The following is a 112,331-nucleotide window of genomic DNA, read 5'->3' on the forward strand; positions in this document are numbered from 1 at the left end:
GAGTGGGGGTGGGGCAGCGGCTAGGCGGGTCAGGGTGGCGGCGAAGACCAGGACCTCCTCGGCGCGGGGGCGGCGGTCGGCCGCGTACCCGTCGAGGGCCCGCGGACCGGCGGCGAGCGCTTCGCCGAGCGCGACCGCGTCCCGCAGGCCGAGATTCATCCCCTGCCCACCGGCCGGGCTGTGCACGTGCGCCGCGTCCCCGGCGAGCAGCACCGGGCCGCGGCGGTAGGTGCTCGCGATCCGGTGGTGGATCCGGAACCGGGACGACCACGCCATGCCGGTGATCCGATCCGGCCGGCGCGCCGGACCGCGCTCGTCGAGCAGCGCCTGGAAGTGGTGCGCCTGCGGGTCCCGCGGCGCGTCGTCCACCGTGGCGACCAACCGGACCGTGCCGTCGGGCAGCGGCGCCCAGACCAGCGGGCCCCGCCGGGACAGGAAGAGGCTCACCTGGTCGCGCGGGAGCGCGCTGTCCACCCGGACGTCGGCGAGCAGGAACGACTCCCCGGGGTCGGCCGGGCCGCCGAAGCCGATGCCGGCGAGTTCGCGGACCCGGCTGTGCATCCCGTCCGCGCCGACGACCCACCGCGCCCGGACCGCGCGGCCGCCGTCGAAGCGCGCGACGGCGCCGTCGCCGTCGAGGTCCAGGCCGGTCATCTCGTACGGCCGCAGCACGCGCCCGCCGAGCGCGGCGAGCCGGTCGGCGAGCACCGCCTCGCTCTCGGCCTGCGAGATGAGCAGCGCGTACGGGTAGCGCGACGGCAACCGGTCGAAGGGGACGGTGAGCAGCACCCGGTCCCGGTCGCGGACGCTGAACCGGGCCGAGCGCAGCCCTCGGGCGGCCAGCGGCGCGGCGACCCCGATCCGGTCCAGCACTTCGAGGGTGCCGGCGTGCACGACTGCGGCGCGCGACGTGACGGGCGGCTCGGCGAGCCGGTCGACGACAGTCGCGGCAACCCCGTGCCCGGCCAGCGTCACGGCCGGCGGCGGGCCGGTCGGCCCGCCGCCCACCACGAGGACGTCGGTGCGTTCGGGCAGCATCGCTTCCACCTCCGGACTCGGTCAACAAATGTTTGCCAACACGTGTTGACTTAACTGTAGAGCCGATGTCAACACGTGTTGGCCTACAGTCGTGGACGTGACCGAACCCGCCACCCGCACCCGCCGCTCGGACGCCACCCGGGCGGCCATCCTGCGCGCCGCCCGGGAACGCTTCGCCGCCGACGGCTACGACCGGGCCACCATCCGGGCCATCGCCGCCGACGCCCGCATCGACCCGTCGATGGTGATGCGCTACTACGGCAGCAAGGAGGGACTCTTCGCCGCGGCGGCCGAGTTCGACCTGCGCCTGCCCGACCTGGCCGAGGTGCCGCCGGACCGGCTCGGCGAGACGCTGATCCGGCACTTCGTACGCCGCTGGGAGGCGGACGGGACGCTCGTCGCCCTGCTCCGGGCCGCCGCCACCAACCCCGGCGCGGCCGACCGGATGCGCGGCATCTTCGCCGGCCAGCTCGCCACCGCGGTGGCCCGGTCCAGCGCCGACCCGGCCACCGCCGAGCGACGGGCCGGTCTGGTGGCCAGCCAGATCCTCGGACTCGCCCTCACCCGGTACGTCGTCCGGCTGCCACCCGTGGTGGACCTCGACCCGGAGGAACTGACCGCCTGGGTCGGCCCGACGATTCAGCGCTACCTGACCCAACCTTTGCCCCCGTCCCGCGCGTCTGGCCGGTGACGGAGGAGGAGCCGGATGGGGCGTGACGCGGACGACGGGCGGGCGGACTACCTCGCCTTCGTCGAGTCGCACCAGCACCGGCTGCTGCGCGCCGCGTACCTGATCTGCGGCAACCGGCACCAGGCCGAGGACCTGCTCCAGGACGCGCTGCTCAAGCTGGCGCTGCGCTGGCCGTCGGTGCGCGACGGCGACCCGGCCGCGTACGTGCGCGCCATCCTCTACCGCGACGCCGTGTCCTGGTGGCGACGCCGGCGGCGGGAGTGGCTCAGCGCGTACCCGCCGGAACGGCCGGACAGAGACGGCGACCCCGCGTTGCGGCTCACCGTGCGCGCCGCGCTGGACCGGCTGCCGCCACGCCAGCGGGCCGTCGTGGTGCTGCGCTACTTCGAGGACCTGACCGAGGTCGCCACCGCCGAGGCGCTCGGCGTCACGGTCGGCACCGTCAAGAGCCAGTGCCACGACGCGCTGCGCCGGCTGCGCGACGTGGTGCCCGCCCCCGGCCGGTCCGGCGACGGCCTGGCCGCCGGAAGCGAGGTGAACCCGTGAACGAGACGGAGCTGACCCGGCTGCTGACCCGGGCCACCGAGGAGATCCACCCGACCCGGCCGGCCGCCGCCGGATGGGAACGGGCCGGGCGGGTCCGTCGTGCCCGCCGCGCCGCCGGGGCCGCCGCCGTCGCCGTGGTCCTGGTCGGCGGCGGTACGACAGCGCTCCTGCACCGCTCCGGCCCGCCCCCCGCGGCGCCACCCCGCCCGGCGGTGACCTCGGCCCCCAACGCGCCGGTCGTGCAGCGGCCCCCGGACCGGCTCGGCGAGGCGGGCGACCCGCTCGGCCGGCTCGGCGACCGGGTCGGCGCCGACCTCTCCGACCGCCCGGTGAGCCGGGCGCTGGCGCTGTACCAGCCGGTCGACCCGGCCACCGGTGAGGCGGGCACGGTCCGGGTGCTGGGTGACGACGGCATCGTCCGGGAACTCGACGTGGTCACGCTCGCGCCCACCCGCGACGCCGGGGGCAACGAGGCGACGGCACTCAAGCCGGGCAGCCTGTCGCCGGACGGCCGGACCGCCGCGTTCGCGCAGACCGGCGAGGTGGTGGTGGTCGACCTGACCGACGCCGAGGTGCGTCGCTATCCGCTCGCGGGCTACCTGGAACACGTGGTCTGGGCCGGTGACCGGCTGATCGTCGGGGACAACGACACCGCGTACGAGCTGGACCGGCGCACCGGAGCGGCGCCGAAGCTGACAGTCGACCCGTGGACGCTCGTCGTACCCGAGCCGGCCCGGTCCGGCGACCTGCTCACAGTGGGCGGCTGGTCCGGGGACGGCGGCCTGGCCGTACGCCGGTTCCCCGCCTCCGGCGGCGCGCCGGACCGGCGGCCGGTGACCACCGGCGCGCTTCCCCCCGGCTACCGGCTGGACGAGGTGTACGGGCGGGGCTGGCAGCGCGGCGACCGGATCGGCCAGGCCGGGTGGACCACCACCGCCAGTGGCGCCGGCACGATGAGCGGGGGCGAGGGCGTGGCGGTGCTGGACGCCCGCACCGGCGCGGTGACGCGCCTGCTCGACCTGGGCCGGGAGGGCCGGGCCAAGGCGTGCTGCGAGGTGTACGGCTGGACCGCCGACGGCGGCCTGCTGTTCCGCTACGACGCCGGGCTGGCCCGCTGGCGACCGGAGACCGGCGCTGTCGACCTGGTGGCGGCCGACGTCCCCGGGAGCCTGTCGATCGCCGCCCGCTGACGGGCCCGGAACGCGGCCGGTCCCGCCGCGGTGACGGCGGGACCGGCCGGGACGCTCAGCGGGTCAGGCCGCCGGGCTGGTCGCCCTTCACGACGGGAGCCCGGACCAGGTTGCCCCACTCGGTCCACGAACCGTCGTAGTTGCGCACCTGCGGGAAGCCGAGCAGGTGGTGCAGCACGAACCAGGTGTGGCTGGACCGCTCGCCGATCCGGCAGTACGCCACCACGTCGTCGGACGGGCTCAGACCGAGCTGGTCGGCGTAGATGGCGCGCAGCTCGTCGGCGGACTTGAACGTGCCGTCGTCGTTCGCGGCGGACTTCCACGGCTTGCTCACCGCGCCCGGGATGTGCCCGCCGCGCAGCGCGCCCTCCTGCGGGTAGTCCGGCATGTGCAGCATCTCGCCGGTGTACTCGCCCGGCGACCGCACGTCCACCAGCGGCCGACCGGCCGCCACGTGCGCCATGACCTGCTCCCGGTACGCGCGGATCGGCGCGTCGTTGCGCTCCGGCACCGGGTACGAGGCGCGGGGCCGGCTCACCTTGTCCCGGGTCAGCTCCCGCCCCTCGGCGATCCACTTCTGCCGGCCGCCGTCGAGCAGCCGTACGTCCGGGTGACCGAAGAGGGTGAAGACCCAGAGGGCGTACGCGGCCCACCAGTTGAAGTTGTCGCCGTAGAAGACGACCGTGTCGTCCCGCCCGATGCCCTTGGCCGCGCACAGCTCGGCGAAGCTCGCGGCGTCCAGGTAGTCGCGGGTGACCTGGTCGTTGAGTTCGGTGTGCCAGTCGACCTTGACGGCGCCGGGGATGTGGCCGGTGTCGTAGAGGAGCACGTCCTCGTCGGACTCGACCACCACGAGCCCTTCGTCGCCCAGGTGCTCGGCCAGCCATTCGGTGGTGACCAGGCGCTGCGGGTCGGCGTACGACTGGAGATCAGGATGCGGATCGCTCGGCACAGGCATGATCCCCAAGGTACGCCGGATCGCGGGCCACGGATGTGACACCGGCCCCACCGCCTCGGAAAGGTGGTGGGGCCGGTGCGGTCAGGTGCTCAGCCCTCGGCCACCAGGAACGTCCAGACCTGCTCGGGCGAGCGGGTGCCGTCCGCGGTGACCCCGACGACAGTGAGCGTGTGCGTCCCACCCTCGGTGGGCGTCCAGCTCACCGTCGCCCGGCTGCCGGTCTCGACACGCTGCTCGACGCCGTCGTCGAACCGGTAGAGGAAGGCCACCGTCGTGGTGAGTTGCGACGTGAACCGGAACTCGCCCGGCTGGCCCGGACCGCCCATGGGCACGTCCGTCCGGTACGGGTCGGCGGTGACGGCGGTGCGCAGGTCCCGCACCCGGAAGGACAAGGTCGCCGGCTCCGACACGGTGCCGTCCCCGCTCACGCTGCGCACGACCAGGTTGACCACGCCCGCCTCGGTCGGCGCCCAGGTGACAGACGCGGTGCCGTCGGCCTGCGCGGCCACCACCTGCTGGTCCTCGCCGGTGAACTGGTAGCGGTAGCTGACCGTGCCGGGCAGGCGGGGGGTGAAGGTGAAGACGCCCGGAATGCCCTGCCCACCGCTGGGGATGGGCAGGTAGACGGTGGCCGAGACCTTCGGCGCGGTCGGCAGGCTGAACTGCCGGCTGCTGGTGGCCTCCACACCGTCGGCCGTGACGCTGGTGACGGTGAGGGTGCGGGAGCCGCCCCGGGTCGCGGTGACGGTGATCGCGGCGGAGCCGTCCGCCGCCGCGTCCACCGTCTGCTCGGGGTCGCCGTCGAGGGCGTAGCGGTAGCGCACCACGCCGTCCATCTGCGGACGCAGCTGGAACGTGGCAGGCACCCCGATCTCACTCAGCCGTCCCTCCACGACCGGCGACACGTCCGAGGCGCGGAACGTGTACTCGGTGGTCGCCGAGCGGTTGCCGACCGCGTCGAGGCTCCACACCCGCAGGGTGTTCGGGCCGCTGTCCGGGGTGAGCGTGACGGTGGCCGTGCCGCCCGTCCGGTCCGCGTCGATCGTCTTCTCGACGCCGGAGTCCAGCGAGTAGCCGTACCGCACCACGTCGGTCGCGCCGTTGGCGGTGAAGGTGAACTCACCCGGCAGAGCCGGGTACCACCCGTCGTCGTCGGGGAAGTCGGTCGACGTCACGACGGGCGGCGTGGCCGGCCCCCGGACGTCGAGGCGGAAGTAGCAGACCGGGCTCCACTCGCCGGTGGCCCGGCTGTCCGCCGCCCGCATCTGCCAGGCGTACGTCCGGTCGTGCTCGAACGGCGACGGATAGACGGTGTCGTAGCGGCCGACGGCCCGCTCGCCGTCGCGCGCGTAGTCGGTCTGCTCGATCCGCGCCTCCGGCTGGTCGACCGGCCAGGCCGCGAAGGAGACGGTGAGCTGGTCCGTGCCGCCGCTGTCGCTGCGGTCGCGGTCGTGCACCACTCCGGAGGGGACTGGGTAGCGGATCACCTGGTACGGCTCGGTGGTGGTGCACGCCGTGCCGGTCTCGCTCCGCAGGTCGGTCGGCACGCCGGGGCGGAAGTTGTAGTCGATCGAGATGCCGACCTTGCTGGCGTACTGCCGGGCCAGTGCCGGGTCCCGCTCGGCGTCGGCGGGCAGCCGCAGCGAGAGGGTCAGCGTCGACCGGCCCTCGGCGAGCGCCTGGCGCAGCCCGTCGACCGCGTCGAACTCCACCCGGGGCGCCGGGCAGACGGTCTGGTCGGTGAGCTGGCGGCTGTCGACCAGCCCCAGGTCGGCCGGGGGGTTCCGCCAGCTCGACCGGGCGGTGTAGGCGGCGGTACGCCGCAACTCGACCACGGGACGTCTGGTGCAGTCGCCGCCTGCCGTCTCCTTCACGTCGAGGACTGCGGACTGGATGTCCGCTCCCCGGTAGCGGGAGATGTCGAACGTGAAGTAGGCGCGCGACGTGTGCGGGCGGCCTTTCCCGTCCTTCCACGTGCCGACCGGCACGTCCCCGGACCGGTCGATGTCGACCGTGGTGGGCGAGTGCGAGTCGGTCCAGGCCCACGAGGTGTTCGTCTCGTAGCGGATGTCGTACGCGGCTGCCGGCACCGCGGTGGCGGCCACCGTTCCGGCCGCGACCACCATCGACAGCGCGGCGGCGAGCACGCCTCGCCGGGCGGTTCGACGTGGATTTCTGTCAGGCATGAGGGTCATCCCTCATCCACCTTTCCCCGATTTCGCCCCGTACTCGATCGACGGGGGTAGCGGATGCTATCCAGTGGGGCGGACATCGGGCGATCCCGATAAGCGGGCAACCGGACACATCGGACGAACGGCGGTGAAGGTCGAGCCGTGCGGCGGGGTCAGGCGCGGCGGTGCACCAGGCGGCCGGCGACCACTGTGGCCAGGCAGGCGCCGTCCGGGCCGAACACGGCGAGGTCGGCCCGCCCGCCGGTCACCAGTGCTGGCGGCCGCACGCCGGGCAGCACCGCCACGTCGTTGCGGGCCGCGGCAGCCCGCAGCGCCGGGTCGGCCACGTGCTCCTCGACGACCGCGGCGACGCCGAGCCGGAACAGCGCGTGCACCCGCTCGCGCGGCGTGGGCGCCGGGGGCAGCGGACCGTCGTGCACGAGCGCCGGCCCGAGCGTGCCGGCCCACCGCCGCACCCGCATCCCGGGGTACGCGCCGGGAAGCTCGTCCGTCGGCACGATCGCCTCGACCCGGTCACCGGCGACCACGACGGCCAGCCCCGCTCGGGGCGGGTCGTCGGCTGTCAGCCGCAGCAGGTCGGCGGCGTGGACGGTACGCACACTCAGTCGCGCTCGACCGGCCCGAGCACCGGCCGCTTGGCGGTGACGAAGTCGCCGGAGGACCGCCCGGTCAGCCGGCGCCTGATCCACGGCGCCAGGTGCTTGCCGGCCCAGCGCAGGTCGGCGGCGCGCGCGGCGAGCCACGGGCTGGGCGCCGGGTGCGGCGGGACCAGCAGCCACTCCTCGTCGCAGCCGACGCCGAGCGCGGTGAGCACCTGGGCGGCGACCCGGCGGTGGCCCGCCGCCGACAGGTGAATCCGGTCGGTGCTCCAGAGCAGCGGGTTGAGGTAGGTGTCGTCGGAGTACAGGTCGACCAGGATCGCGCCGTGCCGCTCGGCCACCTCGCCGACCACCCGGTTGAGCAGCGTCACGCGCGGGGCCATCAGCCGCTGGCCGGGCAGCCGGGACATCACGTCGGCGAACCGGAACAGCACCACGTCGCTGCCGCCGAGGCGCAGCCGCTGCACGACCGAGTCGAAGCGGGGGACGAACGCGTCCGGGTCGAAGGTGCGGCGCAGCACGTCGTTGCCGCCGGCCGCGAAGCTGATCAGGTCGGGCTTCATGGCCAGCGCGGACGGCACCTGCTCGGCCACCACGTTCGGGAACAGCCGGCCCCGGATGGCCAGGTTGGCGTAGCCGAAGTCGGGCCCGGCCTCGACGGCGAGACGGGTGGCGACCAGATCGGCCCAGCCCCGGTAGCTGCCGTCCGGATACGCGTCGTCCATGCCTTCGGTGAAGCTGTCGCCCACCGCCACGTAGCTGCGCCAGCGCACGGCGCCTCCCTCAGACGTCCCGGCAGAAGTGCGTCGCACAGTCTGTCACCGCGCGGGCCGCTCCCGCTGGCCCTGGACGCCGGACGTGGCGGATGTCTCGACGTCCTGTTCACGACAACCACCCCCCGGGGACAAAAGCCCCGACCCGTCCAGGCGGGGCAGAATCCGTCGTCCGGACCGGGGATGATGGCTGCCGTCATCCGGCCGCGCGAAACCGTCCGGCCGGTCCCGCATCCGGCACGAGCGAGGAACCACATGACGCAGGGGCACCCACCGGCGGCAGGTTGGCCACCGCCCGGCAACGCCGACCCCCGGTACGGCGGACCGCCGCCGCCCGCGCAGCCGGTGCCGTGGGGTACGCCGCCCCCGCCGCCGAAGTCCCGCCGTGGGCTCTGGATCGGGCTCGCGGCGGGCGCACTCGCGCTGGCGGTCTGCGCCGGCACGGCGGTCGGCGTCGGGCTGGGCCTGCGCGGCGACGACGAGGACGGCTCCGCGCCGAAGGCGGCAGCCGGCGCGAACGGTGTCACCGTCACCGACGCCGAGCTGACCGCCCTGCTCGACCGGCACAGCAAGGCGCTGGCGGCGAAGGACCTGGACGGCTACCTGGCCGCGTTCGACCCGGCCCGCAAGGAACTGATCGCCGGGCAGACCCAGCTGTTCCGCAACCTGGGCAAACTGCCGCTGTCGGTGGCCCGCTACGAGACGATCGAGAAGCAGGGCCGCGTCAGCGACGCCTTCGGGCAGGGCGTCACGTTCCAGCTCGACGTCTCCTTCGTGCACCAGCTGGACGGCTTCGACCTGGCGCCGGTCGCCGAGTGGTACCGCTGGACGGTCGTCCGCGCCGGCAAGGACGCGCCGATCCAGGTCACCGCCGTCACCGGCGCACCGGCCGGCGGCAACGGCGACTCGAAAACCGTCTACTACCCCGGGCCGTGGGACAAGTGGCGGGACATCCATGTCGAGCGGACCCCGTACGCCCTGATCATCACCGATGCGGCCCGGGCTGCCGTGGCGAGGCGGTACGCCCCGGCCGTCGACAAGGCGGTGACGAGCAACCTGGCCGTGTGGCGGGCCAACGCGCCGCCCGAGCCGGCGTCTGACAAGTTCGTCGTCACGCTCGCCGCCGGCAAGGACGAGATGACCTCGCTCTACCGGATCGGCACCGAGAAGGCCACCGAGGCGGGCTACTCGGTGGGCATGGTCGCGGCCGAGCGCAAGGACGGCAGGAACACGATCGGCGGCACCCGCATCGTGGTGGACACCGGAGATCGTTACTTCACCCGCTCCGGCGGCGACAACGACGCCCACATGGTGTTGCGGCACGAGATCGCGCACTCGCTGATGACGCCCCGCACCGACCCGGCCGCCGTGGACGAGTTCAGCAAGCTCGACGAGTGGGTGGTCGAGGGGTTCGCCGAGTACATCGCCTTCCACGGCCGCCCGCTGGCCGCCAGCGAGCGCACCGCGCCCGCCCTGCAACTGGTCCGCGACGGCGGGAACGGCTGGAACGGCACGCTGCCCAGCAACGCCGACTGGCAGAAGAGCGGCCTGCTGACCTTCCACTACTGGCTCGGGCACACCGCGATGACGCACCTCGCCGAGAAGCACGGTGAGCCGAAGCTGTTCCGCTTCGTCGAGGCCGTCTACGCCGGCGCCCCGACCGACCGCGCCGCCCGGGACGTGCTCGGCGTGTCGCTCGACGAGTTCCAGGCCGGCTGGGCCGACTACGTCCGCGAACTGGCGGGCTGACGGAAACGGGAGACGACCGATGACGTATCAGCACCAGCAGTACCCGCCGCCCGCGTACCCACCGGTGGGCCGGCCGGGTCCGGGCGGTGCGCCGCCGGCGGCGCCGAAGCGGCGCGGGCGCGTCGCGTTGCTGGTGGCCGGTGGGCTGGTGGCCGTGCTCGCGGTCGCGGCCGGCACCGCCTACGGCGTGTCCCGGCTGGTCGGCGGCGGTGACGACGGCGGGAGGAAGCTGCGTGCCGCGTGGGTGCTCGACTTCCCGGAGCTGCAGCGCAACGGCCTGAAGACGTACGACGGGCAGGACATGTTCGGCGCCTGGCTGGTCGGTGACGCGGTGGTCCGCGCGCAGCCGGACGGGATCATCGCCTACCGGCTCGGCGACGGCGGCCAGGCGTGGGGCGTGCCCGCGCCGCAGGGGGCCTCGCTGTGCGCGGCCGCGCAGACCCTCGCCGACGGGCGGGGTGTGGTGGCGCTCGGCCCGGCCGACTCGTGCGACACGCTCGTCGGGTTCGACGCGGCCGCCGGCACGCAGACGTGGCGGGTGACGTTCCCTGTGGAACGCCGGACGGGCCGGTCCGAGACCGTCGCCCCCGACCTGTCGGTGGCCGCCGGGCAGGTGGTCGTCCGCAGCGGCGGGAACGTCCTCGGCTACTCGCTGGCCGACGGCAAGCGGCTGTGGCAGACCGACGCCGACCGGCTGCTGCCCGGCCGCGACTGCCGCCTGACCGACGCGCAGGCCGCCGGGGACCAGGCCGTCGTCACCACGCTCTGCGACGGCGACCGGGGCGCGCTGCTCGGCCTGGACCCGGCCACCGGCAAGCCGCGCTGGAAGCAGGACCTGCCCGCCGCGCAGCAGAGCGACGGGGTGCTCAGCGTCGACCCGCTGGTCAGCCGGCCCGGCCTGAACACCGAGACGTTCGTCGCGCGCGACGCCACCGGCAAGGAGCGGGCCGCGTTCGGCAACCCCGTCGACGGTACGCGGTTCAGCGACCTGCCGGTCAACCGTTCCAACACGGTGAGCGGGCCGGCGGTCCGGCCGTACCTGGCCGACGCGGACACGCTCTACCTGCCGACCGAGCCCTCTCCGGTGGGCGACAAGATGCGCCAGGCCAACCAGGTGGTGGCGATCGACCTGGCCACCGGGAAGCGGCGCTGGGTGTCGGCCGGGCACACCGACAGCGAGGTGGAACTCGTCCGCCTCGACGGGCAGGGCGTGCTGGCGTGGGAGGTGGGTGACCGGCGGGATCTCGCCCCACGGCTGGTCCGGATCGACCCCGCCACCGGGAAGGTGGGCGTGGTGGCCGAGGCGCCGCTGTCGGCCGGCACCGAGGGCAGCGACGCGAAGGTGCTGGAGCGCGACGGCACAGTGGTGCTGGTGCCGTGGAAGCAGGTCACGGCGGACGCGGCGATCACGGTCCTGCGGTGATGATCTGCATGTCCCGCAGCGCCGAGGGCTCCGCCCGCTCCGTGATCTTCTTGCCGTTCGCATCCACCAGGACCACCGTGTAGCGGTCACCGCTGCGCACCCGGACCACCATCGACCCGTCCGGCTGGAAGAAGACCTGCCGCAGTTGACGTCCCTCCAGCGGCAGCGACACCTCCGCGCCGGTCCGGGTGTCGAGCACGGCGTTGACCAGTAGCTCCCGTGCCGCGTCCCCGTACGTGCCGTTCCGGTCGATCCGCAGGAGCGCGACCCGCCGGCCGTCCGGGGAGAGACTGGACAGGTCGAAGGAGACGTACCGGCTGCCCTTGGTGCCCAGGCCCGGCACCGTCCGGCGCGCCCTGCCGTTCCGGTCGGTGAGGACGATCGTGCCGTCGGAGCCGTCGGCGAACGCCAGCGTCCCGTCCGCCGCGAACACGGCGTGACAGCCGTCGAGGCCCGTCACCCTGGTGAACTTCCCGGAGGAGACGTCGAGCACGCCGGTGGCCGGGTCGTCTCCGCCAGCGTTCAGACGCACGACGAGCTGTTGCGAGTTCGGCAGCCAGACGGGTGACCAGCAGACGTCGTCGACGCCGTCCCGGAGCTTGCGCCGCCCCGAGCCGTCGATGGCCGACACCCACACCGCACCGGTCGTCTCGACCCAGGCGACCCTCTGTCCGTCGGGGGACACCGAGACGTTGACCTGCGCCGGCCCGTACGGGAGACCGAGCAGGCGGACCGGGTCGTCGCCCGGACGCCAGGACTGAAGCCGGACGGTGCTCGTCGGGGACGGGGCGTTCGCCAGGTCGGACGGGCCGTAGACGAGCCGCCCGAAGGTCGCGTCACCGTTCGGCCCCCCGCCTGTGGTTTCGCTGGGACTGGTCGACGGCGTGCTCGACGGCTCGGCGGACGGGGTCGGGGTGGGCTCGACCGGCGGGGCGGTGACTGTGACCGACGGCCCGGCCGGCACGGGCGTCTGGCTGTTCGGCCGGATCGCCAGTGCCGTTCCGGTCGCGGCGGCCAGCACCACCAGCACGGCGGCAGAAGTGGCGGCCGCCCGCTGGAGGCCGAGCCGCCGCGAGGTACGCAGTGCCCGGTCCCGCAGGTCGACCGGGGTGACCTCCTCGGCCAGATCGGCCAGGTCGAAACGCAGTCGGTCCTGGTTCATCGGGCGGTTCCTTCCGTGACGTACAGCTCGGCGAGCTCCGGTGCCACGCTGCGCAGCTTCGCCAGCGCCTTCGAGGTCTGGCTCTTGACGGTGCCGACTGTCACACCGAGCAGGTCGGCGGCCTCGGTCTCGGTGCGGTCCTCGAAGAACCGCAGAACCAGCACGGCCCGTTGTTTGGGAGAGAGCCGGGCCAGCGCGGCCCGGAGGGTCAGCCGGAGCGTGGTCTGCTGGGCGTGGTCGGGGGCCGAGTCGCCTCCGCGCGGCTCGGGCACGTCGCCCGGCATCGACTCGGCCACCCGGCGGCGTCGCCACCAGGAGACCTGCAGGTGGTACATGACCTTCCGGGTGTACGCCTCCGCGTTGCCGGTCTCGTGCAACCGATTCCAGGCACGGTGCGTACGGGCCAACGCGGACTGGACGAGGTCCTCGGCCAGATGCTGGTCGCCGGTCAGCAGGTAGGCGGAGCGCAGCAGCGCGGGCGTACGAGTTCGGACGAACAGGTCGAACTCAGTCAGGAGAAGATCCACACGAGCCGGTCCTTGGGGTCAGGTGGTGCATCGGCGTGACGCCTTCCGAGACGCCACCCGGCCACGCCATGGTTGCCACCTCCGATGGCACTTTCCCGACAGGCTCCGGCCGGTGTCAGCAGTCGAAGACCGACCAGCAGATGTCGTTGCGCAGCCGCTGGTCGTCCAGGACCAGCTCGCGGATCTCGGCCGGAAGCTGATCGCGCTGCCACCGGCACTCGTCGCGCCCGGCCGCCTCGCCGAGACCGGCGGGCACCGCCGCGCGTACCGCCTTGATCGCGTACGCGGCGGCACCGAGTTCGTGGGCGGCCACGTGGGCCACGACGGCGGCCTGTCCGGCGGCGTACGCGGCGTTGCGTGCCGCCCCGCGCAGGTCCCGGGCCGCGCCCATGGCGTGCCCGCCCGCCGCGCGCGCCTCCATCATCCTGACCTCGCCCCGCACCCAGGCGCGGGCGTACGCGATCGCCTCACGCGGGCGGCTGTCGTCCGGCCGGACCGCCTCGAACAGGCCGAGGACGTGCTCCGCGCAGGTGGCGGCCCAGAGCGCCAGCAGATGGTGGTGCTCGTCGGTGAGCGTGCCGCCCCGGCGGATCGTGGTGAACCGGGGATCGCGGACCTTCGGCAGGATCACGACGCGGCCTCCGGCCCGGCGGCGCCCTGGCGCAGGTCGTGGTCGAGTGCGCTCATCAGCCGGGCGACCCGGCTGCCGCCGCCGGTCACCGGCGGATAGCGGCGGAGCACGTCGACCAGCACGGGGGTGGCGAGCTGCCGGTACCGGTCCAGCGCTGCCATGCCGACGATCTCGTCACCGCCGGCCTCCAGTTCGGCGACGCGCGCGGCGTTGGCGGCGGCCCGCAGAATGTGGCCGACCTGGGTGGCCTTCGCGATCGGGTGCAGGTACGCGGCCGCGGCGGCGTCACCGGCGGCCCGGGCGGCCAGGCGCGCGGACTCGGTGGGCGCGGACCGGGCGGCCCGGTGCGCGTCGAGGGACGTGACCCGCTGGAGTTTCGTCCGGGCGGCACCGCGCGCGAACGTCCACGCCGCGTCGACAGCCGCACGGGGACGCGGATCGCCGGGAACCGCCCGCTCGTAGACCGGGAGGACGTCCTCCGCGTGCCGGACCGCGTACCGCGCCACCTCGCGCAACTCGTCCATCGTCAGGTCGAAGTCCCCGGGCGCAGTCATGTCGCGGGCATCGTATCGGTGATGCCGCGCCGGTACGGGCCCCAGCCGACGAACCGCTCGAACAGCTCGCGCGGGGTCGGCCCGTCCTGCGGGTTGAGGCGGAACAGGTCGTGGGTGGCCTCGTGGTAGAGCCCGGACAGGTAGACGGCCAGGTCGACGGGGTGGTCCGCGTACTCGACCTTGAGCAGTAGGCGCGCCTGCGCACAGGGCCACGGCGCGCCGCAGGCGCGGCACAGCCAGAGCGGCCGGATCGGCAGGTGGGCCGGGTGGTCCGGCGGGTAGGGGCGGGGCCGATCGGGGTACGGCCCGAGCCGCGGTACGGGAAGGTTCATGCGTGACAGTCTGCTGATCGCGCCACTACGCTCGGAAGTCCTCGCTGCCGGTCCGGGGAGAGGCCGGGAGACCGGCCGCAATCTGAGGAGGGCGTGTGGAGAACGAGCCGACCGCCGAGCTGATCCGCGCGCAACTGCGGCGGCTGCGGGTGCGGGCCGAACTGAGCCAGGAGGAGTTCGGGAAGCTCGTGCACTTCTCCGGCTCCCAGGTGTCGGCGGTCGAGCTGGGCCACCGGCCGCTCGACAGGTTCTTCCTCGCCCGGGCCGACGAGGTGCTCGGCACCGGCGGACTGTTGATGTCGCTGCTCAAGCTCGCCGAGCGCGACGGCCAGCCGAGCTGGTTCCGCCCCTGGCTCGAAGCCGAACGCCAGGCGCAACAGTTGCGCACCTACCAACCGACCCTGGTTCCCGGACTGCTCCAGACCGAGAACTACGCCCGCGCGATGATCCGCACAGATGACCTGATCACCGATGACGAGGTGGAACGACGCCTCGGAGTGCGGCTGGACCGGCAGTCGATCCTCTCCGACCCGGGCCGCCCGAAGTACATTGCCGTCATCGAGGAGTCCGTTCTACGCCGCGCCGACGAGGGCTACCGCGGACTCATGGCCGAGCAGATCGCGCACCTCGTCGAGTGCGCCGAGCGCCCGCACGTCGACATTCACATCGTGCCGACCTCGGTTACCGTGCACGTCGGCCTGGTCGGACCGTTCGCGCTGGCCCGGGGCACAGACGGCGGCTGGGTCGGCCACCTGGAGAACCAACTCGGCGGCGTCGTGGTCGACAAGGACGAGGACGTGGCTATCCTGCTGTCCAGATGGGAGAGTGTCCGCAGCGAGGCACTACCGCGCCGGCAGTCGGTCGAGCTGATGAAGGACGTGATGACCTCGTGGAGCTGACTGGAGCGATCTGGCGGAAGTCCACACGCAGCGGTACCCAGGGCGACTGTGTCGAGGTGGCGGACAACCTGGCCGCTGTGGTCGGGGTGCGCGACAGCAAGGACCCGGCCGGGCCGGTGCTCACCTTCACACCCGACGCCTGGCGGGCCTTCGTCCGGCTCAGCGGGAGCCGCGCGTCGCGCTGATCAGCACCGTGTGGGCCGATCCGGTGCCACAGCTCGCCCGTGCCGGCCCCGACCTCCAGCACGTCCCCGGCCAGTGGCAGCCGCTCGCCCAGCCAGGCGTACCAGTTCTGCGGATTGGTGCCGTACGCGTGCAGCGCGATGCGAGCGGTCAGGTTGCCGGTTGTCGTCGCGTACTGGCTGGTCGCGCGCGCCGACGCGGTGGCGTCGCCCGTCATGAGAGGTAGAAGCAGAACGGGTGACCATCCGGGTCGAGGAGCACCCGGACGTCGTCCTGCGGCTGGAAGTCGGGCAGCGTCGCGCCCACGGACACCGCGTACGCCACGGCTGCCTCCAGGTCGTCGACCTTGATGTCCAGGTGGACAGACATCTGCTGGTCGCCGGGACCGGCCGGCCACACCGGCCGCACGTAGGCCGGCTCGTCCTGGAACGCCAGCCAGTGGCCGCCCTCCGGCGGGGCGAGGAGGACCCAGTCGGCTTCCTTCTCGCGCCGGATCCAGCCGAGCAGCCGCTCGTAGAACGCGGCCAGGTCCTCTGCGGACGGCGCGTCCAGCACCGTTGTCGTCAGCTTCATCAGCGGTCGCTCAGCCATGCCGCATTCCTACCCGGCACCCGCGACATTTACCGGCCCATCCGCACCATCTCGGCGGGGTGGCGGCATCGACACCAGTCGGATACCGCCACCTCGCCGAGCCGGCGACGATCGGCCCGCACGGACACCGAAAGGGGTCGCCCGGTCCTCCGCTCGCGCCATAAGCTGCGGCAATGCTGCTGCGCATGTCGACCCTGCTGCTCCGGACCCTGCGCGAGGACCCGGCCGACGCGGAAGTGCCGAGCCACCGGCTGCTGCTGCGCGCCGGATACGTCCGCCGGGCCGCGCCGGGCGGCTACACCTGGCTGCCGCTGGGCAAGCTCGTGCTGGACCGGATCACCGCGATCGTCCGGGACGAGATGACCGCGATCGGCGACCAGGAGGTGCACTTCCCGGCGCTGCTCCCGGCCGAGCCCTACCGGACCAGCGGGCGGTGGACCGAATACGGGGACGACATCTTCACGCTCGCCGACCGCAAGGGCGCCGACCATCTGCTCGCGCCGACCCACGAGGAGCTGGCCGCGCTGCTGGTGAAGGACCTGTTCACCTCGTACCGGGACTTCCCGGTGACGCTGTTCCAGATCCAGACGAAGTTCCGCGACGAGGCCCGTCCCCGGGCCGGTCTGCTGCGCGGGCGCGAGTTCCTGATGAAGGACGCCTACTCGTTCGACCTGGACGAGGCCGGGCTCCAGGCCGCGTACGACAGGCACCGGGCCGCCTACGAGCGCGTCTTCACCCGGCTCGGGCTGGACTTCACCACTGTCCACGCGATGTCCGGCGCGATGGGTGGGTCGGCGTCGGAGGAGTTCCTGGCCGCCACGCCGGTCGGTGAGGACACGTTCGTCGGCTGCACCGCCTGCGACTACGCGGCGAACACCGAGGCGGTGGTGACCCGCGCCCCGGCCGCCCAGGACCCGGACGCGCACCCGCCCGCCGAGACGCACGACACCCCGGAGACGCCCACCATCGCGGCGCTGGTCGAGCTGGCCGAGGCCCGCAAGCTGGGCGGGCGCACCGGCTGGACCGCCGCCGACACGTTGAAGAACGTGGTCCTCACCGTCCGCAGGCCCGGTGCCGAGCAGGCTGAACCGCTGGTCATCGGCCTGCCCGGCGACCGCGAGGTGGACCTGAAGCGGGTCGAGGCGGTGCTGGCCCCCGCCACGGTGGCGGTCTTCGAGGACTGGGACGCCCACCCGGAGCTGGTCCGCGGCTACATCGGGCCGCAGATCCTGGCCAAGCACGGCATCCGCTACCTGGTCGATCCCCGCGTGGTGCCCGGCACCGCCTGGCTGACCGGCGCGAACGAGCCGGGCCGGCACGCCACCGACGTGGTCTGCGGGCGCGACTTCGTACCGGACGGCACGATCGAGGCGGCTGAGGTGCGGCCCGGTGACCCCTGCCCGGCCTGCGACGCCGGTGAGCTGACCATCCGGCGGGGCATCGAGGTCGGGCACATCTTCCAGCTCGGACGCCGGTACACCGACGCGTTCGCGGTCGACGTGCTCGGCCCGGAGGGCAAGCCGGTCCGGCCCACGATGGGCTGCTACGGCATCGGCGTGTCCCGGGCGGTCGCCGCGGTGGCCGAGCAGCACCACGACGACCGGGGGCTGGTCTGGCCCGCGGCTGTCGCGCCGTGCGACGTACACCTGGTCGCCGCCGGGAAGGGGCCGCAACTCGACGCGGCGCTCGACCTCGGCCGGCGCCTCGCCGCCGCCGGCCTGCGGGTGCTGGTCGACGACCGCACGCACGTGTCCGCCGGGGTGAAGTTCACCGACGCCGAGCTGATCGGCATTCCGCGCGCCGTCGTGGTCGGCCGACGTCTGGCCGACGGGTACGTGGAACTGCGTGACCGGGCCACCGGTGAACGGGCCGAGGTGCCGGTGGAGGACATCGTGGAGCGTCTGCGCGACGAGGTACGCGCGACGCGCCACGACGGGGTGTAGCGAACGCGGTACCGGGTACCGCATACGGATCGACCGAGGTGTTCGGAGGCTCTCATGTACCGCGTCAGTGACGTGATGACCAGGCAGGTGATCTACCTCCCGGCGGAGACCCCGCTGGACGAGGCGGCCCGGGTGATGAAGGAGTCGGACATCGGCGACGTGGTGGTGACCGACGGCGCCACGCTCGCCGGCATGCTGACCGACCGCGACATCGTGGTGCGGGCGGTGGCCGAACGCGCCGACCCGGGCACCACCACGATCGGCTCGATCATCACCCGTGAGGTGGTCATGATCGAGCAGCACTGCACGGCGAACGAGGCGGCGGCGCTGATGCGCGAGCGCAACATCCGGCGCGTGCTGGTCTGCGACAGCGACCGCAAGCTCGTCGGCATCGTCTCCCTCGGTGACCTCGCCATGCAGCTCGACCCCCAGTCGGCGCTCAGCGACATCAGCGAGGCCGCGCCGAACGCGTGAGAGCGGGCCCGCTCGCGTGACGCGGGGCACCGCCACCGCCGTCGCATGACGGCGCGCGGCGGCGGATAGCCTCGACCCATGCCCGAGATGCCGACGAAGCTGGCCGAGATCGTGGACGAGTTCGCCGCCGCACCGCGCGACGTCGTGCTGGAGATGCTGCTGGAGTTCGCCGACGTGATCCCGCCCCTGCCCGAGGGTGTGAACCGGGAGGAGCTGGAGCAGGTCCCCGAGTGCCAGACCGCGTTCTTCCTGCGCGCCGAGGTGAACGCGGACAAGACGGTCAGCACCGTCTTCGACTGCCCGCCGGAGGCGCCCACCACCCGGGCGTTCGCCGGCATCCTCGCCGAAGGGTTGGCCGGGGCGAGCGCCGAGGAGGTGCTGGCCGTACCGGATGACCTCTACCAGCGGATGGGCCTGGCCCAGGCGATCAGCCCGCTGCGGGTACGCGGCGGCACCGCCATCCTGGCCCGGCTCAAGCGCCAGGTCCGGGAACAGATCTCCTGACCGGCGGGTTGTCGCTGGTCATGGACATCGAGATCTACGCCGACGTGGTCTGCCCCTGGTGCTGGATCGGCAAGCGCCGACTGGAACAGGCGCTGGAGTCGTACGACGGCGAGGTGAACGTCCGGTTCCGGCCGTTCCAGCTCGACCCGACGCCGGTCACCGAGCCGAAGCCGCTGCTGGAGGCGCTCGGCGACAAGTTCGGCGGACGGGACAAGGCCGAGGGCATGGCCGCGCACGTCACCGGCGTCGCCGCGAGCGCGGGCCTGGACCTGCGGTTCGACCGGGCGGTGGCGGCGAACACGTTCGACGCGCACCGGCTGGTGCGTTTCGCCGCCGAGCGCGGCCGTTCCGCCGAGATGGTCGAGCGGCTCTACCGGGCGCACTTCCATGACGGCATCGACGTCGGATCGATCGACGCGCTGGTCACGCTGGCCGGCGAGGCCGGTCTGGACGAGACCGAGGCGCGGGAGTACCTGGAGTCGAACCTGGGCCGCCGGGAGGTCGCCGCCGACCTGAGCGCCGCGCACCAGCTCGGCGTCTCCAGCGTGCCGACGTTCGTGCTGGCCGGAAAGTACGCGGTCACCGGCGCGCAGGAGCCGGAGACGCTGCTCGCCGCGTTGCGCGAGGTGGCGCAGCGCGAAGCGGCAGCCTGATGTTTCACGTGGAACAAGATCGATGCGAATGAGGACCTAGGCCGGCCTGGCCAGGTCCTCCACCACCCTCGCCCCGGGCAGCGCGCCGAGCGCCGGCCCGGGCAGGGCGATCTTGCTGTGCCGTACGCCTGATCCGATGATCACGTGCGGGGTGGCGATCACCCGGGAGTCGACGAGGACCGGCCAGTCCGCCGGCAGCCCGATCGGCGTGATGCCGCCGTACTCCATTCCGCTCAACTCGACCGCCTCGGCCATCGGCGCGAAGCTCGCCTTGCGCACGTCGAGCAGCTTGCGGACCACGCCGTTGACGTCGGCGCGCGTGGTGGCGAGCACGACGCAGGCCGCGTACCGGGTCTCGCCGCCGCGCTTACCGGCGACCACCACGCAGTTGGCCGATTCCTCCAGCCCCACCTGGTACGCCTCGCAGAACGCGGCGGTGTCGGCCAGATCGGCGTCGATCGGGGCGACGAGTACGTCGTCCACGTCCACCGGGGCCTCGGCCGGCCACTCCTGCAGCGCCGCGGCGACCGGCGGGGCCAGCAGGTCGAGCCGTGCCCGGGCCGGCTCCGTCTTCAGCGTCCCCATCATGTCGCGATCCTCGCACCCGCTTCGCGGATCGCCCCTCCGGGCCCCGGCTCCGCCCCTCAGTTGGGATTGCTGAGGAACGCGTTCTCCTGCGCGAAGTCCCGGTTCTCGGCGGTGGTGAGCTGCCGGCGGCGCAGCACCTCGGGACGGTTCGCCTCGGCGTCCTCGATGCCGTGCCGGACGCCGACCCGGATCACGCCGTAGAGGAAGACGAAACCGAAGACATAGAGGAGCACTGTGGCGACGAAGACCAGCATGCGGCCACGGTAGGCCGGTGCGGACCCGACCGGTTCTCATCTTCCGCCGGTTCCCCCGTACGTGTCCGCGAGGTAGTCGGCCCAGGTCCGGGTGCCGGTCGGCGTGGCCGTCGTGGTGAGTCCGCCCCCGCGCAACTCCCGCCCGAGGCGGCCGGGAATCCGGACCGGCAGCAGCGGACGGCGTACCCGGCGGGCCGCGAGCCAGGTGCGGGCCGCCTCGTCGAAGCGCAGCACCTGCGGCCCGGCGAAGTCCTCGACCCGGTGCGACGGTCCGGCGAGCAGCAGCACCGCGAGCCGGTCCGCCACGTCGGCCGGGTCGACCGGCTGGGCGAGTACGGCCCGGTCCCCGATCACCGGGCCGAGGCGGCTCGCGCCTTTCAGCAGGTCCGCCAGGAACTCGGGGAACTGGGTCGCGCGCAGCACGCTCCACGGCACCGACCCGGCGGCCACCACCTCTTCGGCCGCGAGCTTGTGCCGGTAGTAGGGGATCGGCACCCGGTCGACGCCGACGATCGAGACGTACACCAGGTGGCGCACCCCGGCGTGGCCGGCGGCCATGGTCAGTCGGCGGGTGCCGAGCACGTCGATCTCGTGGGTACGCCGTTGCGGCGACGAGGCCAGGTGCAGCACCGCGTCCACCCCGGCGACCGCCTCCGCCAGCCCGGCGCCGGTGGCCAGGTCGGTGCTCACCCACTCCACCCCGTCTCCGGTACGGGGCCGACGGCTGGTCGCCCGGAGCGTGAAGCCCTCGTCCCGCAGCCGGGGCACCACCACCCGCCCGAGCCGTCCGGTCGCCCCGGTCACCAGCACCCGCATCGCCACTCCTCCCAGCCACGCCCTGCCCACTCGGTCCGCATTCAGGACGGCAGCCCGGCCGGGATCGTGACCGCTCGCCGGGCTGTCGGCCCGACGTCGCGCTTGCCGGGCTGCTCCATCACAGTGTGTGAGCCCGGCGCAGGCGACTACCACTGTTGAGCGATATACCTGAGAGTCATAATCATGACCAGGAGTCATACCGCAGTCAGGCGATGCCTTCGGCAGGAGCGTTACTGCGCGTGAGCGGCGACCGGGCCGGCGACGCCTCAGCCCGCCGGGCGAGGCACCACTCGACCGGCAAGGGTCAGGCCGAGCAGGCCGCAGCCCGCTGCCACCGCCAGCGTGGTCGCGTAGCTTGCCGGGCCGGGTGACGCACCGGCGGCCAGGACCGCGCCGGTCAGCGCCAGCACGGTGGCCGCGGCGAGCGAGTCGCCCAGTTGCAGCGCCGAGCTGTTGCGGCCCTGCTCGGCCGGGGCCGACTGCTCCAGGGTGAGCACCGACAGCGACGGGTAGAGCAGTCCCATGCCGAGCCCGGCCACGGCCCAGGAGAACACCGCCGGCAACACCGGCAGCCCGGGCAGCAGCGCCGACGCGACGCCCGCCGTACCGATGGTGATGCAGGCCAGCCCGGCCCGGGGCAGGCTCGCCGCCGACCGGGGCGAAGCGATCCGGCCCTGGATCCACGAGCCCACCGACCAGGACAGCGCCCCCACGGTCAGCACCAGGCCGGCGCCGGTGGGCGAGAAGCCGCGCTCCCGCGACAGCATCAGCGGGATCACCACCTCGGCGGCCACGAACGCCGCCGACGCCAGCGCGCGCAGGCCGATCACCGTCGGCAGACCGCGTGCCGCGCGCAGGAACCCGGACGGCAACAGACGCGGTACGCAGACGAACAGCCCGGCCAGCGCCCCGGCGGTCAGGGCGGCGGCGAGCACGCCGCGCTGCTGCCCCCCGTAGTGCAGCAGTGCGGCGCTCGCCCCCGCCCCGCAGGCCCAGCCGACGCGGGCCATCGCGCCCACGGGCGGCCGGGTCGGCACGGTGCCGGCCAGCGCCTTCAGACCCGGCTGGATCAGCAGCGCCGCCGGAATCGCCACCGCCGGTACCGCGAGGAACACCCATCGCCAGCCCAGATGTTCCACGATCAGGCCGGCCAGCGCCGGGCCGACCAGCGACGGCACCACCCAGGCCGCGGCGAACGCGGCGAAGATCCGCCGCCGCAACTGCTCCGGGTACGCCTGACCGACCACCACGTAGAGCGCCACCGAGACGAGTCCGGAACCGAAGCCCTGCACCACCCGCCCGACGACCAGCATCTCCATGGTCGTCGCGGAACCGGCCACGACCAGCCCGGCGACGAACCAGGCGACGCCGTGCCACATCGCCGGCCGTGGTCCGCGCGCGTCGCACCAGATGCCGGAGGCGACCATCGCCACCACGCCGGAGGCGAACGAGCCGCCGAACGCCAGCGCGTACAGGCCGAGCCCGTCCAGCGCGCGGGCCACCGTCGGCATGGCGGTGCCCACCGCCAGCGCCTCGAACGCGAGCAGGGACACCAGGGCGACGCTGCCCACAGTCATCGCCCGAAGGCGCGGCGACCACAGGTCGACGGGTGGATCGGCCGGGAGGGCGGCGGTGCTGGTCATGGGCTACAGCCTCGGACCTCACCCCGGGTTGAGGTCAACTGTGGTCCCCGTCTCGTCCGGCGGGAACGACCGGACCCCGAACTTCTGCCGTCCGGGTGGCATAACGGACGCCGCGCCGGGAAGTCGGGCCGCCGGGACGAGACCGGGAGGCGAGATGGCGCTGGGACGCTTCGCCGGCCTCCTGCTGTCCCCGACGGTCGTACCCACCAAGGTCTCCGAGGTCGCGGGAAGCGTGGGTACGGCCGCCGCCCGGCTGGCCCGGCTCACCGGGCTGACCAGCCGCCGGGTGTGGTCGCAGGACGGCCGCCACCACATCGAGGTGCACGGCGTCTGCCAGGACGGCGGCGACCGGCTCGCCCGTCAGGTCGAGGCGGCGCTGGAGTCGATGCCGGGCGTGACCTGGGCGCGGGTGAACGCGCCGTCCGGCCGGGTGGTGGTGGCGACCGGGGAGCCGGCGCCGAAACTGCGCGATCTGATCGCCACAGTGGCCCGCGTCGAGCAGACCTGCCCGTACGAGCCGGACCCGGAGATCGAGCCGCCACAGCCGCCCGAGGACGGCCCGCGTACCGCGCGCACGTTCGGCGCGCTGCTGTCCGACGTGCTCGGACTGGGCATCTCCGCCGCCACCCGGGTGCTGCCGCTCACCCCCGTGCCGGCCGAGGTCGCCGGGCTGCTCGGCGCTGTCGACCTGCACCCGAAGCTGCACGCGCTGGCCGGGCTGGGCATCCGCGCCGACCCGCGCGCCGAGGTGCTGTTCCCGCTGGCCGAGGCGGTGGTGCAGGGTCTCACCGGCGGCTGGGCCGGGATCGTGCTGGACGGCGCGCAGCGCGTCGTGCAGTGGGGCGAGGGGGCCGCTCAACTGGCCGCGTGGCGGCGGGCCGAGCCACACCTGACCGGTGACCCGGAACGGGCTGTGGCCCGGGTGCCGGACGGCGAGCGGCCGTGCCCGGTGCCGGACGGGCAGCCGGAGCGCTACGCCAAGCGGGTACTCCCGGCCGGCGCGGTCGCCGGAGCGGCGGCGCTGCCGGTGCTGGGACCCAAGCGGGCCGCCGCGCTGGCACTGTCCTCGCTGCCGAAGGCGCCCGGTTCCGGCCGCGAGGGTTACGGCGCCCAACTGGGCCGGATGCTCGCCCGGCGCGGCGTGATCGCGATGGACCGCAGCGTGCTGCGTGAGCTGGACCGGATCGACACGGTGGTGCTGGACGCGGCGGTGCTCGGTTCGGACCGGGGGGTGCTGGCCGACCTGGCGCCGCTGGCCGACGCCGACACCGGGCAGGTCGCCGCCCGGGCGTTCGCGCTGTTCGACCCGGCCGAGCCGGACGCGGTACGCGCCGCCGACGGCTGGCGGATCGGCCCGCTGGACCGGCTCGGCGCCGACGATCCCGGGGACACCGCGGACAGCGCGCGGCTGCGCGCCGACGGTGGACGGCTGCTCGGGCTGGCCGAGAACGGCCGGCTCGCCGCCGTACTGCGGGTAGAGCCCGAGCCCGCACCGGGCGTGGACGCGCTGGCGTCGGCCGCCCGGCAGGCGGGCCTGCGGCTCGTGGTCGGCGGCGCGGACGACGGCCGGTACGACTTCGCCGACCTGCTCGTACCCGGTGGCGCCCGGCTCGCCGACGCGGTGCACGACCTGCAACGCGAGGGCGCGGTGGTGATGGTGGTCTCCGGCGAGCGGTCGGCGCTCGCCGCCTCGGACTGCGGCCTCGGCGTGTACGGCCCGGAGGACCTGCCCCCGTGGGGCGCGCACCTGCTGGTCGGCGACGACCTGCGGGTACCGGCACTGCTCATCGACGCGGCCGGGGTGGCCCGCCGGATGACCGAGCAGAACATCCGGATCGCCATGGCCGGCGCCGGGCTCGGCGCGCTCGGAGCATTCACCGCCGACCGTCGGCGGCTGCCCCGCCCGACGCTCGCGGCGGTGAACGGCGCGGCGGCGCTCGCGTTCGCGCACGGCGTGTTCCGGGCGCACCGGCTGCCGGACCGCACCGGCGTACCGGTGCCCGCGCTCAGCGCCTGGCATCTCATGCCGGTGGAGACCGTCCTCGAACAGCTCGGCACCGACGCGTCCGGGCTGACCGAGAGCGAGGCGACCCGGCGGCGGCGCGTCGAGGTCGGCGACGAGCACGGTCCGGCCGGGCTGCTCCGCTCGTTCGTCGAGGAGCTGTCCAACCCGCTCACCCCGGTGCTGGCCGCCGGTGCGGTGCTCTCCGCCGCGTTCGGCTCACTCGTCGACGCGGCGCTGGTCGGCGGCGTGGTGGGCGGGTCGGCGCTGGTCGGCGCGGTGCACCAGCGCAACACCGAACGGTCGCTGGCCGAGCTGCTGTCCCGCTCGGCGGTCACCGCCCGGGTGCTGCGCGACGGCGCGGAACGGGTGGTGCCCGCCGAGGAGCTGGTACGCGGCGACGTGATCACGATCAGCTCCGGGGACGCCGTACCGGCCGACTGCCGGGTGCTGACGAGTGACGGGCTGGAGGCGGACGAGTCGTCACTGACCGGTGAGTCGCTGCCGGTGGCGAAGAGCCCCGATCCGGTGGTCGCGGCGGCCATCGCCGAGCGGCACTCGATGCTGTTCGAGGGCACCACAGTCGCCGCCGGGCACGGCACCGCTGTGGTGGTGGCCACCGGCGCGGAGACCGAGTCCGGGCGGAGCCTCGCGATGGCCCGGCAGGCCCCGCCCGCCAGTGGTGTGGAGGCGCGGCTGGGCAAGCTGACCAGCAGCGCCGTACCGCTGGCGGCCGCCTCGGCGATCTCGGTGGCCGGTGCGGGGCTGCTTCGGGGCGTACCCCTTGCCGAAACGGCGGCGACCGCCGCGAACCTGGCCGTGGCGTCGGTGCCGGAGGGGTTGCCGTTCCTGGTCAGCGCCGCGCAGCTGGCGGCGGCGCGGCGGCTGGCCGAGCACGGCGCCCTGGTCCGCAACCCCCGGACCATCGAGGCGCTGGGCCGCGTCGACGTGCTCTGCTTCGACAAGACCGGCACGCTCACCGAGGGGAAGCTGCTGCTGGCCGGGGTGGGCACCGGTGACGGCCGGTACGCTGTGCTGGGCGAACTGGACGAGCCGCTGCGGTCGACGCTGGCCGCCGCGGTGCGGGCCACCCCGTCCGCCGCCGACCCGGACGAGTTGCCGCAGCAGACCGACCGGGCGGTACGCCACGGCGCGGACGCCGCCGAGGTGACCGAGCGGACCGGCGCCGCGGAGTGGACCGCCACGGCCGGGCTGCCGTTCGAGCCGTCCCGGGGCTACAGCGCCGCTGTCGGCCGCTCCTCCGGCGGGCTGCTGCTGAGCGTGAAGGGCGCCCCCGAGTCGGTGCTGCCGCGCTGCGCGTCGCGGCGCACCGCCGAGGGGGACCGGCCGCTCGATGCGGCGGGGCGCGAGGAGGTGCAGGCCATGCTGGCCGGGCGGGCCGGTGCCGGGCACCGCATTCTCGCCGTGGCCGAGTGCCGGGTCTCCACCGAGCAGGTCAGCGACGAGCAGGTGAACGGTCTGGTCTTCGTGGGTTTCCTGACGCTCGCCGACGGGGTGCGGGACAGCGCCCGGCCGGCGGTGGCCCGGATCCGGGCCGCCGGCGTACACACCGTCATGATCACCGGCGATCACCCGGCCACCGCCGAGGCGATCGCCGCCACGATCAGCCCGGAGGACGGCGGCCAGCGCGTCGTCACCGCCACCGACCTGGACCGGCTGGACGACGCCGCCCTCGCCGAGCGCCTGATGGCCACCGACGTGGTGGCGCGCTGCACGCCGGCGCACAAGGTACGGATCATTCAGGCTTTGCAGCGCCAGGACCGGACCGTCGCGATGACAGGTGACGGCGCCAACGACGCCCCGGCGATCCGGCTCGCCGACGTCGGTATCGCGCTCGGTCAACGGGGCACACCAGCCGCCCGCGCCGCCGCCGACCTGGTGGTCACCGACGACCGGCTGGAGACGATCATCGCCACGCTGGTCGAGGGCCGGGCCATGTGGTCGTCGGTGCGGCACGCGCTCAGCATCCTGGTCGGCGGCAACCTCGGCGAGATCGCGTTCAGCGTGCTCAGCGCCGCCGCGACCGGCCGCTCCGCCCTGAACGGCCGGCAACTGCTGCTGGTCAACCTGCTCACCGATCTCGCGCCGGCGCTCGCCATCGCGGTACGGCCGCCGGCCGACGACCGCGCCGACCACCTGCTACGCGAGGGTCCGGACTCCTCGCTCGGTGTGACCATGACCCGGGAGATCGGGCTGCGGGCGGCGTCGACCACGCTGGGCGCGACCGCCGGCTGGACGATCGCCAGGTGGACCGGCACCCAGCGGCGGGCCAGCACCGTCGCGCTGGCGTCCCTGATCGGCACTCAGCTCGGCCAGACCGTACTGGCCGGCGGCACCAGCCCCAGCGTGCTCGCCGCCACCGCCGCGTCGGTGGGCGCGCTCGTCGCGGTGGTGCAGACGCCTGGTGTCAGCCAGTTCTTCGGCTGCACCCCGATGGGACCGGTGGGCTGGGCAATCGCCACCGGCTCGGCGCTCGGCGCGACGTTCGCCAACGGCACGCTCACCAAGCTGATGGACCGCATGCCGCAGCCCGGCTCGCACGGGCGTCCCGACGCGGAACAGTTCTAGTGCCAGGTGGCGGCGGCCCGGCGCAGCCGGTCGTTTATCGCGCGGCCCACTCCGGTGTCCGGCACCGGCTCGGCGACGATCTCGGTCACCCCGGCCGCGTCCAGCCGGTGCAGCGCGTCGAACAGTCGCGCCGCCGCCGCGGTCACGTCGCCGTCGGGCGACAGCACCTCCACCGCCGCCCAGTCGCCGTCCGCCGGTGGCTCCCGGAAGGCCAGGAACCCCCGCCGGCCGCCGCCGGGCTCGGCCGCCGCGCCCAACCGCAACGGGGTACGCGGGGCGTAGTGCGCGGCCAGCGTCCCGGGCGCGACGGGCTGACCGGAGCTGCCCTGGCGCACCTCGACCGGGCCGACCGCCTCGATGATCGCCTCGACCGGAAGCGCGCCCAGCCGCAGCACCACCGGCCGGTCGCCCCGGGCGTCCACGATCGTCGACTCGATGCCGCACCGGGTGGGCCCGCCGTCGAGCACCACGTCCACGGCGCCGCCCAGCCCGGCCACCACGTGCTCGGCGCGTGTCGGGCTGAGCTGGCCGAACCGGTTCGCGCTCGGCGCCGCCACCGGCACGCCGGCCGCCGCGATCAGCGCCCGCGCCGACGGCTCGTCCGGTACGCGTACCGCCATGGTGTCCAGGCCGGAGGTGACGATCGGCGGGATGATCTCCGGTCGGTCCACGATCAGGGTGAGCGGGCCGGGCCAGAAGCGCTTCGCCAGCTCGGCCACCGCCGCCGGCACCTCGCCCACCAGCGCGGCCAGGTCGGCGGCGTCGGCCAGGTGACTGATCAGCGGGTCGAAGCTGGGCCGCGCCTTGGCCTCGAAGATCCGGGCCGCCGCCCGCGCGTCGAGCGCGTTGGCGCCCAGGCCGTAGACGGTTTCGGTGGGGAAGGCGACCAGCCCGCCGGCGCGCAGAACAGCGGCGGCCTCGTCGATGCCGCGCTCGGCCGGCAGGACGCGCGGGGATCCGGTGCTCACGCTTCCGACGCTAGCCTGCTCTCTTCGCCGCCCCGGCAAGACCCCGTCGGGTGGCGTTACCCGGCGTCCGTGTCGGGGAGCGTGGGCGCGTCCGTGGGGTAGAGGCCGGCGGCGAAGCCGTACACCTGGTCCCCGGCGCGGGGGATCTGCGCGAACCGCCGGGCCAGCGCCTGCACCTCCGCCCAGAATTCGCGGACGTCCTCGATCGGGATGCGCGCGTGCACGAGCGTGCACCGCAGTTCGTCGGCGGCATCCGCGGCGGCCGCCTCGGCGGCTGCTTCGGCGAGGCCGTTGATCCGGGACACGACCTGCTTGTCCTCTGTCCGGGTGAGCGTGCCGACGTAGAAGGTGCGGGCGACACGCCCGTAGAACCGCTCTTCGATGGCGCGTACCCGCCGGGTCCGCACCACGCGCAGCAGCCCGGCGTCCACCAGTTGGTTCACGTGGTACGCGACGCTGCTCTTCGGCCGGTCGACCGCGCGGGCCAGCTCGTTCACCGTGGCGGCGCGTTCCAGGAGCAGTTCCAGGAGCGTGCTGCGCAGCGGGTCGGCGAGCGCGCGCAACTGCTCCGGGGCGGTGACCACGAGCAGGTCCTCGAGGTCGTAGTCCGGGATCCGCTGATTGACCGACATTTCTCGACCGTTCTAAAATTCTGGTTCGTTCGATAACTCTGGTCTGACAACTCAGGAGTGTAGTGATGGCCGAGATCGTGCTCTTCCACCACATTCAAGGGCTCACCGACGGCGTACGCGCCCTCGCCGACTCCCTGCGCGCCGGCGGACACACCGTGCACACCCCGGACTTATTCGACGGCGAACGGCCGGCCACCATCTCCGACGGCGCCGCGCTGGTCAAGCGCATCGGCGGCGACGTCCTCGACCAGCGCGCCGACGCGGTCGTCGCCGACCTGCCCGCCGACCTCGTCCACGCGGGTGTCTCCTGGGGCGCCGCCATCGCCCAGCGGCTCGCCCAGACCCGGCCCGGCGCCCGGGCCGCCCTGCTCTACGAAGCCTGCCTGCCGGTGACCGGTGAGTGGGCGATCGGCCCCTGGCCCGACGGCGTGGCGGTACAGGTGCACGGCATGGAGCAGGACCCGTTCTTCGGGCTGGAAGGCGACGTGGACGCCGCCCGTGAGCTGGTGTCGATCGTCGGCCCCGAACGCGGCGAGCTGTACGTCTACCCCGGCGACCGGCACCTGTTCACCGACAACTCGCTGCCCTCGTACGACGCCGAGGCGACCGCGCTCGTGGTGAGCCGCAGCCGCGAACTGCTCGACCGGCTCGCCTGACGCCTACTCGTCACCCCGCAGCCGCGCCAACTCGGCCGCGTACTCGGCGTCGGTCAGCACCCCGCGCTCGTACTGCCGGGTCAGCGCGTGGATGTCACGCCGCCGCCCGGCGGCCGGCGCGGGCGGCCGGGTCCGGTCCGGACGGTCGACGCGGACCGGACCCGGCGCCGGGCTCGCCGCCGCGCGCTGCTCCGGGGGCCGGGCCTCGCGGTGGCACTCCCGCAGGTTCGCGAGGATCTCGTCGTAGTGCTCCGGCCAGGTGACCAGCCGGGTCAGCTCCAGGCGGAACGGCCGGACGATGGCGCCGGACTGGATCGGCGTCTGCACCGGCGCGCCGTCGGTCCGCTCGATGACGATCGCGTCGCGTCCCATGTCCAGACCCATTATCGAACTCGCACCGCTGTGGATATCCACAACCGACGCCCACGGCACGGTGGTCGTGTGGAGCAGCGAACGGGAACGTATGCCGACGGGGCTCACCCAGACGCCGAGCATCGCGCGGCGGACCGCGACGGCGAGGACGCCGGCGTTCCACACTCCGAGGACGACCGCCTCCCGTTCCAGGAGACTGCCGCTACGGACCCCGAACACGATGAGCACGAAGTAGCCGACCGCCAGCCCCGCCACGACCATGGAGCCGGAGGTGGCCAGGTCCAGCGAGTACGGGCGCCGCCACACCGTCATGCCGCCAGGGTGACCGATCGTGTCCAGCGGTTCAGCGCGGCGTCAGCGCCCGGCTACCGGTACTGTGCGATCTGGATCAGGTTGCCGCAGGTGTCGTCGAACACCGCGGTGGTCACCGGGCCCATGTCGACCGGCTCCTGGGTGAACAGCACGCCGAGGCCCCGCAGCCGCTCGTGCTCGGCGGCCACGTCGTCGACCGCGAACTGCGTCAGCGGGATGCCGTCGGCCGCGAGCGCCTCCTTGAACGCCTTGGCGGCCGGGTGCGCGTCGGGCTCCAGCAGCAGTTCCACGCCGTCCGGGGCGTCCGGCGAGACCACTGTCAGCCAGCGGTACTCCCCGGTCGGCACGTCTGTCTTCTTCACGAAGCCCAGCACCTCGGTGTAGAAGCGCAGCGCCTTGTCCTGGTCGTCGACGTACACGCTGGTGAGGTTGATTCTCATGGGTTCTCCTGGGTGGGTTCGGCGGACCTGAGCCATCGTTCGGTGACGGCCCGCAGCGGCCGGGTGTCGAGGTGGTGGAACTTGTAGCGACCCTGCCGCCGCGTGACGACCAGGCCGGCGGCCTCCAGGACGTCGAGGTGCTGGGAGATCGCCTGCCGGGACGACGTGACCTGGTGCTTCGTGGCCAGCCGCCCGCAGATCTCGAACAGGGTCTGACCGTCGCGCTCGGTCAGCTCGTCGAGGATCAGGCGGCGGGTGTGGTCGGCCAGCGCCTGGTACAGATCGCCCACGTCACCCACCATATGCAAGTGACGGCTTGCCTATCAAGCGGATTGCCCGCCATTCGGAGGACGACATGCCCGGATACATCCTCACCGGCGCTCCCGGCTCCGGTAAGACAGCGATCCTCCGGCACCTGGAGATCGACGGGTACCCCGTCGTGGAGGAGGCGGCGACCGACGTGATCGCGCTTCACCAGGCGCTCGGACGACCGGAGCCGTGGCGTGAGCCGGGCTTCGCCGACCGGGTGCTGAATCTCCAACGGGAGCGCCGTCGCCGAGCCGCGGCGAACGCCGGCGAGGTCGTCTTCCACGACCGTTCGCCCGTCTGCACGCTGGCGTTGTGCCGCTATCTGGGCCGGGCCGCACCGTCCGCGCTGCTCGCCGAGATCAAGGACATGACGGCGAATCGCCACTACGAACAAACCGCTTTCTTCGTACGCCATCAGGGCTTCGTGGAGGCGACCGCCGCTCGCCGGATCACCTTCGAGGAATCACTCGTCTTCGAGCGGATCCACGAGTTGACCTATCGCGAGGCCGGATTCGACCTCGCCGACGCGCCGGCCGGCCCACTGGCGAGCCGGGTCGCGGCGATAAGAGAGGCGGTTGATCGACTGCACCGTTAGCGCAATCAATGCTCCTTGCATTTCGAAGGGACGCCGGTAACATCTCCATGTTTTGATCTACACGGGGAGGAAAGTCCACATGCGATGGAAAATCCCGGCCGGCGCCCTGGTGGCGCTGGCCTTTGTGATTCCGGCGGCGCCCGCGGCGGCGCAGACCGCAGTGCCCGGGCTGAACGACGCCTGCCAGACAGTCGAACGCAAGGTGTACAAGGATTTCCGCGAGCTCGTCACCATCGACTTGGACACGGCCAACGTTTCCGAGCTGCGGCTGCTGGCCTACCGGCTCCTGGCCGAGGCGCAGGCCGAATCGTTGCCCGTTCTGCCGGGCGAGATCGAGGAGCGGCTGAAGGGCACCTCGGACGACCTTCGCGCATACCTCAAGAACGTGGAGAATCGCTGGGCGACGGCTCTGCGCGTCTCGATCGGCCAGACCATGACGGGTGCCGGCCCCAACGTGCGGGCCGCCGCGCAGAAGGTGCTCGACAACCCGTCCGTCGAGGCCTACCTCGCCTACCTGAACAACGGCCTGTACGAGGCTCGCGCGCTCGACTGCGCATCCCAGCCGACGCCGACGCCGTCTCAGCCCACGACCACGCCGACCGCGACGCCCAGCGCCACGTCGACAGTCGTGCCGCCCCTCAGTCCCTCCGCCAGCGTGGGCGTACCCGGCGGCGACGGTGGTGGCGAGGGTGGCGGCCTGCCGGTGACCGGCTCCGACACCGCGACAGTGGCCGGCATCGGCGGGGCGCTGCTGCTCCTCGGCGGCGCCAGCTACGTCATCGGACGCCGACGTCGTTCCCGCTTCGTCGCATAGCTTCCTGGGCGCGCCCAGCTCGATGTCGCATCGGGCTGGGCGCGCCGCGTTTCCGGATTCCCCCGGTCAGCCGGCGAGCTGCCGCCGCACCGAGTCGGTGTCCATCAGGTACGACATGTGCTTGAACTTGCCGTCCTGGAGCCGGTAGAAGGCGGTCTCGACGAACGAGACCGAGGCGCCGGTAGGCGCCAGGCCGTTCCACTCCTTGACGGGCGTTCCGGTGTCGACGAGGCGGGCGGCGATCCGGTCGCCCTCGACGACCAGATCCTGGATCTCCCAGTGGAGATCCGGCACCGCCTCGACGTGCTTGTAGAACTCGGCCACCATGTCCGCCATCCGGACCGGCGTGCCGTTCATGATCACCTCTTCGTGGGCGAAGTCGGCCATGCGGTCGAACTCCCGCTTGTTCGCCAGATCGACGTACCGCAGGTAGAAGTCACGCAGTTCCTCAGTGGTGGCGCTCATGATCGCTCGTTCCCCTCCGCATATTTTGTACCGCTCGGTTCGGAGCCAACCGTAGCAGAGTTCTGTACCGATCGGTTCATGATCAGGATCACGCCGCGCTCCGAATTCGATTGACCGTGTGATCCGGCGGGTCCTACGGTCGCGTCGATGCGCCCGGGAGAGATCGTCGTCACTGTCGAGCAGGTACGCGCCCTGATCAGCGAGCAGTTCCCCGAATGGTCGAGCCTGCCGATCGTGCCGCAGCCGCTGACCGGCACCGACAACGCGCTGTTCCGGCTGGGCGACTCCCTGACGGCACGGCTGCCCCGGGCGCCGTGGGCGGTCGACCAGGTGACGACGGACGCGACCTGGCTGCCGCGGCTCGCCCCTCATCTCCCGGTACCAGTGCCGGTGCCGGTCGCCGTGGGCGAACCGGGCGGGAACTATCAGTGGCCGTGGACCGTCGTCCCGTGGCTCGACGGGCACAACCCGCAAGCCGGGCAGGATCACGTCGACCTCGCCGTCGACCTCGCCCGCTTCGTACGGGCGATGATCGCGATCGACCCGATGGACGGGCCGGTCAAGGAAGGCATCCAGCGCGGCGTACCCCTGGTGCAGCGCGACGAACTGACCCGCCGGTCGATCGCGGAGCTGGGCGACCGGATCGACGGCCGGGCAGTGACCGCGGCGTGGGACGAGGCGATGGCGACGGACGAGTGGCCGGGACCGCCGGTGTGGCTGCACGGTGATCTGCTGGCGGGCAACCTGCTGGTCGACCGGGGCCGGCTCACCGGCGTGATCGACTTCGGCGGTCTCGGCCGCGGCGATCCGGCCGTCGAGGTGCGACCCGGCTGGAGCCTGTTCGACGCCCGCGCCCGGGCCGCCTACCGGGAGGCGCTCGGGTTCGACGAGGCGACCTGGGTACGCGGTTGGGCCTGGATGCTGTCCGGATCGCTCTACTGGCTGGCGGACCTGTGGGACTCGATCAGCGAGTACGACCGCCGGGACACCATCCGCCACATCGACTACATTCTGCGTCACCGCCACGACTGACCTGCGGGGTCCGGTGTTGCGGGACCGACCGACGGAGGCATGCGCTGTGCGGAAATTGATCTACGGCATGAACCTGACAGTGGACGGCTACGTGTCCGCGCCCGGCGACGACATCGGGTGGGGCGAATCGAGCGACGAACTGTTCCAGTGGTGGCTCGATCAGGAGCGGGCGGTCAGCCTGTTCCTGTACGGACGCCGCCTGTGGGAGAACATGAGCGGCTACTGGCCGACCGGCGACCAGCAGCCGGGCGCCACCCCGGCGCAGATCGAGTTCGCCCGGAACTGGCGGGACACGCCGAAGGTGGTGTTCTCCTCCACCATCGACAAGGTCGACTGGAACGCCCGCCTGTTCACCGGGGACGCGATCGCCGAGATAACCCGGCTCAAGGCCGGGGACGGCGGCCCGATGAGGGTCGGTGGCGCAGCCCTCGCGGGGGCGGCCATGCGGGCCGCGCTGATCGACGAGTACGAGATCGTCACCCACCCGGTCCTCGTGGGCGCCGGCGCGCCGTTCTTCGGCGCGCTGGACGGCTGGTCGAAGCTCGACCTGGTGGAGACGCGGACGTTTCCCGGCGGCGTGACCCTGAGCAGGTACGCGACGAGGCGGTAGCGCCTTCCGGCGGCGGTCAGGGTCCAGCGCCTCCAGCCGGGTGCCGAGCCGGCGGCGTCAGGAGTCCAGTGCCGCTCCCAGATCGCAGAGCCTGGCGCCCGAACCGAGCAGTTCGAGCCGGGCCTTCAGGTCGGCCACGCGCTGCTCGGCCTCGGTGACGATGTGCTCGGCGACCCGACCCCAATCCTCGGGTCCCGGGTCGGCGGGAAGCGCGGAGAACAACTCGGCGATCTCGCGCACCGTCAACCCGACCCGCTGAGCGAGCTTGGCGACATGGATGCGGCAGGCCGCGGACTCGTCGAACCGGCGCTGGTTGCCTGCGGTACGCACCGCGTTGATCACGCCGTGCTTCTCGTAGAACCGCACCGCCGAGGGCGCCACTCCACTGTCGGCGGCGACCTCGCTGACGGTCGCCTATGCCACGACCGGGTTCGTGAGCGTCATGCCCTCACCGTACGCCGCGAGGGGTTGCTTCCCCCCGACGATGCGCGTCGATCCGGCTTGACTTCAACATATGTTCAACCCGCAGCGTGGTGGACATGACCGCTCCGACAGCACATGCCAATCACCACTCCACCACCGCCGCGCAGACCACGACGCGAGTCGCGGTGATCGCCTCCAGCCTTCGCAACGGGCGGATGAGCCCGACCATCGCCGAGTGGGTCGTCGCCGCGCTCCAGCAGAGCAGTGGCGTCAACGTCGACCTGATCGACCTCGCCAGGATCACCCTGCCCGACGACACCCGGCTTTCTCCCGGCGGCGGCCCGAGGACCGAGGTCGCCGACCGGATCGAAGCCGCCGACGCGTTCGTGTTTGTCACCCCGGAGTACAACCACTCCTACCCCGCATCGCTGAAGCGGCTCATCGACTGGCACTACGCCGCCTGGATGCTGAAGCCGGCCACCGTCGTCGCCTACGGAGTCCAGGGCGGGTACGCGGCGATCGAACACCTGCGCGGTGTCCTGGCCGAACTGAACATGGTCACCACGCGACGCTGCCTCGGACTGGCTGCCCCGTGGGAAGCCCTGGACGACAGCAACCGCTTCACACCCGCCGACGGCACGAACAAGGCGCTGGCCAGCGCGCTGGCCGAACGGGCCTGGTGGACCGCCGTCCTCACCGACGCACGCGTCAACCGTCCGTTCCCGGCCTGAGGTCCTCGAACCCCGAACTTCTTCCTTGCAAAGCCCTTGGCTTGGACGACGACCTGCCACAACTGGCGATCGAAGCACTTGACCGGGTCCTCGGCGACGACTCCGAGTGGCGGAGCCTATGGGGTGAGGCGGGAGCGAGTGAGTTCCCGCCGATCAAGAGGTCCTTGTCTTTCCGCATCTATCTGCGCCGTGGTCCGCGCCTCTCACCGGCGCCGACCGATGAACCCATGCTTCACCCGAAACCTGACATCTTGCGTCATATTTCTTTCAACCAGCCGGCCCCGCAAGGTGACCACGGCGTGAGGCGGTCAACGCAGAAGACGAGCCCTGTGAAAGCCTGTCGCGATGTCGCGTGCCCGCCTAGCGCTGACCGCCGGGGTTCTCCTGCTCATCGCCTCGTGCCTGCTGCCGTGCCTGCCGTTCCTGGATCTGTCCGGGATCTCGATGCCCTACCAGGACCCCACTCCCGAGATGCTGGAGAAGCAAGCCACCGACATCACCGCAGCCGAACACAGACTCGCCGTCCACGCAGCCATCGCCGGCGCACTCGCCGTAATCGGCCTGGCAGCATTCATCTACGCCTGGAAGCACAGGCGGGCCCGCAAGGCCGACCACGGAATCTAGGCCAAACGTAAAGCATGTGCTGGGACGGATTCGTCAAGCATGTGGTGGCAGGTCAGGAGACTCCATATGCGGCAGACGGCCGTCACCTAGTAGGCGAGGGAGCGTCACCCGGCCGCGGGGGCGATAACACCATCGTCTGCCAGTTGCGGAACACGAAGCGGTGCACCGACTTCAACCCGACCCATAACGCCGGATAGAGCACGGCGCGGCCGAACCCGTGGACTGTCACCATCGTGGTCCGGGTGACGTGCGTGCCACGGCCAGCAGGGGCCATCTCGAATAGATCCCCGAGATAGTCAACGTAGCGGTGGAAACCGAGATCCGTCGACTCCATGTGGAACGCCAGCCGGGCTGGTGGCTCCCATACGGTGATGCGCTGCCGCACCACCCCTTGCTCCGAGATACACTGCCGGGCCGCGTCTACCTCGCCTGGGCCATCGGGCAACCGGCACATCGTCGGTCGAGGCGTACCCAGGTAGAACACCGGGCACCGGGGCTGCAGTTCGAGGCGTGAGTCGCAGAGTGCCGGCCACAGCACCTCAGGCGGGTGGGGGATCGTCCAGCGCGTACGCACGATCACGCCTCCGACGGTAGTCCCACCGTCAACGGTGCAAGAGCGTCTAGCCGGACGTGTCACGGGCCCTGACCTGGCCAGATGATGTGGTGGAGCCCAGGGGACTCGAACCCCTAACCCCTGCCTTGCAAAGGCAGTGCTCTGCCAGTTGAGCTAGGGCCCCGTGTCGGCGCGCTCAGCGCAGGTCGGGCGCGGTGGTCGCCTCGTGCCACAGGGCGCGCTCGTCGTTCGACGCCTTGACCTTCTTGGCCACGACGGCGGCCACACCGACGATGCCGGCCAGGATCAGGAGCTTCTTGAACATGTGCTTGACCCCTCGTGCTCGACTGCCGTCGGACGATGTGCGGTGGGGCTAGCTGGAATCGAACCAGCGACCTCAGAGTTATCAGCTCTGCGCTCTAACCGACTGAGCTATAGCCCCGCGTGGCGACGAGCAAGGTTAACCCATCGCCTCCGCCGCGCCCAAATCGGGGGGTCCGTGGCGGAAGCACCCGCGCCACCCCGAACCTACCCGGACGCACGACGCCGGGGCGACCGCTTTGCGCGGCGCCCCGGCGTCGACCGAATCAGTCCCGCTCGGCGAGCGTCAGCTCGATCCCGCCGACCAGGTCGGCGCAGACGTTGTAGACGAACGCGCTGAGCGTGGCCAGCGCGGTGAACAGCACGACGTTGACCAGGCCGATCAGCGCCGACGTCAGGATCACGCCCTTGGCGGTGATCCGGAAGCCGCCGCCGCCCTGGCCGCCGCCGGCGTTCACCAGGTCGGTCAGGCTGTCGTTGACGCTCTTGAACACGCCCATCGCGTCCAGCGCGAGGTAGAGCACCGAGGTCGCCACGACGACCACGATGAAGAGCACCACGGACACCGCGAACGCGAACTTCATCACGGACCAGGGGTCGATCCGCTTCAGGTTCAGCCGGGCCCGTCGCGGCCCGCGGGACGCGGCCGAACTGACCGAGGTACGCGCGGCGCGTACCGCCTCGCCCACGCGCGCGGCGCCGACTGCGGCCGCGCCGCTGACGCCCGGCGGCAGGCCCCCGCCGTTCGCGGGCCGGGACTGGCCGGTGGCGCCGGTGGTGGTCGGCCGGGCGCCGTCGGGCGATGTCTTCGGCGCGGTGCCCAGGCCGGCGCCGATACGCGGCTGGGTGCCGGTCGTACCGGTGGAGGCCCGGCCGGCCGCGGCCGGTGGCTTGATCGGCTGTGTGCTCGTGGCGTTCGCGGGCTTGGCCGCCGGAGCGGCCAGACCGTTGGCCGACGTCGGCGCGTCGACCTTTGTCTCGGCCGACGAGTCCCGGGAACCCGAGTCCTCGCCCGGCTTGTCCGGAGGCGGCGCCATGCCGGGGGCGCGGGTGAACTTCGGGGCAGGCGCATCGGCGGGAACCGTGGCCCGGCCCACAGCCGCACGGCCGGTAGCTGGTGTACCGCCCTGCGCAGCCTCCTCCTCGGCCGGGGTGGCCGAGGTCCCCTTGTTCCCCGACTTCGCCTGTGTCTCCGTCATCAACTAGTCCTGTTCGTCAGGCTCGTCGGCATTGCGAGCAATCGCCACGATAGTCACGCCGTCCGGGAGGTCCATCAGCTTGACCCCCATTGTGTTCCGGTCACGCGTACGGCGTACAGGCTTCACCGGAGTCCGGATGACGCCGCCGTTGCTGGTGATGGCGAACAGCTCGTCCTCCGGATCGATCACTACCGCGCCGACCAGGCCACCGCGTCGCTCGGTGATCTTCGCGGTCAGCACGCCCTTACCTCCCCGGCCCTGCACCGGGTATTCCTCGATCGGGGTACGTTTCGCGTAACCCCCGTTCGTCGCGACCAGAACGTCCAGACCCTCTCGCACCACCTCGACCGCGAGCAACTCGTCCTCGCCGCTGAAGCGCATGCCGATCACACCGGACGTGGCCCGGCCCATCGGACGCAGCGCCTCGTCGGTGGCGTTGAAGCGGATCGCCTGGGCGTTCTTCGACACCAGCAGCAGGTCGTCCTCCGGAGCGGCCAGGACCGCACCGACCAGCTCGTCCTCATCGCGCAGGTTGATCGCGATGATGCCGCCGGAACGGTTGGAGTCGAACTCCTCGAGCCGCGTCTTCTTCACCAGGCCGTTCTTCGTGGCCAGTACCAGGTAGGGCGCCACCTGGTAGTTCGGGATTTCAATGATCTGCGCGATCTGCTCGTCGGGCTGGAACGCGAGCAGGTTGGCCACGTGCTGGCCCTTGGCCACCCTACTGGCCTCGGGAAGCTCGTACGCCTTCGCCCGGTAGACCCGACCCTTGTTCGTGAAGAACAGGATCCAGTCGTGGGTAGAGCATACGAAGAAGTGGCTGACGATGTCGTCCTGGCGGAGCGTCGCCCCGCTGACGCCCTTGCCGCCACGCCGCTGCGACCGGTAGAGGTCGACCTTCGTCCGCTTCGCGTACCCGGTGCGGGTGATCGTCACGACCACGTCCTCGCGGGCGATGAGGTCCTCCATCGAGACCTCGCCGTCGAACGGGACGATCTTCGTACGCCGGTCGTCGCCCCACTTCGCGACGATCTCGCCCAGTTCCTCCGAGACGATCCGCCGCTGCCGCTCCGGCTTGGCCAGGATGTCCTTGAGGTCGGCGATCTCCAGTTCCAGCTTCGCCAGGTCGTCCAGGATGCGCTGCCGCTCCAGGGCGGCCAGCCGGCGCAGCTGCATGTCCAGGATCGCGGTCGCCTGGACCTCGTCGATGTCCAGCAGCCGGATCAGGCCCTGCCGGGCGTCCTCCACCGTGGGCGAACGCCGGATCAGGGCGATCACCTCGTCCAGCGCGTCCAGCGCCTTGGACAGACCGCGCAGGATGTGCGCCCGCTCCTCGGCCTTGCGCAGCCGGAACGCGGTCCGCCGCCGGATCACCTCGATCTGGTGCTCGACGTAGTACCGGATGAACTGGGCCAGGTTGAGCGTGCGCGGCACGCCGTCGACGAGCGCCAGCATGTTGGCGCCGAACGTCTCCTGGAGCTGGGTGTGCTTGTAGAGGTTGTTCAGCACCACCTTGGCGACCGCGTCGCGCTTGAGCACGAGCACGATCCGCATGCCGGTACGCCCGGAGGACTCGTCGCGGATGTCGGCGATGCCGGCGAGCTTGCCCTCCTTGATCAGCTCGGCGATGCGCTCGGCGAGGTTGTCCGGGTTGACCTGGTACGGCAGCTCGCTGACCACGAGCGCCGGCCGGCCGCGCTTGTCCTCCTCGACCTCGACCACGGCGCGCATCCGGATCGAGCCGCGCCCGGTCCGGTACGCGTCCTGAATGCCCGCCTGGCCGACGATCAGGCCGTGGGTCGGGAAGTCCGGGCCCTTGACGATCTCCAGCAGGGCTTCCAGCGTGGTGGCCTCGTCGGCCTCCGGGTGCTCCAGGCACCACTGCACCGCCGCGCCGATCTCGCGCAGGTTGTGCGGCGGGATCTTGGTGGCCATGCCGACCGCGATGCCCTCGGAGCCGTTGATCAGCAGGTTCGGGATCCGCGACGGCAGGATCGTGGGCTCCTTGGCCCGGCCGTCGTAGTTGTCCTGCAGGTCGACGGTGTCCTCGTCGATGTCCCGCAGCATCTCCATCGCCAGCGGGTCGAGCTTGCACTCGGTGTTGTGGCTGACGAAGCCGTCGGAGACGAACGAGTGGTCCTCGGTGTCCACCCGAATGCTGTAAACCGGCTGCAGTCCGGCGTCGGTGACCTCGGTCACCTCGGCGTAGTAGAAGCGGCCGTCGACGAGCGGTTCGACCACGTCGAGGATGCCCGGCTCGGTGATCCGGGCCGCGATCTCGTCGCGGTCCCGCTCCCAGCGCTCGATCCGGTCCACGTTGTGCCGGCGCAGCCAGTCGCGCTCGGTCCAGCGGCTAGCGCCGTGCTCGCGGACGAACTCACCGACGAACGGCACGTGATCGCCGGAGAGCGCGGTGCTGCTGGCCGGCACCTGGGCCAGCTCGGATTCCAGCTTGGCCTGCTTGCGGCCGAGGAAGCCGACGTGGGCGGCGAAGATCCGGGCGTCCCGCCGGTTGGTGACGACGACCTTGATCTCGCCGTTGTCGTACCGGCACTGCCGGCTGACCACGCCGAACTCCAGCAGCAACTGCTGCACCTCGCGGGCCAGCCGCTCGCTGCGGGTCGAGTAGGAGACCTGGATCGTGTGGCGGGGCAGCAGCGACGACGAACCGTCGCCCTCGAACAGCGCCTGGAGGAAGGCCCGCTTGACCGCGGCCGGTCCGCGCCAGACGAACTCCGGCACGAACTTGCCGGCGCTCCGCGCGCCCACCATCTCGCCGAGCACGCTTGCCCGGAGCGCGATGAGGTCCTGTACGTCGAGCTCGTGCAGCGTGCTGCCGGAGGCGATGACCCGCTCGGCGACGTACCGGGGGCCGCCGACCGCGAGGTCGTAGGCGGTGAGGACCCGGACGAAGAACTCCCGGTCCACGTTGTTGAAGCCGGCCCGGTTCTCCGACACCCAGCCCTCGGACACGAAGGCGCCGGCCAGCACGGCGGCCTCGACGTGCTCCAGCATCGGGTAGCCGATCTCGTCCGGCACCGTGCGCTGGAGGACCACCCGGTCGCCCGGGGCGATCTCGGCGAGCAGCTTCCACAGCAGGGTCGGCACGCCGGCCACGTTCACCAGGCAGAGCACCGGGTGGTTGTGGGTGCCGGTCAGTTCGTACCCCTCGCGGGTGCGCAGCCGCAGCGTCGGGTGCTCGCCGGAGTGGAAGAACTTGGAGGCGCGGACCAGGTCGCCGTTGCGGTCGCGGACCTTGAGGTCGACGTCGGTCTCGCTGCTCGGCGCGGCGTCCGGCACGATGTCGCCGATCCGGACGGTGCCGTCAACGGTACGAACCCGGACATCTGCCGTGACGCAGTACCTCATGGCGGCAGCCGGATCGTTACCGGGCGAGCCGAAGTTGCCGTTGCCGTCGACCAGCGGGTAGCGCAGCGACCACGGCTGCGCCATCCGGACCAGCGCGTCGTAGATGGCCGAGTCGCCGTGCGGGTGGAACTGGCCCATCACGTCGCCGACGACGCGGGAGCACTTCACGTACCCGCGGTCCGGCCGGTAGCCGGAGTCGAACATGGCGTAGAGGATCTTGCGGTGGACCGGCTTGAGCCCGTCCCGGACGTCCGGCAGGGCCCGCCCGACGATGACGCTCATCGCGTAGTCGAGGTACGAGCGCTGCATCTCGACCTCGAGGCCGACCGGCTCGATCCGGTCGTGCTGGACGACCGCGGCCAGTGTCTCCGGGGTCTCCGGCTCGTTCGGGGTGGACTCGGGAGTATCGGTCACTGTTAACCCTTATCAGACTCTTCAGTCATGGTCTCGCTGTGGATAACGGCTGTGGAAAGCGTTCAGACTGTGGATAACTCTGTGGACTACCGGGCCGGCCGGTGGATCAACGGCCGGCCCGGCGCGTCCGTCAGATGTCCAGGAACCGCACGTCCTTGGCGTTGCGCTGGATGAACGACCGACGTGCCTCGACGTCCTCACCCATCAGGACGCTGAACAGCTCGTCCGCGGTTGCGGCGTCGTCGAGCGTGACCTGGCGCAGCGTGCGCGTCGCCGGGTTCATCGTGGTCTCCCACAGCTCGGGGTAGTTCATCTCACCGAGACCCTTGAACCGCTGGATGTCGTCCGGGCGGGCGTTGGGCTTCTTCTGCTGGCGCAGCGCGATCAGCCCGTCGCGTTCCCGGTCCGAGTACGCGTACTGGGCGTCGTCGCCCTTCTTGTTCCACTTGATCTTGTAGAGCGGCGGGGCGGCCAGGTAGACGTGCCCCAGCTCCACCAGCGGCCGCATGAACCGGAACAGCAGCGTGAGCAGCAGCGTCTGGATGTGCTGGCCGTCGACGTCGGCGTCGGCCATCAGCACGATCTTGTGGTAGCGCAGCTTCTCGATGTCGAAGTCGTCGTGGATGCCGGTGCCCAGCGCGGTGATCAGCGCCTGCACCTCGTTGTTCTTCAGCACCCGGTCGATGCGGGCCTTCTCCACGTTGAGGATCTTGCCGCGGATCGGCAGGATCGCCTGCGTACGCGGGTCGCGGCCCTGCTTGGCCGAGCCGCCGGCCGAGTCGCCCTCGACGATGAAGACCTCGGACTCGCGCGGGTCGGTGGACTGGCAGTCGGCCAGCTTGCCGGGCATCGAGCCGGACTCCAGCAGCGACTTGCGCCGGGCGAGCTTGCGCGCCTGCTGGGCGGCGATGCGGGCCCGGGCCGCCTGGGATGCCTTCTGGATGATGATCTTCGCCTCGGCCGGGTTGCGGTCGAACCAGTCGACGAGCGACTCGTTGCAGACCCGCTGCACGAAGCCCTTGACCGGGGTGTTGCCCAGCTTGGTCTTGGTCTGGCCCTCGAACTGGGGGTCGGTGAGCTTGACCGAGATGATCGCGGCCAGGCCCTCGCGGATGTCCTCACCGGAGAGGCGCTCGTCGCCCTTGAGCAGCTTCTTGTCGGCGCCGTAGCGGTTGACGACGCTCGTCAACGCGGCCCGGAAGCCCTCCTCGTGGGTGCCGCCCTCGTGGGTGTTGATGTTGTTGGCGAACGTGTAGACCGACTCGCCGTACGACTCGTTCCACTGCATGGCGATCTCGACCGACATGCCGGTCTCCTCGGCGCCGAACTCGACCACCGTCTTGTGGATCGGGCTCTTGGAGGCGTTGAGGTGGCGGACGAAGTCGGCGATGCCGCCCTCGTAGTGGAAGGTGACCTCGCGGGTCTTGCCGTCCTCGTCCTCCGGCACCCGCTCGTCGAGCAGGTGGATGGTGAGGCCCCGGGTGAGGAAGGCCATCTCCTGGAGGCGCCGGTAGATGGTGTGGAAGTCGAAGTCGACGGTCTCGAAGACGTCGGGGTCGGGCCAGAAGGAGACGGCCGAACCGGTGCGGTCGGTCTCCTCGCCCTTCTCCAGCGGCGTCGGCTTGGAGTGGTCGTAGCGCTGGCGCCAGACGAAACCGTCCTTGTGGATCTCGACCGCCATCCGGGTGGACAGCGCGTTGACCACGGAGACGCCCACGCCGTGCAGGCCGCCGGAAACCGCGTACGCCTTGCCGTCGAACTTGCCGCCGGCGTGCAGCACGGTCAGCGCGACCTCGACACCCGGCTTCTTCAGCTTCGGGTGCAGGTCGACCGGGAAGCCACGGCCGTTGTCGGTCACCCGGACGCCGCCGTCGGCCAGCAGCACCACGTCGATGGTGTCGCAGTGCCCGGCCAGCGCCTCGTCCACCGCGTTGTCGACGACCTCCCACACCAGGTGGTGCAGACCGCGCTCGCCGGTGGACCCGATGTACATACCGGGGCGCTTCCGGACCGCTTCCAGGCCTTCGAGAACGGTGATGGACTCGGCACCGTACTTCTTGTTGTCCTCCGCTGCCACGCTCGGCCACTTTCTCGCACCGGCCGCGCGTGGGCGCGGGGGCGCGGGTTCGGCGGACAGGACGCGACGTCGGCGCGCACGGACCGCCCCTGGGATCACCAGGCACGGATCGTGTACGCCGGGCGCCACGGTTGCCCGCGGATCGCGATCGGCTCGGACCCGAGGCGGGACTATGATCGAGGGCCCGGAGGGCCCCTGCCCGTCGCTCCGTCTCGGGTCTTTCGTCTCGCTCCCAATCTTACTGTGCGGAGCCGACCAAACCGCCACTCGGCACCCTCTCCGAGGCGGCTGAGAATGCCGTAGCCGGACGAACCGCGCCTCCCGCGACTCCCCCTACACGCCAACGGGGCACCGCCGCGCCACCGGCCACCGTGAGCCGTGACGATCATCCGACCGGTGATCGGCTGCTGTCCCGACCGGGGGTCGCGGCCGGGTCCGGCGTGCCGTAGCTTTTGCGGCGCCGCCGTTGCGGTCTTGATCTTTCGCACCCGCAACCGGGACGATCGTCGAAGATGGTCCGAAAACGCTTGGTGAGAGGTGACGCCCGATGGGGCTGGACAACGTCGCGGTGCACTGGCCGCGGACCGGCCGCTTCTACGACCCGGTCGCGCCGGCCGAGTTCGTGGACTTCGGCGAGATCGTGGACGTGCCCCGGATCTCCGCGCCGACCGCCGCGCTCGCCGAGCTGATCGCCAAGACCGGCACGGTACGGGCGACCGCGTACACCGAACTGGTCGACCTGATCCTCGGGCTGGAAAATGTGCTCTACGCCACGGAGAACTCGGCCGAGGACGAGGACCCGGTGATCGACCCGGACGGCTGCTCGTGGATCGCCGAGGGCCTGGAGAAGTTCGTCGCCCGGCACCGGCCGTACGGCGAGGCGGTCACGTTCGAGTCGGTGAGCGAGGTGCTGCGCGCGTTGCTGGGTGACGGGCGGCTCGCCGAGCAGCAGCTCCGCTGGCTGGACAGCCGGCTGGACCGGCTGCGCGACGAGAGCGGCGACCCGCCGCAGTGGAACTTCACCTGCGCCGAGCTGAGCGTGCTGGCGGCCTTCTACCGGCGCTGCGCGGAGCGCGGCTTCGCGGTCTACGCCGACGCCTGACCGGGCGCCGCAGCGCCGGAAGAAGACGTGGCCCGGTTGGCGGCCGCGATCACCTCGGTCAGCGCCGTGTGCAGGTGCCGCAGGTCGGCCAGCGGCAGACCCAGGCGCTGCACGATGGCCGGCGGGATCCGCTCGGCCTGCGTCCGCAGCGCCTGCCCCTCGGCGGTGAGCGAGACGGCCAGACTGCGCTCGTCGGCGGCGTCGCGTTCCCGCCGGATGTAGCCGGCCGCCTCCAGCCGCTTGAGCAGCGGTGACAGCGTGCCCGGGTCGAGCTGGAGCAGCCGGCTCAGATCCCGCCCGGACAGCGGCGCGTGCTGCCAGAGTGCCAGCATGACCAGGTACTGCGGGTGGGTGAGCCCCATCGGCTCCAGCAGCGGGCGGTAGACCGCGACGACGCTCCGGGCGGCGACCGACAGCGCGAAGCAGACCTGCTGCTCCAGCGCCAGGGGGTCCTCCTCGATCGGGTCGGTCACCTCGTCCTCCTCGTCGTCGTTGCGATCCTAGCAACGATTGGTGTACCAATGGTTTGCACACGAACCATTGGAGGGCGGCGGGATGAGCGACGACGAGCAGGTGGGCGACGCCTCCGGCAAGGGTGGCCGCCTGTTGGGCTGGGTGTTCCAGAACCTCGCCGGCCCCTCCCAGGTCCAGGGCGCGGTGCAGGGCGGCTCCCGGCTGGCCCGCGAAGCCTGGAAGCAGGACCTGGAACGCCGCAAGCAGTGGAGCCGCGAGCAGCGCGAACTCAAGCGCGCCCGGCGGGAGGCCCAGCGCTCGGGCGGCGACGGTCAGCCGTAGGTGTCGCGGGGCCCGCGCCCGCGTACCCGCCGGGGGCCGCGCGACCACGACGGCGCAGCCGGGCCGTGAATGTGCAGCTTGCGCACCACGTTGTGGCCGACCTCGCGGGCGATCTGCTGCAACAGCGAGCCCGCCAGCAGACGCAACTGCGTCGCCCACGCCGTCGAGCGCGCCTCCACCGTCAGCTCGCCGTCCTCCAGCTTCACCGGGCGGCTGTGCTGGGCGACCTCCGGGCCGACCACCTTCTCCCACGCGCCGAACACCGTCGCCTCGGCCGCCGGCTGCTGCCAGCCCCGCGCCTTGACCAGCTTGTCCAGCACCGCACCCAGCGGCTGCGGGTCGCGCGGGTCCGGCCCCGGGCCGGAGTAGCCGCGCAGCCGCTTCTCGCCGTCGCCGCGGACCGCGCCGCGCCGCCGGGGAGCCGCCGCCTGCCGCCGGGCCTTCGCCGCGTCAAGCACAGCCCGCGCCAGTTCCGGCCCGGTCGCGCCCTCCGGCAGGTTCGCGCCCGGCTCGCCGTCCGCGGGCTTTCCCGGGGTACGCGCGTCGCGTCCCGGCCCGAGCCGCGCGGGCGGTAGCTGCACCTCGTCGTCAGACACGTCGCACCGTCCCGTCGCCCACCGCGTACCGGGTGCCGCGCAGGGTCGCCGGCACGTCGTCGTCCACAGCGCAGGTGACGAGCAGCTGGCTCGCGCCGCCCACCAGCTCGGCCAGCCGGTCCCGCCGGCCGGTGTCCAGCTCGGCGAAGACGTCGTCGAGCACCAGCACCGGCTCGATCCCGTCGGCGCGCAGCAGGTCGTACCCGGCCAGGCGCAGCGCCAGCGCGTAGGACCACGACTCGCCGTGGCTCGCGTACCCCTTGGCGGGCAGCGGGCCGAGGGTGAGCGCCAGGTCGTCGCGGTGCGGGCCGACGAGCGTGGTGCCGCGCTCGATCTCGGCGGCGCGGTTCGCGGTCAGCGCGGCGGCCAGCGCCTCCGCCAGCGCCGCGCGGTCGGCGCCGGGTTCGGGCAGCTCGACCGAGGGCCGGTACGCGATGCCCGCCGCGCCGCGGCCGGCCGCCACCGCGTCGTACGCCTTCGCCACGTGCGGGGTGAGCGCGGCGACCAGTTCCAGGCGGCCGGCGAGCAGGTCCGCGCCGTGCTGGGCCAGATGCGCGTCCCACACGGCCAGCGTCGACAGGTCACCGCCGCGTGTGCCACCGGTCTTGCGAGCGAGGTACGAGGTACGCAGCAGCGCGTTGCGTTGCTTCACCACGCGCTCGTAGTCGGCGCGTACCCCGGCGAAGCGGGGCTGGCGGGTGACCAGCAGGTCGTCCAGGTAGCGGCGACGTTCCGAGGGGTCCCCGCGGACCAGTTCCAGGTCCTCCGGCGCGAACAGCACCAGGCGCAGCGCGCCGAGCACGTCTCGGGCGCGCCGGGCCGGGGACCGGCCGAGGCGGGCCCGGTTGGCCTTGCCCGGCACGATCTCCAGCTCGACAAGCAGTTCCCGGCCCTCGTGCACCACCGCGCAGCGGATCACCGCCGAGGTGGCGCCCATCCGGACCAGCGGGGCGTCCGTGGCGACCCGGTGCGAATCCAGGGTCGCCACGTAGCCGAGCGCCTCGACCAGGTTCGTCTTGCCGACGCCGTTGGCGCCGACGAGCACGTTCGGCCCCGGCTCCAGGTCCACGCCGACGCGCTCGTACGAGCGGAAGTCGACCAGTTCGAGCCGGCGGACGTACACAGGCTGTGGATACCGGTCAGCGCTTGTGGACGGCGTGGCCGCCGAACTGCTGGCGCAGCGCGGCGACGGCCTTCATGGCGGGCGAGTCGTCCTGCCGGGACGCGAACCGGGCGAACAGCGACGCGGTGATGACGTTGAGCGGCACGGCGAGCCGTACCGCCTCGTCCACGGTCCAACGGCCCTCGCCGGTGTCCTCCGTGTAGCCGCTCAGCTCGGCCAGCTCCGGGTCCTCGTCCAGCGCCCGGTCCAGCAGGTCGAGCAGCCAGGAGCGGACCACGGTGCCCTCGCGCCACGACTTGAACACGCCGGGAACGTTCGTGACCAGCTCGGAGGCGGTCAGCAGCTCGTAGCCCTCGGCGTAGGCGTGCATCAGGCCGTACTCGATGCCGTTGTGCACCATCTTGGCGTAGTGGCCGGCGCCGACCGGGCCGGCGTGCACGAAGCCGAACTCGCCCTCGGGCTTGAGCGCCTCGAAGATCGGCATCAGGCGCTCGACGTGCTCCTGCGCGCCGCCGACCATCAGCCCGTACCCGTTCTGCCGGCCCCAGACGCCGCCGGAGACGCCGACGTCGATGTAGCCGATGCCCTGCTCGTTCAGCCGCTCGGCACGCGGGGCGTCGTCGCTGAACCGGGAGTTGCCGCCGTCGATGATGATGTCGCCCTCGCCGAGCACCTCGGCGAGCTCGTCGATGGTGGCGTCGGTGACGCCGGCGGGAACCATGACCCAGACCGCGCGGGGCGACTGGAGCTTCTCGGCCAGCTCAGTCAGGCTCGCGGCGTCGCTGATCTCCGGGTTGTGGTCGAAGCCGACCACCTCGTGCCCGGCGGCGCGCAGCCGCTCCCGCATGTTGCCGCCCATCCGGCCGAGTCCTACCAGGCCGAGCTGCATCTGCTCCTACCTCCGTACGTCAGGGTCGTGCTGCCTGCGATCAGCGGGACACGCGGATCGGCATGATGAGGTACCGGTACCCCGGTATGACCTCGCCATCCTCGCCGGCCGGGGAAATGACCGCGGGCTTGAACGCGTCGACGAACCGGAGCAGGGCGTGCTGGGCGCCGAGGTTGGACAGGCCGTCGATGAGGTACTGCGGGTTGAAGCCGATGGTGAGCGGCTCACCGGTGAAGGTGGCCTCCATCGCCTCGCTGGCCCGGGCCTCCTCGGTGCCGCCCGCCTCCACCACGAGGCCGTCGGCGCTGAAGCTGAGCAGCACGGGGGTGGTGCGCTCGGCGACGAGAGCGACCCGCTTGACCACCTCGATGAGCGTGGCGACGGCGACGCGGGCCTCGGCGTTGTGGTCGGCCGGGAACAGCGAACGCACCGGCGGGTAGTTGGCGCCGTCGAGCAGGCGGCTGGTGGTCCGGCGGGTGCCACCGGAGAAGCCGATCATGCCTTCGCCGGCGCCGCCGGAGGAGAGCGCCATGGTGACGTGGCCGCCGAGCGGGCCGAGCGCCTTGGCGGTGTCGTGCAGCGTACGGGCCGGCACCAGCGCGTTGAGGCTGATCTCCGGGTCGTCCGGGTTCCACTCCATCTCGCGCAGCGCGAGGCGGTATCGGTCGGTCGCCAGCATGGCCATCGTGCCGCCGCTCAGCTCGAGGCGTACACCGGTCATCATCGGCAGCGTCTCGTCGCGGCCGGCGGCCACCGCAACCTGGGCCACGGCCGTGGCGAAGGCCGCGGCGTCGACGGTGCCCGCGCTCTCCGGCATCTCCGGCAGCGTCGGGTAGTCCTCCACCGGCATGGTGGGCAGCGTGAAGCGGGCGCTGCCGCAGACCAGCTCCAGGTGGGCGCCGACGGCGGCGATGTCCACCGGCTTGGCCGGCAGGGCCTTGGTGATCTCGGCGAGCAGGCGGCCGGAGACCAGGGCGGCGCCGTCCGCGTCACCCTGCACCTCGACCGTCACCTGGCTGGAGACCTCGTAGTCGAAGCCGGAGACCTGCAGGTTGCCGTCGGTGACGCGGAGCATCACCCCGGCCAGCACCGGTACGGAGGGCCGGTTGGGCAGGCTCTTGGCGGTCCACGCGACCGCCTCGGCGAGCGCGTCGCGCTCCACTCGGAACTTCATCAATGCCTCCGCGTCGACGTCAGCGACAACTCTCTCATGCCGACCGCTGCCACCCGTCCCGCCCGACCGTGCGGGTACCCATCGCACCTTAGGGCGCGCGGGCATCGGCTGTGCGCCCGACCCCGTGGATCCAGGTGCCCGGGGTGACTGCCGACGGCAGCGCTCCGGCCCGATCCACAGGAAGTCCAACGGTGATGATTGGTTTTTGTTGTTTAGAAGAGATAACTCATCGTCTTCATCGCACCTGTGCAAACTGTGGAGAACCAACGTCTGCGCAGGTCAGACACGTTATCCACCGGTGGTTTGGCTGTGGAGAACCGGGGGTAAAACTCGTGTCCCGGTCCACAGCCCCCGCCAGCCGCCGGGTTTTCCACGGCTGTCCACCGGTTGTCCACCGCTAATCCACCGGTTTTCTCCCCAGCGCTGTGGACAGCGCCGACAGCGTCGACCGCCTTAATCCCCAGAACCTTCAACAGCTCGCCCACAGGCGACCTGTCATCTGGGGACAACGTGATCGTCATCCCCAGGCGTCCACAGCCTCGTCCCCAGGAGTTGTCCACAGTCTGTGGGTAACCGGCCGGGTGCGGACGGTGGTTGTCCACTGCCTGTGACACAGGGGCTGTGGACAAGAGGTACGAGCTGTGGACGAACACAGCGCCGATCCTGGGCCCTCCACCGGGTCGAGGGTCAACGAACCGTGCTGTCGGCTTGCCGTCAGCCGCCTGTCGGGCGTCCCGTGGTCACCTTCATCACGTCAACAGGGCGTCGGCACGAGCCTTCCTCGGCGCGCCGCCCCCGTCCCCGCCCGCCCTCCGGCTCCCGCCTCGCACGTGTCGACCATGAAGTTGGCGGCAGTTGGCGCCCGGTTTGTCGCCGTCAACCTCATGATCGACGCAAAGTTTCGATGGGGCTCGGGGCCCCGGTCGACTCGTGCGAGGCCAAGCCCCGGCTCCGCAGAGATCTTGGAAGGCGAGGGCCCCTGTAGCGGCCGTTTCCTTCCAAGATCTGCGGTCGGGGTCCGTGCAGACGCTGGGTGAGGCGCTCGGGTCGGCGGACTCCTGCGCAGCAGCCCCGCCCTGTTGACCAAGGAGTTCGGGGCAGGAATGACGTGTCGTCCCGACACAAACTCCTTGATCACCGCCGGAGCCACCGGACGGGCGGTGCGCGGGCGGCGCGCGGGCACCGCGGGAGAGCTGGGGTCAGGTGTTCTGCTTGATGCGGTTGGTCAGCTCGGCGATCTGGTTGTAGAGCGAGCGCCGCTCCGCCATCTGCTGGCGGATCTTGCGGTCCGCGTGCATCACTGTGGTGTGGTCCCGGCCGCCGAACGCCTGCCCGATCCGGGGCAGCGACAGGTCGGTCAGCTCGCGGCACAGGTACATGGCCACCTGGCGGGCGTTGACGAGCACCCGGGACCGGGAGTGGCCGCGCAGGTCCTCCAGGCTCACCCCGAAGTAGTCGGCGGTCGACACCATGATCTGGTCCGCGGTGATCTCCGGGCCGGCGCCGTCCGGGATGAAGTCCCGCAGCACCTCCTCGGCCAGCGACAGTTCGACCGAGGAACGGGTGAGGCTGGCGAAGGCGGTGACCCGGATCAGGGCCCCCTCCAGTTCGCGGATCGAGTTCGACACCCGGGAGGCGATGAACTCCAGCACGTCCGGCGGTGCGAACAGCCGCTCCTGGGCGGCCTTCTTCTGCAGGATCGCGATCCGCGTCTCCAGGTCCGGCGGCTGGATGTCGGCGAGCAGGCCCCACTCGAAGCGCGTACGCAGCCGGTCCTCCAGCGTCGCGAGCTGCTTCGGCGAGCGGTCGGACGTGATCACGATCTGCTTGTTGGCGTTGTGCAGCGTGTTGAAGGTGTGGAAGAACTCCTCCTGCGTCCGTTCCCGGTTCTCCAGGAACTGGATGTCGTCGATCAGGAGGATGTCCACGTCCCGGTAGCGGCGCTGGAACGCGCTGGTCTTGTCGTCGCGCAGCGAGTTGATGAAGTCGTTGGTGAATTCCTCGGTCGAGACGTACCGGACCGAGCGGGCGTTGCCGAGCGTCGTCGCGTAGTGCCCGATGGCGTGCAGCAGGTGGGTCTTGCCCAGCCCGGAGCTGCCGTAGATGAACAGCGGGTTGTACGCCTTGGCCGGCGACTCGGCCACCGCCACGCTCGCCGCGTGCGCGAACCGGTTGGACGAGCCGATGACGAACGTCTCGAACATGTACTTCGGGTTGAGCCGGTTGCCGCCGCTCTCCGTACCGCCGGGGAGCCTGCGGTCGGCCTGGCCGCCGCCACCCGGACGGTGGTGGTCGGCGCCACCGCGGCCGGGGCCGTTGTCGGTGGCGCCGTCGCGGGGCAGGCCGCGCATCGGCCCCGGGTCGGCGGCCGGGTTCTCCCGGTAGCGCGGCTCGTAACCCCCGGCGTCGGGAGCGGACGGCTCGATGCGCGTGCGCTCGTCGAAGGCGCGGCGCTCGGGCGCGGCGCGCAGCGGCTCGGCGAACGTGGCGCTGAAGAGCGTGTCCTGCGCGTCCCGGCCGGCGGGGATCAGGTGGGGTCGGCCGCCGTCCGCGGTCCGCTGCCGGGGCGCCGGTTCGTCCACCTGCTGTTCCGGGCGGGACTCGGCGTAACCGGGCTCGGGGCGGGAGTCGGCGTAGCCGGGCTCCGGGCGGGGCGACGGGAAGGTCGGGGCGGCCTGGTCGAAGCCGGGCAGCGGGGCGGCGCCGTCGTGCTCGGGGAGCGGTTCCGGGCTGCTGCGGTAGACGGTGCCGGCCGGGCGGGCGCCCGGGTCCTCGGTGACCCGTACGGTGACGGCCACCTGTATCGGCCGTCCGAGCCGGCGGCTCAGCGCCTCGGTGATGGCCGGGCGGAGCCGTGACTCGATCACGTCGCGGGTGAAGGCGTCCGGCACCGAGAGCAACGCGGTGTCCTCGACGATCGCCCGCAGCCGGGTGAGCCGGAGGTACGCCCGTTGCTGCGCGGAGATGATCTCGTCGGCGAGTTCGTCGGTGGTCGCCGTCCACACCGCGGCCAGGTCGGTCGCTCCGGTCACCGTCGTGCCACCCCCTCGCCTGCTCCTCACGCCCGCCCGGACGGCTGACCGGTCGTCATCCACAAGTTATCCACAGCCTGTGTACCGACCGATTGTGACCGCCCACCGGACGCGGGTCGGACCTGCCCCCCTCGATCCACGGAGGCGCTGAAGCGGGTTCACCGTGCCGAACGATTCAACAGCGTGTCCGGTCTTGCCGATCGGCGACAAACCCCGGACCCCCGACGCCGACCGCAATCGGGCACGCTAACAGCGCGGACCCCACGCCATCAACCGGCGACACCCTGACGACGTTGGCAACATCAGTGAAAACCGCCCCTTCGGTCGTCGTTCCGACGCAGGTCGGACGCCCGAGTGTGACGTTTGACGGTCATTGCGCCCCTGCGTAGGCTGGAGCGGCTGCTCTCTCGCCCTCTGCTAGGGTGATTGATGCTTGCTGTCCGTGGCTGTCACCTCGCATCGCCGGGGAGCGCGTCACGGCAGCGCCGATCGGAGGTCACCGACAAGGTGGCCTGGACCAGCACACGACCCCGGGCGATCCGCCGCGCGGGGCGTACGACAACGGAGAGCCTGACGTGAGCAAGCGCACCTACCAGCCGAACAACCGCCGGCGCGCGAAGACCCACGGCTTCCGGCTGCGCATGCGCACCCGTGCCGGCCGCGCCATCATCGCTACCCGTCGTTCCAAGGGCCGCGCCCGCCTGTCGGCCTGAGGCCGACAGGTCCGGTCCGGGGACGTGGGCAGTCGTGCTGGCCGCCGCGCAACGACTGCGGCGCAGTAGCGACTTCGCCGCAGCGGTTCGCGGTGGCCGACGCGTCGGCCGTGGCGCCGTCGTGGTCCACCTGACCATCCCCGAGCCGATCGGCACCACCGCGACACCTTCGCCGGAGCCGGCGCGGACCAGCGGTGCGGAGACCTCCGCACCGAGCCGCGCCGGCTTCGTCGTGTCCAAGGCCGTCGGCGGCGCGGTGGTCCGGAACAAGGTCCGCCGCCGACTCCGGCACCTGGTCCGCGAGCGGCTGGCCGAGCTGCCCGCCGGCACGACCCTCGTGGTACGCGCGCTGCCGGCAGCCGCCGACGCCACGTACACCCGGCTCGGGGCCGACCTCGACGCCGCTCTCGCCGCCGCGCGTTCCCCCCGGGGACGGCGGTCGCGGTGACCGGCCCGACCGCGACTCCGTCGCCCACAAGCGGTGCCCGCATGCTGCTGGCGCCTATCATCGCGTACCGTCGGTGGATAAGTCCGGCTCTGCCGGCCCGCTGCCGGTTCTACCCGTCGTGCAGTGCCTACGCCGTGGAGGCGGTGTCCCGGCACGGTGCGCTGCGGGGCGCCTGGCTGACGGTCCGTCGGCTGTCGCGCTGCCATCCCTTCCACCCAGGTGGACACGACCCGGTTCCGGAGCCGGGCGACCGCCGCCGTGCCGACGTGACTGGAGCCTGAGTGTTTAGTCTCGACTGGATCTACTACGCGATCTCGTGGATCCTGCTGACCTGGCACTCGGCCTGGGACGCCATCGGAGTTCCGGTCGGGGCCGTGATCGGTACGAACTGGGCCTGGATCCTCGCCATCATCTTCCTGGTGGTGACGGTCCGGGTGATCCTGTTCCCGGTCTTCGTCAAGCAGATCAAGTCGCAGCGTGCCATGCAGGCGCTCCAGCCGAAGGTGAAGGAGCTCCAGGAGAAGCACAAGGGTGACCGGGAGACGCTCCAGAAAGAGATGATGGAGCTCTACCGGAAGGAAAAGGCCAACCCGCTCATGGGCTGCCTTCCGATGTTCCTCCAGATCCCGGTCTTCCTGGGCCTGTTCCACACGCTGCGCCGCCTCAGCCCGGACAACCAGGGCAAGACCCTGTACGGCTGGACTGTCGACCAGTTCAACAGCGCCTCGAACGCGACGCTCTTCACCGCGCCGATCTCCGGCAAGTTCGGCTCCACCGCCGAGGAGCTCAGCCGGCTGGGCGCGAACACCGGCACCGTCAAGGTCGTCGCCGGCATCCTGGTGATCATCATGATCGCCACCACCTACCTGACCAGCCGTCAGATGATCCTCAAGACCGGCTGGGCCGAGGACCCGCAGCAGCGCATGGTGCAGCGCCTGATGCTCTACGGCATCCCGCTGTCGCTGCTGATCTCGGGCGCGATCTTCCCGATCGGTGTGATCATCTACTGGGTCACCAACAACCTCTTCACGCTCGGCCAGCAGCAGTGGGTGCTGCGGAAGTTCCCGCCGCCGCCCACCGCGAAGAGCACCACCGCCGCCAAGAACACCGGCGGCAAGGGCCCGGTGCAGCCGGCCAAGACCGGTGGCCTGTTCGGCCGCAAGGCGGCCCAGCCGGCGGCGAAGGCCCCGGCCGCGGCGCCGAAGGTGGCCGGACCGAAGCCGGGCGCCAAGCCGGTCAACCCGAAGAAGGGCGGCAGCCGGCCCGCCAAGCGACAGGGCTGAGTTCCACCGGGCCACCGCCGCGACACCGGCGGTGGCCCGTTCCGGTCACGTGCTGCCATCCGAGGAGTCGGCGCCGGGCCGGAATCGCCGCGCGACGCGCGGCCGCGGGCGAAACTGGCCCGTACAGACGTGCCCGAGGGCAACCGGCGAACCTCCCGCCGGCCCCGGGAGACCAGCGGACCCCCGAACGGTCCGGCCGAGCGAGTACGGAGATGAGACCCGTGACCGAGACCAGCATCCCCAGCGCCGACCAGTCCCTGGACGAGGAGACCCCCGTTACCGCCGCCACCGAGACCGAGGACGCCTCGGGCGAGGCCCGGGAGAAGAAGGCCCCGGCCGACAGCGACCTGTTCCGGCAGAGTGAGATCGCCGCCGACTACGTCGAGGGTCTGCTGGACATCCTCGACTACGACGGCGACATCGACGAGCTGGTCTCCGGCGGCCGTCCGGTAGTCGAAGTGGTCGGCGGACGGCTGCAGAACCTGGTCGGCCAGCGCGGCGCGACCCTGGAGGCGCTCCAGGAACTGGCCCGGCTGGCCGTGTTCCGCCAGACCGGCACGCCGAGCCGTCTGCTGCTGGACGTCGGCGGCTACCGGGCCGCCCGGCGCAAGGAACTGGCCGCCGTGGCGAAGAACGCGGTCGAGAAGGTCAAGGAGCACGGTGAGCCGGTGCGCCTGGAGCCGATGTCCGCGTTCGAGCGCAAGTGCGTGCACGACGTGGTGAACGCGATGAGCGGCGTGGAGAGCGAGTCCGAGGGCGTCGAGCCCAACCGCCGCATCGTCGTCCGTCCGGTGACGGACTGAGGTCCGTGATCTCCGACGAGACGACGGCAGGCGCCGTGGCCGGCCCGGGTGGTACGCCGCCCGGGCCGTCGGCTGTGCGCCCCGATCCCACAGTCGACCCGGTCTTCTCCGACGACGACGGGCCGGCCGACCCGGCGTACCCGGAAAGGGCCGCGACCGACCCCGGCGAGCCCGCCTTCTCGGCCGAGCCGGCGGTGGTGACCGGGGTCGAGCCCGCCGACCCGGCGGTGGACGTGATGCCCGCGTTCTCCGGTGAGCCGGCGGCGGACGTGGCACCGGTGGCCGCGGGTGCGGCGGCCGACCCGGTGTTCGCGGAGCCGGCGGAGGACACGCCATCCCCTGTGGACGGTGCGGAGTCGACGGCCGTCCCCGACCCGGCGTCCGCGACGCTGCCGCCGGAACTGGCGGAGGCGGCCCGCGCGCTCTTCGGCGACCGGCTCGACCTCGCCGCCGCGTACGCGGAACTGCTTGCCACCGACGGCGTCGTGCGCGGTCTGATCGGCCCCCGCGAGACGCCGCGGCTCTGGGACCGGCACCTGCTCAACTGCGCGGTGGTGGCCGAGCGGATCCCGGAGGGGGCGAGCGTGATCGACGTCGGCTCCGGCGCCGGACTACCCGGCCTGGTGCTGGCGATCGCGCGTCCCGATCTCACAGTGACGCTCGTGGAGCCGCTCGCGCGGCGTACCTCCTTCCTGATCGAGGCGGTGCAACGCCTCGGCCTGACCCGCGACGTCCGCGTCTTCCGCGGACGGGCCGAAGAGGCGGCGGCCGGGTCGCGAGACCGGGAGCCGCTCTCCGCCGACATCGTGACCGCCCGCGCGGTGGCGCCGCTGGACCGGCTCGCCGGCTGGTGCCTGCCGCTGCTGGTCTCCGGTGGCCGCCTGGTGGCACTCAAGGGCGCCTCGGCGGCCGAGGAGATCGCCGAGCACACCGAAGCGGTGGTACGCCTCGGCGGCGGCACGCCGGAGCTGCACCGTTGCGGCGACGGGGTGGTCGAGTCCCCGGCGACCGTGATCGAGGTGGTCCGTGAGCGCGTGGTGAACCCGCGCCGGGCCAAGAAGCCGAAGCGGTCGCGTGGCGGCCGCCGTCGTGGCGACCGCTGACCGAAACGGCTGTCCGGACGCCCACCCGGTCGTTGGACCGGGTGGGCGTGACGCGATCGATCACAACCCGACATGGACCCACCGCGCCCGTCGGCCGTAGGCTGACCGCGCGTCGATAGTGTGGAACGGCGGTGCCGGGCGGCACCCGAACCCGACGGTTCCCGCCGAGCCGACCACGCCGGGCGAGGGCCCGGTATTCGATTCGACGGGTGCGGACCGACCATCCGGAGCGGGTAGGGATGACAGGTGCATGACGACGGCAGGTACGACGATCCACGGTTGACCGGGCCCGGAGGGAAATCCCCCGGCCCCGTTTCACGTGAAACCAACTACCGGGAGTGGACGGTGAACGAGCCCCGCGATCCGTCCGCCTCTTACCCGCCGGCCGAGCCGCCGCCGCAGCGGCGGGACACGCCGCCCGCCGGTTCCGTACGGCCCGTCTCGTCGGCGCCGGCGAACGTCCCGCCGGCCCGCGACCCGCTCGACCCGGCAGACGGCCCGGCGAACGCGCCGACGGCTCGGCCACCCGCGGTGCGGGCGAACGTCGCGGTGCCCGCTCGCTTCGAACCCCAGCCGCCCGTCTCGGCCGTGCCGCACCAGGCCGCTCCCGAGGTCACCGTGACGCCGTCCGACACGCCACAGGCGAGCGGGTACGGCGACGAGGTAGACGCCAGCACGTACGTTTCACGTGAAACCCCGACGCGCGAAGAGGATGATCCACCGTTGGCTATGGAGGCGATGCGCGCCGTGCAGATCCTGAATCCCAGTGGCGAGGTCACCATGCCCCGCCCGGACCGGACCCGGGTGATGTGCGTCGCCAACCAGAAGGGCGGCGTGGGTAAGACGACCACCACCGTGAACCTGGCCGTGGCGCTCGCGCTGCACGGCAACCGGGTGCTCGTGGTCGACCTTGATCCCCAGGGCAACGCCTCCACCGGTCTGAACGTCCCGCACCACACCGGCGTGCCCGACGTCTACGACTGCCTGATCGACAGTGTGCCGCTCGAAGAGGTGGCCCAGGCCGTCGAGGGCATCCCCAACCTGTGGTGCGTACCGGCCACGATCGACCTGGCCGGCGCCGAGATCGAACTGGTCTCCGTGGTGGCCCGGGAGTCGCGCCTGGCGCGGGCGATCGCCGCGTACCCGGGGCACTTCGACTACGTCTTCATAGACTGCCCGCCGTCGCTCGGCCTGCTGACCGTCAACGCGCTCGTCGCCGCGCAGGAGGTGCTGATCCCGATCCAGTGCGAGTACTACGCGCTGGAAGGGCTCAACCAGTTGATCAACAACATCAACCTGGTGCGTCAGCACCTCAACCCGAAGCTCGAGGTCTCCACCATCCTGCTCACCATGTACGACAGGCGCACCCGGCTCGCGGACGCGGTGGAGCAGGACGTCCGGAACCACTTCGGCGACAAGGTGCTCCAGGCCGTCATCCCGCGCAACGTGCGTGTCTCCGAGGCACCGAGCTACGGCCAGTCGGTGATGACCTACGATCCCGGTTCGCGGGGAGCCACGAGTTACTTCGAGGCCGCCCAGGAGATCGCGGAACGAGGCGTCAAGGAGCCGGTGAGCCGGAATGCGTAGTGCGGAGATGTCGCTGGGAGGCGTCGCATGAAGAACCGTCCCCGCGGCGGACTGGGCCGAGGGCTCGGCGCCCTCATCCCCACCGGACCGGTACCGGGCGCCGAACCGGCGGCCACCGAACCGGAGTCGTCGGCAGTTGCCGCGTCGCCCTCGGCTCCGGTCGCAGGCGCGACCGCCGCCATCACCGGCGGTGTCGGGAGCACCCCGTCGCCGGCCGTCGAGCCCGAGTCGCACCTGAGCCCGGTGCCCGGCGCACGCTTCGCCGAGATCCCGGTCGACGCCATCGTGCCGAACCCGAAGCAGCCCCGGCACGTCTTCGACGAGGAGGCGCTGGAGGAGCTGAAGACCTCGATCCAGGAGGTCGGCTTCCTCCAGCCGATCGTGGTCCGCCAGCTCGACACCGAGAAGTACGAACTCGTCATGGGTGAGCGGCGCTGGCGCGCCGCCCAGGCGGTCGGCCGGGAGACCATCCCCGCGATCGTCCGGGACACCAAGGACGACGCGATGCTCCGGGACGCGTTGCTGGAGAACATCCACCGCGCCAACCTGAACCCGCTGGAAGAGGCGGCGGCCTACCAGCAGCTGCTGGAGGAGTTCGGCGCCACCCACGAGGAGCTCGCCCGGCGGATCGGCCGCAGCCGCCCGCAGATCTCCAACACCATCCGGCTGATGAACCTGCCGGCCGCTGTGCAGCGCCGGGTCGCCGCCGGAGTGCTCTCCGCCGGTCACGCCCGGGCACTGCTCAGCCTCGACGACGCCGAGGCGCAGGAGCAGCTCGCCAAGCGAATCGTCGCCGAGGGCATCTCCGTACGCGGTGCCGAGGAACTGGTGCACCTGGCGCTCGCCGAGGAGCCGGCGAAGACGGCTGCCGCGAAGCGCCGGCCGAAGCCGCACGCCCCGGCGCTCACCGATCTCGCGGACCGGCTCTCCGACCGGTTCGACACCCGGGTGAAGGTCGACATCGGCCGGAGCAAGGGCAAGATCACGATCGAGTTCGCCACCGTTGACGACCTGGAGCGGATCGTCGGGATCATCGGCATGGACGGTGAGGAGCAGCCCGAGGCGTAGCCGTCAGAGGTTGTCCGGCCGGCCGCACCGCCCGCGAGGGGGTGCGGCCGGTTCTCTTTCTCCAGGACGCGGTTTCGGTTGCGAACCGTCTGCTGCTGCCCGCGCGAGGGCGTGGCCGGATCGGCGTCCTTCCCGCTGGTTTCACGTGAAACGAGAATGCCGGTGCCCGGTGCCCGGTGCCCGGTGCCCGGTGCCCGGTGCCCGGTGCGCGGTGGCGCGGTGGCGCGGTGGCGCGTGGCGAGGGGGCGCGGGTGACGCGGTGACGTCGTGGCGCGGTGGCGCGGTGGCGCCGTAATGCGGGTGGCGGGGGTAGCGGTGGTAGCGCGGTGGCGATGTGCCGAGGCGACGCGGTCGCGCGCGGCGGCGGGATAGGCCGGGTGGCTAAGGCGACTGGCGCAACTTGGGCGGCTGGTTCGCTTCTGCTTCCGGGCTGGGGTGCCGAACTCGCAGACTCGCCTCAGAACGAGGGCAAGGACGGGGTGCAGCCCGGTCGGTAGGCGGCGGCGTTTCACGTGAAACGGGTAGGCCCGCGTGAGGCCGCCGAGCACTCCCGCCGCCCCGCCGATGCGGCGCGCGACGCTACTGGTCGAAGCTGTACATCGAACTGCCCACGAAGCGGCGGCCGCTGCCGAACGTGAACCTCCGCTCGGGCGTGGGCAAAGGGCAACCACGTGGGTTGCAGACCTGGGCTCGTCGCCTTTGGCTACCGTGGCCCGCCCTTCGGGCGGCCCAGTTCCATGCCGGCCGCTACTGGCCACCCGGCCAAACGATGACGCGCGTCCATCGCGTCGATGCTGACATCGCGTCGCCGATGCGGCCGTCTCGCCGATGCCCCGCGCCGGTGGCCGTCGGTGCAGCCGCCGCCGCTGCGCACTCACCGCCCCGACACTCACCGCCCCGCGCGCTGCCATCCCGCCAGAGCGGCAGCTGGACCGAGTGGAACACCATGGGTGTCAAAACGCCTCGGAGACACCCATGGTGTTCCACCGCACCCCGGGGCGGCTGGCGTTGGCGAGCTCGGACCGAAGTGGTTCCGTCTGGGGGCGCGCGTTTCCCAAGATGTCCCCGTCGCCCCGGCCGATGACCACCCTGTCAGCAACGCCTCCAGACCACCCGCACAGGAGCCGGATGAGTTGTCGCTAGCCGCTGATCCCTCGCAGGTTCGAAGCGGGCGCGAGAATGCTCGCCGGAGCGACCGGAGCGACCGGAGCGACCGGAGCGACCGGAGCGACCGGAGCGACCGGAGCGACCGGAGCGGGCCGTCCGGCCGGGGCAGCCAAAGCGGCGGGGCGGCCGGGAACGGCAGGAGCCCCGGTGACCCGGCTGGCCCCGGTGGCTCGGGGTGAGCCGCGGTGCGCCGCTGAGCCGAGGTGGCTCGGATGCCGCTTCGTGTGCCGGCCTGGCGGACGCCGCCGTCCCGGCTGCTTGGCACTCGACGGGGTGTCCGGCCGGGCTGTGCCTTCATGTTGCAGACCGGTTGGTCGACTCGGCGGGCGGACCGGTCGAGAGCCACCGTGGATCAGCCGGCCATCGAGAACCCCGGCCCCCCCGCCGGGCTGACGTAGGACCCAGCCTCCGGCGTACCGAGGACCGGCGAGGAACCACGGACGATCCGACCGCCGTCGTTTCACGTGAAACCGACCGCAAGAAGCCCTTCCCGAACCCGGTACGGATCGCGCGCCCGATCGTTGGAAGAACGGATCCACACGCCCTCCAGTTATCCACAGCAGTTGTCCACAGGCTCGTCCCGTTTCACGTGAAACGAAGCGCGGAAACCCTTGCTGAGCAGTGGATGACGCACCGTACTGGTGATCTCGGCACCCTGTGGACAACGTGGTGGACAACCTGTGCGCGGCCAGTGGAACGGGTAGGGACAGGCGTCGCCAACTCGGTTAGGGTCAGCGTCGTGCCGGACACCCCTCCCTCAGTTCCAGACTTCACCCAGTGGCCGTCCTTTCCCTTCGAGGGCGATCTCCGCGTCAAGCAGCTCGACGAGCCCGTACCGTTCGAACCTCCCCGCCGCGGCGAGGCGGACCGGGAGTGCACCGCCTGCAATGCGCCCGACGAGGCGTACATCTGGGTCGGTGAGCGGTGGCGGGTCCGTGCCATGGATCGGCCCACCGGTCTGCCGATGGTCCTGATCCTGGAGTCCCGGTCCCACCTGGATCTGGGCGACCTGCCGAATCTGCTCGCCGCCGAGCTGGGCGTGATGACCGTGCGCCTGGAGCGGGCCGTCCGGTCGCTCGACGGCGTGGCCCGGGTCCACGTGAATCGTTGGGGCGACGGTTCCGCGCACCTGCACCTGTGGTTCCTGGCCCGGCCGTACGGGCGGCTGCAACTGCGCGGCACGTTCCTGTCGCTGTGGGACTCGATCCTGCCCCCCATCTCCGAGGACAAGTGGCGGGAGAATCTGGCCCTGGTGGCCGCGTGGCTCGCCGAGTTCGGTGGCCGGCCGCTCGCCGAGCCGCCGCGCATCCAGTGGCAGGCCCCGTCGAGCTTTGCCCCGGCCTCGGCTGCGGACGCCGCTGAGGAGCCCGAGGACGAGCCCGCATCAGTGATCGAGGCTGCGGACGAGATCCCGGAGTCCGAGGCGGCAGGGGGCGTCTCAGACCCCTCCGCGGGCCCGTCGGTCGACGACCCGGAGCCGGAGGACGGATCCGAGGCGGCCGAGGAGCAGGAGACCGGGGGCGCCCCGACTGCGGGCGAGGCCGAGGACGTGGTCGAGGACGACCAGCCGCGGGCGGGGCGTACCCGGGAGGGCTGACCTCAGCGGCGGGCGGCGGCCCGGGTCACGAGCGTGCCGAGCACCCGGCCGAAGTCCAGCCCGGCCGCCTGGATCGCCAGCGGCAGCAGCGACGTCTCGGTCATGCCCGGGGAGACGTTCACCTCCAGCACGTGCGGGTCACCGCCGGCGTCGACGATCAGGTCGACCCGGGACACGTCGCGCAGGCCGAGCGCGGTGTGCGCGGCGAGCGCCACCTCGGTCACCCGGGCTGTCGTCGCGGCGTCGAGCCGGGCGGGCGCGTGCCAGGTGGTACGGCCGGCGGTGTAGCGGGCCGCGTAGTCGTAGACGCCGTTGCGCGGCACGATCTCGACCGGGGGCAGGGCCTGCGGGCCCTTGCCGAGGTCGAGCACGGAGACCGCCACGTCCATTCCGGGCACGTAGCGCTCCACGAGTGCGGTCTGGTCGTACGCGAAACAACCCACCATGGCGGCCGGCAGCGACGCCGCCTCCCGGACCACGGCGGCGCCCAGTCCGGAGCCGCCCTGCGCCGGTTTGACCATCAGCGGCAGCCCGAGCCGGTCGACGATCCGGTCCAGGACGGCGACCGCGCCCAGCTCGGAGAAACGGTCGTGCGGCAACGCCACCCAGTCGGGCGTCGGGATGCCCGCCTCGCGCAGCACCGCCTTCGCCGACGGCTTGTCCCAGGCGAGCCGGGAGGACCGGGCGTCGCAGCCGACGTAGGGCACGTCCCAGAGGTCGAGCACGCCGCGCAGCGAGCCGTCCTCGCCGGTGGCGCCGTGCAGGGCGATCACCACCGCGTCCGGCGCGTCGGCGGTCAGCGCGGGCAGCAACGCCACGTCGGCGTCGCGCAGCTCCGCCTGCACGCCGACCGCGCGCAGCGCGTCGAGCACCCGGCGGCCCGACCGCAGCGAGACGTCCCGCTCGTAGGAGAGGCCACCGGCGAGTACGAGCACGTGCAGCTCGTCGACGGCGGATCCGGTCACGGGAGGCGGTGCGGCAGGGCTGTCGGACATGCGGGCATCATGCCAAGTCGGGACCGGGCGCGTCCGAGCCGCCCTGGCGTCGGCGGGGTCCGGCACCGCCGACCGCGCCGAAGACCTTCCGCATCGCGATCTCCTGCTCCATCACCCCGGCCAGCCGGCGGACACCCTCGCGGATCCGCTCCGGCGTCGGGAAGGAGAAGTTCAGCCGCATGTTCCCGGCGCCGGTGCCGTCGGCGTAGAAGCCGGTCCCCGGCACGTACGCGACGCGGGCGGCCACTGCCCGCGGCATCATCGCCTTGGAGTCGAGCCCGTCGGGCAGCGTCGCCCAGACGAACAGGCCGCCCTGCGGCCTGGTCCAGGTGGTGCCCTCCGGCATCAGGTCGGCCATCGCGTCGAGCAGCGCGTCCCGGCGCTCGCGGTAGATCTCGCGGTAGACCTTGAGCTGCTGCCGCCAGGGCATGGTGCCGAGGTACGTCGAGACGGCCGACTGGGCGTAGGCGCTCGGGCAGAGGATCTGCGCCTCACTGGCGATGACCAGCTTGTCGCGGACCGCGTGCGGGGCCAGGATCCAGCCCACCCGCAGGCCCGGCGCGAACGTCTTGGAGAACGTGCTCAGGTAGAAGACCCCCTCGCGCCGCCGGGCCCGCAGCGGCCGGGGCGCCTCGCCCTCGAAGCCGAGCTGACCGTACGGGTCGTCCTCCACCACGAGCAGCCCGGCGCGCTCACAGATGTCGAGCACCCGTTCGCGCCGCTCCTCGCTCAGCGTCACGCCGGCGGGGTTCTGGTAGGTGGGGATGGTGTAGAGGAACTTCACCCGGCGGCCGGCCCGGGCCAGGTCGGCGATGGCCACCTCCAGCGCCTCCGGGATGAGCCCTTCGTCGTCCATCGGCACGTGGGCCACCTGGGCCTGGGCGGCCTGGAACACCCCGAGCGCGCCGACGTACGTCGGCCCCTCGGCGAGCACCACGTCACCCGGGTCCAGGAAGAGCCGGGCCACCAGGTCGAGGGCCTGCTGGCCGCCGACGGTGACGACCACGTCCTCCGGGGAGGCGCCGCACGAGGCGTCGATCCCGGAGAGGGACATCACCTCGCAGATCCGCTCGCGCAGCTCCGGGGCGCCCTGGCCGACGCCGTACTGGAGGGTGGTGGCGCCGTGCTCGGAGCCGAGCCGGCCGAGCATCTCGCCGACCGCGTCGAGCGGCAGCGCCGCGATGTAGGGTGCCCCACCGGCGAGCGAGACGACCTCCGGCCGGTTGGCCACCGCGAAGAGCGCCCGGATCTCCGAGGCGGTCATCCCGCGGACGCGCCGGGCGTACCTGTCGGTGTAGTCGTCGAGCGTCGTGCCGGTCATGACATCACCTCGATCGGGTGTCGGCGGGGCTGCCGCCCGGTGTGGTACCCGCGATGCCGACATCCATTGGCGGCGAGGGCCGGTTGGTCGATCGTAGTCCCCGGTGACGGTAGCGGCACCGGCCGTGTGGACACGTCCACATCCCGGACCCGCCACTCGGCCGTCCGGGCGGGGGTTCACGCGTTCCCTCCCGTACCGCCGGACAGGGGCGTACGATCGCTCGTCGGGAGCAGGAGGGCGCGGGAGGAACCGGCGCTCCGAGCCTATTGGTGGGGTGCGCTCATGTCGCGACGTCTGGTCAGCCTGACCCTGGACACGCTGGAGGACCTGCCTCGATCGTGCCGGCGCTGCGTCTACTGGGAGCTGGATCCGGTCTCCGCGGAGCGGGCCTGCGCAGCAGGTGACCCGGGCCTGGAGAAGGAGGCGTGGGTCTCCCAGACGCTGCTGGAGTGGGGTTCCTGCGGCAAGCTCGTCTACGTCGACGGGATGCCGGCCGGCTTCGTCATGTACGCGCCGCCGGCGTACGTCCCGCGCTCGATGGCGTTTCCCACCTCGCCGGTCTCGGCGGACGCGGCGCTGCTGATGACGGCGCACGTGGTGCCCGCCTTCGCCGACGGCGGCCTGGGCCGGATGCTGGTCCAGGGCGTGGCCCGCGACCTGACCAAGCGCGGCATCAAGGCGATCGAGGCGTTCGGGGACGCCAAGTTCGGCGACGACGCGGACGACCCGGCCCGCGCCTGCGTGGCGCCCGCCGACTTCTTCCTCTCGGTGGGCTTCAAGACGGTCCGGCCGCACCCGCGCTACCCGCGCCTGCGGTTGGAGTTGCGGACGGCGCTGAGCTGGAAGTCGGACGTCGAGTACGCGCTGGAGAAGCTGCTCGGCTCGATGAGCCCGGAGACGCTGCTGCGGCCGGTCCGCCCGGCGCCGGCCACCCGCTCGACCAGCTGAGCGGGGATCAGTCGACGACGGTGAGGGCGGCGAGTGCCGCCCGCAGTTCGGTCACGTCGATCGAGCCGGTCGGCACGTCGCGTTCGATCGGCAGGTACATCCGCTGCACCGCGGCGACGATGGCCTCGGCCACCCGGTCCCGGAACCGGGGGTCGACCAGCCGGGCCCGGTCGTCCGGCGAGGTCAGGTAGCCGACCTCGACGCGTACCGCGGGCATCCGGGTGAGCCGGAGCAGCTCCCACGCCTTGGCGTGGGTACGGCAGTCACGCAGCCCGGTGCGGGCCACGATCTCCCGCTGCACCAGCCCGGCCAGACGTTCGCCGGTCGCCGACGTGACGCCGTTGTCGGTGCCGTAGTGGTAGGTGGCGACCCCCTCGGCGGCCGGGTTGGCGTGGTGGTCGGTGTGCAGCGAGATGAACACGTCGGCGCCGAGGGAGTTGGCGAGCTGGGCCCGGTCCGCGTCGGGCAGGCAACTCGCGGGCGCGGGGCCCCGGGTCAGCTGCACCCGTACGCCGGCCGCGGCGAGCCGCCCCTCCAGCCGGCTGGCGAGGTCGTGCACGAGGTCCGCCTCGGTCCAGTGCAGCGGGCCGTCGGGCACCACCACGCCCGGGTCGGTGCCTCCGTGCCCCGGGTCGATCACCACGGTCCGCCCGACCAGCTCCGGCCCGGCCTGCCGGATGGCGTCGGACTCGCGCAGCCACTGCGGGCGTCCGCCGACCACCTTGCGGCCGAGGCGGCGCAGCGCGTTGACGGTGTGCGGCCCGCACGACCCGTCCGGTTTCAGCCCCATCTCCCGCTGGAACTGGGCCACCGCGCGGGAGGTGCGGATGCCGTAGATGGCGTCGGCGCGCCCCACGTCGTACCCCATCTCCAGGAGACGTTCCTGGAGCGAGCGGACGTCCTCGCCGGTGATCGGCTCGGGCACGGCGTGGAAGAGCGCGCGGGCGCCGAACCGCCAGCGGGCCGCGTCCAGCGCCCGCCAGGTCTCGGCGCCGACGCGCCCGTCGACGCTGAGGCCGCGGGACTGCTGGAACGCCCGGACCGCGCGTTCGGTCTCGGCGTCGTAGTCGTCGCCTCCGCCCTCGGCGGGAAGAAGCTCCAGGCCGACGAGGACGGTACGGATCTCGGCCACCGCCGGTCCCTGGTCACCGGGTCGGATCGGATGCACGACGACCCCCTATGCACGGACGTTGGCAGGACCGGAACTCCGACGAGATGCTTACGGAGCGTACCGTGACCGGTACCCGGCGGGTTCGTGTTCATGCAGGTCAGGAAAGCCGGAACCCCCGTCACCCGGGCGGGGTGACGGGGGTTCCGGCGCTGCCGGTACGGCTCAGAGCGCCGACTCGATGAGCTTGAGCAACTCGCCCTTCGGCTTGGCGCCGGCGATCGACTGCACGGGCTGGCCGTTCTTGAAGATCGTCAGCGTCGGCACCGACATGACCCGGTAGGCGCGCGCCGTCTCCGGGTTCTCGTCGATGTTGAGCTTGACGATGGTGACCTGGTCCTTCATCTCGCCGGCGATCTCCTCCAGCAGCGGCGAGACCTTGCGGCACGGGCCGCACCACTCCGCCCAGAAGTCCACCAGGACCGGCTTGTCGGACTGCAGCACGTCGCTGACGAAACTCGCGTCAGTGACCGCCTTGGTTGCTCCCACTATGAACTCTCCTCCTCCGAACCTTGCTCGTCGAACTCTCAGCCCTGGATGGTGGCGATGAAGCGCTCGGCGTCCAGCGCGGCGGCACAGCCGGTGCCGGCCGCCGTGATGGCCTGCCGGTAGGTGTGGTCGACCACGTCACCGGCCGCGAACACGCCCGGCACGCTGGTACGGGTGCTCGGCGCTTCGACCTTCACGTACCCCTCGTCGTCGAGCTCCACCTGGCCGCGGAACAGCTCACTGCGCGGGTCGTGCCCGATCGCCACGAACACGCCCGTGACGTCGAGCACCTTGCTCTCGCCGGTGTGCACGTTGCGCACCCGTACGCCGTTGACCTTGCCGTCGTCGCCGAGGATCTCCTCGACCACGGTGTTCCACTCGACCTTGATCTTCTCGTTGCTCAGCGCCCGGTCCGCCATGATCTTGCTGGCGCGGAACGAGTCGCGGCGGTGGAGGATCGTCACCGACTCGGCGAACCGGGTGAGGAAGCTGGCCTCCTCCATCGCCGAGTCGCCGCCGCCGACCACCACGATGTGCTGGTTGCGGAAGAAGAAGCCGTCACAGGTGGCGCAGGACGACACCCCGTGGCCGAGGTATTCCTGCTCGCCCGGCACACCGAGCGGCCGCCAGGCGGAGCCGGTGGAGAGGATGACGGCGCGGGCGCGGTACGCGGTCTCGCCCACCCACACGGTGCTGACCGCGTCGGAGCCGATCTCGCCGGTGTCCTTCAGCTCGACCCGGGTCACGTCGTCGGTGAGGAACTCGGCGCCGAAACGCTCGGCCTGCTTGCGCATGTTGTCCATCAGCTCGGGCCCGAGGATGCCGTCGGCGAAGCCGGGGAAGTTCTCCACCTCGGTGGTGGTCATCAGCGCGCCACCCGACTGCACGCCCTCGATCACCAGCGGCTTCAGGTTGGCGCGTGCGGCGTAGACCGCAGCCGTGTAGCCGGCCGGACCGGAGCCGATGATGATCAGGTTGCGGACCTCGTCCACTGCCGTCTCCCGATGTGTGTGTTCGTCACCGGCCGCACCGATGTCGATCCCGAGTGCCGACGGCTCAGCGGCGCCGGCGCCTGACTTGCAGAACGTCATCGTACGAAGCGGGGATTCCCGAGCCGGTCATCCGGTGGGTCAGGTCACGTGGCGGGACACGCGTGATGACCGCGTTTTCACCCTACCCGCGTACGGAAGCGCGTGTCCGCGCCGGACCCGGGCACGCCGCACTCCGGCCCGCTCGCCCAGCCCCAGCGGGCGCCGGTCGCGTCGGCGAACGTCACCACGAGCGCCGGAGCGCCCTGGTACCGGGCGTAGTCGATCATGTCGATGGTGAGCGGGGTGGCGCCGTGCTCCGCGCCGATCGCGGTGAGGCACGCGCCGAGCGTCTCCGGCCGGGTCAGCCGGTCCAGCCCGGCGAACCCCCCGGCGCGGTACTTGTCGCTGTACAGCGGCGTCTCCGGGCCGTTCTCCCGCGCTGCGCCGGACGGAGCGGCCATGTCCTGCGGCGTCGACTTCGCCCCGGTGGGCACGCGGGCGGCGGCGAGGCGTTCCGGGGTCCAGTCGGTGCCGCTGCGCAGCGCCGGTCCGGTGGTCCGGTACGGCGCGGCGGCCATCAGCGCCGCCTCCCCGGCCGCCCGGTCGGCCGTACCGCCGTCGCCCGGGTCGGCCAGCCGGCCGACGCCGAGCCCCACCGCCGCGACCGAGGCCGCGGCCAGGGCCACCGGCCCGGCGATCCGGGCCCAGCGCCGGGGACGACGACCGGGGCCGCTGTGCCGTTCGGGACGCGACGCGGCGCCGGGCGGGCGGGCCGCGCCGCCGGCCTGAGCCGGTACGACGGGCGTACCGTCGCGCAGCGCGCCCGGTCCGGCCCCGGCGAGCGCCGCCGTGATCCGGTCGGTCACCGCCACGGGCATCTCCGGCGTGGGCGCCGCCGCCCAGCCGGCCAGGTCGGCGTGCACCAGGTCGACCGCCTCGGCGAGCGTCTCGTACGCGACCCGCCATGCCGGGTCCTGCTCGACCAGCCGGGCCACTGTCGCCTGCTCGGGGGTGCCGTCCAGCGCCCCGCCGAGGTAGTCGGCGAGCAGGTCGTGGTCGACCTCGCTGAACTCCCGGGAAGTCACGGCTCCTCCTGGCTGACGGCCTGACGGGACGCTCCCGACGAGGATCCGACGCCCTCGGGGCCCCGCCGGTTCCCGGAGGTGACCCGCGGCACGTCGGCCGCAGGGGAGTCGGAACCGGTCCGCAGGTGCCCGAGCAGGACGGCGAGCCTCGCCCGGCCCCGGGCGCACCGGCTCTTCACGGTCCCCTCGGCGACGCCGAGCATCAGGGCCACCTCGGCGACCGGATAGCCCTGCACGTCCACCAGGACCAGCGCGGCCCGCTGTTCGGCCGGTAGCGCCGCGAGAGCCTGCCGGACCACGAGCGCGGTGTCGTGATCGTGTGCCGGTGCGGCCGGTTCCCGCCCGCCGGTGTGCCGGCCCGGTTCGCCGTCGGTGTGCGTCCCGTCCGGCAGCGGGACGGTGGCGTGGGTCTGCCGCCGCCGGATCCGGTCCAGGCAGGCGTTCACCACGATCCGGTGCATCCAGGTGGTGACCGCCGAGTCGCCCCGGAACCGGGCGGCGGCGCGGTGGGCGGAGAGCATGGCGTCCTGGAGGGCGTCGGCCGCCTCCTCGCGGTCGCCGATCGTACGCAGGGCGACCGCCCAGAGCCGGTCGCGGTGCCGCTGGAACAGTTCGGTGAAGGCGTCCCGGTCGCCCGCCACGTGGGCCCGGAGCAGGTCCAGGTCGGAGCGGCCGGGCTGCGGGTCGTCGCGTTCCGCCATCACCACGTCCGGCGGAGGTGGCGCGGCGGGCGCGGCCGACGGGTCACGAGCCCTGGACCGTGATCTCCTGGACGCCGAGCTTCCAGGTGCTGCCGTTGTCCTTCACCGGCAGCTTGGTGATCCAGAAGAGGAGGTACTGGTACTTCTGGTCCGGCTGGAAGGCGTCGAAGATCATCTTCGTGCCGCCGTTCTCGTTCGCCGGCCCGACCACCGTGGAGTAGGCGTTCACCAGCTGCTTGTCGCCGGCGGAGGTGGACGGGAAGTCGCCGCGGGCACCGGTACGCAGCTCGACGGTGGCGCCGGTGGCCGACAGCGTCGCCTCCAGCTGCTTGACCGAGTGCGGGGCACCCAGGTCGATCCAGACGCCCATGCCCTTCTTGAGGCCGCCGAACTTGGCGTTCGTCCGGTAGGTGTTGGTCTCCCAGCCCTCGTCGTCGTCGCCGTCGATGACCTTCTCGGCGTTGCGCACCTCCGCGCGATCGCCGTCCGGGTCGATGATCCGTACGTCCTGGATGGTGAGCTTGCGGACCTGCGCTGCGGGCTCGTCGCCACCGCCGGCGCTGGCCGGCGCGCTGTTCGACGGCTGGGCGACCGGCTCCTTGTCGCCGTCGTCGCCACCGCCGAGCGCGTTGATGCCGATGAGCAGCCCGACCAGGGCGACAGCCAGCATGCCGGCGATGCCGATGGCGACCTTGCGCCCGCCGGCCGCGGCCAGCGGCGAGGGCTCCTCGCCGGGCTCGGCGGTGAAACGCAGCGGCCCGGCCTGCTCCAGGAACTGCTCGTCGGCCGGGATGTCGAGCCGGCTCAGCTCGGCGGCCAGCACGTCCGACGCCGGCGGGTCGATCTCCCGGTCGAGCAGGTCCATGGTCAGGTCGTCGAGGTACGCCGGCACGCCGGCACGCACCTGCCGGGGCGCGGCGATGGCGCCGGTGGCGTCGCGGACCGCGTCGGGCTGCTCACCGCGGCCGTGCCCGGCGGTGGCGCCGTGCAGCGGGGCCTCGCCGTGCGGCCAGTGCCCGGTCAGGGCGAAGTAGAGCACCCCACCGACCGCGCGCAGGTCGTTCTGCTGGCTGTCCGCCCCGTCGGTCCGCGCGTCGGCGAGCACCACCCGGCCGTCGTCGCTGATCATCACCGTGCCGGGGTGCAGGTTGCCGTGCACCATGCCGGTGGCGTGTACGGCGGCGAGGGCGCTCGCGACGGCGTTGCCGATCGCCGTGGCCCGAGCCGGGTCGAGCGGCCCGTCGGCGGCGACCATCTCGCGCAGCGACTGCCCGTCCACCCACTCGCGGACCACGTAGGCGCGGTCGTCCTCGTCGATCGCGTCGTAGACGCCGACCAGGTTGGGGTGGATGACGCGGCTCGCGGCGACCGCGGCCTGAAGCATCTCGGTGGCGGAGTCGCCACCCGGGTAGCGGAGGACCACCGCGACGGGACGGCGGAGCACCACGTCGACACCGCGCCAGACCAACCGGCCCGCGCTGTCGTTGTTGATGTGCTCGACCAGTTCGTACCGCTCGGCGAGCAGCTCACCGACCGTGGGAGCACCGAAGGTCACGACCGCAGGAGAGGTCTCCTCCGCTTCCTGACCCTCGCCGACCTGGGTCACCCGTCCTCCCTCGGTGATCGCGTCGATCGATGGACCCGTGCTGCTGGGCATGTGGCTTCCCGCTCTGCCTTCGGTGGAACGGCCGCGGTCTCGACGCCCGCGTCGATCCCGGTCGTACCCGTCGAGAGCGACCTTACCCGGGATGCCCGGTTCTCCGACATGTCATCTTCCCGCTGTGACCGGCCGGAAGGCCAGTCGCCACGGGCTCCCGGCCGGGTCGCCCGCCCACCCGGCGGGCGAGCCGGACACGCACCGCCAATCTAGAGGTTGACGGCAACGAGGTGGCACAGGGGCGTACCGGTGCGGCGACGGGGAGGTTTTCCCCTTCCCGGCCTGCGCTCCCTCGTCCGTACGGTTGGTTGTCCACAGGCCGAGAGGCCCAGTGGACGGGGGAATTCCAAGTTATCCACAGCCGTATCCCCAGCCTGGTGATCCTCGTTCACCGTCGGTCACCGAGGGGGTCAACGCCCAAGGCGCCGCCGGACCATCCCGACCACCTCGGTGATCTCGCCGATCCGCAGCACCATGGCGAGCCCGAGGTAGGTGGCGCCGATCGCCGCGCCGCCGATCACCAACTGGACCGCCGCGGCGAGCCAGCTCAGGCTCGCCGGGTCGCCCGGCAGCACCGCGACCACGAGCAGGCCGACGACCGCCGCGCCGAGGGCCGCCACGACCACCCGGCCGAGCGTGCGCATGATCCCGCCGCGCCCGATCCGGCCCACCCGGGGCCGCAGCAGCATCGCCGAGATGATCGCCGCCGCCAGGTACGACACGGCGTTGCCGAGCATCATCCCGGCCGCCGCGAACGTGTTCGAGAAGATCAGGAACAGACCGACCTGGAGCAGGACGCGCAGCGCCACCACCGGAATGTTGACCAGAGCCGGGGTACGGGTGTCCGGCAGCGCGTAGAACGCGAAGGTGAAGAGCTGGCTGACCGCGAACGGCACCAGGCCGAGCGCCGCCACCAGCAGCACCGTCGACGTGGCCACCGCGTTGTCGCCGGTGAACGCGCCGTACCGGAACACCACCACCGAGATCGGGGCGGCCAGCACCGCGTAGCAGACCGCGATGGGCGCGAGCACCGCGGTGACCATCCGGGTGCCCCGGGACAGGTCGGCGGTGACGTCGTGGAACCGGTTCTCGGCGGCGGCCGCGCTCATCCGCGGCATCAGCGCGGTGATGATCGAGACGGCGATGATGCCGTGCGCCATCATCAGCAGCAGGAAGACGTTGTTGTAGATCAGCAGGCCGGCGTTCTGGCCGTCCCCGCCGGTGGCCCGGTTGAGCAGGTTGACCACCACGAAGAGGCCGAGCTGGTTGACCGCGACGTAGCAGAACATCCAGGCGCCGAGCCGGGCCAGCTCGCGCAGCCCCAGCTCGCGGAAGTCGAACCGTGCCTTCCACCGGAAGCCGACCTTGCGCAGCGCGGGCAGCAGGCCGATCGCCTGCACCGCGACGCCCAGCAGCGTGCCGCCGCCGACCAGCAGGATCCGGTCCCAGCCCACCTCGCCGGGCGGCAGCGCCTTCGCGCTGTAGACGACGATGTACAGGCCGAACGTGCCGATGGACACGATGTTGTTGAGGATCGGCGCCCACATCGGGGCGGCGAAGTGCCCCCGGGTGTTCAGCACCGCGGCGATCAGCGCGCTGATGCCGGTGAAGAACAGCATCGGCAGCATCAGGTACGACAGCCGGGTGACCAGCGTGGTGTACGCCGGGTCGTCGCTGCCGGCCGCGTACACGGCGGTGAGCACCGGGGCCAGCACCACGGCGATCAGCGCGGTCGCGGCCAGGGCCAGCACCGCGAGGGTCAGCAGGCGCTGCGCGTACGCCTCGCCCCGGTCCGCGTCGATCTTGCGGCGGCGGACCAGCACCGGCACCAGGACGCTGGTCAGCACGCCGCCGAGCAGGAACTCGTAGACCTGGTTGGGCAGGAACTGGGCGGTGGTGAACGCGTCACCGACCATGGTGCCGAGCGCGGCGCCGATCATCAGGTTGCGGATGAAGCCCGTACCCCGACTGACCAGGCTGCCGATGGCCATCACCGCGCTGTTCGCCGCGGCGCTGGTCTCGGCCACCACCTCCTGCGGGGGCGCGACGGCCTCGACGCCCGGCTGGTTCAGCGGCTCGGCGGAGATGAAGGTGGCGCCGTCGTCCGGCGGCAGGCCGCCGCCGTGCGCGTTCGCGCTGCGGTAGAGCCCGCCGCTCATCTGCCAGCCTCCAAGGGGTACGTCGCAACCGGGTCCGGCCGGCCCCGCCCAACCGGAACCTTAGTCAACCTCCGCCCGTTACCCGCGCCCGGCGCGGTCGATCCACCCTCGGCCCGATAGGCTGGCGATCCCATGTCCGAAGCCTCCGCCTCCCACGCCGCCGACCGCCGCGAGCTGACCGCCGCGCAGCGCAACGCCGTCGCCGAACTGCTCCGAGTCTCACCGGTCGCCGACGAGCTGGGCCGGCGCTTCGCCCAGGCCGGTCACGAACTGCACCTGGTGGGCGGATCCGTCCGCGACGCGCTGCTCGGCCGGCTCGGCAACGACCTCGACTTCTGCACCGACGCCCACCCCGACGAGACGGTCAAGGTCATCCGTGGCTGGGCGGAGTCGATCTGGGAGACCGGGCGTGAGTTCGGCACCATCGCCTGCCAGCGCGACGGCCTCAACCTGGAGATCACCACCTTCCGGGCCGAGGTCTACGACCAGGTCAGCCGTAACCCGGTGGTGCAGTACGGCACCAGCCTGGTCGAAGACCTGAAGCGCCGCGACTTCACCGTCAACGCGATGGCGGTCAGCCTGCCCGACCACCGGTTCACCGACCCGTACGGCGGGCTGGCCGACCTGGCCGCCAAGATCATCCGTACCCCCGGCACGCCGCAGGAGTCGTTCCGCGACGACCCCCTGCGGATGCTGCGCGCGGCCCGGTTCGCCGCCCAGCTCCGCTTCGCCGTCCACCCGGACGTCCGCGCCGCGATGACCGAGATGGCCGGCGACCTGGACCGGATCACCGCGGAACGGATCCGGGACGAGTTCACCAAGCTGCTCTGCGGCGCCGACCCGATCACCGGGCTGCGGCTGCTCGTCGACACCGGCCTGGCCGAGCGCTTCCTGCCCGAGCTGACCGGCCTGAAGCTCACCATCGACGAGCACGCCCAGCACAAGGACGTCTACGAGCACACGCTCACAGTGGTCAGCAACGCCATGTCACTGGAGTCCGACGGCTGCGACTTCGTGCTGCGGATGGCCGCGCTGATGCACGACATCGGCAAGCCGGCCACCAAGGCGGTCGGCGCGGACGGCCGGGTCAGCTTCCACCACCACGAGGTGGTCGGGGCCCGGCTGACCAAGGCCCGGATGAAGGCGATGCGCTACTCCAAGGAGATCACCTCCCAGGTGGTCAAGCTGGTCGGCCTGCACCTGCGCTTCTACGGGTACGGCCGGGGCGAGTGGACCGACTCGGCGGTGCGCCGGTACGTCACCGACGCCGGCGACCTGCTGTCCCGCCTGCACAAGCTGACCCGTTCCGACTGCACCACCCGCAACCGGCGCAAGGCCGCGCAGCTCGCGGCCGACTACGACGCGCTGGAGGAGCGGATCGCCCGGATCGCCGCCGAGGAGGACCTGGCCCGGGTGCGGCCCGACCTGGACGGCAACGCGATCATGGAGTTGCTCGGCGTACCGCCGGGACCGGTGGTCGGCCGTGCCTGGCAGCACCTCAAGGAGCTGCGACTGGAGCGCGGGCCGCTGGACCGCGACGAGGCCGAGGCGGCGCTGCTGCGCTGGGCCCGCGACGAGGGCATCATCGGCTGACCTCCCCGCGCGGGGAAGCTCCACGACGATACGGCGGCGTGTCGACCGAAAGGTTGACGTGTATCGGTCGATGTCTCGCGCATGATGATGGTCATCATCAGCCACCCGGATCGACGGGTACGGCTGTCCTGATCACATCCGCCCGTCCCGAAGGGACGGCCGCTGGACACGGGGAGAGCATTCAGTGTCACGTCATGGCGCGCTGCGCCGCTCCGCGCTGGTGGGGCTTGCCCTCACCTCCGCGACCTCCATCATCTGCGCCGCCACCGGCGGCGCCGCCTCGGCCGACCCGGCCGGCCCGAAGCGTGCCCCGGTCCGGGGCGCCGACACCGCCGCGGCGGTACCCGGCCGCTACATCGTCGTCCTCAAGGACGGCAAGGCCGGTCCCGCCAAGGTGAAGTCCACCGCGTCGGCCCTCGCCGGCGAGCACGGCGGCTCCGTACGTCGGGTGTTCGGCAAGGCGCTGTCCGGCTACTCCGCCAGCATGGACCGCCGGCAGGCGGAGCGCCTCGCCGCGGACCCGGCCGTCGCCTACGTGCAGCAGGTCCAGCGCTACCAGGCCACCGGCACCCAGACCACCCCGCCGTGGGGGCTGGACCGGATCGACCAGTCCCGGACGAAGACCGACGGCCGGTACACCTACCCGGCGACCGGCGCCGGAGTGACCGCCTACGTCATCGACACCGGCATCGACATCGACCACGAGGACTTCGGCGGCCGGGCCCGCAACGGCTACGACGCGGTGGAGTCCGACGACGTGGCGCAGGACTGCGACGGCCACGGCACGCACGTGGCCGGCACGATCGGCGGCACGAAGTACGGGGTCGCCAAGGACGTCGCGCTCGTCGCCGTACGTGTGCTCGACTGCGACGGCGGCGGCAGCAGCGAACAGGTGCTCGCCGGCATCGACTGGGTCACCTCGCACGCCACCGGGCCGTCGGTGGCCAACATGAGCCTCGGCTTCGGGGGCATCGACCAGGCGGTGAACGACGCGGTCGCCCGCTCCATCGCCTCCGGCATCACCTACGCCGTCGCGGCCGGCAACAGCATGCAGGACGCCTGCGGCGAGTCACCGGCGCGGGTGCCGGCGGCCATCACCGTCGGCGCCACCGACCAGATCGACTTCCGGGCCTGGTTCTCCAACTACGGCACCTGCCTGGACACCTTCGCGCCGGGCACCGGCATCGTCTCGGCCAAGGCCGGCACCGCCACCGGCACGGAGACGATGAACGGCACGTCGATGGCCTCCCCGCACGTGGCGGGCGCCGCGGCGCTGGTGCTGGAGGCACACCCGGGCTGGACCCCGCAGCAGGTGCGCGACTCGGTCGTGGGCACGAGCGTCAGCGGCGCGGTGCACGACATCATGGGCTCGCCCGACCGGCTGCTGCACGTCGGCGACGCGGTGGTGGCGCGCGAGTCGTACGGCCTCAAGGCCCGCGGCAACGGCCTGTACGTGACGGCGGAGAGCGGCGGCAACCGGCCGCTGATCGCGCGCGGCACCGAGGTCGGCGCCTGGGAGCGGTACGACGTGGTGGACGCCGGCAACGGCTACTACGGCCTGCGTGCCGTCACGAACAACCTGTTCGTCACCGCCGAGAGCGGCGGCAACCGTCCGCTGATCGCCCGGTCCGCCGCGATCGGAGACTGGGAGAAGTTCCAGATCGTCACGAACACCGACGGCTCGGTCAGTCTGAAGGCCGTCACAAACGGCAAGTACGTCACCGCCTCGAACACCACCAACCCGCTGATCGCCAGCAAGACCACCATCGGCGCGGCGGAGAAGTTCGACTTCGACGCGGCGCCCCCGGTGGTCGGCATCAAGGCGGTGGCAAACGGCAACTACGTGACCACCGAGAGCGGCGGAACCCGGCCCCTGATCGCCCGGGCCGCGACCGTCGGGGCCTGGGAGCGGTACGAGGTCGTCAGCGTGGGCGACGGGTTCTTCGCCCTGCGCGCGCTGGCGAACAACCAGTTCGTCACGGCGGACGCCGGCGGCAACCGGGCGCTGATCGCGAAGGCCACCGTGATCGACGCCTGGGAGGTCTTCGACTTCCTCGACTACAACACCGACGGCTCGGTCTACCTGCGGGCGAACGCCAACGGCAAGGCGGTCACCGCCGGCGCGACCGGGGGCAGCCAGCTCATCGCCAGCCGCGTCATCGACTGGAACAGCGAGACCCTGGGCCTGAGCACCGGCGAGAAGTTCGTCTTCGCCGCGCTCTGACCCGCCACACCGAAACGGCGCCCGCCGGCTCCCCGAGGGGAGACCCGGCGGGCGCCGTCGTTCGTCACGCGTCGACGGTGCTGCCGTCCACAGTGTTCTTGCCGTTGTTCTGCGCGCTGCTGCCCAGCCGCGCCAGCAGCGCGGCCAGGTCGATGCCGGTGAGGTCGCTGCCGAGTTGGAGACCCTGGGCGACGTTCCCGGCCACCGACTTGGTCAGCGACGACGCGCCGTCGGTGGAGATCACCGTCATCTTGTCGATCGCGCCGATCGGGGCGCTGGCCGCGCCGACCACCTCGGGCAGCACCTTGACCAGCAGGTCCAGGACGGCCGCCTCGCCGTACGCGGCGAACGCCTCGGCCTTGCGGGCCATCGCGTCGGCCTCGGCCTGACCCTTGGCGAGGATGGCCGCCGCCTCGGCCTGGCCCTCCCGCTCGACCGCCTCGGCGATCGCGGAACGCCGGCGCTGCTCCGCCTCGCCCTCCTTGGCGCCCTCGATCGCGTTCGCCTCGGCCAGCGCGGCCCGGCGGGCCCGCTCGCCCTCACCGGTGAGGCGGGCCTGCTCGGCGGCGGCCTGCGCGGCGGCGATGGTCGCCTGCCGCTGCGCGTCGGCGTTGAGTACCGCCGCGTTGCGGTTCGCCTCGGCCTCCTGCTCCACCTTGTACCGGGCCGCGTCGGCCGGCTTGCGCACCTCGGTGTCGAGCTGGCGCTGCTTCAGCTCGGCGTTGCGCTCGGCCACCTTCTGCTGCTCGGAGAGGATCGCCTGGTCCCGCTCGGCCTGGGCGAGCGGCCCGGCCGCCGCCGACTTCGCCTTGGCCGCGTCGATCTCGGCCTGGATGCCGGCCTGCTTGAGCGCCAGGTTCCGGTTCGCCTCGGCGATCGCCTCCTCGGCGAGCAGCCGCTCCTGCTCGGCCTGCTGGCGGGCCCGCGCCTCGGCGATGGCCGCGTCCTTGAGCACCCGGGCCGCCTCCGGCCGCCCCAGGTCCTGCAGGTAGGAGCCCTCGGCCAGGATGTCCTGGAGCTGGAACGTGTCCAGCACCAGACCCTGGTTGGTCATCGAGTGCTCGGCCTCCTCGGCGACCGCGCTGGCGAACGCCGCCCGGTCCCGGATGATCTCCTCGACGGTGAGCCGCCCGACGATCGAGCGGAGCGCGCCGGCCAGCACCTCGCGGGTGAAGTTGTCGATCTCCTCCTGCTGGTTCAGGAAGCGCTGGGCGGCGGCGCGGATCGCGTCCTCGGTGCCGCCGACCTTGACGATCGCGACGCCGTGCAGCTCGGTGCGGATGCCCTGCTTGCTCACCGCGCCGCGGATGCTGACGTCGATCCGGCGGCTGGACAGGTCGAGCGACTGGAGCTTCTGCACCACCGGCAGGACGAACACCGAGGCGCCGAGCACGACCTTCTGCCCGGACATGTCGGTGGAGCGGGCTCCGTCGGCGGTCTGGGTGGTGCGGCCCTTGCGGCCGGTGACGATGAACGCCTGGTTCGGCCCGGCCACCTTGATCCGGGACAACACGAAGAGTACGAGGACGACGGCGAGGAGGACCGCGCCGCCGATGGCGACGAGCAGGGGCATGGGCATTCCCGTCTGTTGGTGTCAGTAGGTCTCGACGTGCACGCTGGTCTCGCTCAGTGCTTCGACCACGAAGATCCGGGTGCCGACCGGGATCGGCCCGTCGGCGCGGGCGTTGAGCTTCACCGGCTGGCCGGCGAGGCGTACCCGCACCTCGCCGTAGCCGCCGCTGGGGATCGGCGTTACCACCAGGCCGATCGCGCCGGCCAGGTGGTCGCGGGTGGGGGTGGCGTCGGTGCGCATGTTGCGGGCCGCGCGACTGAGCCGGGCCGCCAGCCAGCCGGTGGGCACGGCGGCGAGCGCGCCGCCGGCCACCGCCGCCGCGATCATCCCGGGGGTACGCCCGCCGAGCAGCTCGTTGACGATCGCGGCGCCGAAGCCGAACGCGCCGGTGAACCCGGCGGCCGCCTCCAGCGACACCGGCCCGTCGACGTCCGGCTGGCCGAGGTGGAGCACTCCCGAGCCGAGCAGGGCGAGCGTCAGCACGCCCACACCGACCCCGCCGATGATCAGGAAGATGAGCGTCCCGGTGGCCATGACCTGCACGGTATCGACGCCGTGCAACATCCACTACGTCCAGCAGAGGTTCAGCGCCGGGTCAGCGCGGCGCGATCGTCACCTCGGCGAGGGCGAGGTCCTCCGGCAGCGGCTGACGCACGAGTTCGCGGCCGGTGGTGTCGGCGAGCACGAAGTCCCGCGACCCGTACGGCAGCCGGTAGAGCAGGCGGTCGTCGCCGACCCAGACGACGTCGGCCACCGGCAACGGGTTCACCACCCGGCCGGTCGCCGCCTCCACGAGCAGCGGCTCCTTCTGCCCCTGCACCACCACCAGCCGCCCGTCCGGTGACCAGGCCCACGGCCCGGCCGGGTCGCCCGGCAGCGGCTCGAACCGGGTGGGCCGGCCGCTGTCGGCGGCGAAGAACTGCACGCCGCGCCGGGGGTGCCGGACCGCCTCGGACCGGGGGCCGTTCGGGTCGGTCTGCGGGAGCAGCACCTCCCGCCCGTCCCGGCTCCACAGGAAGGGGCAGGAATCGGTACAGGGATAGCGGCCGGTGTCGACAGCGTGGGAGCGGACGGTGCCGGCGGCGCTCAGCACGACGAAACCGGGGTGACCGACCCGGTTACTGGTGAACAGCAGGCTGCGGCCGTCCGGCGACCAGTTCGGCGAGCCCAGCGCGCGGCCCGGCTCGTACCAGCGGGTGGTGCCCCGGACCACGTCGACCAGGCCGACCTGCCGGGGCCGGCCGTCGTCCCAGACCGCCACCAGCGAGCCGGTGGGCGCGGGCAGGACGGCGTCGTAGCGGTCGTTGCCGTAGTACCGGCCGCGTCCCCGGTCGAGCAGGTACGACGGCCCGGCGGCGCCCGCCCTCGCCCGCGTGCCGGTGACCACCCAGTCGCCGGGCAGCACCAGCGGCCCGTCCGCCCAGTTCGGTCCGGGCGCCGACCTGATGACGGGCGACGGGTCGACGGTGACCGGCGGCGCGGTCGGCGGCGGGGCGGGACGCGGCCGGAGCAGGACGAACGGCAGCGCCACCGCGAGCACGGCGACGAGCGCGGCAGCGGCGGTGCCCACCCGCCGTCGGCGGCGCAGCCTGCGGCCCCGGCCGAGCGCGCGCCACGCCAGGTCCGGCGCGGGCGCGGCGCCGTCGGCGAGATCGTGTACGGCTGTCCGCAGCGTCTCGTCCAGCGACGTGCTCATCGGGTCACCTCCGTCCGGTTCGTCAGCCCGTCCAGCCCCGGCACCAGCTTCCGGAGACGGGCCAGCGCCTTGGTGCTCTGGCTGGCCACGGTGCCGGGGCGGCAGCCGAGCAGCGCGGCTGTCTGCTCGACGCTCAGGTCCTCCAGGTAGCGCAGGGTGAGCACCGCGCGCTGACGCGGCGGCAGTGTCCGCAGCGCGTCCCGCACCAGCAGCCGCAGGTCGCTGTCGTCGCCGGCGGCCGGTCGCTCCGGCAGTTCGGCCACCGGCACCTCCGCGCGCCGCGCCCGCCGCCGCCAGCCGGAGACCTGGTCGTGGTAGAGGATCCGTTTCACGTACGGCTCCGCGTCGCCGTGGATCCGGGGCCACCGGACGTACGCCTTGGCCAGCGCGTTCTGCAGCAGATCCTCCGCCGCGTGCTGGCTGCCGGCCAGCGCGTAGGCGACCCGCAGCAGGGCCGCTCCCCGCTCGTTGACGAACGCGGTGAACTCCCCGTCGACCTCTGCCACCGTCCACCTCCGCATCTCCAGACGCCCGGGGCGGGGAAATCTTTGCCCGTCGCGCGACAATGGGTGGCATGCGCTGGACAGTGCTCGACTCACCGATCGGGGAGTTCTCCGTCGGCACCGACGACGACGCGGTGCGCGGCGCGCACTTCGGCCGGGTGGACGGGGCGGCCGACGAGCCCGGCGACGCGGTGGCGCGGTTGGCGGTGACGGAGCTGCGGGCGTACTTCGCCGGTGAGCTGACCGAGTTCACGGTGCCGGTGTCGGCCCCGCGCGGCTCGGAGTTCGAACGCGCGGTCTGGCGGGAGATGACAGGCATCCCGTACGGGGAGACGAAGACCTACGGCGAGGTGGCGAAGGCGGTCGGCGACCCGGGCGGCGCGCGGGCGGTCGGGGTGGCCTGCAACCGCAATCCGGTGCCGGTGATCGTGCCCTGTCACCGGATCGTCGGCGCGGGCGGCAAGCTGGTCGGCTTCGGCGGCGGGCTGCCGCGCAAGGTGACGCTGCTGGAGCTGGAGGCGGCCGTGGCGCTGCGGCGCGCCTGGTCCTGACGTACCCGAAGAAGGAAGGCCGGGTCCGCGCGGACCCGGCCTTCCTTCTTCAGCGTTTCAGCGCGTCAGCGCTCGATCTCGCCGGCGATGAACGCCTCGACGGCGGCGTGCGCGTCGTGGTCGGCGTACTGCTCCGGCGGGGACTTCATGAAGTACGAGGAGGCGGAGAGGATCGGGCCACCGATCTTCCGGTCCAGCGCGATCTTCGCGGCCCGGACGGCGTCGATGATGACACCGGCCGAGTTCGGCGAGTCCCACACCTCGAGCTTCAGCTCCGCGTTGAGCGGGGTGTCGCCGAAGGAACGGCCCTCCAGGCGGATGTACGCCCACTTGCGGTCGTCCAGCCACGGCACGTGGTCGGACGGGCCGATGTGCACGTCGCTCTTCTGCATCTCGTGCGGGATCTGGGAGGTCACCGACTGGGTCTTCGAGATCTTCTTCGAGACCAGGCGGTTGCGCTCCAGCATGTTCATGAAGTCCATGTTGCCGCCGAAGTTGAGCTGGTACGTGCGCAGCAGCTCGACCCCGCGGTCCTCGAAGAGCTTCGCCAGGGCGCGGTGCACGATCGTGGCGCCGACCTGGCTCTTGATGTCGTCGCCGACGATCGGCAGGCCGGCGTCGGTGAACTTCTTCGCCCACTCCGGGTCGGAGGCGATGAAGACCGGCAGGGCGTTCACGAACGCGCAGCCGGCGTCGATCGCGGCCTGGGCGTAGAACTTGTCGGCCTCCTCGGAGCCCACCGGGAGGTAGGAGACGACCACGTCGACCTGCGCGTCGCGCAGCGCCTGCGCCACGTCGACCGGCTTGGCGTCCGACTCCTCGACGATCTCGCGGTAGTACTGGCCGAGACCGTCGAAGGTCGGGCCGCGCTGCACGGTGACGCCGGTCGGCGGCACGTCGCACAGCTTGATCGTGTTGTTCTCGCTGGCGACGATCGCCTCCGCGAGGTCCATGCCCACCTTCTTGGCGTCCACGTCGAACGCCGCGACGAACTTCACGTCGGATACGTGGTAGTCGCCGAAGGTGACGTGCATGAGACCCGGGACGCGGTCGTTCGGGTCGGCGTTCCGGTAGTACTCCACGCCCTGGACCAGGGACGAGGCGCAGTTACCCACACCGACGATGGCGACGCGGACGGAGCCCATAGCGTCTGCCTCCTTCTTCTTCATCACGGCCGCTCTGTCCTGGACGTTCCAGGCGTGGGCGGGCTGTCGTTGTCTCGTCGGCCGTCGGCCGTCCCGGTTCGCGGGTCGGCCGGGGCCCGGCCGGAGCGCTCGTTGGCGATGAGCTCCTCCAGCCAGCGGACTTCGCGCTCACAGGCGTCGAGCCCGTGGCGTTGCAGTTCCAGGGTGTACGCGTCGAGTCGCTCGGCTGCCCGGCCGAGCACGTCGCGAAGACCTTCGCGACGTTCCTCGATCTTGCGACGACGACCTTCCAGGATCCGGAGCCGGGTGGCCTGGTCGGTCCGGGCGAAGAACGCGAAGTGCACCCCGAAGCCCGTGTCGTCGTACGTCTCGGGTCCAGCCTGCGCTATCAGCTGGGCGAAGCGTTCCTTGCCCTCCGCGGTAATGGTGTAGACCACCCGACCACGTCGGCTGGTCAGCGCGGGAACCTCCTCGGCGGTCGCGGGTGTCTCAGCGGCTTCGGTGATCCATCCCGCCGCCTGCAGCCGGCGCAGGGTCGGGTAGAGCGAGCCGTAGCTGATCGCCGCCCGGATGGCGCCGAGCTTGGCGGTCAGCTCCTTGCGCAGTTCGTAGCCGTGCATCGGCGCCTCCTGCAGGAGGCCGAGGATGGCGAGCTCGAGCACGGGCCATCCCTTCTTTCCCCCTGCGCGGAGCACTAACCACCGCGATGTATCGGACCGATACATCGCACGTTAGCGGACGCCGATGTACGGGGCAAACCCTGTCTTACGCGACGCGATCATCACGCATCGTGACCATGGTCGCCTGGGTTCGTCGGAGCGCGTACCCTTTGCCGCATGCGTACGCAGCGCCAGGTCGTCGACTACTCGCTCCAGAAGCGGGCGGTGCTGCGTGAACTGCTCGCCGGGCGGATCGGCACGTACGACGTCTGCGACGCCTCGCCGTACCTGAAGAACGCTGCGCGCTTCCACGGCGAGCCGACCGATCACCGCTGCCCGATCTGCCGCAGCGAGAACCTGATCCACGTCCACTACATTTACGGTGACGAACTCAAGCAGTCGGCCGGCCAGGCGCGTACCCGGGCCGAGTTGCCCGTCCTGGCCATGACGCTGCGTGAGTTCCAGGTGTTCGTGGTGGAGGTCTGCCCCGGCTGCGACTGGAACCATCTCGTCGAGCAGTTCCTGCTCGGCCGGGACGGTCTCGCGGGCGAGGCGGAGGGCGCGGAGGATTCCGTCGCGGCCAACGGCTCCACCCCTCGGCGAAGGCGAGAGGCGCAACGGTGAACGTGGCTGTCCCGATCTCTGCCGGCCCATTCCCCGGGTGGCGGAATCGACAGCCCTTAGACGTAATTAGTCCGAATAGATCGGATTTGACGGGCAACCGCGGGCACGGCCGGCGGGTAACGTCCCGTGTTCCAGCTCACGGCAACCCGGTGGCGGCGCCCCCGCGCCCCACCGCGACCGGCAGGGTGTGAGGAATGAACTACGGCGATCCCAGTTCTTCGCGTGGGCGGGCCCAGATCCCGGGCCCGAACGGCGACCCCGGTTCCGAGTGGAACCAGGGCGGGAACGGTTGGTCCGGCTCCCCGGACGGCGGCGCCTCGGCGCGCGCCTCCGCGACACCGTACGGCTCGGGCGGCCGGGCCTCGGTCGGTGGCGCCGCTCCGGCGCCGCGCCCGGCATCGGGCTCGGCCTCGGTGGGCCGGGCCGGCGCGGGCGGCCGCGCCTCGGTGCCCGTCTCGCCGGCACCCGGCGCCTCCGGGCGCGCGGGCGCCGGACGGGCGTCGGTTCCGGTCTCCCCGGCCGCTCCGGCCGGACGTGCCGCGGTCGGCGCGGCGAGCGTGGGGGCGGCGAGCGTGGGCGGGCGCGCGAGTGTCGGCGCCCGGGCGAGCGTCGGCGCGGCGGCGGTGGGCGGCCGCGCCCGGGTGCCCGGCTCCGCCGGTGGCGGTCCCGGCGGTCCCGGCGGCCCGACCGGCCCCGGCCGGGGCGGTCGCGGCGAGGACCCGGCGCGCGCGAAGAAGCGCCGCCGGATCAACATGCTGATCGCCGGCTTCGCCGTGTTCATCATGCTCGCCGGCATCGGCGTGGTGAGCTTTACCTGGTACTCCACCAAGGTGGTGCTCCCCCAGGACACCATCCCGCCGCTGTCCACCACCATCTACGACTCGACCGGCAAGACCGCCATCGCCCGGATCGGCGACCAGAACCGCCAGCTGGTCACCATCGACCAGATCCCGGAGCACGTCCAGCACGCGGTCGCTGCGGCGGAGGACCGGAACTTCTACGAGCACTCCGGTGTGGACTACAAGGGCATCGCCCGCGCCGCGTGGAACAACCTCACCGGCGGCGACAAGCAGGGCGCCTCGACCATCACCCAGCAGTACGCGCGCAACGCGTTCGACCACCTGGACCAGGACACGTACGGCCGCAAGGTGAAGGAGGCGATCCTCGCCTCCAAGCTGAACGACAAGTACGACAAGCGCGTGATCATGCAGCACTACCTGAACGTCATCTACTTCGGTCGCGGCGCGTACGGCATCCAGGCCGCGTCGCAGACGTACTTCAAGAAGAACGTCAAGGACCTGACCGTGGCCGAGGCCGCGGTGCTGGCGGCACTGATTAAGCAGCCGGAGCCCAGCGCCACGCACAAGGGCTACGACCCGGCCATCAACCAGCCGGCCGCAGTCGACCGGTGGAACTACGTGATCAACGGCATGATCACGGAGAAGTGGCTGGACGCGCCGAACACGCCGCAGCACCCTACCGAGTACCCGAAGAACATCCAGAAGCCGTCGAAGAACAGCGGCGGGGGCTTCGGCATCGACACCCCGTACGGCAACATCGTCAACTACGTCTCGCAGGAACTGCGCGAGATGAAGCTCTGCACCGACAACGAGGCCGAGGCGACCGAGAAGAAGCCGCTGTGCTCCAAGGCGCTGAGCCGGGGTGGTTACAAGATCACCACCACCATCAACAAGAAGATGCAGGAGGCGGCGCTCGACGCGGCCCAGCGGGCCAAGAAGGGCTCCGAGCTCGCCGGCCAGCCGTCGAACCTGATGGCCGCCGTGGTGGCCATCGATCCGAAGACCGGCCGGGTGCTCGCCTACTACGGCGGCGACAACGGCACCGGCACCGACTACGCCGGAAAGAACGTCGACAACGGCGTCGTGAGCGGTGGCCACTCACCGGGTTCGAGCTTCAAGATCTACACGCTCGCGGCGGCGCTGAAGGAAGGCATCTCGCTCAAGTCCCGGTGGAAGGGGTCGGCGTTCACGCCGAAGGGCACCAAGTTCAAGGTCAGCAACGCCGGCGCGGACAAGGTCTCCTGCGGTGACTCCTGCACGCTCGAACTGTCGACGCTGAAGTCGCTGAACGTGCCGTTCTACTACATCACGGAGCAGATCGGCCCGGACAAGGTGCTCGACATGGCCAAGCAGGCCGGCGTCACCACGATGTGGCAGACCGACACCAACCCGGCCAAGGCGCACGATCTGACCAAGGCCGACCCGAAGGACCTGGCACCGTCGCCGTTCTTCCACGTCCTCGGTTACGGCCAGTACCCGATCACGGTGCTCGACCACGCAAACGGTGTCGCCACGTTCGCGAACCAGGGCATGTACCACAAGGCGCACTTCATCCGGAAGGTGGAGAAGCAGAACCCGGACACCGGTAAGTGGGACGTGGTCGGCGGGGAGAAGCTCAAGGGGCAGCAGCGGATCGACAAGGACATCGTCGCCGACGTCACCTCCGTGCTGAAGCAGTATCCGGCCCAGATCAACAAGCGGCTCGACGACGGCCGTCAGGTCGCCGAGAAGACCGGCACCTGGGAACTCGGCGACAAGACCACCCGCAACGGCGACGCCTGGATGATCGGCTACACGCCACAACTCGCCACCGCGGTCTGGGTCGGCAACGTCAAGGACCGCAAGGCGATCCAGTACAAGGACGGCCGGGACATCAGCGGCGCCCGGATGCCCGGTGACATCTTCAAGCGCTTCATGGACGACGCGCTCAAGGGCAAGGACAAGGAAGAGTTCCCGCCCGCGGCGAACGTCGGCAAGGACGACGCCGGCAACGGCGAGGCCCCGCCGCCGCCGGCGAACGAGCCGGGCCAGCCGGGCGGACCGGGCTGCGACCCACTGGGCCTGTTCTGCCCCGGCGGCACGCCCGGCGGCGGCGACCAGGGCGGCAACCCCGGCGGGGGCGGGCTACCCGGCGGCGGCGGACGCCCCGGCGGTGGTGGTGGCGGGCTGCTACCGAGCACGCCACCGACACGCCAGAACTGACGCGCACGACCTGACGGCGGCGGCCGGACCCGAGCGGTCCGGCCGCCGCCGGCGTTTCGCGTACCGGAATTTCTCCGCGCGCGACGGGACGGCGACCCCCTGTGTACGGCAGGATGCCTCTCCATGAGCACCCAGTCGCCCGCAGGCATCGATGAGCCCGGCGCGTCCGAGGCGGCGCCGCGATCAGAGACGGTGGACCATCCGTCCCGCTCGGACTGGTTCGTCCGCGGCGCCTCCGGTCTGATCGGCGGGCCGCTCGGCGACCACGCCGCCGCCCTGGACCGGCCGGCCGACCGCGAGAGCCGGTTCTGGACCGCCGGCCGGATCGTGCTGGCGCTGGTCTGCCTGACGCTGGCACTGCACTGGGTGCAGAAATCCCCCTGCCAGGACGGCGCGTGGCAGAACAACATCCAGTACACCCGCATGTGCTACACCGACGTGCTGGCGCTCTACTACGCCGAAGGGCTCAACGAGGGCAAGGTGCCCTACGCCGACCACCCGGTGGAGTACCCGGTGCTGACCGGCTACTTCATGGGCGCGCTCGGCCTGCCGGTGCACGCCCTCGGCGTCGACAACCCCGCCATCAACCAGGGACAGTGGTTCTACAACCTCAACGCGCTGGTGCTCGGCGCGCTCGCCGTCGCCACCGTCGCGGTCATCCTCAGCCTGCGCCGCCGACGACCCTGGGACGCCGCGTTGTTCGCGCTCTCCCCGATCCTGGTGCTCACCGCCACCGTCAACTGGGACCTGCTCGCCATCGGCCTGGCCGCGTTCGGCCTGCTGGCCTGGGCACGCGCCCGCCCCGACCGGTACGCGATGCTGCTGCCCGCAGTGGCGGGCGTCCTGATCGGACTCGGCGGCGCGGCCAAGATGTGGCCGCTGTTCCTCCTCGGCCCGATCCTGGTGCTCGCGCTGCGGGCCGGGAAGCTGGCGGCCGGGCTCGTCGCCACCGCCACCGCGCTGGTGTCCCTTGTGGCGGTCAACCTGCCGGTGGCGATCCCCTACCGGGAGAACTGGGAACGCTTCTTCGACCTGAACACCACACGGCCCATCGACTGGGGCACGCTCTGGTACATCGGCCGCTACCTGGACGGCCGGATCAGCCCGTCCGCACCCGGCGAACTCGGGCCGTTCGAATGGCTCAACGCCAACATCCCCACGCTCAACTGGGTGTCGTACCTGCTCTTCGGGCTGGCCTGCCTCGGCGTGGCCGGCCTGGCGTTGCTGGCGCCGCGCCGGCCCCGGCTGGCCCAGCTCGCCTTCCTGGTGGTCGCCGCGTTCCTCATCTTCAGCAAGGTCTGGTCCCAGCAGTTCGTGCTCTGGCTGCTGCCGCTCGCGGTGCTCGCCCGGCCGCGCTGGGGCGCGTTCCTCGCCTGGCAGATCGCCGAGGTCGGCTACTTCGCCGCGTTCTACGGTGAACTGCTCGGCACGGCCATGTCCCGGCCCGTCTTCCCCGAGGGCGTCTTCGTGCTGGCGTCGAGCCTGCGTCTGATCACCGTGGCGGTGCTCTGCGGATTCATCATCCGGGACATCATGCGGCCCGAACTCGACGCGGTCCGGCAGACCTACGCCGACGACCCCGACGGCGGGGTGCTCGACGGCGCGCCCGACGCGCCCTGGCACCAGCGTTGGCGGGCGCGCGCCGCCGAACAGCCCGCCGAACCCGTGCCGGTCTGAGCGACGGGAGCAGGCCGGTCTAGAGCCGGAACACGACCGCCTCGCCGACCTGCTCCCGGGCCACGCGCAGCACGTCGACCGGCCGGTCCAGCATCCCCTCCCACGGGGTGCCCTCCAGCTCGTCGCGCAACACCACCACGTTCTTCACGCCGATCTGCCGCAGGTAGTCGACGCTCGCGTAGTCCGGGAAGCTGACTGTCGCCTCGCGGATCCGGGCCTGCGACCGGGGCGTGAAGCCGCTGCCGCCGTTGACCATCGGCTGGAACCGGTCGGTGGACCAGAGCATCACCGGCTGATCCAGGTTCTGACTGCTCGGCAGCACGAGCATCGGCCCGTCCACGGTCCGCAGCGCCGCCGGCTGCCGTGGCACCACCGGCTGCGGCGTCGCGTTCAGCCCCTCCACGATCACCAGCGCCAACGGCAGCAGCGTGGCCAGCCGCAGCCACGGACCCGGCCACGGCGGCACCCGCTCGGCGGCCAGCTCGCGTACGCGCATGCAGAACGCGGTGACCGCACCCGCCGCGAGCAGACCCAGCAGCAGCGTGGTCCAGAGCATCATCCGGCCCGGCGTGCGCAGCCCGCTCCATCCCGGCAGATAGTCGAACAACGGCACGTAGGTGAACCGGCCGCCGAAGAACCGGGTGCCCATCGCCAGCGCCATCGTGACGAGCACACCGGCGAGCAGGAAGATCCGGTGCCGGACCCGCCACACCGAGAAGAACAGCCCCCCGGCGGCGAGCGCGTAGAGCACGAAGCCCGGCAGCAACGTCATCTCCGGATGCCAGGGCAGCACGGCCCGGGCACCCTCGTGCAGACCACCCCAGACCCGGGACTCGGCCGGCGCGGTGAAGAACCCGCTCGCCGGCGGCGAGTAGAGCCCGATGTCGCCGATCGTGCGCTCCGCGTTCGGGTGCAGCTCGGCGACCTTGAAGTAGGGCACCGCCAGCGCCGCGCCCACCGCCGCGAAGACGAGCCCGCCCAGCACGTCGGCCAGGAACAGCCGCCGGCCGAACGGGCGCTTCACCTTGCGCCGCCGCACGAACCACAGCACCACCGAGACCAGGACCACCCCGGCCAGCATGTACGCGAACGGCAGCCCGATGCCGAAGCCGAGACTGAGCTGCCAAGCGGCCACCAGCCACCCGGCGAACGCCCAGCCCGCGTGCCGGCGGCGCGGCCGGTACCCGTACCGCAGTGACCAGCCGTGCCCCCGGGCCAGCATCGCCAGCGCCAACGGGATGCCGCCGTTGGAGATGATGTGCAGGTGGCCGGCCTGGGCCAGCAGCCACGGCGCGTAGGCGAAGCTCGCCCCGGCCACCGCGCCGCCGATCCGGCCCGCGCCGAGCTGCCGGGCCAGCGCGTACGCGCCGAACGCGGCGAGCGCGTGCGCCAGCACGAACATGATGTTGTAGCGCAGCACGGCGTGCTCCGGGCCGACCCCGATCAGGCCGGCCGGGGCGTACCCGAGGAGCGTGTCGGAGAACGCGAAGCTCCAGTTCTCCGGATAGAACGTGTTCGAGTGCCACAGCTGCGCCGGGTTCGTCCGCAGGATGTGCCCGGACCACGCCATCTGCCACGCCTGCAGGCTCGGGTCCCAGTAGTCCTGCGGCAGCGTGTGCCGCGGATAGCGCAGCGTGGGCCAGGTCATCGCCGCCGCCAGCGCCAGCGCGGCGACGACGACGAGCGTCCACTCGTGCACCAGGAACCGGCCCACGGCGCGGACGGCCCGGCGGGGGCGGCCGAGCACTGGCTCGGGTGCCGGACCGAACGCGGACCAGGGGTCGGCCGGCTCGTCGTCGCCCGTACCGTCCTGCTTCGCGGCGTCGTTCTTCTCCGCGGCGTCGCCGTCCTTCTTGGCGGCGTCCGCTCTGTCCCGGGCCTCGGCCTCGGTCCCGGCTTCGGTGCCGGCCTCCGCCTTGTCGGTGCCGGCACCCGCCTTGTCGGCGGTGCTCGTCTTGTCGGCGGTGCTCGCCGTGCCTGCCGCCTTCGCCGCGCCGGTGCGGCGAGCCTTGCGGGTCCGCTTCGCCTTGCCGGCACTCGTCACCGTGCCCGCGGTGTCGTCCTCACCGGAGCTGTCCGCGCCGGACGCGCGCTCGTCGGGCGAGCCGCTCCCCGGCCCGGCCCCGGCCGCGTCGTCCGGCGGGTTCTTCGCGCCGGTCCCGTCCGCCCGGGTCTCGGCGCCGGACCGGCGGCCGGTCGTGCCGGACTTCTCGGCGGTCACTCCGCCGCACCCAACTGCCCGCGCAGGAACGCGATGTCGCCGGCCTGGCCCTCGACGCCGCCGGGGGTCTCCACGATCACCGGCGCGCCTGCCGCGCGGATCACCGCCACCAGCAGCTCCGGGTCGATGGTGCCGCCGGTGAGGTTGTCGTGCCGGTCCTGACCGGAGTTGAAGGCGCCCTTCGAGTTGTTCGCGTGGATCAGGTCGATCCGGCCGGTGATCGCCTTCACCCGGTCGACCAGGCCCAGCAGCTCCTCGCCGCCCGCGTGGGCGTGGCAGGTGTCGAGGCAGAAGCCGACCTCGTGGTCGCCGAGCGCGTCCCAGAGCCGGGCCAGCGAGTCGAGGTGCCGGGCACAGGCGTTGTCACCACCGGCGGTGTTCTCGATCAGCACCGGGAGCGGGAATCCGCCGGACTCCGCCGCGTACGCGAAGGTCTTGCGCCAGTTGTCGAAGCCGACGGCGACGTCCTGGCCGGCGTTGACGTGGCCGCCGTGCACGATCAGGCCCTTGGCGCCGACGGCCGCCGCGGCGGTGGCGTGGGCGAGCAGCAGCTTGCGGCTGGGGATGCGGATCCGGTTGTTGAGCGTGGCCACGTTGATCACGTACGGCGCGTGCACGTAGAGGTCGACGTCGGCGGCGCGCAGGCGCTCGGCGTCCTCGCGCGGCTTCGGGGCCTTCCAGCCCTGCGGGTCGGCCAGGAAGAACTGCACCGCCTCGGCCTGCCGGGCGGCCGCCTCGGCCAGCGGGTCGGTCGGATCGACGTGGGCTCCGATTCGCATGCAGGGCAGCCTACGTCGCGCCTGCGACGGTCGCCGCGCTCGCCGGAGACGCCCGGCGGGTCGGAGGCGTCACCACCCGGCCCGGCGGTCGTTGTCCGAGGTGGGATCGATGGTCGACGCTCCGCCCGGACGTGGTCCACAGCACGTACGGGTGAGGGGGCCGACGCCCGGTGACGGGACGCCCCGGCGTGCGGCCCGGCACGACGGGGCGGGATCCATCAGGAATCCGGCACACCAAATGGAAGTCCGGACTAAATCCTCAATTTACCCCAAGTGGTGACGAGAGCCATTGTATGGTCAGCACAGGTGACAACACGATAAAGCTCCGCGGGGCGTCTTCGATCCAACCTCATCGGTGTGGTCGTTCCTCCCCAGGTCCCACCCAAGGAATGCGGACGGGACGCCCCGCGGTCCCGTGGACAGGGGTCCACCTGCCGGCTCTCGAGGCCGAAGGTGGGCCCCTGTCGCCGCGTCCGGGCCGTGCCGGCCGACCGGTCCGTCCATGATCGTCCGCACCGGCTATCCTGGTCCGGTTGTCCGTGTCCAGCCGGGTTCCCCCGGAACCGGTCACGGCAACGACGCACGACCTCCTGCCACGGAAGGACCGTGGCCGCTTAGCCCACAGGAGGTGAGCACGTCTTGCGTCATTACGAAGTCATGGTGATCCTCGACCCCAGCCTCGAGGAGCGCACCGTCGCCCCGTCGCTCGACACGTACCTGAACGTGATCCGGACCGCGGGTGGCTCGGTGGAGAAGACCGACGTGTGGGGCCGCCGGCGCCTCGCGTACGAGATCAACAAGAAGGCCGAGGGCATCTACGCCGTCATCGACCTCCAGGCGACGCCGGAGGCCGTTGGCGAGCTGGACCGTCAGCTCCGACTCAACGAGTCGGTGCTGCGCACCAAGGTCATCCGTCCGGAGATGCGCTGAGCATCTAGTCCCGGCACGTCCGGATCAAGCCTCATCCACGCTGTCGTACGGCTCTGAGAGCCTGTACGGCACAAAGATGAGTGCGCGAGGAGATGGTCATGGCAGGAGACACCACCATCACGGTCATCGGCAACCTGACCGATGACCCCGAGTTGCGTTTCACCCCCTCCGGCGCGGCGGTCGCCAAGTTCCGGGTCGCTTCGACGCCCCGCTTCATGGACAAGGCCTCCGGCGAGTGGAAGGACGGCGAGCCGCTGTTCCTCTCGTGCACGGTCTGGCGCCAGGCCGCCGAGAACGTCGCCGAGTCGCTGCAGCGTGGCGCTCGGGTGATCGTGTCCGGCCGGCTGCGTCAGCGGTCGTACGAGACCCGTGAGGGTGAGAAGCGCACCGTCATCGAGCTGGAGGTCGACGAGATCGGCCCGTCGCTGCGCTACGCCACGGCGAAGGTGCAGAAGATGTCCCGCTCCGGCGGCGGTGGCGGCGGCTTCGGTGGTGGTGGCGGCCAGGGTGGCGGCGGAGGCAACTTCGACGACCCCTGGGCCTCTGCTGCCCCCGCCCCCTCCCGCGGTGGTTCGGGCGGAAACTTCGACGAGGAGCCTCCGTTCTAATGGCGCCGAGCGCCCGCGATCGCAAACCAGGAGCACGAGCAATGGCTAAGGCTGCGGCACTTCGCAAGCCGAAGAAGAAGGTGAACCCGCTCGACAAGGACGGGATCACCTACATCGACTACAAGGACACCGCGCTGCTGCGCAAGTTCATCTCCGACCGCGGCAAGATCCGCGCTCGGCGGGTGACCGGCGTGACCTCGCAGCAGCAGCGGCAGATCGCCCGTGCGGTCAAGAACGCCCGCGAGATGGCGCTCCTGCCGTACACGGCCACGGCCCGCTGAGAGGAGGCACGGACATGAAGATCATCCTCACTCAGGAGGTGTCCGGCCTCGGCTCTCCGGGCGACATCGTCGAGGTGAAGGACGGCTTCGGCCGTAACTACCTGCTGCCGCAGGGCTTCGCGATCGCCTGGACCAAGGGCGCGGAGAAGCAGGTCACGGTCATCAAGCGGGCCCGCTCGGCCCGCGAGATCCGCGACCTGGGCCACGCCACCGAGGTCAAGACCCAGATCGAGGGTCTGAAGGTCAACCTGAAGGCCCGCGCCGGCGACGGCGGCCGGCTCTTCGGCTCGGTCACCCCGGCCGAGATCGTCGACGCCGTCAAGGCCGCCGGCGGCCCGACCCTGGACCGCCGCCGGCTGGAGCTGCCCGGCCACATCAAGGCGCTCGGCTCCTACCCGGTCAGCATCCGGCTGCACCCCGAGGTGACCGCCAAGTTCGACCTGAACGTGGTCAAGGGCTGACACCCGTAGCACGACGCGAAGGGCCCGCACCGGACACGGTGGTGCGGGCCCTTCCGCATCTCCGTTCCCCCGGGTTACCGCCGGGGCTCAGCCGAGCGGGTTACCCGTCACCGCGCTGATCACCACAGTCGACAGGCCACCGCCCACCACGGCCGCCGCCAGCGCCACCGTCGCCGCCCGCCAGGTCGTCCCGACCTGCCGTAGCAGCACCGCCACCACAAGGCTGCTCACCAACGCCAAGCCGAACCGAGGCGCCGCCGACACCAGCGAATCCAGGGCATGCGTACGCGGCGAGTCGCAACCGCCACCGGTGATGTCGGTGACGCAACCCTCCGGCGGCTGACCGCTCAGGAACAGCAGACCGACGAGTAGCAGCACGGCCGGGACCAGATAGCAGGCCACCGTGTAGACCAGAGGCCGCAGCGGACCGCCCGGATCCGGATCCAGCAGGTCGTCTTCCAACCGCCGGCCCCACGAGCCGCCACCGATCGTCTCCACCCGCCGGCGCAGCGTCGACCCGGCCGGCGCCACCGGCCGACCGCGCGGCACGGCACGCGGACGCGGAGCCGAGTACGCCACCGCCGGTGACCTCGGCGCCGACGGCGGCGTCTCCATCCACCGCGGATCGTCCCCGGCCAGCCGGGTACCCGACCAGAACGCCTCGGCCCGCTCCGGTGACGCCCATCCCTCCCGCACCGGCGGAGCCGTGCGATCCCACGGATCGACCTCGTCGCGCACCGGCTCCAGATAACCGGTGTCGGTGAACCGGTCCCACTCGCCCGTGTGCTCCGTGCGGTCCCACCGGCGTTCCGCCTGCTCCCAGCGGCCACCGGGCGCCGACCGGCCCCAGGCGTGCACGCCCGACGCGTCCCACGGGTCGACCGCAGGCGGCGGCTCCGGCGGCTCACGGTCGGCCGCCCGACGCCGCTGCCAGGGATCCGCCGCCGGCCGGGACTGCTCCGAACCCGACGGGGCCACCGACCGCGACCAGCCCGTCTCCGAAGCCGCCGAGGACGACCAGCCCGTCTCCGAAGCCGACCGGCCCGACGACGCCGACCGCGACCAGCCCGACTCCGACTCCGACGCCGGCCGCCGCAACTCCGGCACCGCCGACGCGGGCCAGTCGGCATCCGACGCGGCCGGACGGGACCGGTCCGAGCCCGCAACCGCCGAACGCGACCAGGCGGAGTCCGACGCCACCGGCGGCGGCCAGGAAGAACCCGACGCCGAACGACGCCGCCCGCCCGGCCGCCCGCTGTCCCGCGCGGCTTCCTCGTCGCCCGAGCCCGCCGAATCCGGCAGCCCGGACCAGATCACCTGCGGACGCCGGGTCGCCGCGCGACGGGGACGACTACGCGGCGACACCCCCGACACCGGCTCGTCGTCCGAGTCGGCACGCCTGTTCCCCACGTACCCCCGCTCCTGGGGGGCATCCATCGTCCACTCGGCGGTGTGGTCCGACAACGGACCCGCACCTATCGCCCGCGGCTCCGGCCGATCGCGCCGACGGCGGCCCGCCTCCGTGCGCCGGCCACCCTCGGACGACGGCGTCTCGACCTCGATCTCGTCGTCGTCGGGCGCGGCGTGCCGCCCGCCACCGTCCGCGCGGCTCACCCCGGACTCCAGAGCCCAGCGGGGAAGGTAGGTGTCCACCGGCTCGTCCTGGCCGCGTTCGATCGCCCGCCGCCGACTCGGCGTGCGGTAGCTCTCCGGCGCGTACGAGTCGGCCCGGCGCGGCCCGGCGGGCTCGTCCCAGGAACCGCTCGGCCGTCGCTCGCGCGGGCTGTCCTCCCCGCTTCCCCAGTCCCGGTGTCTCACGGCCGGAGCGTGACCTCTCTCAACCCGAAAGTAAACCCGCTGTCCCAGGTGTCGCCGTTCGCAGCGATAGTACGGGACGAACGACGACAAAGCTCAGCCGGAAATCTTCCGTCCACAGGGTGGGGACAGTAAAAGTGCAGGTCAGAGGCGATGCGCCCGGAATTCCCCATCACTTTTCCACACCCTGTGCACACCCTGCGCACATGCCGGTCCCCAGGCGTCCACAGGTTGTCCCGAGGCTCATCCACCGGCCTTGTTGAGTCGCTGACCTCGGGTTCCGTATCGTGGTCCCCCCGACCGCCGGGCGATGACCCCCGATCGACCGGAGGGGTCGGCGGAAGTTGTCACACCCCAGCGATAGAGCTGGACTCGATCCGACGCAGCAAGGGGGGCACCCGTGTCGGTCACCGACGAGGCGCGTACGGAACGGACCGGGGGGCAACCGTCGTCCGAGCCGCCGCCGCGCGACGCGCCGTTCGAGAAGACACCACCGCAGGACGTGGCCGCCGAGCAGTGCGTACTCGGCGGCATGCTGCTGTCCAAGGACGCCATCGCGGACGTCGTGGAGATCCTGAAGACCAACGACTTCTACCGCCCGGTCCACGCCACCATCTTCGACGCGATCCTCGACATCTACGGACGCGGCGAACCCGCCGACCCGATCACCGTCGCCGCCGCGCTCGCCGACTCCGGCGACCTCGCCCGCATCGGCGGCGCGCCCTACCTGCACACGCTCATCGCCAGCGTGCCCACCGCCGCGAACGCCGCCTACTACGCCCGCATCGTCGGGGAACGGGCGGTGCTCCGCCGCCTGGTCGAGGCCGGCACCCGGATCGTGCAGCTCGGCTACGGCACCGGGCCGAGCGGCAGCCGCGACGTCGACGACATCGTCGACCTCGCCCAGCAGGCCGTCTACGAGATCACCGAGAAGCGCGTCAGCGAGGACTTCGCGGTCCTGGCCGACATGCTGCAGCCCACGCTCGACGAGATCGAGGCGGTCGGCGCCCAGGGCGGCGTGATGACCGGTGTGCCGACCGGCTTCACCGACCTGGACCGACTGCTCAACGGCCTGCACGCCGGCCAACTTATTATCGTGGCCGGCAGGCCTGGTTTGGGCAAATCAACCGCATCTATGGACTTTGCCCGAAATGCGGCGATCCGGGCCAACCAGGCGTCGGCGATCTTCTCGCTGGAAATGAGCAAGGTCGAGATCGTCATGCGACTGCTCTCGGCCGAGGCGCGTGTACCGCTGCACGTGCTCCGTAGCGGGCAGCTCTCCGACGACGACTGGACCAAGCTGGCCCGCTGCATGGGCGAGATCAGCGAGGCACCGCTCTTCGTCGACGACACACCGAGCATGAACCTGATGGAGATCCGGGCGAAGGCGCGGCGGCTCAAGCAGAAGCACGACCTGAAGCTGATCGTGGTCGACTATCTCCAGCTGATGACCTCACCGAAGCGCACCGAGAGCCGGCAGCAGGAGGTCGCGGACCTGTCCCGTGGCCTGAAGCTGCTGGCCAAGGAAGTCGAGTGCCCGGTGATCGCGGTGAGTCAGCTGAACCGTGGCCCCGAGCAGCGCACCGACAAGCGTCCGCAATTGTCCGATTTGCGTGAATCGGGATCAATTGAGCAAGATGCGGACGTTGTTATCCTTTTGCACCGCGACGACTACTACGACAAGGAGTCGCCGCGCGCGGGCGAGGCGGACTTCATAATCGCCAAGCACAGGAATGGGCCGACCGACACGGTGACGGTCGCGGCGCAGCTGCACCTGTCGCGCTTCGTGGACATGGCGATCGTTTGACCAACGGCGGGCGCCGGCTGACTCCCTCCGAGCGAGAGGAGATCATCAGCTGCGCGGCCACCGGAGAGAGTCTCACTGCCATCGGCGCGCGTTACGGCGTCACGAGGCAAGCGATCCGGGCGGTCCTCCGTCGTAACGGAGTGCCGCCCCGCCGTACCGGCACGTTGACGGACAACCAACGCAACGAGGTTCTGCACAGGTTTCTCGGTGGAGCGTCGCTCAACCAGATCGCGGCTGAGTTCGGTGTCACCGCACCGGCGGTGCGTGGCCTGCTCACCCGCAGAGGAATCGAGATCCGATCGGTGTCTCATGGTCTCCGACACGACGCCTTCGACAACTTCGACCCGGAGACCTGCTACTGGATCGGCTTTCTGTTCGCTGACGGGTGCGTCAGCTACCGCCCGGGCCACATCCCACAGATCTCGGTCGGTCTCGCCGCGCGCGACCGCGAACACCTCGTCGCGCTCCGCAGCTTCCTGGGATGTGACAACAGCATCTCGGCGACCAGTCCGACCCACGGCTCCTGCCAGTTCTCCGTACGTTCTCACCGCCTGGCAGACCGGATCGTCGAGCTGGGCCGGTACCAGCAGGCGGTCGATGGGCGGCTCGTCGGCTCACGCGACTTCTGGCGGGGCGTCGTCGACGGTGACGGCTCCCTCGGCATCTACCGGCGCCCCGCGCCGAGCACTCGTTCGCTCACCCAGTTCAGAGTGGTGGGCCGACGGCACGTGCTCGAGGAGTTCGTGGCGTTTCTGGAGCGGGAAGGCATCGTCGGCTTGTCCGTGCGCCCGCACCGGAGCATCTTCACCGTAGGAACCACTTGCGGGCCGGCCGAGCGGATAGCCAGGTTGCTCTACGAGGATGCGGTGATGGCGCTGGCTCGTAAGGCGGAGATCGCCGCGCGCATGATCGCCCGGCAACGCGGAGCAGCATGAACTGAGCGGCGTCAGCCGAGCAGCGGGAACCAGCCGGCGGCCTCGCCCAGCTCCAGCCGGTCCCGGTCGGTCAGCGGCACCCGGCCGGCGGCCTTCAGCAGGTACTCGTGGTCGTCCCAGCCCGCCGGCCGTACCGCCTCGTCGCTGAGCAGCCCGTCCATGGTGGTCACCGCGACCCGCGTCGGGTCGGCCGCCGGCAGCGGCGCGTCCGGCAGGTCCACCACGAGGTCGAGGTGGTGGATGACCGCCTCGGTGGTCAGGGTGGCGAGCAGATGGGGTACGCGCAGCACGTGTCCCTGGGTGGTCACGTACCCGTCGGGGTCTATTGCGGTGGCCGCGCGGACGGCGGCGGGCGCGGTGTCGGACCAGAGCCGGACCACGCCGGTGGGCCGGTCGAAGGCGACGGCGGAGCGGCGTGCCCACCAGGCGTGCCGGGCGCTCGCGTCGTCGTCGCCGGGAGGGAACGCGCGCCAGTAGCTGACGTCGTCCACGTCGGGCGGCCCGGGTGCGGGGCTGGCCAGGGCGACGAGCGCGCGCTGGGCGTCGCAGAGCACGTGGAAGAGCAGGTCGGCGACGAGCCAGCCGCGGCACCGGGTGGGGCGTTGCAGGGCGGCGTCGTCGAGCGGGGTGACCACGGCGGTGATGCCGTCGTACGCCTGGGCCAGCGCCTCGTGCTGCCGGATCGGGCTCATGCCGTGCAGCCTGCCACGGCGCGCCGCGCCCGGCACGGTGAAGAAGTACGACGACGGGCACGCCGGGTCGATGCGGCGCACCGGCCCGGCGTGGGCGACGTCGGCGGTCAGTCGAACAGTTCGCCGAGGAAGCCGTGCTTCTTCTTCCGGCGGTAGTGGCCGTGGTAGCCGTAGTGCTGCTGACCGTGGCCGTACGCGGGCTGGGCGTAGCCGTGGCCGGGCGGCGGCGGAGGCGGCGGGTAACCGGCGCCGGACGGCGCGGGCTGGAGGGCGCCGCCGTGCTGCTGGTTCCAGTTGGCCTCGGCATCGAACAGCTTTTCCAGCTCGCCGCGGTCGAGGAAGATGCCCCGGCATTCGCCGCACTGGTCGATGACTACTCCGCTGCGCTCGTACTGGCGCATTTCTCCGCGGCACTTGGGACAGGTCATCTGCATGACAACGACGGTACCGGGTGTTTTCACGCAGCGGCGGTCAGCGCCTGCGTGACCTCGTCGTCGGTGACCTCGTGGAAGTCCTCGTAGTACGCGCCGACGGCGGCGAAGTCGGGCGGGAGTTGGCAGCTCACGACCGTGTCGGCTTCGGGCGCGAGCATCTCGTACGCCTGCTCGGAGCCGACCGGGACGGCGACGAGGACGCGGGCGGCGCCGAGGTGGCGGGCGACCTGGACGGCGGCGCGTGCGGTGGCGCCGGTGGCGAGTCCGTCGTCCACGACGACGGCGGTGCGTCCGGTCAGGTCCAGCGGTGGGCGGCCGCCGCGGTAGCGCTGTTCGCGGCGTTCCAGTTCGGCCTGTTCGCGGCGGCGGACCTGGGCGCGGTCGTTCTCGCTGATCCGGCCGGCAACCATCTCGTTGAGGATCTGCACGCCGCCGGGGCCGAGCGCGCCGTACGCGACCTCGGGCGCCCAGGGGACGCCGAGCTTGCGGACGACCAGCACGTCGAGGGGGGCGCCGAGCCGGTCGGCGATCACCCGGGCGACGGGTACGCCGCCGCGGACCAGGCCGAGCACTATGACGTCGGGTCGGCCGGCGAGGTCGGTCAGACGTTCGGCGAGTTGCCGTCCCGCCTCGGCCCGGTCGCGGTAGGTGGTCATTCCTCAGGTGTACGCCTTCCGGCCGCATCGCGCGGGGCGGTTGCCGGGAATGCCGTCGGGTCGCCTGGTCGGGTGAGCGCCAGCGCCGGGGCGAGCACGAGCAGCGCGATCGGGTAGAGCAGGTAGCCGAAGCGGGTGGAGGGCATGAGCAGGATCGCGGCGAGCAGCCCGTACCCGCAGATGATCGTGGTGGCGGCGGCGGTGCGCGGCGGGCGGCGCAGCAGCCGGACGGCGATGGCTCCTCCGGCGGCGACGAGCAGCGCGGCGGCGATCGCCCGGCCGGCCGGGAGCGTCTCGGCGATCAGGTGGCCGGGGAAGGGTGACTGGGCGGGGCTGGTGACCAGGCCGTGGCCGAGGGGGAAGCGCAGCACGTTCTCGACGAGGGCTTCGCGGTCGACGAGCAGCACCGGGATCAGTGCGAGGACTGGTAGGCCGAGGGCGCCGAGGGCGGTGCGCAGGGTGGCGCGGCGGGTGGCGGCCCAGAAGAGCAGCACGAGGGCGATCGGCCAGGCGAAGAGTTTCAGCGCGCCGGCGGCGCCGACGGCGAGACCGGCGCGGCCGGGTCGGCCGGTGGCGGCGAGTGCGAGGGCGAGCAGGCAGAGCGCGAGTACGGGCAGGTCGTCGCCGCCGGTGGCGAGGGTGAGCGCGCAGACGGGCAGGACGGTGGCGGCTTGGACGGCGCGCAGTACGGCGGCGTCGCGGCGGGGCGCGGCCGGGCCGCCGCTTGCGCGCAGTGTGGCGACGAGGGCGATCACTGTGAGCGCGGTGACGACGGCGAACCAGACGCGGGCGTCGGTCCACCAGGCGTCCACCGCGGCGCGGGGCAGCCCGAACAGGGCCATGCCGGGCTGGTAGGGGGTGTAGCCGAGGAGTTGTTCGCCGGGGGGCAGCGCGGCGATGGCGTCGGGACCGAGGTAGGGGGTGCCGTGCTCGGCGAGGCGGGCGCCGGCGTGTTCGACCACGATCACCTCCTCCTGGGCGCGGTCGGTACGCCCGCCGGCCCGTTCGAGGCTCTGCGTGACGATCGGCAGCAGCGCGGTGGTGGCCCAGGTGATTCCGGTGACCGTCCAGCGTGCGGGCAGCGCGGCCAGGGGCGTGCCGGGGGCGCGGCGGCGGGCGAGCAGTTGCGTGGTCGCGGCGAGGGTGGCGAGCGCGTACCCGATGGTGGCGACGGCGCCCCAGGCGCGGTGCGGCGGCAGCGTGGAGGTGGCGGCGGTGACCGCGGCGAAGACGGTGGCGGCGGCGTAGAGGCCCAGGTCGAGGGCGAGACCACCGGCTGCGGTGTCGAGTGCCGACCAGCGGCGGGAGACGGTGGTTGCGGGGTCGGCGTGGGCGGTCACGCGGGCCAGTCTGGCAGACCGGCGCGGTGGCCCGGCGGGGTCAGGGTTGCCGGGAGTCGCCGGCGGCGGACGGGTTCGGGCGGGTGCGGGCGCCGCCGGCGCGGCGGCCGGGGAGGCGGATCACGGCGCCCGCGTCGTGCAGGGCCGGGGCGAGCGCGCCGGTGCGGCCGCCGTGGCCGCGCTGGAGGCTGGCGAGCAGCGCGGCGGCGGGCAGTGGCCGGGCGAACAGGTGGCCCTGGCCGGCGGCGCAGCCGAGTTCCCAGAGGGCGCGGCGCTGGGGTTCGCTCTCCACGCCCTCGGCGACGACTGTGAGGTTGAGGCTGCGGCCGAGGTCGAGGGTGGAGCGGATGACGGCGGCGGCCTCGGGCGCGGTCTCCATGGCGGTGACGAAGCTGCGGTCGATCTTCAGTTCGTGTACGGGGATGCGGGAGAGCAGGGAGAGCGACGAATATCCGGTGCCGAAGTCGTCGAGCGCCAGGCGGACGCCGGAGTCGCGCAGGCGGCTGAGGACGCGGTCGACGACGTCGAGCTGGCTGAGCGTGAGCGTCTCGGTGAGTTCCAGCACGAGCCGGTCCGGCGGGAGGTCGTGGGCGCGCAGCCGGGCCAGGACCGCGCCGGGGAAGCGGGCGTCGAGCAGGCTGCGGGGTGACACGTTGACCGAGACGGGCAGGTCGAAGCCGGCGTCGCGCCAGGAGCCGGCGGCGATGAGCGCCTGGTCGAGGATCGCCTCGGCGAACGCGGGCAGCAGGCCGGAGCGTTCCACCGCTTCGAGGAAGCGCAGTGGGTCGATGAGCCCGTGGGTGGGGTGGTGCCAGCGGGCGAGGGCCTCCGCGCCGATCACCTCGCCGCCGGCGAGGTCGACGATGGGCTGGAAGTTGACTGTGAACTCGTGGTCGGCGACGGCGCGGGGCAGTTCCCCGCCGAGGGTGAGCCGGCTGAGGTCTGCGGTGTCGCGGGCGGGGGCGTAGGTGGCGAGTCGTTGGCCGGCGCGTTTGGCCTGGTACATGGCCACGTCGGCGCGGCGAAGCAGCTCGGGCATCCCGCCGGTGGCGGGGGCGACGGCGATGCCGCCGCTGGCTTCCACGCTGATCCGCATGCCGTCCACGTCGAGCGGGTCGTGCAGGGCGTTGAGCAGGGCCTCGGCGCGGTGGGAGGCGACGGCCGGGGCGGGCAGGCCGCGCAGCAGCACGGCGAACTCGTCCCCGCCGAGCCGGGCGACCAGGTCGTCGGGGCGGGCGGCGTCGCGCAGCCGCTCGGCGACCTGGATCAGCACCTGGTCACCGGCGCCGTGGCCGAGGGTGTCGTTCACTTCCTTGAAGTGGTTGAGGTCGATCAGCACCAGCGCGGTGACGCCGTCGGCGTGCCGGGTGGTGAGCTGGGCGCTGCCCTCGTCCAGCAGGTGGCGCCGGTTGGACAGGTCGGTGAGGGCGTCGTGGGTGGCGGCGTAGGCGTGGTCCTCGGCGATGCGGGCGAGTTCGGCGTACGCCTGGGCGTTGCGGACCGCGGTGCACAGGGCGGAGGCGAAGGTACGCAGGGTGTACTGCTCGCGCTCGGAGAGTTCGACCGGACCGGCGAACCGTAGCCGCAGCACGCCGAGGTCGTCGGTGCGGTTGTGGCCTTCCAGCGCGACCGGCATGACCCGGCCGTCGATGTCGCTGGGCTGGGGCGACGTTCCGTCGTACGCGATGCCTGCGGCGTTGCCGCGGACGGTGCGTCCGCCGTCGCGCAGTTCGATCTCGATCTCGTCGGCGGAGAAGAGTTCGCTGGCTTCGGTGACTGCGGTGGTCAGCACCTGGTCGAGGTCGACCACGTTGAGCGCGTCGGTGGCGCGGGCGAGTCGTTGCCACGCCTGCTGCTCGGTGCGGGTGCGGATCCGCGTGGAATAGGCCAGGTGGAGGCTGAGCACCAGTGCCGGCACGGCGAGCAGCAGCCGGGGATCGGCCCGCAGGATGAGTACGGTGCAGGCGGCCACCAGGAAGCGGACCGCGAAGCCGGCCACCCGCAGGTCGAGGTCGGTGCGGAACTGCCGCACGATGGGCGTGCCGGACGCGAGCGCGATGACCGGCATCGCGAGTAGGCCGTCGAGCACGGCCGCGACGAGGTAGACGACTCCGAGCAGCAGAACGATCTGGAGCGGCTCGCGGGGCGGCCACGCGTTGCCGAGCAGCAGGATGACGAGAGCGCTGCCCCCGGCGACCAACGTGTGCTTCGCGACGCCGAATGCGGTCTTGATGGGCGCGAGTCGCGTGACCGAGCCGCAGGCTACGCCGATGCCGGTTGCCAGGATCAGCCAGGAGGCCGGCGCGACGGCGAGACCGACGACGATCGCAGTCTCGACCCAGGCGAAGGCCACTGTGGTCGACCGGATTCGCACCGGCGTCTTGATGACTGTGGCCAGGGCGACCGTCACCACCAGGGCCGTGACGGTGACGAGGTCACGTACGGAGTCCGGTGGCTCTGTCCAGACGGCGATCAGTGCGGCGAGCGCGACGAACGTCGCGCACACGCTCAAGACGGACACGATCACGCGCAGCATGGGCTCGACGGCTTGTCGGCCGTCCGCTGTTCGGCTCAACCGGCATCACCCGCCGCTCACCGTCGGAATGCGATGAGCGGCAGCCTACCCCTTCGCCGGAAATATGAGAACTCTCAGTTCCATTCGGTGCTACGCATTTTGCCGCCTCCTCGGATATCGAAACGGGTCGTGGTTGCTTGATGACCAAAAGGTTCGTCAGTTCCATTCGGTGCTGCGCATTGTCACGACCCTCCTCGCATATCTCTCTTGGCGCTTCGTGGCGCCCCCTGTCTTGGAAGAGCAGGTTAGAGCGTAGGTAGGGCGATAAGGAAGCATTAATGTCGGTATGCGCAATATAAGTAACTATTGCGGAGTAAATGACGTTGTGTCCACGGGGTGTATGCGGAGCGGAGCCGATCGTCTCCTTCATGTACCCGCGTAGTCGCTCAGCGCCATGGGAATGGCCTGAGGAGCCTTACGTCGCCTGTAGCGTCGTCGTGGCGGCGGAACATTACAACCGTGCTTTGGGCGGCTTTCACCGCCGGGTCGGACGAGAGTGATGTCGGTGTGCGAGACCGCTGCCGGGGCAACGGGTTTGTGACTAATCGATTACGCTCCCGTGTGCCCGTGGACAAGAGCCGACTGGGGCCGGAACAGCAGCATGGAAATCCAAGTGGTCGGTGGTCTGGCGGTGCGGATCGGCGCCGCGGGCCTTTCGCTTGGAACCCCCAAACAGCAGCTGGTTCTGGCGCTGCTGGTCGTGCGGGCCAATCAGTTGGTCCCCATGCACGACCTGGTGGACGAGTTGTGGCCCGACGATCCGCCTCGCTCCGCGATCGCCAATGTCCGGACCTACGCCGGCAACCTGCGTCGCAGCCTCGACTCGTACGCGGATGACAGGCTCAGGATCGTCCGTGAGCCCGGTGGCTACCGACTCCTCGCCGACGAGAGCCTCATCGACCTGTACCGGCTGACCGCGCGCTGGCGCCACGCTCGGGAACTGATGCGGGCGGGAGCGCCGGCGCAGGCGGTCCCGTTGCTGGAGGATGTGGGCGCCGCGGCGGCCCCGCTGCTCGCCGGGCTGACGCTGGGGCCGGTGCTGACCGCCCGGCGAGAGGCCGCGAGCCAGGAACGCCGGGCAGCCCTGGAGTCGCTGGCGGAGGCGCATCTCATCCTGGGGCGCCCGGAATCGGCGGCGTCGCTGCTGCGTGAGGAGGTTTCGCGTCAGCCTCTGTGGGAGCGCGCGCAGTGTCTCCTGATGCGTGCCCTCACCGCGGCCGGTGACGCGGGTGGCGCGCTGGCCGTCTACCGCGCCGCGCGCGAGGCCCTCACCGGCGAACTGGGCGTGCCGCCCAGCGAGGAGATGGAGCAGTTGCGGGTCGCGGCCGCCCTCGCCCGTCGGCGGGTCCCGAACTCCGTCACCGAGGCGGAAACAATTCGGAAAAGATCCCGTACGCATGACTGGCTGCCGCGCACGGTGCCGGATTTCGTCGGCCGGAAGGAAATTGTCGATCGCTTGTTGCACGACGTGCGCGAGCGGTCCGGCGGAGTCCCGACGATCCGCCTGATCGACGGCATGGCGGGCTGCGGCAAGACGACTCTCGCCCTGCACGTGGCCTCGCGGTTGGCCGAACGCTTCCCCGACGGGCAGCTCTTCGTCGACCTGCGCGGGCACACCGAGGACACGCGGATGACGCCTACCGCAGCGCTTGACATCCTTCTTCGCCAAATGGGTGTGCCGGCCGGCCGGATACCGATGGAACTGCCCGATCGATTGGAAATGTGGCGGCGAGAACTCGCCACGAGGGCCGCGATGGTGGTGCTCGACAACGCCGCCGACAGCCGGCAGGTCGAACCGCTGCTGCCCACCTCCGGGCCGGCGGTGGTGCTCGTCACCAGCCGGCGTCGCCTGCTGGCGCTCACCGAACGGCCGCCGGTATCCCTCGCCGTTCTCTCCGAGCCCGAGGCGCTGCAACTGCTCACGACACTTGTCGGGGACGGGCGGGTGACAGCCGAACGGGAGGCCGCACGCCGCCTGGTCGGCATCTGCGGCTGTCTGCCCCTCGCGGTCAGGCTGGCCGGCACCCGCCTCGCTCACCGGCCGGACTGGCGGATCTCCGATCTCGTCGACAGGTTGAACGACAGATCGATGATCCTTCCCGGTCTCCGGACCGAGGCGCGGAGCGTGATCGAGGCGTTCGCCGAGTCGTACGAGCCGCTCGACGAGGCGTGCAGGAGAACCTTCCGATCCTTCGGGCTGGTCACCGGCGGTCACCTCGACACCGCCATGGTCGCCGCCCTAAACGATCTGCCGTGGCGGGAGGCGGCGGACGTCCTCGACGAACTGGTGGACCGCAACCTCGTGCAGGAGACCGCGGCGGGCCGGTACCGCCTGCACGATCTGATGAGGCGGTACGCCGCCGAGTTGGCCCGGGAGGAGGACGAGCGGCCGGCGCGCCACGCGGCGGTACAGAACCTGCTGGATCACCTGCTGCACTCGGTGGTGCGGGCCTCGGCGCAGACCGAGGACAGCGGCGTACTCGCGCTGCACCTGCGGCTCGGGGAGCCGCGCCGCGCGGACCTGCTCGTCGGACGCGAGCACGGCGATCTGGACTGGCTGGAGGACCAGCGCCTGAATCTGATCGCCTTCGCCCGTCAGGCGGCTGAGGAGGGCCATGAACCGATGGCCTGGCGGCTCGCGCGCGCCAGCTGGCGCTTCTTCTACACCCGGGGCTACTTCGACGACATCTCGGTCACCCACTCCGCGGGTCTGGCAGCGGCCCGACGGTGCGGAGATCGGCACGCCGTGGCTCTCATGCACAACTACCTCGCGTCGGCCTGTGTGCGTACCGGCGCTTTCCAGGACGCCTCCACCCACCTGCACGAGGTCGTCTCGATCCTCACCGGGCTCGGGGACGCAGCGGGCGCGCAGCGGGCGCGGTTCAACCTCGGCGTGGTGTACTGGCTCACCGGTCGACTTCAGCAGTCGCTGGAGATCAACCGCCTGACTCTGCGCAGCAACGTGCTGGACACCCTTCCCGTTCTGCCCAACCTCGGCCTCACGCTCCGCTGCCTCGGCCGGTACGACGAGTCGATGGCCGTTCACCGGCTCCACCTCTTCGTCGCGCGCACCAGGCAGGACCCGTTCCACATGTCGAACGCGCTGGGGCACCTGGGAGGCGTCAGGTACCGGCTCGGGCAGAACACGCAGGCCGAGCGCCTGCTACGCGCCTCGCTGGCGCTTCGGGACCGCACCGGCAGCGGCTTCGCCCGCGCCGAGACGATCAGCGACCTCGCCGGGACCTACCGCCAGCTCGGCCGCTACGAGGAGGCGTTGCGGCATCATGAAGCCGCCATCGAGGCCGCCGCCGCTTCCGGTGAGCGGCAGGTCCAAGCCGAGGCGCGCAACGAGCTGGCCGTCACCCTGCGAGCCGTCGGTCGAGGCGGGGAGGCCGCCGCCGTGCTCGAGGAAGCCCTCGCCATCGCCACCCGGATCGCCCACCCGTACGAGCAGGCCCGCGCCCTCAGCGGTTTGGCGGAGCACCTGGTGGACGAGCAGCCGGTCGAGGCGCGACGGTACCGGCAACGGGCCCTGGCGATCTTCGAACGGATGGGCGCCCCGGAGCGTCACGAGTTGCGGCGGCAGCTCGCCGCGATGCCGTCACCACCGACCTGACCCGGCTTATCGATTTTTTATCGCAGCGTTCGTTAGCGTCCCGCCATCGGCCACGGGGAGGGCTCACCGCCAGGGTGGGCCAGGCCGAGCGAAGGCCCCCACCGCCAGTTCCCCCCAGCGAATCGGCGGTGGGTAGGTGAGGGAGGGGCGTCGTGGATCTGCACCCGACACGGCGCTCCTCCCCGCCGACGGCCGGGAGCACGCGCGTCGTCGTACCCGGCGGATAGGGTCGGGCCGTGACCGAACCCGCGCAGCTCACCCAGGTCGACCCGGCCGGCGCGGCCCGGATGGTCGACGTCTCCGCCAAGCCGGTCTCGGGCCGGCTCGCGGTCGCCGCCGGCCGGCTCCGCACCACCGCCGAGGTGGTCGAGCTGCTGCGGCGCGACGGCCTGCCCAAGGGCGACGCGCTGGCCGTCGGTCGGCTCGCCGGCATCATGGGCGCCAAGCGCACGCCCGACCTGATCCCGCTCTGCCACCCGATCGCGCTGCACGGCGTCACCGTCGACCTCGACCTGACCGCCGACACGGTCGAGATCACCGCCACCGCGAAGACCGCCGACCGGACGGGCGTCGAGATGGAGGCGCTGACCGCGGTGGCGGTCGCCGGCCTCGCTCTCATCGACATGGTGAAGGCGGTCGACCCGGCCGCCTCGATGGAGGCCGTCCGGGTGCTCCGCAAGGAGGGCGGCAAGACCGGCGAATGGGTCCGGCCGGAGGACCGGCCGTGATCCGGGCCCGGGTGATCGTGGCCTCGAACCGGGCCGCCGCCGGGGTGTACGAGGACACCAGCGGCCCGCTGCTCGTGACCGGCCTGCGGGAGCTGGGCTGCGAGGTCGACCCGCCGGTGGTGGTGCCGGACGGCGATCCGGTCGGTGAGGCGCTGCTCGCCGCCCGCGAGGAACGTGTGGACGTGGTGCTGACCAGCGGCGGCACGGGCGTCACCCCGACCGATCGCACGCCCGAGGTGACCCGTGCGCTGCTCGACTACGAGATCCCCGGCATCGCCGAGGCGATCCGCGCGTACAGCCGCGACACCGTGCCGACCGCGGCGCTGTCCCGCGGGCTGGCCGGGGTGACCGGCCGGACGCTCGTGGTCAACCTGCCCGGCTCGCGGGGCGGCGCCCGCGACGGCCTTGCGGTGCTCGGGCCGATCCTGCAGCACGCGGTCGACCAGCTTCGCGGCGGCGACCACTGAACCCGCGGGCCACGTGCCCCGGCGCTAGGCTCGCCGGATGAGCACGGAAACCGAAGCCGCCGCGGCCGAGGCGGGCACGCCACCACCGGCCGGGTGGGAGGAGGCCCGCTCCCGGGTGTACGCGGTGGGCCTGTCCGCCGCGCTCCCCGCCGTCGCCCGCCCGCTGGCCGAGGCCGACGGGCACACCCTCGCCGAGCCGTTGACGACGCGTACCGACCTGCCGGCGTTCCCCACCTCCAGCGTGGACGGCTGGGCGGTGCGGGGCCCGGGGCCGTGGCGGGTGGTGGGCCGGGTGCTCGCCGGGCACACCGCCGCGCCGCTGGAGACCGACGGCAGCACCGTCGAGATCGCCACCGGCGCGATGGTTCCCGAGGGCACGACGGCGATCCTGCGGATCGAGGAGTCGGCCCGCACGGCGGACGGCCTGGTGACCGGCACGCCCCGCCCGGCGCCGGAGTGGCGGGAACCGGGCGAGGAGGCGTACCTCGGGGAGGAGCTGTTGCCCGCCGGCACGCCGGTGGATCCGGCGGTGCTCGGCCTGGCCGCCTCCTGCGGGCACGACACGCTGCGGGTCCGCCGCCCACCCCGGGCCGCGCTGCTGGTCTTCGGCGACGAACTGCTCACCTCGGGCCCGCCGGGCGCGGGGCGGGTCCGCGACGCGCTCGGCCCGTCGGTGCCCGCCTGGCTGCGCCGCTACGGCTGCCAGGTGCGTACGGCCGACGTGGTCGGCCCGGTCGCCGACACGCCGCCCGCGCACGTGGCGGCGTTGCGCGGCGCGCTCGCCAACGCCGACCTGGTCTGCACCACCGGCGGCACCATGCACGGGCCGGTCGACCACCTGCACCCGACGCTGGAGGCGCTCGGCGCCGACTACGTGGTCAACACGGTGGCGGTGCGCCCGGGCTTCCCGATGCTGCTCGCCCGGCTGGTGGGCGACGACGGGCGGGTGCGGTTCGTGGCCGGTCTGCCGGGCAACCCGCAGTCCGCCGTGGTGGCGCTCGTGTCGCTCGTCGCGCCGCTGCTCGCCGGTCTCACCGGCCGGCCGATGCCGGTGCTGCCGCACGTCACGCTGGCCGAGCCGATTCCGGGGCGCGGCGACTACACCCATCTGGCGCTGGCCCGCTGGGACCGGGTCGCCGGCACGGCGTACCCGGTGCGGCACGTCGGGTCGGCCATGCTGCGGGGTCTCGCGGGCGCGGATGGTTTCGCGGTGATCCGGCCCGGCGCCAGCGGCGCGGCCGGCGACCGGGTGCCGCTGGTGCCGCTGCCGCTGACCCCCGGGGAGCGTGCCGGGTGAGCGCGACGAACGAGCCGACGGGAGACGTCGTGACGGTGCGGGCAGGCGTGGTGCTCGGCGCGGTGACCGACCGGCCGCTCGACCTGGCCGCGCACGAGGCGGCGGTCGCCGACCGCCGGGCCGGCGCGGTGGTCTCCTTCCAGGGCGTGGTCCGCGACCACGACCACGGGCGGGGGGTCACCCGGCTGGAGTACGAGGGCCACCCCACCGCCGAGGCGGTGCTGCGTGAGGTGGCGGCCGAGATCGCCGCCGACCCGGCGGTGTACGCGGTCGCGGTGTCGCACCGGATCGGCCCGCTGGAGATCGGCGACGTGGCGCTGGCGGCGGCGGTCAGCACCGCCCACCGGGCGGCCGCGTTCGCCGCGTGCGCGCGGCTGGTCGACGAGGTGAAGGCGCGGCTGCCGATCTGGAAGCGGCAGGTCTTCGACGACGGCACCGAGGAATGGGTGAACTGCCCCTGAGTGCTCAGCGCCGGCCGGCGAGCGCGGCCGCGCGGCTGAACCGGTCGTGGTAGAACGCGGGCTCGGCTCCCGGACGCCACGGCAGCGCCGCCACCAGCACGATCAGCGCGATGGCCAGGGAGTTCTCCATCAGCGCGCCGAACAGGCCGTCCTGGTAGTGGGACACCTCGGGGAGCTGGTGCTCGTACGGCCAGATCGGTGAGATCAGGAACAGCAGGTAGAGCCCGAGCGCGCCGACGCCGTGGCGGAGCCCGGTCAACGTCGGGTACCAGATCGGCGGGCGCAGCGCCGGCACACCGTTGGCCGAGGGGCCGCTGCCGCGCAGGGGCAGGCCACGGCTGGCGTCGCGGCGGCGTACCGCGGCGTCGGCCAGCACGATGATCGCCGGGATGACCCAGATCAGGTGGTGCGACCAGGAGATCGGGCTGATCACGTTGGCGGTGAGCCCGACGAGTGTGAACGCGGTCAGCTCGTCGCCGTCGGCGCGGGCGCTGATCGCGCGGGACAGGCCCAGCGCCAGGAGCAGC

General features: G+C 72.1%; 104 protein-coding genes, 2 tRNA genes and 2 pseudogenes (1 of these 108 running past the window's edge). 49 read left to right on the top strand and 59 right to left on the bottom strand.

The annotated features are described in order from the left end of the window. On the bottom strand, positions 1-1,038 hold a 1,038-nt coding region (locus BAW75_RS01110; RefSeq protein ID WP_104112343.1), incomplete at its 3' end, for an FAD-dependent monooxygenase. A 91-nt stretch (positions 1,039-1,129) separates the two neighbouring features. On the opposite strand from BAW75_RS01110, the gene BAW75_RS01115 reads away from it, so the two are divergent. From BAW75_RS01115 to BAW75_RS01125, 3 genes are read left to right on the top strand one after another with little or no spacing between them, the layout of a single operon-like run. Next, the gene (locus BAW75_RS01115; protein ID WP_104112344.1) at positions 1,130-1,729 is read left to right on the top strand and encodes a TetR/AcrR family transcriptional regulator; all 600 of its coding nucleotides are present in this window, start codon (positions 1,130-1,132) and stop codon (positions 1,727-1,729) included. A gap of 15 nt (positions 1,730-1,744) precedes the next feature. Then, positions 1,745-2,275: a SigE family RNA polymerase sigma factor gene (locus BAW75_RS01120; RefSeq protein WP_104112345.1), complete on the top strand. Its 531-nt coding sequence runs from the start codon at positions 1,745-1,747 to the stop codon at positions 2,273-2,275. Beyond that, positions 2,272-3,465, top strand: coding sequence for a hypothetical protein (locus BAW75_RS01125; protein ID WP_104112346.1), 1,194 nt, complete (start codon positions 2,272-2,274; stop codon positions 3,463-3,465). Before BAW75_RS01120 ends, BAW75_RS01125 begins: the two co-directional genes overlap by 4 nt. A gap of 55 nt (positions 3,466-3,520) precedes the next feature. Here BAW75_RS01125 and BAW75_RS01130 read toward each other — a convergent pair whose 3' ends face one another. The 4 genes from BAW75_RS01130 to BAW75_RS01145 all read right to left on the bottom strand — a co-directional run bounded on the left by BAW75_RS01130 (position 3,521) and on the right by BAW75_RS01145 (position 7,987). Then, complete coding sequence (locus BAW75_RS01130) at positions 3,521-4,423, bottom strand: sulfurtransferase (RefSeq protein WP_043327642.1); 903 nt, start codon at positions 4,421-4,423, stop codon at positions 3,521-3,523. A gap of 89 nt (positions 4,424-4,512) precedes the next feature. Beyond that, positions 4,513-6,609 carry a hypothetical protein gene (locus tag BAW75_RS01135; protein WP_146074785.1) on the bottom strand — a complete coding sequence of 699 codons (2,097 nt, stop codon included), beginning with the start codon at positions 6,607-6,609 and terminating at the stop codon, positions 4,513-4,515. Positions 6,610-6,767: 158 nt separating this feature from the next. Next, positions 6,768-7,214 carry a hypothetical protein gene (locus BAW75_RS01140; protein WP_043327643.1) on the bottom strand — a complete coding sequence of 149 codons (447 nt, stop codon included), beginning with the start codon at positions 7,212-7,214 and terminating at the stop codon, positions 6,768-6,770. 2 nt (positions 7,215-7,216) lie between these two features. Further along, complete coding sequence (locus tag BAW75_RS01145) at positions 7,217-7,987, bottom strand: SGNH/GDSL hydrolase family protein (protein WP_104112348.1); 771 nt, start codon at positions 7,985-7,987, stop codon at positions 7,217-7,219. Between the two features lie 255 nt (positions 7,988-8,242). Between BAW75_RS01145 and BAW75_RS01150 the strand changes: the two genes are divergently transcribed. Continuing rightward, positions 8,243-9,736, top strand: a complete 1,494-nt coding sequence (locus BAW75_RS01150; protein ID WP_104112349.1) for a hypothetical protein — start codon at positions 8,243-8,245, stop codon at positions 9,734-9,736. Between the two features lie 19 nt (positions 9,737-9,755). After that, entirely contained in the window at positions 9,756-11,159 is a 1,404-nt protein-coding gene (locus BAW75_RS01155; protein ID WP_104112350.1) for a PQQ-like beta-propeller repeat protein, read from the top strand. Here the strand turns inward: BAW75_RS01155 and BAW75_RS01160 are convergent. The 5 genes from BAW75_RS01160 to BAW75_RS01180 form a co-directional block, all read right to left on the bottom strand. Then, positions 11,143-12,321, bottom strand: coding sequence for a WD40 repeat domain-containing protein (locus BAW75_RS01160; RefSeq protein ID WP_064448012.1), 1,179 nt, complete (start codon positions 12,319-12,321; stop codon positions 11,143-11,145). The two genes, BAW75_RS01155 and BAW75_RS01160, sit on opposite strands and share 17 nt — an antisense overlap. Next, positions 12,318-12,848: a SigE family RNA polymerase sigma factor gene (locus BAW75_RS01165; RefSeq protein ID WP_043327648.1), complete on the bottom strand. Its 531-nt coding sequence runs from the start codon at positions 12,846-12,848 to the stop codon at positions 12,318-12,320. The genes BAW75_RS01160 and BAW75_RS01165 overlap by 4 nt, the downstream gene beginning before the upstream one ends. A 115-nt stretch (positions 12,849-12,963) precedes the next feature. After that, entirely contained in the window at positions 12,964-13,479 is a 516-nt protein-coding gene (locus BAW75_RS01170; protein WP_104112351.1) for a putative immunity protein, read from the bottom strand. Then, entirely contained in the window at positions 13,476-14,033 is a 558-nt protein-coding gene (locus BAW75_RS01175; RefSeq protein WP_104112352.1) for a putative immunity protein, read from the bottom strand. The genes BAW75_RS01170 and BAW75_RS01175 overlap by 4 nt, the downstream gene beginning before the upstream one ends. Beyond that, complete coding sequence (locus tag BAW75_RS01180; protein ID WP_082931107.1) at positions 14,030-14,365, bottom strand: hypothetical protein; 336 nt, start codon at positions 14,363-14,365, stop codon at positions 14,030-14,032. Before BAW75_RS01180 ends, BAW75_RS01175 begins: the two co-directional genes overlap by 4 nt. A gap of 95 nt (positions 14,366-14,460) precedes the next feature. Between BAW75_RS01180 and BAW75_RS01185 the strand changes: the two genes are divergently transcribed. Next, positions 14,461-15,264 carry a helix-turn-helix domain-containing protein gene (locus BAW75_RS01185; RefSeq protein ID WP_104112353.1) on the top strand — a complete coding sequence of 268 codons (804 nt, stop codon included), beginning with the start codon at positions 14,461-14,463 and terminating at the stop codon, positions 15,262-15,264. Further along, entirely contained in the window at positions 15,255-15,449 is a 195-nt protein-coding gene (locus BAW75_RS01190; RefSeq protein WP_104112354.1) for a DUF397 domain-containing protein, read from the top strand. The genes BAW75_RS01185 and BAW75_RS01190 overlap by 10 nt, the downstream gene beginning before the upstream one ends. A 211-nt stretch (positions 15,450-15,660) precedes the next feature. Here BAW75_RS01190 and BAW75_RS01200 read toward each other — a convergent pair whose 3' ends face one another. Beyond that, positions 15,661-16,038 carry a VOC family protein gene (locus BAW75_RS01200; RefSeq protein WP_043327654.1) on the bottom strand — a complete coding sequence of 126 codons (378 nt, stop codon included), beginning with the start codon at positions 16,036-16,038 and terminating at the stop codon, positions 15,661-15,663. A gap of 173 nt (positions 16,039-16,211) precedes the next feature. On the opposite strand from BAW75_RS01200, the gene BAW75_RS01205 reads away from it, so the two are divergent. The 4 genes from BAW75_RS01205 to BAW75_RS01220 all read left to right on the top strand — a co-directional run bounded on the left by BAW75_RS01205 (position 16,212) and on the right by BAW75_RS01220 (position 19,612). Beyond that, a complete protein-coding gene (locus tag BAW75_RS01205) occupies positions 16,212-17,981 on the top strand; it encodes a proline--tRNA ligase (protein WP_104112355.1) in 1,770 nt (589 codons plus the stop codon). A 54-nt stretch (positions 17,982-18,035) separates the two neighbouring features. Then, entirely contained in the window at positions 18,036-18,455 is a 420-nt protein-coding gene (locus BAW75_RS01210; RefSeq protein WP_030499538.1) for a CBS domain-containing protein, read from the top strand. Between the two features lie 78 nt (positions 18,456-18,533). After that, on the top strand, positions 18,534-18,959 hold the full coding sequence (locus tag BAW75_RS01215) for a SufE family protein (protein WP_013283255.1): 426 nt from the start codon (positions 18,534-18,536) through the stop codon (positions 18,957-18,959). A 20-nt stretch (positions 18,960-18,979) separates the two neighbouring features. Beyond that, positions 18,980-19,612, top strand: a complete 633-nt coding sequence (locus tag BAW75_RS01220; RefSeq protein WP_104112356.1) for a DsbA family oxidoreductase — start codon at positions 18,980-18,982, stop codon at positions 19,610-19,612. Positions 19,613-19,648: 36 nt separating this feature from the next. Here BAW75_RS01220 and BAW75_RS01225 read toward each other — a convergent pair whose 3' ends face one another. The 4 genes from BAW75_RS01225 to BAW75_RS01240 form a co-directional block, all read right to left on the bottom strand. Beyond that, a complete protein-coding gene (locus BAW75_RS01225; RefSeq protein ID WP_043330797.1) occupies positions 19,649-20,197 on the bottom strand; it encodes a YbaK/EbsC family protein in 549 nt (182 codons plus the stop codon). A gap of 59 nt (positions 20,198-20,256) precedes the next feature. Beyond that, positions 20,257-20,454 carry a hypothetical protein gene (locus tag BAW75_RS01230; RefSeq protein ID WP_043327658.1) on the bottom strand — a complete coding sequence of 66 codons (198 nt, stop codon included), beginning with the start codon at positions 20,452-20,454 and terminating at the stop codon, positions 20,257-20,259. Between the two features lie 36 nt (positions 20,455-20,490). Beyond that, positions 20,491-21,270, bottom strand: a complete 780-nt coding sequence (locus BAW75_RS01235) for an SDR family oxidoreductase (protein WP_104112357.1) — start codon at positions 21,268-21,270, stop codon at positions 20,491-20,493. A gap of 266 nt (positions 21,271-21,536) precedes the next feature. Further along, entirely contained in the window at positions 21,537-22,913 is a 1,377-nt protein-coding gene (locus BAW75_RS01240) for an MFS transporter (RefSeq protein ID WP_104112358.1), read from the bottom strand. Between the two features lie 154 nt (positions 22,914-23,067). On the opposite strand from BAW75_RS01240, the gene BAW75_RS01245 reads away from it, so the two are divergent. Beyond that, entirely contained in the window at positions 23,068-27,504 is a 4,437-nt protein-coding gene (locus BAW75_RS01245; protein WP_104112359.1) for a cation-translocating P-type ATPase, read from the top strand. Here the strand turns inward: BAW75_RS01245 and BAW75_RS01250 are convergent. Together BAW75_RS01250 and BAW75_RS01255 are read right to left on the bottom strand one after the other, a co-directional pair. Further along, positions 27,501-28,448, bottom strand: coding sequence for an L-threonylcarbamoyladenylate synthase (locus BAW75_RS01250; RefSeq protein ID WP_043330800.1), 948 nt, complete (start codon positions 28,446-28,448; stop codon positions 27,501-27,503). The two genes, BAW75_RS01245 and BAW75_RS01250, sit on opposite strands and share 4 nt — an antisense overlap. A gap of 80 nt (positions 28,449-28,528) precedes the next feature. Then, entirely contained in the window at positions 28,529-29,104 is a 576-nt protein-coding gene (locus BAW75_RS01255; protein ID WP_104112360.1) for a winged helix-turn-helix domain-containing protein, read from the bottom strand. Between the two features lie 65 nt (positions 29,105-29,169). On the opposite strand from BAW75_RS01255, the gene BAW75_RS01260 reads away from it, so the two are divergent. Beyond that, positions 29,170-29,760 (top strand): dienelactone hydrolase family protein, encoded by a 591-nt coding sequence (locus tag BAW75_RS01260; protein ID WP_104112361.1) that lies wholly within the window; start codon positions 29,170-29,172, stop codon positions 29,758-29,760. 3 nt (positions 29,761-29,763) lie between these two features. On the opposite strand, the gene BAW75_RS01265 is transcribed toward BAW75_RS01260, so the two are convergent. The 3 genes from BAW75_RS01265 to BAW75_RS01275 are packed head-to-tail and all read right to left on the bottom strand — an operon-like array spanning position 29,764 to position 31,186. After that, positions 29,764-30,444 (bottom strand): hypothetical protein, encoded by a 681-nt coding sequence (locus BAW75_RS01265; RefSeq protein ID WP_104112362.1) that lies wholly within the window; start codon positions 30,442-30,444, stop codon positions 29,764-29,766. A gap of 53 nt (positions 30,445-30,497) precedes the next feature. Then, the gene (locus BAW75_RS01270) at positions 30,498-30,884 is read right to left on the bottom strand and encodes a VOC family protein (protein WP_069089563.1); all 387 of its coding nucleotides are present in this window, start codon (positions 30,882-30,884) and stop codon (positions 30,498-30,500) included. After that, the gene (locus BAW75_RS01275; RefSeq protein WP_043327664.1) at positions 30,881-31,186 is read right to left on the bottom strand and encodes an ArsR/SmtB family transcription factor; all 306 of its coding nucleotides are present in this window, start codon (positions 31,184-31,186) and stop codon (positions 30,881-30,883) included. Before BAW75_RS01275 ends, BAW75_RS01270 begins: the two co-directional genes overlap by 4 nt. A 53-nt stretch (positions 31,187-31,239) precedes the next feature. On the opposite strand from BAW75_RS01275, the gene BAW75_RS01280 reads away from it, so the two are divergent. Both BAW75_RS01280 and BAW75_RS01285 read left to right on the top strand, forming a co-directional pair. Beyond that, positions 31,240-31,788, top strand: coding sequence for an AAA family ATPase (locus BAW75_RS01280; protein ID WP_104112363.1), 549 nt, complete (start codon positions 31,240-31,242; stop codon positions 31,786-31,788). A 79-nt stretch (positions 31,789-31,867) separates the two neighbouring features. Further along, entirely contained in the window at positions 31,868-32,602 is a 735-nt protein-coding gene (locus tag BAW75_RS01285; RefSeq protein ID WP_064448027.1) for an LPXTG cell wall anchor domain-containing protein, read from the top strand. A 66-nt stretch (positions 32,603-32,668) separates the two neighbouring features. Here BAW75_RS01285 and BAW75_RS01290 read toward each other — a convergent pair whose 3' ends face one another. Next, positions 32,669-33,067, bottom strand: coding sequence for an ester cyclase (locus BAW75_RS01290; RefSeq protein ID WP_104112364.1), 399 nt, complete (start codon positions 33,065-33,067; stop codon positions 32,669-32,671). A gap of 147 nt (positions 33,068-33,214) precedes the next feature. On the opposite strand from BAW75_RS01290, the gene BAW75_RS01295 reads away from it, so the two are divergent. Together BAW75_RS01295 and BAW75_RS01300 are read left to right on the top strand one after the other, a co-directional pair. Further along, complete coding sequence (locus BAW75_RS01295) at positions 33,215-34,099, top strand: aminoglycoside phosphotransferase family protein (protein ID WP_104112365.1); 885 nt, start codon at positions 33,215-33,217, stop codon at positions 34,097-34,099. A 46-nt stretch (positions 34,100-34,145) separates the two neighbouring features. Continuing rightward, a complete protein-coding gene (locus BAW75_RS01300) occupies positions 34,146-34,709 on the top strand; it encodes a dihydrofolate reductase family protein (RefSeq protein WP_104112366.1) in 564 nt (187 codons plus the stop codon). Positions 34,710-34,766: 57 nt separating this feature from the next. Here BAW75_RS01300 and BAW75_RS01305 read toward each other — a convergent pair. After that, positions 34,767-35,108: pseudogene (locus BAW75_RS01305) on the bottom strand (MerR family transcriptional regulator); the annotation flags it as partial. A 140-nt stretch (positions 35,109-35,248) separates the two neighbouring features. Between BAW75_RS01305 and BAW75_RS32720 the strand changes: the two are divergent. The 3 genes and pseudogenes from BAW75_RS32720 to BAW75_RS01315 all read left to right on the top strand — a co-directional run bounded on the left by BAW75_RS32720 (position 35,249) and on the right by BAW75_RS01315 (position 36,487). Continuing rightward, the gene (locus BAW75_RS32720; RefSeq protein WP_146074786.1) at positions 35,249-35,863 is read left to right on the top strand and encodes an NADPH-dependent FMN reductase; all 615 of its coding nucleotides are present in this window, start codon (positions 35,249-35,251) and stop codon (positions 35,861-35,863) included. Continuing rightward, positions 35,812-35,985 (top strand): annotated as a pseudogene (locus BAW75_RS32725) (DUF4259 domain-containing protein); the annotation flags it as partial. The gene BAW75_RS32720 and the pseudogene BAW75_RS32725, both read left to right, overlap by 52 nt. Before the next feature lie 223 nt (positions 35,986-36,208). Then, a complete protein-coding gene (locus tag BAW75_RS01315; RefSeq protein WP_104112369.1) occupies positions 36,209-36,487 on the top strand; it encodes a hypothetical protein in 279 nt (92 codons plus the stop codon). Positions 36,488-36,569: 82 nt separating this feature from the next. Here the strand turns inward: BAW75_RS01315 and BAW75_RS01320 are convergent, their stop codons facing one another. The 7 genes from BAW75_RS01320 to gyrB form a co-directional block, all read right to left on the bottom strand. Further along, on the bottom strand, positions 36,570-37,067 hold the full coding sequence (locus tag BAW75_RS01320) for an SRPBCC family protein (protein WP_167435510.1): 498 nt from the start codon (positions 37,065-37,067) through the stop codon (positions 36,570-36,572). Positions 37,068-37,148: 81 nt separating this feature from the next. Continuing rightward, a tRNA-Ala gene (locus tag BAW75_RS01325) sits at positions 37,149-37,224 on the bottom strand. 12 nt (positions 37,225-37,236) lie between these two features. Further along, positions 37,237-37,365: a DLW-39 family protein gene (locus tag BAW75_RS32730; protein ID WP_013283222.1), complete on the bottom strand. Its 129-nt coding sequence runs from the start codon at positions 37,363-37,365 to the stop codon at positions 37,237-37,239. Positions 37,366-37,408: 43 nt separating this feature from the next. Further along, positions 37,409-37,482: transfer RNA gene (locus BAW75_RS01330), tRNA-Ile, on the bottom strand. Positions 37,483-37,627: 145 nt separating this feature from the next. Beyond that, positions 37,628-38,560: a DUF3566 domain-containing protein gene (locus tag BAW75_RS01335; RefSeq protein ID WP_043327671.1), complete on the bottom strand. Its 933-nt coding sequence runs from the start codon at positions 38,558-38,560 to the stop codon at positions 37,628-37,630. Between the two features lie 3 nt (positions 38,561-38,563). Further along, positions 38,564-42,343 carry an intein-containing DNA gyrase subunit A gene (gene gyrA / locus BAW75_RS01340; RefSeq protein ID WP_104112371.1) on the bottom strand — a complete coding sequence of 1,260 codons (3,780 nt, stop codon included), beginning with the start codon at positions 42,341-42,343 and terminating at the stop codon, positions 38,564-38,566. A gap of 130 nt (positions 42,344-42,473) precedes the next feature. Beyond that, entirely contained in the window at positions 42,474-44,420 is a 1,947-nt protein-coding gene (gene gyrB / locus BAW75_RS01345) for a DNA topoisomerase (ATP-hydrolyzing) subunit B (RefSeq protein WP_043327672.1), read from the bottom strand. 547 nt (positions 44,421-44,967) lie between these two features. On the opposite strand from gyrB, the gene BAW75_RS01350 reads away from it, so the two are divergent. Then, positions 44,968-45,522: a hypothetical protein gene (locus BAW75_RS01350; RefSeq protein WP_043327673.1), complete on the top strand. Its 555-nt coding sequence runs from the start codon at positions 44,968-44,970 to the stop codon at positions 45,520-45,522. Here the strand turns inward: BAW75_RS01350 and BAW75_RS01355 are convergent. Further along, positions 45,507-45,995, bottom strand: a complete 489-nt coding sequence (locus tag BAW75_RS01355) for a MarR family winged helix-turn-helix transcriptional regulator (protein WP_064448046.1) — start codon at positions 45,993-45,995, stop codon at positions 45,507-45,509. The genes BAW75_RS01350 and BAW75_RS01355 overlap by 16 nt on opposite strands. Positions 45,996-46,077: 82 nt before the next feature. Between BAW75_RS01355 and BAW75_RS01360 the strand changes: the two genes are divergently transcribed. Next, the gene (locus BAW75_RS01360; protein WP_043327675.1) at positions 46,078-46,317 is read left to right on the top strand and encodes a hypothetical protein; all 240 of its coding nucleotides are present in this window, start codon (positions 46,078-46,080) and stop codon (positions 46,315-46,317) included. Here BAW75_RS01360 and BAW75_RS01365 read toward each other — a convergent pair. The 5 genes from BAW75_RS01365 to dnaA all read right to left on the bottom strand — a co-directional run bounded on the left by BAW75_RS01365 (position 46,308) and on the right by dnaA (position 53,131). Beyond that, positions 46,308-46,913, bottom strand: coding sequence for a DciA family protein (locus tag BAW75_RS01365; RefSeq protein ID WP_043327676.1), 606 nt, complete (start codon positions 46,911-46,913; stop codon positions 46,308-46,310). The genes BAW75_RS01360 and BAW75_RS01365 overlap by 10 nt on opposite strands. Further along, positions 46,906-48,036, bottom strand: coding sequence for a DNA replication/repair protein RecF (gene recF, locus BAW75_RS01370; protein WP_043327677.1), 1,131 nt, complete (start codon positions 48,034-48,036; stop codon positions 46,906-46,908). Before recF ends, BAW75_RS01365 begins: the two co-directional genes overlap by 8 nt. 16 nt (positions 48,037-48,052) lie before the next feature. Continuing rightward, positions 48,053-48,925, bottom strand: coding sequence for a phosphogluconate dehydrogenase (NAD(+)-dependent, decarboxylating) (gene gnd / locus BAW75_RS01375; RefSeq protein WP_030499509.1), 873 nt, complete (start codon positions 48,923-48,925; stop codon positions 48,053-48,055). A gap of 40 nt (positions 48,926-48,965) precedes the next feature. Then, positions 48,966-50,099 (bottom strand): DNA polymerase III subunit beta, encoded by a 1,134-nt coding sequence (dnaN, locus tag BAW75_RS01380; protein ID WP_043327678.1) that lies wholly within the window; start codon positions 50,097-50,099, stop codon positions 48,966-48,968. Between the two features lie 1,199 nt (positions 50,100-51,298). Further along, the gene (gene dnaA / locus BAW75_RS01385) at positions 51,299-53,131 is read right to left on the bottom strand and encodes a chromosomal replication initiator protein DnaA (protein WP_104112372.1); all 1,833 of its coding nucleotides are present in this window, start codon (positions 53,129-53,131) and stop codon (positions 51,299-51,301) included. A gap of 575 nt (positions 53,132-53,706) precedes the next feature. Between dnaA and rpmH the strand changes: the two genes are divergently transcribed. The 9 genes from rpmH to BAW75_RS01435 all read left to right on the top strand — a co-directional run bounded on the left by rpmH (position 53,707) and on the right by BAW75_RS01435 (position 62,900). Beyond that, positions 53,707-53,844, top strand: coding sequence for a 50S ribosomal protein L34 (gene rpmH, locus BAW75_RS01390; protein WP_018788530.1), 138 nt, complete (start codon positions 53,707-53,709; stop codon positions 53,842-53,844). Between the two features lie 34 nt (positions 53,845-53,878). Then, a complete protein-coding gene (rnpA, locus tag BAW75_RS01395; protein WP_043327680.1) occupies positions 53,879-54,292 on the top strand; it encodes a ribonuclease P protein component in 414 nt (137 codons plus the stop codon). 41 nt (positions 54,293-54,333) lie between these two features. Continuing rightward, on the top strand, positions 54,334-54,573 hold the full coding sequence (yidD, locus tag BAW75_RS01400) for a membrane protein insertion efficiency factor YidD (protein WP_091567651.1): 240 nt from the start codon (positions 54,334-54,336) through the stop codon (positions 54,571-54,573). Next, positions 54,574-55,575, top strand: coding sequence for a membrane protein insertase YidC (gene yidC, locus BAW75_RS01405; protein WP_043327681.1), 1,002 nt, complete (start codon positions 54,574-54,576; stop codon positions 55,573-55,575). 212 nt (positions 55,576-55,787) lie between these two features. Beyond that, entirely contained in the window at positions 55,788-56,378 is a 591-nt protein-coding gene (locus tag BAW75_RS01410; protein ID WP_030499504.1) for a Jag family protein, read from the top strand. A 236-nt stretch (positions 56,379-56,614) separates the two neighbouring features. After that, the gene (gene rsmG, locus BAW75_RS01415; protein ID WP_208635163.1) at positions 56,615-57,481 is read left to right on the top strand and encodes a 16S rRNA (guanine(527)-N(7))-methyltransferase RsmG; all 867 of its coding nucleotides are present in this window, start codon (positions 56,615-56,617) and stop codon (positions 57,479-57,481) included. Between the two features lie 246 nt (positions 57,482-57,727). After that, the gene (locus tag BAW75_RS32200; RefSeq protein WP_104112374.1) at positions 57,728-59,068 is read left to right on the top strand and encodes a ParA family protein; all 1,341 of its coding nucleotides are present in this window, start codon (positions 57,728-57,730) and stop codon (positions 59,066-59,068) included. Between the two features lie 27 nt (positions 59,069-59,095). After that, on the top strand, positions 59,096-60,136 hold the full coding sequence (locus BAW75_RS01425; RefSeq protein WP_064448052.1) for a ParB/RepB/Spo0J family partition protein: 1,041 nt from the start codon (positions 59,096-59,098) through the stop codon (positions 60,134-60,136). A 1,906-nt stretch (positions 60,137-62,042) separates the two neighbouring features. Beyond that, entirely contained in the window at positions 62,043-62,900 is an 858-nt protein-coding gene (locus BAW75_RS01435; protein ID WP_244205986.1) for a hypothetical protein, read from the top strand. A gap of 2 nt (positions 62,901-62,902) precedes the next feature. On the opposite strand, the gene BAW75_RS01440 is transcribed toward BAW75_RS01435, so the two are convergent. Beyond that, complete coding sequence (locus BAW75_RS01440; protein WP_104112376.1) at positions 62,903-63,895, bottom strand: D-alanine--D-alanine ligase family protein; 993 nt, start codon at positions 63,893-63,895, stop codon at positions 62,903-62,905. 7 nt (positions 63,896-63,902) lie between these two features. Continuing rightward, positions 63,903-65,216, bottom strand: coding sequence for an aminotransferase-like domain-containing protein (locus BAW75_RS01445; protein ID WP_064448053.1), 1,314 nt, complete (start codon positions 65,214-65,216; stop codon positions 63,903-63,905). 282 nt (positions 65,217-65,498) lie between these two features. Here BAW75_RS01445 and BAW75_RS01450 point away from each other — a divergent pair, with 282 nt between their 5' ends. After that, positions 65,499-66,164: a hypothetical protein gene (locus tag BAW75_RS01450; protein ID WP_043327687.1), complete on the top strand. Its 666-nt coding sequence runs from the start codon at positions 65,499-65,501 to the stop codon at positions 66,162-66,164. A 7-nt stretch (positions 66,165-66,171) separates the two neighbouring features. On the opposite strand, the gene BAW75_RS01455 is transcribed toward BAW75_RS01450, so the two are convergent. The 7 genes from BAW75_RS01455 to murJ all read right to left on the bottom strand — a co-directional run bounded on the left by BAW75_RS01455 (position 66,172) and on the right by murJ (position 74,454). Beyond that, positions 66,172-67,332, bottom strand: coding sequence for an N-acetylmuramoyl-L-alanine amidase (locus BAW75_RS01455; protein WP_104112377.1), 1,161 nt, complete (start codon positions 67,330-67,332; stop codon positions 66,172-66,174). A 165-nt stretch (positions 67,333-67,497) separates the two neighbouring features. Then, a complete protein-coding gene (trxA, locus tag BAW75_RS01460) occupies positions 67,498-67,821 on the bottom strand; it encodes a thioredoxin (protein ID WP_030499495.1) in 324 nt (107 codons plus the stop codon). A gap of 38 nt (positions 67,822-67,859) precedes the next feature. Beyond that, positions 67,860-68,813, bottom strand: coding sequence for a thioredoxin-disulfide reductase (gene trxB / locus BAW75_RS01465; RefSeq protein WP_064448138.1), 954 nt, complete (start codon positions 68,811-68,813; stop codon positions 67,860-67,862). A 176-nt stretch (positions 68,814-68,989) separates the two neighbouring features. Beyond that, positions 68,990-69,937: a hypothetical protein gene (locus BAW75_RS01470; protein WP_104112378.1), complete on the bottom strand. Its 948-nt coding sequence runs from the start codon at positions 69,935-69,937 to the stop codon at positions 68,990-68,992. Further along, entirely contained in the window at positions 69,934-70,638 is a 705-nt protein-coding gene (gene sigM, locus BAW75_RS01475) for an RNA polymerase sigma factor SigM (protein WP_064448055.1), read from the bottom strand. Before sigM ends, BAW75_RS01470 begins: the two co-directional genes overlap by 4 nt. A 43-nt stretch (positions 70,639-70,681) precedes the next feature. After that, positions 70,682-72,295 carry a protein kinase family protein gene (locus tag BAW75_RS01480; protein WP_167435512.1) on the bottom strand — a complete coding sequence of 538 codons (1,614 nt, stop codon included), beginning with the start codon at positions 72,293-72,295 and terminating at the stop codon, positions 70,682-70,684. Positions 72,296-72,705: 410 nt separating this feature from the next. Further along, positions 72,706-74,454 carry a murein biosynthesis integral membrane protein MurJ gene (gene murJ, locus BAW75_RS01485; RefSeq protein ID WP_104112379.1) on the bottom strand — a complete coding sequence of 583 codons (1,749 nt, stop codon included), beginning with the start codon at positions 74,452-74,454 and terminating at the stop codon, positions 72,706-72,708. A gap of 132 nt (positions 74,455-74,586) precedes the next feature. On the opposite strand from murJ, the gene BAW75_RS01490 reads away from it, so the two are divergent. Then, entirely contained in the window at positions 74,587-76,047 is a 1,461-nt protein-coding gene (locus BAW75_RS01490) for a CCA tRNA nucleotidyltransferase (protein WP_104112380.1), read from the top strand. A gap of 184 nt (positions 76,048-76,231) precedes the next feature. Then, positions 76,232-78,271 (top strand): S8 family serine peptidase, encoded by a 2,040-nt coding sequence (locus tag BAW75_RS01495; RefSeq protein WP_043327694.1) that lies wholly within the window; start codon positions 76,232-76,234, stop codon positions 78,269-78,271. Positions 78,272-78,335: 64 nt separating this feature from the next. Here BAW75_RS01495 and BAW75_RS01500 read toward each other — a convergent pair whose 3' ends face one another. From BAW75_RS01500 to BAW75_RS01515, 4 genes are read right to left on the bottom strand one after another with little or no spacing between them, the layout of a single operon-like run. After that, the gene (locus tag BAW75_RS01500; protein ID WP_104112381.1) at positions 78,336-79,844 is read right to left on the bottom strand and encodes a flotillin family protein; all 1,509 of its coding nucleotides are present in this window, start codon (positions 79,842-79,844) and stop codon (positions 78,336-78,338) included. Between the two features lie 21 nt (positions 79,845-79,865). Continuing rightward, positions 79,866-80,408, bottom strand: coding sequence for an NfeD family protein (locus BAW75_RS01505; RefSeq protein WP_043327696.1), 543 nt, complete (start codon positions 80,406-80,408; stop codon positions 79,866-79,868). 31 nt (positions 80,409-80,439) lie between these two features. Next, positions 80,440-81,540, bottom strand: coding sequence for a TolB family protein (locus tag BAW75_RS01510; protein WP_104112382.1), 1,101 nt, complete (start codon positions 81,538-81,540; stop codon positions 80,440-80,442). After that, complete coding sequence (locus BAW75_RS01515) at positions 81,537-82,046, bottom strand: SigE family RNA polymerase sigma factor (RefSeq protein WP_369799317.1); 510 nt, start codon at positions 82,044-82,046, stop codon at positions 81,537-81,539. The genes BAW75_RS01510 and BAW75_RS01515 overlap by 4 nt, the downstream gene beginning before the upstream one ends. Before the next feature lie 68 nt (positions 82,047-82,114). Between BAW75_RS01515 and BAW75_RS01520 the strand changes: the two genes are divergently transcribed. Next, the gene (locus tag BAW75_RS01520; RefSeq protein ID WP_043327698.1) at positions 82,115-82,594 is read left to right on the top strand and encodes a methylated-DNA--[protein]-cysteine S-methyltransferase; all 480 of its coding nucleotides are present in this window, start codon (positions 82,115-82,117) and stop codon (positions 82,592-82,594) included. A gap of 65 nt (positions 82,595-82,659) precedes the next feature. On the opposite strand, the gene BAW75_RS01525 is transcribed toward BAW75_RS01520, so the two are convergent. Both BAW75_RS01525 and BAW75_RS01530 read right to left on the bottom strand, forming a co-directional pair. Continuing rightward, the gene (locus tag BAW75_RS01525; protein WP_030499482.1) at positions 82,660-83,739 is read right to left on the bottom strand and encodes an inositol-3-phosphate synthase; all 1,080 of its coding nucleotides are present in this window, start codon (positions 83,737-83,739) and stop codon (positions 82,660-82,662) included. A gap of 23 nt (positions 83,740-83,762) precedes the next feature. Continuing rightward, entirely contained in the window at positions 83,763-84,401 is a 639-nt protein-coding gene (locus BAW75_RS01530; protein ID WP_030499481.1) for a PadR family transcriptional regulator, read from the bottom strand. A 174-nt stretch (positions 84,402-84,575) separates the two neighbouring features. On the opposite strand from BAW75_RS01530, the gene BAW75_RS01535 reads away from it, so the two are divergent. The 3 genes from BAW75_RS01535 to BAW75_RS01545 all read left to right on the top strand — a co-directional run bounded on the left by BAW75_RS01535 (position 84,576) and on the right by BAW75_RS01545 (position 89,701). Then, a complete protein-coding gene (locus BAW75_RS01535; protein WP_043327699.1) occupies positions 84,576-85,022 on the top strand; it encodes a DUF5318 domain-containing protein in 447 nt (148 codons plus the stop codon). Positions 85,023-85,216: 194 nt separating this feature from the next. Next, on the top strand, positions 85,217-88,024 hold the full coding sequence (locus tag BAW75_RS01540) for a transglycosylase domain-containing protein (protein WP_104112383.1): 2,808 nt from the start codon (positions 85,217-85,219) through the stop codon (positions 88,022-88,024). 123 nt (positions 88,025-88,147) lie between these two features. Then, the gene (locus tag BAW75_RS01545) at positions 88,148-89,701 is read left to right on the top strand and encodes a glycosyltransferase family 87 protein (RefSeq protein ID WP_104112384.1); all 1,554 of its coding nucleotides are present in this window, start codon (positions 88,148-88,150) and stop codon (positions 89,699-89,701) included. A gap of 19 nt (positions 89,702-89,720) precedes the next feature. Here BAW75_RS01545 and BAW75_RS01550 read toward each other — a convergent pair whose 3' ends face one another. Next, a complete protein-coding gene (locus BAW75_RS01550; protein WP_104112385.1) occupies positions 89,721-91,922 on the bottom strand; it encodes an ABC transporter permease in 2,202 nt (733 codons plus the stop codon). Continuing rightward, entirely contained in the window at positions 91,919-92,701 is a 783-nt protein-coding gene (locus tag BAW75_RS01555) for a deoxyribonuclease IV (RefSeq protein ID WP_104112386.1), read from the bottom strand. Before BAW75_RS01555 ends, BAW75_RS01550 begins: the two co-directional genes overlap by 4 nt. Before the next feature lie 639 nt (positions 92,702-93,340). Between BAW75_RS01555 and rpsF the strand changes: the two genes are divergently transcribed. The 4 genes from rpsF to rplI all read left to right on the top strand — a co-directional run bounded on the left by rpsF (position 93,341) and on the right by rplI (position 94,981). Continuing rightward, positions 93,341-93,631 carry a 30S ribosomal protein S6 gene (rpsF, locus tag BAW75_RS01560; RefSeq protein ID WP_013289357.1) on the top strand — a complete coding sequence of 97 codons (291 nt, stop codon included), beginning with the start codon at positions 93,341-93,343 and terminating at the stop codon, positions 93,629-93,631. An 80-nt stretch (positions 93,632-93,711) separates the two neighbouring features. Beyond that, on the top strand, positions 93,712-94,239 hold the full coding sequence (locus tag BAW75_RS01565; protein WP_018788497.1) for a single-stranded DNA-binding protein: 528 nt from the start codon (positions 93,712-93,714) through the stop codon (positions 94,237-94,239). 41 nt (positions 94,240-94,280) lie between these two features. Continuing rightward, complete coding sequence (gene rpsR / locus BAW75_RS01570; RefSeq protein ID WP_007073789.1) at positions 94,281-94,520, top strand: 30S ribosomal protein S18; 240 nt, start codon at positions 94,281-94,283, stop codon at positions 94,518-94,520. Positions 94,521-94,534: 14 nt separating this feature from the next. Next, entirely contained in the window at positions 94,535-94,981 is a 447-nt protein-coding gene (gene rplI / locus BAW75_RS01575) for a 50S ribosomal protein L9 (RefSeq protein ID WP_013289354.1), read from the top strand. Positions 94,982-95,068: 87 nt separating this feature from the next. Here rplI and BAW75_RS01580 read toward each other — a convergent pair whose 3' ends face one another. After that, positions 95,069-96,799: a hypothetical protein gene (locus tag BAW75_RS01580; protein ID WP_104112387.1), complete on the bottom strand. Its 1,731-nt coding sequence runs from the start codon at positions 96,797-96,799 to the stop codon at positions 95,069-95,071. Between the two features lie 397 nt (positions 96,800-97,196). Here BAW75_RS01580 and dnaB point away from each other — a divergent pair, with 397 nt between their 5' ends. Together dnaB and BAW75_RS32550 are read left to right on the top strand one after the other, a co-directional pair. Continuing rightward, positions 97,197-98,603 carry a replicative DNA helicase gene (gene dnaB / locus BAW75_RS01585; RefSeq protein WP_104112388.1) on the top strand — a complete coding sequence of 469 codons (1,407 nt, stop codon included), beginning with the start codon at positions 97,197-97,199 and terminating at the stop codon, positions 98,601-98,603. After that, entirely contained in the window at positions 98,600-99,538 is a 939-nt protein-coding gene (locus BAW75_RS32550) for a hypothetical protein (RefSeq protein WP_208635161.1), read from the top strand. The genes dnaB and BAW75_RS32550 overlap by 4 nt, the downstream gene beginning before the upstream one ends. 11 nt (positions 99,539-99,549) lie before the next feature. On the opposite strand, the gene BAW75_RS01595 is transcribed toward BAW75_RS32550, so the two are convergent. Genes BAW75_RS01595 through BAW75_RS01615 form a run of 5 tightly spaced genes read right to left on the bottom strand, consistent with a single transcriptional unit; the run spans position 99,550 to position 105,196 of the window. Then, positions 99,550-100,311: a maleylpyruvate isomerase N-terminal domain-containing protein gene (locus tag BAW75_RS01595; RefSeq protein WP_233607869.1), complete on the bottom strand. Its 762-nt coding sequence runs from the start codon at positions 100,309-100,311 to the stop codon at positions 99,550-99,552. Between the two features lie 26 nt (positions 100,312-100,337). Beyond that, complete coding sequence (locus BAW75_RS01600; protein ID WP_104112389.1) at positions 100,338-100,664, bottom strand: TFIIB-type zinc ribbon-containing protein; 327 nt, start codon at positions 100,662-100,664, stop codon at positions 100,338-100,340. A 23-nt stretch (positions 100,665-100,687) separates the two neighbouring features. Further along, on the bottom strand, positions 100,688-101,320 hold the full coding sequence (locus BAW75_RS01605; protein WP_069089303.1) for a phosphoribosyltransferase: 633 nt from the start codon (positions 101,318-101,320) through the stop codon (positions 100,688-100,690). Continuing rightward, complete coding sequence (locus BAW75_RS01610) at positions 101,317-102,660, bottom strand: glycosyltransferase 87 family protein (protein WP_104112390.1); 1,344 nt, start codon at positions 102,658-102,660, stop codon at positions 101,317-101,319. The genes BAW75_RS01605 and BAW75_RS01610 overlap by 4 nt, the downstream gene beginning before the upstream one ends. A 40-nt stretch (positions 102,661-102,700) precedes the next feature. After that, positions 102,701-105,196: a putative bifunctional diguanylate cyclase/phosphodiesterase gene (locus tag BAW75_RS01615; protein ID WP_420914972.1), complete on the bottom strand. Its 2,496-nt coding sequence runs from the start codon at positions 105,194-105,196 to the stop codon at positions 102,701-102,703. A 670-nt stretch (positions 105,197-105,866) separates the two neighbouring features. On the opposite strand from BAW75_RS01615, the gene BAW75_RS01620 reads away from it, so the two are divergent. From BAW75_RS01620 to BAW75_RS01640, 5 genes are all read left to right on the top strand, one after another. Further along, a complete protein-coding gene (locus tag BAW75_RS01620) occupies positions 105,867-108,851 on the top strand; it encodes an AfsR/SARP family transcriptional regulator (protein ID WP_244205987.1) in 2,985 nt (994 codons plus the stop codon). A gap of 236 nt (positions 108,852-109,087) precedes the next feature. Further along, positions 109,088-109,579: a cyclic pyranopterin monophosphate synthase MoaC gene (gene moaC, locus BAW75_RS01625; protein WP_104112392.1), complete on the top strand. Its 492-nt coding sequence runs from the start codon at positions 109,088-109,090 to the stop codon at positions 109,577-109,579. Then, entirely contained in the window at positions 109,552-110,046 is a 495-nt protein-coding gene (locus tag BAW75_RS01630; RefSeq protein WP_208635162.1) for a MogA/MoaB family molybdenum cofactor biosynthesis protein, read from the top strand. Before moaC ends, BAW75_RS01630 begins: the two co-directional genes overlap by 28 nt. Before the next feature lie 37 nt (positions 110,047-110,083). Continuing rightward, a complete protein-coding gene (locus tag BAW75_RS01635) occupies positions 110,084-111,343 on the top strand; it encodes a molybdopterin molybdotransferase MoeA (RefSeq protein WP_104112393.1) in 1,260 nt (419 codons plus the stop codon). 35 nt (positions 111,344-111,378) lie between these two features. Beyond that, positions 111,379-111,804, top strand: coding sequence for a molybdenum cofactor biosynthesis protein MoaE (locus tag BAW75_RS01640; RefSeq protein WP_187693504.1), 426 nt, complete (start codon positions 111,379-111,381; stop codon positions 111,802-111,804). A 4-nt stretch (positions 111,805-111,808) separates the two neighbouring features. On the opposite strand, the gene BAW75_RS01645 is transcribed toward BAW75_RS01640, so the two are convergent. Next, positions 111,809-112,331: the final stretch of a glycosyltransferase 87 family protein gene (locus BAW75_RS01645; RefSeq protein WP_043327708.1), read on the bottom strand. 899 nt of this gene lie beyond the right edge of the window; 523 of the gene's 1,422 nt are visible here — the last part of the coding sequence; its start codon lies beyond the right edge, outside the window; the stop codon is at positions 111,809-111,811.

This window comes from Micromonospora chalcea, assembly GCF_002926165.1.
Lineage (GTDB): Bacteria > Actinomycetota > Actinomycetes > Mycobacteriales > Micromonosporaceae > Micromonospora > Micromonospora chalcea.

What these genes read in the sequence shown, in the direction of transcription:
- BAW75_RS01120 (WP_104112345.1), top strand. Translation starts at nt 1,745, where the DNA reads ATGGGGCGTGACGCGGACGACGGGCGGGCGGACTACCTCGCCTTCGTC.
- BAW75_RS01130 (WP_043327642.1), bottom strand. Translation starts at nt 4,423, where the DNA reads ATGCCTGTGCCGAGCGATCCGCATCCTGATCTCCAGTCGTACGCCGAC.
- BAW75_RS01135 (WP_146074785.1), bottom strand. Translation starts at nt 6,609, where the DNA reads ATGCCTGACAGAAATCCACGTCGAACCGCCCGGCGAGGCGTGCTCGCC.
- BAW75_RS01150 (WP_104112349.1), top strand. Translation starts at nt 8,243, where the DNA reads ATGACGCAGGGGCACCCACCGGCGGCAGGTTGGCCACCGCCCGGCAAC.
- BAW75_RS01155 (WP_104112350.1), top strand. Translation starts at nt 9,756, where the DNA reads ATGACGTATCAGCACCAGCAGTACCCGCCGCCCGCGTACCCACCGGTG.
- BAW75_RS01160 (WP_064448012.1), bottom strand. Translation starts at nt 12,321, where the DNA reads ATGAACCAGGACCGACTGCGTTTCGACCTGGCCGATCTGGCCGAGGAG.
- BAW75_RS01175 (WP_104112352.1), bottom strand. Translation starts at nt 14,033, where the DNA reads ATGACTGCGCCCGGGGACTTCGACCTGACGATGGACGAGTTGCGCGAG.
- BAW75_RS01180 (WP_082931107.1), bottom strand. Translation starts at nt 14,365, where the DNA reads ATGAACCTTCCCGTACCGCGGCTCGGGCCGTACCCCGATCGGCCCCGC.
- BAW75_RS01200 (WP_043327654.1), bottom strand. Translation starts at nt 16,038, where the DNA reads ATGGCTGAGCGACCGCTGATGAAGCTGACGACAACGGTGCTGGACGCG.
- BAW75_RS01205 (WP_104112355.1), top strand. Translation starts at nt 16,212, where the DNA reads ATGCTGCTGCGCATGTCGACCCTGCTGCTCCGGACCCTGCGCGAGGAC.
- BAW75_RS01210 (WP_030499538.1), top strand. Translation starts at nt 18,036, where the DNA reads ATGTACCGCGTCAGTGACGTGATGACCAGGCAGGTGATCTACCTCCCG.
- BAW75_RS01215 (WP_013283255.1), top strand. Translation starts at nt 18,534, where the DNA reads ATGCCCGAGATGCCGACGAAGCTGGCCGAGATCGTGGACGAGTTCGCC.
- BAW75_RS01220 (WP_104112356.1), top strand. Translation starts at nt 18,980, where the DNA reads ATGGACATCGAGATCTACGCCGACGTGGTCTGCCCCTGGTGCTGGATC.
- BAW75_RS01225 (WP_043330797.1), bottom strand. Translation starts at nt 20,197, where the DNA reads ATGGGGACGCTGAAGACGGAGCCGGCCCGGGCACGGCTCGACCTGCTG.
- BAW75_RS01230 (WP_043327658.1), bottom strand. Translation starts at nt 20,454, where the DNA reads ATGCTGGTCTTCGTCGCCACAGTGCTCCTCTATGTCTTCGGTTTCGTC.
- BAW75_RS01235 (WP_104112357.1), bottom strand. Translation starts at nt 21,270, where the DNA reads ATGCGGGTGCTGGTGACCGGGGCGACCGGACGGCTCGGGCGGGTGGTG.
- BAW75_RS01240 (WP_104112358.1), bottom strand. Translation starts at nt 22,913, where the DNA reads ATGACCAGCACCGCCGCCCTCCCGGCCGATCCACCCGTCGACCTGTGG.
- BAW75_RS01245 (WP_104112359.1), top strand. Translation starts at nt 23,068, where the DNA reads ATGGCGCTGGGACGCTTCGCCGGCCTCCTGCTGTCCCCGACGGTCGTA.
- BAW75_RS01255 (WP_104112360.1), bottom strand. Translation starts at nt 29,104, where the DNA reads ATGTCGGTCAATCAGCGGATCCCGGACTACGACCTCGAGGACCTGCTC.
- BAW75_RS01260 (WP_104112361.1), top strand. Translation starts at nt 29,170, where the DNA reads ATGGCCGAGATCGTGCTCTTCCACCACATTCAAGGGCTCACCGACGGC.
- BAW75_RS01265 (WP_104112362.1), bottom strand. Translation starts at nt 30,444, where the DNA reads ATGACGGTGTGGCGGCGCCCGTACTCGCTGGACCTGGCCACCTCCGGC.
- BAW75_RS01270 (WP_069089563.1), bottom strand. Translation starts at nt 30,884, where the DNA reads ATGAGAATCAACCTCACCAGCGTGTACGTCGACGACCAGGACAAGGCG.
- BAW75_RS01275 (WP_043327664.1), bottom strand. Translation starts at nt 31,186, where the DNA reads ATGGTGGGTGACGTGGGCGATCTGTACCAGGCGCTGGCCGACCACACC.
- BAW75_RS01280 (WP_104112363.1), top strand. Translation starts at nt 31,240, where the DNA reads ATGCCCGGATACATCCTCACCGGCGCTCCCGGCTCCGGTAAGACAGCG.
- BAW75_RS01285 (WP_064448027.1), top strand. Translation starts at nt 31,868, where the DNA reads ATGCGATGGAAAATCCCGGCCGGCGCCCTGGTGGCGCTGGCCTTTGTG.
- BAW75_RS01290 (WP_104112364.1), bottom strand. Translation starts at nt 33,067, where the DNA reads ATGAGCGCCACCACTGAGGAACTGCGTGACTTCTACCTGCGGTACGTC.
- BAW75_RS01295 (WP_104112365.1), top strand. Translation starts at nt 33,215, where the DNA reads ATGCGCCCGGGAGAGATCGTCGTCACTGTCGAGCAGGTACGCGCCCTG.
- BAW75_RS32720 (WP_146074786.1), top strand. Translation starts at nt 35,249, where the DNA reads ATGACCGCTCCGACAGCACATGCCAATCACCACTCCACCACCGCCGCG.
- BAW75_RS01315 (WP_104112369.1), top strand. Translation starts at nt 36,209, where the DNA reads ATGTCGCGTGCCCGCCTAGCGCTGACCGCCGGGGTTCTCCTGCTCATC.
- BAW75_RS32730 (WP_013283222.1), bottom strand. Translation starts at nt 37,365, where the DNA reads ATGTTCAAGAAGCTCCTGATCCTGGCCGGCATCGTCGGTGTGGCCGCC.
- BAW75_RS01335 (WP_043327671.1), bottom strand. Translation starts at nt 38,560, where the DNA reads ATGACGGAGACACAGGCGAAGTCGGGGAACAAGGGGACCTCGGCCACC.
- BAW75_RS01350 (WP_043327673.1), top strand. Translation starts at nt 44,968, where the DNA reads ATGGGGCTGGACAACGTCGCGGTGCACTGGCCGCGGACCGGCCGCTTC.
- BAW75_RS01360 (WP_043327675.1), top strand. Translation starts at nt 46,078, where the DNA reads ATGAGCGACGACGAGCAGGTGGGCGACGCCTCCGGCAAGGGTGGCCGC.
- gnd (WP_030499509.1), bottom strand. Translation starts at nt 48,925, where the DNA reads ATGCAGCTCGGCCTGGTAGGACTCGGCCGGATGGGCGGCAACATGCGG.
- dnaN (WP_043327678.1), bottom strand. Translation starts at nt 50,099, where the DNA reads ATGAAGTTCCGAGTGGAGCGCGACGCGCTCGCCGAGGCGGTCGCGTGG.
- yidD (WP_091567651.1), top strand. Translation starts at nt 54,334, where the DNA reads ATGCTGCTGGCGCCTATCATCGCGTACCGTCGGTGGATAAGTCCGGCT.
- BAW75_RS01410 (WP_030499504.1), top strand. Translation starts at nt 55,788, where the DNA reads ATGAGACCCGTGACCGAGACCAGCATCCCCAGCGCCGACCAGTCCCTG.
- rsmG (WP_208635163.1), top strand. Translation starts at nt 56,615, where the DNA reads ATGCCCGCGTTCTCCGGTGAGCCGGCGGCGGACGTGGCACCGGTGGCC.
- BAW75_RS01425 (WP_064448052.1), top strand. Translation starts at nt 59,096, where the DNA reads ATGAAGAACCGTCCCCGCGGCGGACTGGGCCGAGGGCTCGGCGCCCTC.
- BAW75_RS01440 (WP_104112376.1), bottom strand. Translation starts at nt 63,895, where the DNA reads ATGTCCGACAGCCCTGCCGCACCGCCTCCCGTGACCGGATCCGCCGTC.
- BAW75_RS01445 (WP_064448053.1), bottom strand. Translation starts at nt 65,216, where the DNA reads ATGACCGGCACGACGCTCGACGACTACACCGACAGGTACGCCCGGCGC.
- BAW75_RS01450 (WP_043327687.1), top strand. Translation starts at nt 65,499, where the DNA reads ATGTCGCGACGTCTGGTCAGCCTGACCCTGGACACGCTGGAGGACCTG.
- sigM (WP_064448055.1), bottom strand. Translation starts at nt 70,638, where the DNA reads ATGGCGGAACGCGACGACCCGCAGCCCGGCCGCTCCGACCTGGACCTG.
- BAW75_RS01480 (WP_167435512.1), bottom strand. Translation starts at nt 72,295, where the DNA reads ATGCCCAGCAGCACGGGTCCATCGATCGACGCGATCACCGAGGGAGGA.
- murJ (WP_104112379.1), bottom strand. Translation starts at nt 74,454, where the DNA reads ATGAGCGGCGGGCTCTACCGCAGCGCGAACGCGCACGGCGGCGGCCTG.
- BAW75_RS01490 (WP_104112380.1), top strand. Translation starts at nt 74,587, where the DNA reads ATGTCCGAAGCCTCCGCCTCCCACGCCGCCGACCGCCGCGAGCTGACC.
- BAW75_RS01500 (WP_104112381.1), bottom strand. Translation starts at nt 79,844, where the DNA reads ATGCCCCTGCTCGTCGCCATCGGCGGCGCGGTCCTCCTCGCCGTCGTC.
- BAW75_RS01505 (WP_043327696.1), bottom strand. Translation starts at nt 80,408, where the DNA reads ATGTTGCACGGCGTCGATACCGTGCAGGTCATGGCCACCGGGACGCTC.
- BAW75_RS01510 (WP_104112382.1), bottom strand. Translation starts at nt 81,540, where the DNA reads ATGAGCACGTCGCTGGACGAGACGCTGCGGACAGCCGTACACGATCTC.
- BAW75_RS01520 (WP_043327698.1), top strand. Translation starts at nt 82,115, where the DNA reads ATGCGCTGGACAGTGCTCGACTCACCGATCGGGGAGTTCTCCGTCGGC.
- BAW75_RS01525 (WP_030499482.1), bottom strand. Translation starts at nt 83,739, where the DNA reads ATGGGCTCCGTCCGCGTCGCCATCGTCGGTGTGGGTAACTGCGCCTCG.
- BAW75_RS01535 (WP_043327699.1), top strand. Translation starts at nt 84,576, where the DNA reads ATGCGTACGCAGCGCCAGGTCGTCGACTACTCGCTCCAGAAGCGGGCG.
- BAW75_RS01540 (WP_104112383.1), top strand. Translation starts at nt 85,217, where the DNA reads ATGAACTACGGCGATCCCAGTTCTTCGCGTGGGCGGGCCCAGATCCCG.
- BAW75_RS01545 (WP_104112384.1), top strand. Translation starts at nt 88,148, where the DNA reads ATGAGCACCCAGTCGCCCGCAGGCATCGATGAGCCCGGCGCGTCCGAG.
- BAW75_RS01555 (WP_104112386.1), bottom strand. Translation starts at nt 92,701, where the DNA reads ATGCGAATCGGAGCCCACGTCGATCCGACCGACCCGCTGGCCGAGGCG.
- rpsR (WP_007073789.1), top strand. Translation starts at nt 94,281, where the DNA reads ATGGCTAAGGCTGCGGCACTTCGCAAGCCGAAGAAGAAGGTGAACCCG.
- rplI (WP_013289354.1), top strand. Translation starts at nt 94,535, where the DNA reads ATGAAGATCATCCTCACTCAGGAGGTGTCCGGCCTCGGCTCTCCGGGC.
- BAW75_RS01600 (WP_104112389.1), bottom strand. Translation starts at nt 100,664, where the DNA reads ATGCAGATGACCTGTCCCAAGTGCCGCGGAGAAATGCGCCAGTACGAG.
- BAW75_RS01605 (WP_069089303.1), bottom strand. Translation starts at nt 101,320, where the DNA reads ATGACCACCTACCGCGACCGGGCCGAGGCGGGACGGCAACTCGCCGAA.
- BAW75_RS01615 (WP_420914972.1), bottom strand. Translation starts at nt 105,196, where the DNA reads ATGCTGCGCGTGATCGTGTCCGTCTTGAGCGTGTGCGCGACGTTCGTC.
- BAW75_RS01630 (WP_208635162.1), top strand. Translation starts at nt 109,552, where the DNA reads ATGGGTCCGGCCGGAGGACCGGCCGTGATCCGGGCCCGGGTGATCGTG.
- BAW75_RS01635 (WP_104112393.1), top strand. Translation starts at nt 110,084, where the DNA reads ATGAGCACGGAAACCGAAGCCGCCGCGGCCGAGGCGGGCACGCCACCA.